Here is a 111086-nt window from a genome sequence, read left to right as displayed (position 1 = left end):
GATCGCTTTCTTGCGCAGGCTGGATGAGATATCGGCCGCCACATCCGCAGGGGTAATGCCCGCGTCATAGTCACGTTTATTGCCGTCAGGAAATGTCAGAGAGATTTGGGCCATATCGGCTCTCCTCGTCAGTTTGGCGCCCACGGAACGCCCGGTTGCGGGTTATGTCGTGCCGCGCTTTTTTCGCAACTGGGCAAGCGTGTCAACAGCAGAGGCTGCTTGGCCCGCGATGCAAATCGACGCCACGTCTTACTGGTGGCAAAGCGACCCCCGCCCTAGGGTGCTCAAAATCCTTGGGGGAGGGGACAATGGCGCTATCACTGGGGCAAAAGGCAGGCTGGGGCCTGGCCGACATGGGCATCAACGTCTTTGTGGTGGTCAAGCAACTGCTGGTCTTTACCTACCTGACCACATTTCTGGGCGTGCCTGCGGATGTGGCGGGGCTTGTGACCTTTGCGGTGCTGGCCTTTGACGTGGTGACGGACCCGTTGGTCGGGTTCTTTTCGGATCGCACCAACAGCCGCTGGGGCCGCCGGGTACCATGGATATTCATCGGCGCACTGGTGCTGGCAGGCGGGATTGTGGGCCTTTTTGCCGTGCCCGAAGGCATGACGTGGCAATCCAACGCCCTTTGGGTCATTGCCTTTTTCGGGGTCGCGACCATTGGTTTTACGTTTGTCGCCATCCCCTATGGCGCAATGGCCGGAGAGATGACGCAGGACCCGCGCGAACGATCCACGATGATGGCCTTTCGCATGACCTTTGCCTCGCTTGGCTTACTGACGGCGGGGGCTTTGGTGCCCGCACTGGCGGGCGATACGCGCGCGGGCTATTTCAGCGCGGTGCTGATGGTCTCGCCGGTTGTGGTGCTCACGATCTGGGGGATGTTGTGGTTTACCCGCCGCGCGCCCAAGATCGAGGCCGCAGCCCAAGGTCAATTTACGACTGTGCTGCGTCTGGTGCTGGGCAACCGCGCCTTTGTTATTCTGGTGCTGCTCTACGGCCTGCTGACGCTGGCCGTGGCGATGATAGCGGCAGGGCTGCAATTGGCCGCCCTTTACCTGATGGCGGATGATGGCAGCAGCCCTTTGTCGGGGTTGGCATCGGCGCTTGGCATCTTTTCCTCCCTCTTTGCGATGTTCATCGTGGGATCTGTGCTGTCGCAATATGTATGGGTCAAAACCTCTGCCGGGTTGGGCAAGACATGGGCGCTGATTGTGGGGGTTGTGCTTTATATCGGGGTGCTGGTCGTGATCTGGCTGTCGCTCCCAGCGACAGGGGTGACCGTCATGGCGCTCTTGTTCCTGTGCGCGGGGTTTACCAACGGGGCCTACCAGCAAATTCCCTGGGCGATGTATCCAGACTTGATGGATGTCACCCGGTCCGAGACGGGCGAGGCGATCGAAGGCGCGTTTTCCGCGGTCTGGCTTTTTGGTCAAAAGGTCGCCAATGCGGTGGCACCTCTGGTGCTGGGCCTGATCCTGTCAGCTTCTGGCTGGGTGTCGTCCACATCGGGCGTTGTGGATCAGACGCCCGAGGCGCTGGGCGCGCTGAAACTGGCACTGACGCTGGTGCCTGCGGGCATCTTTGTGCTGTCCATTCTGGGCCTTCTGGCGATCTACCGTCCTGCGTCGCGACACGTATCCTCGCACGGCTGACCCTTTGGCACTTGCCGCCCGCGCGCCCGCGCGGCACAGTGCGGCAAAAGAACGGGATACAGGGCAGTCATGACACGCGAACCACTGGTGCTGGTGCCACCGATGCTGTGCGATGCGCGGGTGTTTTCGCCGCAGATCGACGGGCTGTCCCGTGACTATCCGATCATGTTCGCGCCAACCCACTTTGGCGAGCGAACAGAAGAAATCGCCAGCCAGATTCTCGATTGGGCCCCGCCAAAATTCGCACTGGCAGGCATGGGCATGGGGGGCGCTGTGGCGCTTGAGGTGCTGCGCCGCGCGCCTGAGCGGGTCAACCGCATTGCGCTGATCAGCACCACCGCCCAGGCCGACACGCCAGAGGCCGCATCGGCGCGCGAACCCTTGATTGTGGCCGCGCGATCCGGGCGGTTCGCAGATGTCATCGCCACTGAAATGAGCCCTGATTACCTGTCTCCGGGACCGTTGCGCATGGCGATCAACCAGATGGTCACTGATATGGCCCATTCCAACGGGGCAGAGGCCTACGTCAAACAGGCCCGCGCCATGCAGCGCAGGCGCGATCAGCAGACCACGCTGCGCAAGATCAAACAGCCCGCCGTTGTGATCTGCGGGCAGGATGACACCTTGCTGCCGGTCAGGCGGCACGAATTCATGTCAGAACTGATCCCCTACGGTAAGCTTGAAGTGATCGCAGGCGCCGGGCACTTGCCCACGCTCGAAGAACCTGTGGCAACGAACATCATCCTGCGCGACTGGATGAGCGCCCCACTGATCCTGCGCTAGCGGCGGCCTTAACCACCCGCGAAATCTCGGTCAGCTGTTCGGTCAGCGGGCTGGTCTTGCGCCAGATCATCCCGATGGTGCGGGTTGGTTGCGGCGCGGGAAACCGCGCGACAGCCACATCTGCGGACCGGGTTTCGACACTGACCGCCATGTCGGGCAATAGCGTTACACCCAGGCCTGCGCCGACCATCTGAACCAATGTCGACAGCGAACTGCCGTCCAACCCTTCGTGCGGGCGCACGGTCGGCAGGCTGCAAAACGACAGGGCCTGATCGCGAAAGCAATGGCCCTCTTCCAGCAGCAACAGGCGCATTTCGCGCAGGGCATCTGCGTTGGGCACCGGGCGGTCGGTCTCGGCGGCCGGGCGGATCAGGACAAAGTTTTCCTCAAACAAGGCCACTTCTTCAAAGGCAGGTTCTGACACGGGCAAGGCCACAATGGCGGTATCAATCCGGCCATCGGTCAACTCTTCAATCAGGCGCGGGGTCAGGGTTTCGCGGATGTGAATGTCCAGCCCACTGTGCTGGTCCTGCAACTGTCCGATCAAGCGCGGCAGCAAATAAGGGGCAATCGTGGGGATCACGCCAATCCGGATGCGGCCGACCATGCCGTCCTGACTGGCGCGCGCCAGATCGCCTAGCTCGTCCACCGCGCGCAGGATGTCACGGGTGCGGCTGCGTAGCGATTCCCCAAACTGCGACAATTGCACCTGCCGGGGGCCACGCTCAAACAGCACCGCCCCCAGCGATGTCTCCAGCTCTTTGATCTGCATCGACAGGGCCGGCTGGCTGATGCCGCAGATATCCGCCGCCCGCCCAAAGTGGCCGGTCTGGGCCAAAGCCTCAAAATAGCGGAACTGCTTGAGGGTGACGTTTTTCATAAGGTGAACTTATCGTTTCAATCAGGAGATTCAACTTAAACCAATCGCGACGCTCTGTTAAAACGATTCTAAATCATCACATCAAGGGAGATTCCGATGGACGGCGCAGAACTCAAGGACGTGAACGAAGGCGGCGCGAAGTGCCCAGTTTTGGGCGGACCGAACCGCCAGACTGCCACGGGTTCGACTGCGAACCAGCACTGGTGGCCCAATGCGCTGAACCTGCGCCCGCTGAACCAAAACTCGCCCAAGGTTGACCCGATGGGCGCGGACTTCAACTATGCCGAGGCGTTCAAGACCCTTGATCTGGATGCCGTCAAAGCTGACCTGACCGCGCTGATGACCGACAGTCAAGATTGGTGGCCTGCGGACTATGGTCACTATGGCCCGTTCTTCATCCGCATGGCCTGGCACAGCGCCGGCACCTACCGGATCGGCGATGGCCGTGGCGGGGCAGGGGCAGGCACGTTGCGTTTTGCGCCGCTCAATAGCTGGCCCGATAACGGCAATCTTGATAAAGCGCGCCGCCTGCTGTGGCCGATCAAACAGAAATACGGTGCGGCCTTGTCCTGGGCTGATCTGATGATCCTGACAGGGAACGTCGCACTGGAATCTATGGGCGCAAAGACCCACGGGTTTGCCGGTGGTCGCGTTGATGTGTGGGAGCCGGAAGAAGACATCTACTGGGGCCCAGAGACCGAGTGGCTGGATGATGAGCGCTACGACGACCCGCGCGAGTTGATTGGTGAGCTGGGTGCCGTGCAGATGGGCCTGATCTACGTGAACCCAGAGGGGCCAAACGGCACGCCTGATCCGCTCGCCTCTGCCCGCGATATCCGCGAAACCTTTGGCCGTATGGCGATGAACGACGAAGAAACCGTGGCACTGGCCGCGGGTGGTCACACCTTTGGTAAGGGCCACGGTGCTGCCAACCCAGAAGGCCACATGGGGCCAGAGCCTGAAGGCGCACCGATTGAGGAAATGGCCACGGGCTGGAAGAACTCTTATGGCACCGGCAAGGGCAAAGACACGATCACATCGGGTCTTGAGGGCGCATGGACCAACAACCCGATCAAGTGGGATATGGGCTATCTCAACAACCTGATGGGCTATGAGTGGGAGCTTGGCACAGGCCCCGGCGGCGCGCACCAGTGGTATCCCAAGGATCCAGAGGCTGATGGCACGGTGCCCGACGCCCATGACCCTGACCTACGTCACAAGCCCATGATGTTCACATCCGACATCGCGCTGAAAGAAGACCCGATCTACCGCAAGATCGTCGAGCGTTTCCACGCCAACCCAGATGAGTTTGCGCAGGCTTTTGCCAAGGCGTGGTTCAAGCTGACCCACCGCGACATGGGGCCATATGTGCGGGGCCTTGGCCCACTGGTCCCGGCAGAGCCAGAGATTTGGCAGGATCCGGTGCCATCGGGCGGCATCACGCTGAGCGATGCACAAGTGGCTGATCTGAAAGAAAAGATCGCGGCCACAGACCTGTCCGTCAGTGACCTTGTGCGCACCGCATGGGCCTCTGCTGCGACCTACCGCGGCACGGATATGCGTGGCGGGGCCAATGGCGCACGCATCGCGCTTGCGCCGCAAAAGGACTGGGAGGTCAACGAACCCCAGGCCTTGCAAGCTGTGCTGTCGCAGTTGCGCGGTGTGGCGCATACCTCTGGTGCTTCGCTGGCAGATGTGATCGTGCTGGGCGGTGTGGTTGCCGTGGAAAAAGCGGCGGCAGCGGCCGGCGTCAACGTGACGGTGCCCTTCACCTCTGGCCGCACCGATGCCACGGACGAGATGACAGATGTCGAAAGTTTCGCAGTGCTGGAACCAAAGGCCGATGGTTTCCGCAACTACCGCGCCAAGGGCCTGACCCGTGCGCCTGCGGAACTGCTGGTCGACAAGGCACAGATGCTGGGCCTGACCGCACCGGAAATGACGGTGCTTGTGGGTGGCCTGCGGGTGTTGGGTGCAAACGCCCATGGCAGCACCGAAGGTGTCTTCACCGACCGCGTCGGCGTGTTGTCCACCGACTTCTTCACCAATGTGCTGGACATGGGCACCGAATGGGAACCCACGTCACAGTGGTCCTATGCGGGCAAGGACCGGGCGACCGGTGACGCCAAATGGACAGCCACCGCGGTTGACCTGATCTTTGGGTCCAACAGCCAGTTGCGCGCCTTGGCAGAGGTTTATGCCTGTGCCGATGCGGGCGAAAAGTTCGTGCACGACTTTGTCGCCGCATGGGCCAAGGTCATGAACAACGACCGTTTCGATCTGGTCTAATGAAATGGGCGCGGGGCCGGAAACGGCCTCGCGTCAGTCTTTCAGCGGCAATTGATGCTTTTCAATATCGCTGAGCACATGCACCTTCTTGATCGGCTTGCCTGACTTGCCGAAAAAGGGGCTCTTCTTCCATTTTCCGGTCAACCGCATTCGCGCCGCGCGCTTGGTTCCGCCTGCAATGACATGGCGCAAACCACTATGCGATTGCTTGCCCTTTTCATCACGCTGATACAGCATCGCGCGGATGCGCCCCAACGGGCTGGTGTCGGCCAACCGGTCCACGATCACCCCGACAAAGCCACTTTTGGGTTCGGCCATCGTGTTGAAAAGCGGGACTTTACAGCAACTTGCATACCAGCGGATCAGCTTGCCCTCTTCAAAGCTGAAGGCATACATCTTGTCGGCACCGGTATGAAAGGTGACGTGATCACAGGTGGTTTGAAAGATCGCAACGCCGTCGTCTTCGGGATCGGGTTGATCCAGATAAACCTCTGCCGCGCGGCATTGGGAACAATGGCAGACGATACCCGTGCCGGTCTTTTCGGACACATCCGTCAGGACACCGTGGATTGTGCCACAAGCGCAGGAAAACGTGGTGCTGTCGGTCATGGTCCCTCTGATCGTCGCACGCCTTTGCAGCATCTTATCACGGGATGCGGCGGCGCGGTCCACTTTTCGAAGGGGCCCGATTTACGCGCGGGTCAACTGTGCCCGCAGAGACTCACTTGAGGTTGACGACCTTGCCGCCCGTCTTGGCGCGTTTGCGCGTGGCGGGTGCCTTGGCATTCGCGTCAATAAAGTCCAGCACAAGGGGGCGAATGTTGCGCCGCCATTTGCCACCGGCAAAAATACCGTAGTGACCCGCGCCCGGTTCCAGATGTGCGGCTTTCTTGCTGTCAGGCAGGCCGGTCAGCAGATCAAGGGCGGCAAGGCACTGACCAGGGGCCGAAATGTCATCATCTTCGCCCTCGACAATCTTGACCGCCACGGTGGTGATCTTGCCAATGTCGACCGTGCGGCCCGCAACCTCAAAATCATTGCGCGCAATATCGCGGTTCTTGAAGATGCGCTGCACCGTGGACAGGTAGAATTCAGCCGTCATATCCATCACGGCCAGATATTCGTCATAAAACGCGTTGTGCTTGTCGTGTTCAGAGGCTTCGCCCGACGCCACCTTCATGATCTGGTCGCGAAAGGCGGTGCTGTGCATCTCACCATTCATCGAGATGAAAGAGGCGAGTTGCAAAAGCCCCGGATAGACCATGCGGCCCACGCCCGCATATTTGAACCCGACGCGTTGGATCATGGTTTCTTCCAGCTGGCCCATCGTGACAGAGCGGCCGAAATCGGTGACTTCGGTATGGTTCGCCTCTGGATCAATCGGCCCGCCGATCAGGGTCAGACTGCGCGGCTGGGCCTTGGGGTCTTCCTCGGCCAGATAGGCGGTGGCGGCAAGCGCCAGCGGGGCAGGCTGACAAACGGCGATGATATGCAGATCGCTGCCGAGTTCCTTCATGAAGTCGACAAGGTAAAGCGTGTAATCCTCGACATCGAACTTTCCTGCGCTGACAGGAATGTCGCGGGCGTTGTGCCAGTCGGTGACATAAACCTCGCAATCGGGCAGCAGGCTGATCACCGTTTTGCGCAGCAGCGTTGCATAGTGGCCCGACATCGGGGCCACAAGCAGGACGCGGCGGGACAGCGGCTTGCGCCCGACAACGTCAAAGTGGATCAGATCACCAAAGGGACGGCTGACAACAGTTTGCACATCAACCACGTGATCCTGCCCGTCTTCCATCGAAATGGTGGGGATATTCCAGTCCGGCTTGACGACCATGCGGGCGAATGTGCGTTCTGTCACCTCGCCCCAAGCGCCCAGCCAATCCATGAACGGATTGGCCGTCATGGCCATGGCCGGATAGCTTGCAAATGCGCGCGCGGTCGCCCCTAACCACTGGTTCGTGTTGCGCGTGGCTTCCATCAGGTCATAGGTCATCATATACTTCATTACGGAACGCTCCTGATGTTGCACTGCACTTGCAATGCTGCACCTGCAAAGTAGTCACGGGAATACAATATGACAACTAAAGATGTCACAGACGACGCAACATCTGGTAAAAATCTTGAAAAACTAGAGGCAAATCTTGCGCGGGTCGAGGCGTTGACGCAGCGTCTTTTGGGCGCGATCGGTCAGTCGCGGGCGGTGCCACCAGCGCTTCAAGGGCCAAGTCAGGACCTCTATTTGAAGGCCGCCGGGGCCTATTGGACCGAAATGATGCAGAACCCGGCCAAGCTGATCGAGCATCAGATGGGCTATTGGTCGCAATCGGTAAAGCACTTTGTCGAGGCGCAGCATGTGCTGGCCCAAGGCAAGATCGCGGCGCCCGAAGATCCCGGCCCCAAAGACCGTCGTTTCAAGAATGAATTGTGGGACACCAACCCCTATTTCAACTTTATCAAGCAGCAATACCTGATCAACGCTGCGGCCGTGCAGCAGGCGGTGCAGGACGTGACCGACCTTGATGCGGGCGAAAAGAAGCGGCTTGAATACTTCAGCCAGCAGATCGTGGATCTGTTCAGCCCCACCAATTTCCTAGCCACCAACCCCGAGGCTTTGTCGCTGGCGGTCGAAACCGAAGGCGAAAGCCTTGTGAAAGGGCTGGAAAATCTTGTCCGCGATCTGGAAGCAAACGACGGTGATCTGGTTGTCACGCTGGCGGACAAGGATGCCTTTAATGTGGGCGAAAACCTCGCCACGACCGAAGGGTCAGTGGTCTATCGCAACCACATGTTCGAGCTGATCCAATATGCGCCGACCACCGAAAAAGTGCATGCCACGCCTTTGCTGATCTTCCCGCCGTGGATCAACAAATTCTACATCCTCGACCTCAAACCGCAGAACTCGCTGATCAAATGGATCGTCGATCAGGGCTACACGCTGTTTGTTGTTTCCTGGGTGAACCCCGATGCCAGCTATCGCGACACCTCGATGAGTGACTACATCGAAGAGGGCTATCTGAAGGCCATGGCAGAGGTCAAAGACATCTGCGGCGTCAAGAAGATCAACACAATCGGCTATTGCATCGCAGGCACCACGCTGTCGCTGACGCTGGCCCTTATGAAGCATCGCGGCGACAAAACAGTGAATTCTGCCACGTTCTTCACCACGCTCACAGATTTTTCTGATCAGGGCGAGGTGGGTGTCTTTCTGGATGAGGATTTCGTGCAGGGGATCGAGGCAGAAGTCGATCAGGCCGGGGTGCTCGACAGCTTCTACATGTCGCGCACCTTCAGCTATCTGCGGTCCAATGATCTGATTTATGGCCCCGCGATCAAAAGCTACATGATGGGGCAGGCGCCACCTGCGTTTGATTTGCTGTATTGGAACGGCGATGGCACCAATCTGCCCGCACGCATGGCCAAGGAATATCTGCGCGGTCTGTGTCAGGGCGATGAATTTGCCACCACCGGGTTCGAGGTGGCAGGCGACCGCGCCCATATCGCGGACGTGGATGTGCCGCTTTGCGCGATTGCCTGCGAAACGGACCATATCGCGGCGTGGAAAAGCAGCTATCGCGGCATTCAGAAGATGGGATCAAAGGACAAGACCTTTATCCTTGCAGGCTCTGGCCATATCGCGGGGATCGTCAATCCGCCCGCCAAGAACAAATATGGCCATTGGACCAACCCCGACCTGAACCTGACCCCGGAAGACTGGCAAGCAGATGCCGATCAGCACGAGGGGTCGTGGTGGCCGCTCTGGGACAAGTGGTTGTCGAAACGGTCCGGCAAAAAGGTCGCGGCACGGGTGCCTGGCGACGCGAAACATCCGGTGCTTGAGGCGGCTCCGGGCACTTACGTCAAGGCGCAAGGCTCCAAATCCTGACAACCTAAGGGTGAAACTTTGGGGCGTTTTTGCCACAATCCCTTGCCTTAGACCCCCTATTTTTATGGGTGTGCGCTGAAAAACGCTGTCTTTTCAGGCGATTGCGCGCGCGCAGAAAAAATTATGCTGCGGTGCAGAAAAATACTTGAAATGCTGCGGTGCAGCACGTATCTCTGTGTCACGAGATTAACGCGGTTTCTCCCACCGCACCGAAAACCCGAAAGGTAAAGACAATGGCTAAGCAACAAGACTTCACCGCTGTGTTCAAAGACATGATGGGCGCATTCCCCGTCGACACCAAAGCAATGGAAGATGCCTTCAAGTCGCAGACAACCCTGGCTGAAAAGCTGTCGGCTGTGAACATCGACGCGGCTTCCAAGTCGACTGAACTGTCCGCAAAGTGGGCTGCCGACACCCTGTCCAAGATGCAGGACCTGACCAAAGCCAAGAAAGAGCCAGCCGACTACGCCAAGTCGATGACTGACTTCGCATCTGCTTCTGCCGAAGCCGCTGCAGAGCACATGGCTGCTTTCGCTGAGATCGCTAAATCGGTTCAGACCAAGACAATGGAACTGATGATGGCCGCTGGCAAAGACGCCTCTGAGGACCTGACTGCTGCTGCAAAGAAGGCCACTGACGAGATGACTGCCGCTGCCAAGAAGGCAACTGCAAAGTAAACTCCCTGTCGGGCCCGACCTCCCTGCGGCCATGACAAAACTTAGGCGCATCCGATCCCGGATGCGCCATTTTTCTTGGCTGACATACTGTTTGGCGGCTTAGTCCTTGCGGCGTTGCCGGATCAGCAGCAGGCCAAGCCCGGCCAGCAACAGCGCACCAGAGGCGGGCAGGGGCACCGCGGCGATGGTGTTGACGTTGATTGCAACGCTGCCTTGGGTCGAGAACAGCTCAAAACTGTATTCGCCCGCGGCATTGGGGTCGAACGGGTTTGACGGTGCGCGCACGCCGATCCCATCAACGCCCAGATATCCAAACAGCAGGTTTTGCGACCCCTCCAGCTTTTTGGGATCACCCTGCAGCAGCGCGTTCAAGCCCGACACATTCAGCGTGCCAAGATCAGCCTTGTCTGTCGCGGCACCGGCATCGGTGTCGTAAAACAGAACAATGCCAAGATCGGCGAGCGTCTGGGTGCCGGTGGTTTCGGCAAAGAAGCTAAAGTTCCAAAGCGCGCCATCAGTGGCATTTGGCCCGCGCAGTTCCGACCCGGTCGGCGCGGTGTAGGTGCCTGCGCCATCATTGCTCAACGCAGGGTCCAGCACATAGCGCGGTGTCGCAGCCAGCCCCAGTGTGAGGACGCCGCCCGCCACATCAAAGGTCGAAATCGCGACTTGGTCGTTGGGGATCCCTGTTCCGCCAAAACTCGCGCCCGGCAACGCGCCAAAGGTTGTGAATGTCGGCGTGACTGGTGCAGCCATCGCAGGTGCGGCCAAAACCGCCAGTGCAGTCGCAGCTGCATATTTACGCAAAAATGTCATGTCCCATCCCAAAGTTAACAGGTTGAAACATAGCCTCTCGGTCGTAAGGGGCAAGGGATCGCACGGGGTTGCATTGGCATTTTCAGGACTTTGGCGCACCCCATTCCCGGATGCGCCTTTCTTGTCATGCGCCGCCGGTCAGATCCTGCGCCAGCATCATCGCGTTGCCGTCGGGGTCATAGAAGGTGGCGGTGCTGACCATGCCTTCGACAACATCATTCGGGCCGTCGAATTTCACGCCTTCCGCCTCAAGCCCCGCGCGCGCTATATCGATGTCGGCCACGCCAAAGACGGGCACCGAATTGCCAGGCGTCGGCTCTGCCTGTTCGCCAAGGCCAAGCGTGACACCAGCGGTCTTGGTGCTGACCTCGCTCCAACCGGCCTCGTCCGCGTGGTAGACAAGTGCAAACCCCAGCATCTTTTCGTACCAGGCCGCGCTTGCGTGGCGGTCCCGAACAGAGAGGGCGATTGTGATTGTTTCATCAAGTTCTGCGACGGCCATGGCACTTTCCTTTGGTCAAAAAATATAGTAACTATACTTTATGAACATTGACCAACTTGTCAAGCTTACTGCGCGCGCTTGGAGCCTGGATATTCTGGCGGCCATGTCGGACGGCACACCGGGGCGGCAGGCGCAGCTGCTCACGACGACCGGTGCCAGCCGGAATGCCTTTGCCCAAAGCATGGCGCATCTGGTCTCGCTGGGTCTGGTCGAACGCAATCCGGGCCACGGTCATCCGCTGCGGCCAGAGTTTCGGCTGACGCCCGCAGGGCAAGCGGCGGGGCAGGCGGCATCACGGGTCAAATCGCTATTGCCTGATCCGACGGACGCACGGTTGATCCGCCGGGTCTGGTCACTGCCTATTCTGGCAGTCAGCAAGACACCCCGGCATTTCGCGAGCTTGCGCCAGCATTTGCATCCGATCACCGATCGTGCCCTGTCACAGTCCCTGCATCATCTGCAGGCCCGCGATTGGATTGTCCGCGATATTGATCCCGATCAGACACCGCTACGCCCGCTTTATTGTGCCTCCAGCACTGGGCGCGCGATGGCAGAGGCCTTGGAAATCGCTGTCTGACGCGCTTGCGGACGCAAGGTTGTGCGCGCAATTGGTCACGCGACACTTTCATTTTGCTGCAACGCCGCTTAGGCTTCTCTGCACTGCAACACGTCTTGGGAGGGACGCCCGTGGCTTCGACCGATAAACCCCTGCTGATTAAGCGCTATGCCAGTCGGCGGCTCTATAACACCGAAACCAGTGACTATGTCACACTGGAAGACATCGCCGCGTTTATCCGCGATGGCCGTGAGGTGCAGATTGTCGATCTCAAATCAGGCGATGACCTGACCCGCCAGTATTTGCTGCAAATCATCGCTGAACACGAAAGCCGCGGCGAAAGCGTGCTGGGCACCGATATCCTGACCGATCTGGTCCGCAGCTACACCACGCAGGCCGCCTCTGTCGTGCCGTCGTTCCTGCAAGCCAGCTTCGAGATGCTGCGTGAGGGGCAGTCAAAGGCGATGGAAAACATGACCAAAGCCAGCCCCATGTCCGCGATGCCGGGTTTCGACGCCATGCGCGCGCAGCAAGAGGCGTTCTTCAAGGCCATGACCGGCGGTATGATCCCCGGCTCCTCTGGCCCCGCCAAGGAAGAGCCCGAGGACGACGGCGATCTGGATGACATCAAGGCGCAGTTGAAGGCGATGCAGGACAAGCTGAACAAGATGGGGTAAGGCGCCATCGCCCTCAATTGCCACAGGCAGGCCAGATACGGCTTTAGCGTGCGCGCAGGCCGCGGCTGAACGCAAATGCCTGCCGCGCAAGAATGACGCAAATCACGACAAAGAGGAATCCGGCGATCGGGCGATTGATAAAGTCCAGCGGAGTCTCGACCCGCCCCATCGCGATGCGCAGCTTGGATTCCATGATGCCGCCCAGAACAATGCCAAGGATGATCGGCACAACGGGAAGGTTGAGACGCTTGAGCACCAACCCAAACACACCAAACCCTGCAGCGATGGCACAATCCGTGATGGAATTGCGCAGTGAATAGACACCGACAAACCCCAGGATCAGAATGACAATACCAAGCGGGCGCGTCGGTATCTGAATGATCTTGGTCAGCAGGTTTGTGGACACCAGCAAAAAGCCGATCACCAGAACATTCAGGATCAGCATGGCCAGATAAATGGCCATCACGAAATCCATGTCGTTCTGGAACAATTGTGGGCCAGGCACGACGTTGTGAACGTAGAACACTGACAGCATCATCGCGGTCAGCGCCTCGCCCGGAATGCCCAAGGCCAAAAGCGGGATCATCGCCGCAGCAGGGACGGCGTTGTTTGCCGCTTCGGACGCGATCAATCCATCGGGTGCCCCTTTGCCGAACAGCTCAGGCGCTGCCGATTTCTTTTGCGCATAAGTGTAGGACATGAACTGCGCCGTAAACTCACCGACGCCCGGAATCATGCCCATCAGGACACCAAATGACGATGACACGGACGCAAGGCGTTTGTGTCCCATCAGCTCTTTCAGCCCCGCGGTCAGCTGGCCTTTCACAGGCTGGGGATGCGGCGTTACGTTGTCTTCGACCAACAACAAGAATGCCTGAGAGAAGGCAAAAAGCCCCAGAACAACCACGATCAGGTCAAGGCCAGAGGCCAGCCATGTTTGGTCAAAGGTATATCGGGTGGAATATTTGACCGGCTCCAGCCCGATTGTCTGCAAGAAGATCCCGAAACACGCCAACATCCCTGCGGCAAAGACCTGACCGCGGTGGGCGATAATCACAAGGATGACACCCAAAAGCGCCGCAAGGAATATCTCCCGCGCGCCGAAATGGGGCGCGATCAATGCCAGCAAGGGCGACAGGATCATCAGACACAACACAGAGAAAATGCCGCCAAAGAAAGAGGCGGAATAGGCCAGTGACAGCGCCCGCGGTGCCTCGCCCCGCTTGGTCATCGGATAGCCGTCATAAGTGGTCAGCGCGTTCACGGCTGTGCCGGGTGTGTTGATCAGGATCGCGGGAATGGCCCCGCCATACATGGATGACCCATAAATCCCGAGCAGCGCCGTCAGGCCCACAATTGGGTCAAAGGCAAACGTCGCGGGCAGCAAAATGGCAATCGCAACAGCGGCACCAACACCGGGGATCGCGCCGATGATGACGCCCCCAATCGACCCGACAAGCAGGGCGGCCACGACATCCCATCGCGCCAGAATTCCAAAACCTGAAAGCAGGATGTCCACGAATGAGGTTCCTTAGAAGTAGGTCAGCATAAAGCTGCGCCATGCGGTGGGAAGATATTCGTAGATGGCGCCACCGGGCAGATTGACCTTCAGGGTTGATTTGAAAGTCAGGACGATGATGAAATTCGTCAGGATCATGCCGCCAATGGCCGCAAAACTACGGTAGCCAACTCTGATCATCAGGGCCGCACCAGCCAACAGCGTGGCGATCAGGTAGCCCAAAAAGGGAACCAAAAGGACATACCCCAGAAACCACGCCGCGTACTCGACCGAACGCGCCCATAGCCAGATTTCCTGCCACCGGCCAGGCAGGCGCGGCGATAATGCGGACCCGATCCAGTGGAGCGTCGCGAAGAAGGTCATGCCAGCCAGTGAAACTGCTGGCCAGAACCTTGGCTGCGCATAAAGGGCCGTTCCTTCAGCCCATATTGTCTGCGATCCCATGGATGCGAACATGAACGCAGAGAAGACAAGGAAGACGACGGCAAAAACCAAATCTCCTCGGCGGCGTTCGCGGTGAAACAGGCGGACAAACTGGGTGGTGCGTGACGATGCCATGACGTTAGGCTGCCTCTGACCGAGACATGGCTTGAAGCACCTTTTGCTGCAGTTGGTCAGGCGCACGCACCTTGGACCGCAGAAACGTATCGATCATCGCGACCAAAGCATCGCGTGCAACGGGTTCATGCGCTGTGGCGCGCGCAGCTTGGGAAAGATCTGCAGGTAAGATGTCGCCATAGGCGTCAAGAGCTATGCGCATGATTGCCGCGTCAAATTCCGGATGCGGTTGGATGCCAAGGACATGGCCACCCACCATCATCATCGCGTTTTCGCAGCTGTCAGAGCTGGCAAGCCGAACAGCACCGGGTGGAAGCGCAAGCACCTGATCCTGATGCCAGGCAATTGCGTGCAGTGTCGTGCCCTGACGCAGGCAGTACCGGGTCCGTCCGACCGTCCAGCCGCCGTCGAATTTTGCGACCCTTCCGCCCAGAACATCTGCAAGGATTTGATGGCCGAAACAGATACCCACAACCGGCCGGTCCGATTTCAGGATATCGGATAGGCAGGTTTTCAGGGTCTTGATCCAAGGCTCATCCTCATAAACCCCGTTTTTGGACCCTGTGATTAGCCAGGCATCGGCTTCATCCGCTGCTGCCGGAAAATCGCCGTTACGGACATCGTAATGGCGAAACGTGTAACCCAACCCACCCAACAACGCGGCATACATCTCGCCATAGCCCGCGAACCGCTGCGACAGTTTTTCAGGCAAGACGCCTGCGACAAGAACGCCGATCTTCATATAAGATCATCAAGTGGTTGGGCGTTGTTATAGCCGCGATTGGCGTAGATCAGGGCCTTTTCGCCAGATGACATCTTCACCTGCTGGACTTCGCCCACAAAAATATGGTGGCTGCCGCACATGATGTCATGCTGCACCACACAATCGAATGCGGTCAGCGCCCCATCCAGCATAGGGCTGCCTGTCTCGCCTTTGGTCCACGTGGCACAGTCGAATTTTGCTTCATCCTTGGCCTCCGTGCGCCCGGCAAACGCGTTTGAGATGGTCGTCATATCATCGCGCAACAGGTTGACGCAAAACGTGCGGTTGGTGCGGATGGCTGCGGCGGCAGGCGACAGGTGGTGGACACAAGTCAACAACGTCGGCTTCGGCGTGTCAGCAGAGACAGAAGATACGGCGCTGACCGTCACACCGCGGCGGCCCGCAATCCCGTCCGTTGTTACGACATAGACAGAACAGGCTGCATTGGCCATTCCGTCGATAAATTGCGCGCGCAGCATGGTCTATCCTAACTCGAAAAAGCGACGCAGCTCTGTGTCCGGGACCATACCCATAAAGGCATTGTCCTGACTTTCACGGGTCGCAGTGAAGGCATCAACAAAGACATCCCCCAGCCATTCGCGTGCAAATGCACTGGCGCGAAGGGCTGCAATGGCGTCGCGCATGTTGCGCGGGTAATCCCGCGGTTCGGTATCGGACGGCACATAGCCATTGCCCACGACGGCGGCGTCCGGCTCGATCTTTTCGGCGATCCCGGCCAACCCGGCGGCCAGCGTTGCCGCAACGGTCAGGTAAGGATTTGCATCCGATCCGGGCAAGCGGTTTTCAACCCGCAAGGACCCCGCGTCATGGCCAACAACCCGCAAGCATGTGGTGCGGTTCTCGATCCCCCAGGTCAGGGCAGGCGGCGCAAAGGTACCCGGCGCAAAACGACGGTACGAATTCACGGTTGGTGCAAACAGCAACATCATCTCGCCAAGGTAGGTCTGCATCCCCCCAAGAAAGTGGCGAAACGTGTCTGACATATTGTCGGGCTTGCTTTCGTCCCAGAACAGCGGTGTGCCATCGGCCCCTATCAGCGACAGATGAACATGGGCCGATTGACTGTCAGCCTCTTCCGACCAGCGCGCCATATAGGTGATGGTCTTGCCCTGCCGGGTGGCCAGCGCCCGCATGAAATTCTTCAGCAAGACGGTCTGGTCGGCTGGCGCAAGCCCGGTGCCGGCACCGGTGCAGGCCTCCATGAAGCCCGCGCCGATTTCCTCATGCATCTTGGCCAGATCAATCTTGAGCGCCTCGCACATGTCGGCCACGTCCGAATACCATTGCGATTGGGTGGTTTGATAGATCAACAGGTCGTGGCTGGCGTGCGTGGTGGCGGGGGTGAGGTTGCGAAACCCCTTTTCCCGCAGGGTTTCGGCCGTTTCATTGAACAGCATGTACTCCAGCTCTAGCCCGTATTTCAGGTTCAGCCCCGCGTTCGCCCCTTTGTCCAGAACCGACGCCAGCAAGGACCGCGGGCACATGCCCGCCGTCTCACCGGTGTAGTTCGACAAGACCAACAGGTCATCGCCGTCCTTTTCCCACGGGATCGCGCGGACCGTGCTTGGATCAACCGTTAGCGGACTGTCATGGAAATCGGCGCTTTCATCGGTCACGCCCGGAATGTCCAGAAATTCGTCCGTCGGGTCGAGCGCGAACGTCACCGGCGCCATCCCCATACCGGCCTTCAAAATACCTTCAAACGACTTGCGGGACACTTTCTGCCCGCGCAAAAGGCCATTGGTGTCCGTCATCGCAACCGTGATAAAGCGCGTTTTGTTGGCGTCCAGTATGTCTTTCATGTCGTTCTCCGTGGGGGGCTGTCTTGGCCAAGATCGGCCAAAGCAGCCAGGTCAGTCTCGGGATCGGTGGAATAGGCGCGCAGGAACACCTGCAATCCGCTGATGATTGTCTCTGAAATCGTCGCGTGATCCGGCAAATCATGCGGAAAATGAAGCGCGTGGTTGCGCGGCCCCGACAGGATCAAGGACCAAAGGTGTTCTGCCGCGATGCCGGGGCGCTCAAACGACAGTTTCTTGTTTGTGCGTTGCGTTTCAAGATAGTCACAGATCCCCGCGTGCGCACGTGCGGGACCGGCGTCATGGAACTGACGTGCAATGTCCGGCACGCGCTCGGCTTCGCCAATGATCAGACGGGCAATCGACAGGTTGTCGGGGTGCAAAACATAGCGGGCATAACCCCATGCAAAGTTCCAAAGGGTTGTGACCATCGGCGTATCACCGGATCCGGCCAAGGGTGCCAGGATCTTGGCGCGCCCCTGATCAAGGACCGCGCGAAAGATGTCTTCCTTACGGCCAATGTACTGATAAAGCGTCGGTTTTGAGACTTCGGCACGCTCCGCAATCGCCTGCATGGATGCACCGGAATAGCCGTTCTTTGAAAACTCGCGCAGGGCGGCGTCCAGAATGCGGGCGTGTTTGGTGCTCTTTCGCGCGGTCTTGGGCGACGCGCTGGCAGGGGGGCTCACAACCTTCAGGAATTTTGCCAATTGGGCGTTCACAGCATCGGGCTGCTCAAGGTTACAGACATGGCCCGCATCAGCAATGACCTCAAACATCACCAGTGGCGCGTTCGCATCCGCAAAGCGGTGGCTGACAGTGCGGATTTCTGCGGGCGGTGCCAATCTGTCGTGCTCCCCCGTCATCAGAAGAACGGGGAAGCTGGCATTGGCAAAGTCGAGCTTTTCTAGCGGGTTGCAAAAACAATTCAACGCATCGCGATACGTTGCGGCAGGAATCCTTGCCATTGATGCGTGCAGCTTCGCGCGTATCTCTGGCGATGCAGACGGACCGGCGATGATGTCGACCACTCCTGACGCAAAATCTGCGGGGGTCTGACCGGCATCCAGCGGCACTTCCCTTGAGACGCGGAACGACTCGCGTTCATCGGGGTCCGCCTCGGACATGCCCGTACAGCCGCCGCACAACACCAAACCGGACATCTTGTCGGGATTCGCTAATGCAAAGCTTGCCGCGATCCATGACCCGTAACTTAACCCGCACAGCACGACCTTTTTTGCACCGAACTTGGCCATAACGGTCTGAATATCATCGAAATAGCTGTCCAATTGGGACGGCGAAAACCCCAGCGTGCTTTCCCCATATCCTCGCAGATCAAGGGCAACGGTGGGCATGATATGCGCCAAAGCGGCGACCTGATCGTCCCAGTTCCTGCGGTTGCCCCCGATTCCGTGCAGGAACAGGCAGATTGTCTCGGCGGCCTCCAGCCCCTCGGGTGCGACGCTCAGGCCAAGACAGGGCGTTTTCCCTAATGTCAGGTGCCGAACCGAGCTTTGAGGCAATGGTTCATGTCCTTGGGCCTCTGATCTTTGGGGCGAGACAAGTGTTTCCAGGCCAGCTTCAAAAATGGCGCGCGTGCCGTCCGCAATATCCTTTGCGCGGGCCGCGCTTGCGTTGATCTCTGCGTTCCACGTCACGGTCGAACCCGTCCCGTTTTCCGAGATTTTCAACCGTGCCTTGTAAGATTTCGCATCCGCGATCCCCTCGACCATATCATAGGACATCGTATGATCGCTCGCGCTGTAATAGGTCAGCCGTTCGCGCATGATCGCATCGTTGTCACCGGTTGCAAAACGGCGGATGATCTGGGCGTTTGCGGGCGGTTCGATCTTCGACCAGGCCACCATCGGGTGCCAGTCGACATTGAAATCAGCGACCGTCGCCCAGACATCGTCTGGGGGGGCTGTCGACTGAGAAATGCAGTGAACCGTCTCGCGCATGCTTGATCCTAGGCCTTTGGTGCTTCGGGTGATGCTGGCCGCCACATGGACACACGCGCGCGCACAGCTTCCGGGTCTGCGCCAACGGTGTCGATTTCGTCCATGTCATAAAGCGTCATCATAGACAGGTAGTCTTCCATGATTTCAGTGGTGTAGGGAAGCATCAGCGCGCCGCAACGGCTATCGCGATACATGCGTTCCAGCGGCAGGGACTTCAGCATGGATTGACCACCACAGGTCCGGATCGCCAGCGCGGTCATCTCTTGAACGCCTTCCATCACCGCATATTGCGCCGCATAAAGTCGCATGACCTGTCCCTTGGTCGGGAAGCCGCGCGCTTCCATAAAGGCCGTGTGCCACAATGTGCGCATCTCGATCAGCTTTTGATACATCTTCGCGACGGTGGCACGTTTGGTCGGATAAACCCGGCGGTCAATCGGCGGCAACCCGTCAACTTTACCGCTCAGATACTTGACGGTGTAATCATATGCGCCCTGTGCCACGCCCATATAGGCTGGCGTCAGCGTGGCCATCATATGCGGCCAATGGGGCAATGTGCGCACGAACAGACCCTGCGGCATCATCATCTCTTCTTCCGTGACGAACACGTCCTTAAGGATCAGGTCTTTGGAATGTGTGCCGCGCATACCGATCGGATCCCACTCGCCAACAACCTGCAAGCCGGGTGAATCCTTGTGAACAGCAAAGTTCATCGCATCTTCGTGACGCGGCTCGACCCCCTCAAAATGTTCGGTGCAGACGATAGAGTAATAGTCACAATACCCCGCAAGCGAGGCGAATTTCTTGAACCCGTTGATCAGGTATCCGCCATCAACCTTCTTGCAGTTGGTCTGGATCGGTTTCGATGTCCAATTGGTGCCACCTTCGGAAATGGGCTGCGAATAGATCGCGTTGTTGTCGACAACATTGCGGAACTGACGTTCGCGCAGCGGGGCAAAGGCCGCGCGGTCTGCATCGGTCAGGTTGGGAAGCTCATACATGAATCGTGACCACATCATGGATGAGGTGTGCATGTTGAACGTCAGGGCCGTCGCGCCGCAGTATTTGCCGATCTCCGCGCCGATCATTGCATATTGACCAAGTGAGAACCCGAAACCGCCAAACTCTTTCGGGATCACAAGGCGCAGAAAGCCGTGCTTGGCAAAGTCTTCGTAGTTTTCGGTGGGGAAAGACGCGTCCTTGTCGACCTGTACGGCGCGTTCCGCGATTGTCGGGCCAAGCTCATTGGCGAGTTCCATCATCCGCAAGAACTCTGGCGCGAACCCGTCGGTGTCGTAATAGTCGTGGAACGTGGTCATGCCAGATCTCCTTGAAGTTTGCCTTTGATGACAACCGGCGTGCCATCAAGTGAAATGGTGCAGCCGCGCATCGGCAGGTCAAAATGCCCCAGCGTGAAACGGCCTGCGTATTGATTTGAACCTGTGGACCACAAGAAATTGCCCGCCCAAGCGCGGAATTCGGTCGCCTGAATGTCGCCCTTGTCATAAAGCGCAAGGCTCTCCCACCGGGCGGCGGGGTTCATGCCCCAGCCAACATGCGAAAAGCCATAGGCCTTGGGGTCGTCCCACGCAGCAAGGTATTCGCGGAACAATTCAGCGTCGAGGTTGTCGCCCCGAATGTCCGTGACGTAGTCATTTTCGACCGTCATCGCGACTTGATTGCGCAAATAGTCTTTGAACGTCAGGTTCATGTCGCCCACGTCCATGACAACCGTGCCATTCACAGCGTTTTCACCGGGAAAACACAGGCACAAGCCACCGGGCCAATGGTCAACCGCGCCGGGGCGTGTGGAAAAACCGGGCGTGCCGCCGCAAGGTGCGTCTTTGATGTTGATCGTCAGATCGGTGCCCGCATCCGAGGTCACGCGCATCTCCGAGGCGTCGTTCAGCATCTGAATACCAAGCGCGACCTTGGGGCCAAGCTCTGCGCGCGGCTCGGTGCGTTCAAGAATTTCGGGGTGTTCATTGCAGATCACAAGCAGCCGCGTGCCCGCCTGTTCGATCTCTGCCATTTCTTCGGCATGGATCAGGCCTTCGACGGTGACATCGACAATGACTTCAACGTGTTTCAGCGCCTCGATCACGTGGCGCTTGTGCTGGATCGCGTCACTGGTTCCGGTCGATTTCACAGGCACAGGTGCGGTTTGCGCCGCGGTTGGCAGAACAATCGTCGAATACTCTGCGCCCAGATCATGCAGGGCAAGGCCAGCCAATTGCCCCAGCACGGGGCGCGACTGTGTCTCCGCGACAATCGCGACCTGAGTGCCGGGCCCTATGCCGTTTAGCGTGAACACGCGCTTGAACGAAGAGACCCACTTTCCCTCTGGGATTTCTTGCATCATCTGCCGAGCTTTCTGATTGGGACAAGGTGCGCGCGCATCGGCGCGCGCACGCCGTTTTTCGATTATTGACCGAGGATTTCAGCCATCGTGCCCATAACGACCATGTCGGCATCGATCTGAGCAGCAGCTTCTTCGGCGTTCTGCCAATAGACGACAGCACCTGTTTGCGCCGCGAACTCCTTGGCGCGATCTGACGCCATTGTCTTGGCTGCGACGGCTGCGATCTTTTCGCGCACGTCTGCTGGTGTGTCCGCATGGACGAACAGACCGTTCCACATTCCCAGATTAAGCTCGGGCCGGATTTCGCCAACCGTCGGGCTGTCTGGCGTCATCGGAAGACGATCAGTTGTCAAAGTTGCAAGGATCGTCATGTCGTCCAGACAGGGCAGCAACAATTGGATGGACGTGTTGCCGACATCCGCATCGCCAGATGCGAAGGTATTGCAATCAATGGCATCAAACGCAGCCTCGGCACCATATTCAAAGCCCATCTGCGACGCCATGGCAAAGGTCACCTGCGTTGGTGTCAGATCTGGTCCAAAATGTGCCAGAACGACAGAATTGTCGGCCGCATAAGCCGCCAGTTCTTCCATGGTCTGATAGGGTGCGTCGTTCGTTGTCGCGATGACCATTGGGTAGGCTACGAAAATGCCAACAGGCTCGAACGGGTTCGGGTTCAAAGGTGGAATACCGATCAGCGGCCCGACAAGCGGCACGTCCATAACAAAAGACCCGATAGTGTAGCCATCTGCAGGTGCACCCGCGACTTCGATTGCGCCGGGGAAGGGGCCGCCGCCGCCACCTGGCTTGTTTACAACAGCTGCGGGGATTCCATAGGCCGCCTCGAAGTCTTCGGCGATCATCCGTGTCAGCACGTCTTCAACATCGCCGGGCGGAAAGGGAACCACAAAGGACACGGGCTTTTCGGGATATTCGGCCAAGGCAGGGCTTGCAGACGCAAGCACCGTTGCCGCGATCAGATAGGCGGTGGATGTCAACGTTTTCATTCTTATCTCCCTGTTTATTTTACTATACGGTTTAGTAAGTTCGATGGTGTGACATCATGTCAATCTTTTTTGCTTTTGACATGGATTTCGTGAACGAGATGCCGAAGAATGCGGCGTAAAGTATTGTTTTTGGGCGGTTTTAGCTGACCACTTCTTGACCCATGAACAGCGGTCCACCCCGCCAGCGGGGGAAGCCGTAGCCGTTAACCATAACAACATCGATGTCGTGTGCGGATTTGGCAATTCCCTCTTGGAGAATCGCTTTGGCTTCGGCGCGCATGGTCGCCAGAATTTGCGCCATAATGTCGTCCTCCGTCATGCGCTTTCGCTGAATGCCTTTGGTCTTCGTTGTCTCTAGAATAAGGGCCGTGACGGTCGGATCAATTGTCGCTTTGCCGTCGACGTATCGGTACCATCCTGCCCCCGTCTTGCGCCCGAAACGGCCCATTTCACACAGCCGATCAGCGATTGCGACATAGCGTTCGTGCGGGTCGCGCGTCGCCGCGCGTCGCTTGCGCATGGCCCATGAAATGTCGAGGCCCGCGAGGTCCTGCATCTGGTAAATCCCCATCGGAAAACCAAACGCCCGCATCGCCGCATCAACCTTCTCGGGCATGGCTCCGTCTTCTATCATGTGGTCACAGGCGCGCCGATAGGCAGACATGATCCGGTTGCCGATGAACCCGTCACACACGCCCGCAGGCACGGTGATCTTGCCAAGGCGCCTGCCAAAAGCAACGCCCGTTGCCACCGCAACAGGTGACGCGACTTTCGGGATCACCAGTTCCAGCAGCTTCATGATATGCGCGGGCGAAAAGAAATGCAGCCCGATGACGCGGCTTGGATCAGCCGTGCCGCGCGCGATGTCATGGATATCCAGATAAGAGGTATTGGATGCAAAAAGCGCATTTGGCTTGCAGGCCTTATCAAGCGCTTCAAACACGGATGTCTTGACGTTCATGTCCTCGAACACGGCTTCAATTACCAGATCGGCGTTGGCGACAGCGGCAAATGCGCTGGCCCCAGAGAACGCCAAAACCATGTCGTCGTGTTTGGCCTGCGTGACTATTCCGCGTGTCAGACTGTCGGCCAACACATCTTTCGTGCGGCGCATGCCAAGCGTCAGGGCTGCGTCGTCGCGTTCAATCATCACCACATCACACCCTGCCAAGAGGCAAGCCGCTGCGATACCCGCGCCCATCGTGCCACCACCAATCACGCCAATCTGGTGAAGCGGGGCAGGGGTGACACCCTCAATCGCGGGAATTTTTGCCGTGGCCCGCTCCGCAAAGAAGATATGCCGCAAGGCGCGCGATTGCGGATCGTCTTTCAAGGTCAGAAACAGGGCGCGTTCCGCCTCCAAAGCGTCTTGCGCCGACATCGCCACCGCATTGCGAATGGACTGACAGACAGCGACAGGGCTGTTCTGCCCGCGGGCCTTTGCAGTGATCGCCGCGATCTTCTTGCCCAGTGCGGCGGGATCGTGATCCGCCATCCGTGTCAGGATGGGGGCCGGGCGCGGCAGGCTTGCGATACGTTTGGCAAATGCAATGGCATCCTCCAGCAGTTCACACGCGCTGATCTCGTCGATTAGGCCCAGACTTCGGGCGCGGGCGGCCAAGATCGGCTTGCCACTGGCCATCATGTCCAACGCGGCTTCTGCCCCGATCAGACGCGTCAGGCGCACGGTGCCGCCAGCGCCGGGGATCAGCCCAAGTGTGACCTCTGGCAAACCCATTTTCGCTGCAGGCACTGCGATGCGATAGTCACACCCCAGCGCAACCTCCAATCCGCCGCCCAGTGCTGTGCCGTGGATTGCTGCAACCCAGGGTTTGGTGCCACCTTCCAACACCAAAACCACGTCCGGCAGGTGCGGCAATTTTGCAGGTGCGCCAAATTCCCTGATGTCCGCGCCCGCGATAAACGTTCGGCCCGCGCAGTAAAGGACCGCCGCCTTGATCGTTGCATCGCCTTCGATCTGGCGTTTTGCATCGACCAATCCCTGACGAACAGCCTGCGAGGTCGCGTTCACGGGTGGATTGTCGATGGTGACCACCGCCACACCGTCTTGGGATGTAACGGTGACAGTCATTCAGGAAAACGCCTGCAGGCCAGTGATGCCGCGCCCCAAGATCAAGGCGTGCACATCATGGGTGCCTTCATAAGTGTTGACCGCTTCAAGGTTCATCACGTGGCGGATCACCCCGTATTCATCACTCACACCGTTGCCGCCGTGCATGTCACGGGCTTCACGCGCAATCGCAATCGCCTTGCCGCAATTGTTGCGTTTCATCAGGCTGATCGCTTCGGCAGAGGCCACGTGATCGTCGAACATGCGGCCCAGTTGCAGCGCCCCTTGCAGGCCAAGCGCGATTTCGGTTTGCATATCGGCCAGCTTTTTCTGGATCAGTTGGGTTTGGGCCAGGGGCTTGCCGAACTGTTTGCGATCCATCGTATAGCTGCGCGCTGCATGAAAACAGGCCTCCGCCGCCCCCATCGCGCCCCACGCGATGCCAAACCGGGCGCGGTTCAGACACCCGAATGGCCCCGCTAACCCACTGACATGCGGCAGCAGGTTTTCGTCGGGCACGAAGACATCCGCCATCTGGATCATGCCGGTAATTGACGCCCGCAATGAAAATTTGCCTTCGATCTTCGGCGCATGCAGGCCCTTCATACCTTTTTCAAGGATGAACCCTTTGATCTTGCTGTCATGGTCATCTGACTTGGCCCAAACGATAAACACATCCGCAATAGGCGCGTTGGTGATCCAGTTTTTCGCACCAGAGATCATGTAGCCGCCGTCGACCTTTTTGGCTCGTGTCAGCATCGCGGCAGGGTCAGACCCTGCGTCCGGTTCGGTCAGGCCAAAACACCCCACAAGTGCGCCACTGGCAAGTTTGGGAAGGTACGTGTTGCGCTGCGCATCCGTGCCATATGCAAAGATCGGATGCATCACGAGGCTGCTTTGCACGGACATCGCCGAACGATATCCGCTGTCCACACGCTCAACTTCGCGCGCAACAAGGCCGTAGGACACATAGTTCGCGCCGACGCCGCCAAAGGCTTCTGGGATGGTCGCGCCAAGCAGCCCAAGTTCACCCATCTCGGACATGATATCGCGATCAAACACCTCGTTGCGGTTGGCCATCATCACCCGACTGGCAAGGCGATCCTGACAATAAGCATGTGCCGCATCCCGAATCATCCGCTCTTCTTCGGACAGCTGATTTTCGATCAGAAAGGGGTCATCCCAAACCAGTTTGGCAGGTTTTCTACGGGCTTGCGCCAGATCTGTTGTCACAATGGGGTTCGTATCTTGGTTCATGTCCGGCGCACCATTCAGCGATGTTTCAGACAACGCTACCGCGTTCGAAATTTACTTCAAGCCTAAAATATTTGAGCTTGAAATTTAACAGCGATGTTCATAGCGTGAAAAAGCAACAACTTGATCCAGGGGTGTCAAATGCGCATTGCATGTCTCGGAGGAGGGCCAGCTGGCCTCTATCTCGCGATTTCGGTCAAGCTGCGCAGACCCGCCGCAGAGGTTGTCGTGTTCGAGCGGAACAGGCCCGATGATACCTTCGGCTGGGGCGTGGTCCTGTCCGACGAAACCCTTTCAAACCTCGAAGCGAACGACCCTGTCAGCGCCAAGGAAATCCGCGCGCATTTTGCCTATTGGGATGATGTCGCTCTTCACCATCAGGGCCAGAAACTCGTGTCCTCCGGTCACGGGTTCTGCGGCATCGGGCGCAAAAAGCTGTTGCAGGTCCTGCATGCCCGCGCCGCCGACCTTGGCGTCGATCTGAGGTTTGAATCCGGTGACATTGCGGCCTCTGACCTAATGGCGGATTACGACGTTGTCGTCGCTGCAGACGGGCTGAATTCCAGAACCCGGACAGAGTTCGAAGACGTGTTCAAACCGGACATCGACACGCGGCTTTGTCAATTCGTGTGGCTGGGCACGCATCAGAAGTTCGACGATGCTTTCACATTCATCTTTGAGGACACAGACAAAGGCTGGGTCTGGGCGCACGCCTACCAGTTTGACGACGACACCGCGACATTCATCGTCGAATGCGCGCAAGAGACATTTGATGCATACGGCTTTGGTGATCTGGATCAGAAAGCCAGCATCGCGATCTGCGAAGAGATTTTCAAAGATCACCTTGGCGGTCATCCTTTGATGACCAACGCCAACCACATTCGCGGCTCCGCCTGGATCAGGTTCCCGCGCGTTCTGTGCGAAAACTGGAGTCACAAGAACGTGGTTCTGCTGGGCGACGCCTCTGCCACGGCGCATTTCTCAATCGGGTCCGGCACAAAGCTTGCCCTTGAAAGCGCGATTGCGCTGGCCGCTGAAATCACCGCGACACCAGATTTGGCCACCGCCTTTGAAACATACGAAGAAAGTCGCCGGCTTGAGGTGTTGCGCCTGCAATCTGCCGCGCGCAATTCGGTTGAATGGTTCGAGGATGTGGAACGCTATCTGCATCTTGATCCGGTGCAACTGAATTACTCCATGTTGACGCGGTCGCAGCGGATCAGCCACGAAAACCTGCGCGAACGCGATCCGGTGTGGCTGGGTGCCGCTGAAGAATGGTTCATGGCGCAGGCGGGTGTTCAGGTGAACGGACCCGCGCGCGCACCCATGTTCGCGCCGTTCAGCCTGCGCGACATGACGCTCAAGAACCGCATCGTGGTGTCACCAATGGCGCAATACAAGGCCGTGGATGGCGCCCCGACGGACTGGCACCTGATCCACTACGGCGAACGTGCCAAGGGCGGCGCGGGATTGGTCTATACCGAAATGACCTGCGTCTCTGCTGATGGCCGGATCACGCCCGGCTGTCCGGGGCTTTACGCGCCTGAACATCAGGCCCAGTGGACACGATTGAACGACTTCATCCATGCCGAAACGCAGGCGAAAACCTGTTGCCAGATCGGCCACGCAGGCCGCAAGGGGTCAACCCGCCTCGGGTGGGAGGGCATGGACCAGCCTATGACGTCCGGCAACTGGCCGCTTCTGTCGGCCTCTGGGATGGCCTGGTCTGACGACAACGCTGTGCCCAAGGCGATGGACAGCGCAGATATGGCGCGGGTGAAGGCAGAATTTGTCGCGGCCACAAAAATGGCTGCAGCCAGCGGCTTTGACATGATCGAACTGCACGCAGCGCACGGCTATCTGATCTCCTCTTTCATCTCGCCTTTGTCCAATGTCCGGACAGACGATTATGGCGGCAGCTTGGAAAACCGGATGCGCTATCCGCTTGAGGTGTTCAGCGCCATGCGCGCAGTGTGGCCCGCGGAAAAACCAATGTCTGTCCGCATCTCCGCCAGCGATTGGGCCGGTGATGATGGCGTCACCGCCGAAGATGCGGTGCAGATCGCGCAGATGTTCGAAGCCGTGGGCGCGGACATCATTGACGTGTCAGCGGGGCAAACCTCGACCCTCAGCCAGCCCGTCTATGGTCGCATGTTCCAGACGCCGTTCTCGGACCGCATCCGCAACGTGGCGGGCATCAAGACGATGGCGGTCGGCAATATCTACGAGGCCGACCACGTCAATTCGATCCTGATGGCGGGCCGCGCTGATCTGGTCTGCCTTGCGCGGCCACATCTGAACGATCCCTATTGGACATTGCACGCAGCCACCGGACTTGGGGATCGTCAGGAAATCTGGCCGCAACCTTACGAGGCTGGCCGCGACCAGGCATGGCGGCTGGCAGATCGCGAGGCAGAAATGGTGGGCAAAGTATGACCGGACACGTTGTTATCACCGGCGGCGGCAGCGGCGTTGGCGCCGAAACCGCGCGTCATTTTGCCCGCGCTGGGTATCGCGTGACGATCATGGGCCGGACCGAAGACTCGCTCAAGGCACAGAATTTGCCCTATCGGGTCTGTGATGTGACGGACGCGGCTCAGGTCGCGGCGGCGTTTGACGCGGCCCGCGACACACAGGGCGCAATTGACGTCGTAGTCGCCAATGCTGGTGCGGCGAACAGCGTTCCGTTTGCCAAAATGACCGCCGCCGATCTGACGGCGATGATGGACGTCAACGTGGCAGGGGTGTTCAACGTCTGGCAGGCGGCCTTGCCAGACATGAAGGCGGCCCAAAACGGGCGCATGATTGCAATCGCGTCGACCGCTGGCCTCAAGGGTTATCCCTATGTGGCAGGCTATTGCGCGGCCAAGCATGGCGTCATCGGATTGACCCGCGCGCTGGCCCTTGAACTTGCATCCACGGGGATCACCGTGAACGCCATCTGCCCCGGCTTCATCGAAACCCCGATGACCGAACGCTCCATCGCCAATATCGTCGACAAGACCGGGATGAGCGCGCAAGACGCGGCAAAATCCCTGACCAAAGGCAATCCGCAACGGCGGTTCATTCAGACCGATGAAGTCGCAGGAACGGCCCTTTGGCTCTGCTCTGACGCGGCGCGGTCGATCAATGGCCACACGCTCAGCCTTTCGGGGGGCGAAATCTGATGTCGGAACAGTCACCAGTGACCCACAATTCTGCGTCCAAGGAACGGCTACGCCTTTGGCTGCGTCTGTTGAAAGCAAGCCGGTCAATCGAATCCAATTTGCGTGAAAACCTGCGGGACGAGTTTGCGACGACCTTGCCCCGCTTTGACGTCATGGCCGCCTTATCGCGGTACGAAGACGGCCTGAAGATGAGCGCCCTGTCCGGTGTGCTGCGTGTGTCCAACGGAAATGTCACCGGCATCGTGGACCGCCTGACCGATGACGGTTTGTTGCTGCGGGTGGCCGTGCCAGGGGATCGGCGGGCGTCATTGGTGCGGCTGACACAACGCGGCCGCGAAGAATTTGCCCGACAAGCGCAGGCCCATGAGGCCTGGATCAATGACATGCTCGCGGATTTTTCCGCCGCCGAAGCCGTTGATATCGGGGTGCGTTTAGAAAGCCTCGAAGCGGCACTTGCAGAAAAGGACACGTGATGCGCACGGACGTCAAACACTTCAAATGTGAGATCACGGATGGGATTGCGACCGTGGCCCTGGATCGGCCAGACCGCAAGAACCCGCTGACATTCGAAAGCTATGCCGAGTTGCGCGATTGGTTTCGTGATCTGGTCTATGCGGACGATGTGAACGCAGTTGTGTTTGCATCCAATGGTGGGAATTTCAGCTCTGGCGGGGATGTGCATGACATCATCGGGCCGCTCACGAAAATGTCCATGAAAGAGCTGTTGGCGTTCACCCGCATGACCGGTGATCTGGTCAAGGCAATTGTGAACTGCGGCAAACCCGTGATCGCCGCGATTGACGGGGTCTGCGTTGGCGCCGGGGCGATCATCGCGATGGCCTCTGATTTGCGGATTGCAACGCCAGAGGCAAAGACGGCCTTTTTGTTCACGCGGGTCGGCCTTGCGGGGTGTGACATGGGGGCCTGCGCAATTCTGCCCCGGATCATCGGCCAGGGCCGCGCTGCCGAATTGCTCTACACGGGCCGCGCCATGTCCGCAGAGGAGGGTGCCGCATGGGGGTTCCTCAACAAGGTGGTCCCGGCGGATGACCTGCCAGGCGAAGCGCACAAGATGGCCACGCGCATCGCGGCGGGTCCGAACTTTGGGCACATGATGACCAAAACAATGCTGGCGCAGGAATGGTCGATGTCGATCGAACAGGCCATCGAAGCAGAAGCGCAGGCGCAGGCGATCTGCATGCAAACGGCGGATTTCGAACGCGCGTTCAACGCCTTCGTCGCCAAAGAAACACCCGTGTTCAAAGGTGACTGATGGCTGATACCACGTTCCTGAACTGGCCCTTCTTTGACGATCTCCACCGTGATCTTGCCGCCGCCGTGGACATCTGGGCCAAGGACAACATGACCCAGATCGACCACAGCGATACAGATGCGGCCTGCCGCGCGATTGTGTCGGCGCTGGGCAAAGCCGGCTGGTTGTCCCACGCGGCTGTCGATCCAGACGGGGATGCCCCGCTTGACGTCCGCAGCTTGTGTTTGATCCGCGAAACCCTTGCGCGGCATGATGGGCTGGCCGATTTTGCCTTTGCAATGCAGGGCCTTGGCACCGGTGCTTTGTCCTTGTTTGGGACAGATGCGCAGAAACGCGCTTGGCTCCCGAAGGTGCGCAGCGGTGCGGCGATCTTCGGCTTTGCATTGACCGAACCGCAATCAGGCTCGGACGTGGCGAACGCGACGATGACAGCGACCCTGGACGGCGATCACTACGTCCTGAATGGCGACAAGACCTGGATCAGCAACGGCGGGATCGCGGATGTCTACACGGTCTTTGCCCGCACCGGCGATGGGGCGGGGGCAAAGGGGCTGTCGGCCTTTGTGGTGCCTGCCGATACGCCCGGCCTGACGGTGGTTGAGCGGCTTGAGACCATCGCGCCGCATCCTTTGGCAACCTTGCGCTTTGCGGATTGCCGTCTGCCCAAGGACGCGCTGATCGGCCAAAGCGGCTGGGGTTTCAAAATCGCCATGTCGGTTCTGGATGTCTTCCGGTCCACCGTCGCCGCCGCCGCCCTTGGTTTTGCACGCCGCGCCCTGGACGAGGCATTGACCCGCGTCACCACCCGCCACGTTCAGGGTGCGCCCTTGTTTGATCTGCAAATGGTGCAGGGCCATATTGCGGATATGGCCGTCGATATCGACGCCAGCGCCTTGCTGATCTACCGCGCCGCCTGGACCAAGGACAACGGCGCGCCGCGCATCACGCGCGAGGCGGCAATGGCAAAACTGTTTTCCACCGATCAGGCGCAAAAAGTCATCGACAAAGCCGTGCAACTGCATGGTGGCGACGGAGTGCGCTCGGGCGAAACGGTCGAGGCTTTATACCGCGAAATCAGGGCATTGCGCATCTATGAAGGCGCATCAGACGTTCAGCGTGTGGTCATCGCCCGTCAAACACTTGGCCAAATGCCAGCTTAGGGGGATCCAATCATGCTTAGCGCCAGCGCCCATACCGATACATTCGCCCGCGACAATCTTCCGCCCCAAGACCAGCAACCCGACTTTCTGTTGGACGGGTTCCAGTATCCAGAGCAGTTGAACGCCGGGGTCGAACTGACAGATGTTCTGGTTGCAAAGGGCCTTGGCGACAATACAGCGCTGATTGGCAATGGCCGCCGCCGGACGTTCAAGGAACTCAGCGATTGGACAAATCGCCTCGCGCATGTGCTGGTGGATGATCTGGGCGTGAAGCCCGGCAATCGCGTGTTGATCCGGTCTGCCAACAACCCTGCGATGGTGGCCTGCTGGCTTGCCTGCACCAAGGTGGGCGCGGTGGTTGTGAACACCATGCCGATGCTGCGGGCGATGGAATTGGGCCAGATCGTTGACAAGGCCGAAATCGCATTTGCCCTCTGCGATACCCGCCTGATGGAAGAAATGGAAAGCTGTGCGGCGACCAGCGACTTCCTGAAAAGGGTCGTTGCGTTTGATGGGACATCCAACCACGACGCCGAACTGGACCAACTGGCCCTTGAAAAACCGGTCAGATTTGATGCGGTCAAGACAGGCCGCGATGATGTCGCGCTGCTGGGGTTTACATCCGGCACAACCGGATCGCCCAAGGCGACGATGCATTTTCACCGGGACCTGATGATTATCGCGGATGGCTACGCCAAAGAGGTTCTGGGCGTGACACCCGATGACGTCTTTGTCGGCTCACCCCCCTTGGCGTTTACGTTTGGCCTTGGCGGTTTGGCGATCTTCCCGCTTCGGTTTGGTGCCACCGCGACCTTGCTCGAGACTGCGTCGCCGCCAAACATGATCGAGATCATTCAAAAGTATAATGCAACGGTCTGTTTCACCGCACCCACCGCATATCGCGCAATGCTGGCCGCGATGGAAGACGGCGCAGATCTTTCCAGTTTGCGGGCGGCTGTGTCTGCGGGCGAAACGCTCGCGGCCCCGATCTACAAGGATTGGATGGAAAAGACAGGCAAACCGATGCTCGATGGCATTGGGGCGACAGAGATGCTCCATATCTTTATCTCCAACCGGTTTGATGATCATAAACCGGCCTGTACCGGGCGGCCTCTCACCGGATACGTAGCCAAGGTGGTTGATGCCGACGGGCAGGAACTGCCGCGCGGCGAGGTCGGGCGTTTGGTCGTGCGCGGGCCAACCGGCTGCCGGTATTTGAACGATGATCGCCAATCCAAGTACGTGCAGGACGGCTGGAACATCACCGGCGATGCCTTCTCAATGGACGAAGACGGCTATTTGTACTTTGCGGCACGCAATGACGACATGATCGTCAGCGCGGGCTACAACATCGCCGGGCCAGAGGTGGAGGCCGCCCTGATGTCCCACCCGCATGTGGCCGAATGTGCGGTCATTGGGGTGCCGAACGACGAACGCGGCATGATCGTCGAAGCGCATGTGGTGCTTGCCAAGGGCACCCCGGACGCACAGACGGCTAGCCTCTTGCAAGACCATGTCAAAGCAACAATTGCCCCCTATAAATACCCGCGCAGCATCAAGTTCTGCGATGCATTGCCCAAAACGCAAACGGGCAAAATTCAGCGATTTTTGTTGAAGGCATAGGGCTGCTTCGCGATGGTCTTTACCTTCCCTCAAAAGGTGCTGTTCCGGCACTGCGACCCTGCGGGCATCGTTTTCTATCCGCGATACTTCGAGATGATCAACGATTGCGTCGAGGCGTTCTTTGCAAAGCTCGGTTTCCCGTTTGAGGACATCCACAAGCAGTCGGGCGTGCCCACAGCGCAGATCGAAACCCGCTTTTCCGCACCCAGCCGACATGGCGATGAATTGCTTTTGACGCTTGCAGTGGCGCGCGTCGGACGCTCCAGCCTTGGGCTCGAAATCGACGCTCATGCAGGCCGTGAGTGTCGCTTTTCCTGCTCCTCGACCCTTGTCTATATCAACGAAACAGGCCGCGCGGCACCGTGGCCCGCCGACCTGAAAACAGCTTTCACACCGTACCATCGGAGCACGACATGACATCGAAAATCATCCAACCGATCGGCTGGGCGCCGGCAAAGGGCTATGCCAATGGTGTGCATGCGCCTGATGGCACCTTGTATATCGGTGGGCAGATCGGCTGGACGGCGCGCCAGGTTTTTGAAAGCCACGATTTCATCGGGCAGATGGAACAGGCGCTGCGCAACATTCTGGATATTGTCGAAGCGGCAGGCGGCACAGCGGAAAGCATCACGCGCCTGACGTGGTTCGTGATCGACAAAAAGGAATATCTGGCGCGCCAACGCGAGGTCGGAGAGGTCTACCGCCGTGTGCTTGGCCGCCATTTCCCAGCGATGTCCATGTTGATCGTGGCAGGGCTGGTCGAAGACGACGCCTTGCTTGAAATCGAGGCGACAGCCTTCATTGGATCCGATCAGTAATGTCAGAGGCCTTCATCTGCGATTTTCAACGGACCCCGATTGGACGCTATGGCGGGGCCTTGTCTGCGGTACGACCCGACGATCTTGCCGCTCATGTGCTGCGGTCCTTGATCGCGCGCAGCCCGCAGCTTGATCCGGCAAACGTTGACGAGGTTTACATGGGTTGCGCCAATCAGGCTGGCGAAGACAATCGCAATGTCGCCCGTATGGCCACGCTTCTGGCCGGGCTGCCGGTCAGCGTTCCGGCCATCACTCTCAACCGTTTGTGCGGGTCGGGCATGGATGCCGTGATCGCTGGTGCGCGGGCTATCAGGGCCGGTGAGGCAGACCTGATCATCGCCGGCGGCGTCGAAAGCATGAGCCGCGCGCCAATGGTCATGCCCAAAGCCGACGCCGCCTTTTCGCGGCGTGCCGAAATTCATGACACAACAATCGGTTGGCGGTTCGTGAACAAGACCATCGAAGCCCAATATGGCATCGACTCCATGCCCGAAACCGCCGAAAACGTTGCTGCTGAATTCTGCATTGACCGCGCCTCACAGGACGCCTTTGCGCTTGCGAGTCAGCAAAAGGCGCTGGCTGCAATTGCCGCAGGTCACTTTGTGGACGAAATCACGCCGGTCGAAATCCCTCAGCGAAAGGGCGATCCCATTGTCGTGCGCGCGGATGAACATCCACGCGACACCACCTTGGAACGTCTGGCAAATCTGCCTGCGCCGTTTCGTGAAAATGGCGTCGTGACTGCCGGAAACGCATCTGGAATCAACGATGGTGCCGCCGCCTTGCTGATCGCCTCGGCGCAGGCTGTGCGGGACTACAACCTAACGCCAATGGCGCGGATCACGGGCGCGGCCTCTGCCGGTGTTGCGCCGCGCGTCATGGGGATTGGCCCTGTTCCTGCGACACAGAAACTCTGCGCGCGGCTCGGCCTGAAGCCGACGGATTTTGACGTCGTCGAGCTCAACGAAGCTTTTGCAGCCCAGGTTCTGGCGGTCCTTGCCGCGTTGGAAATCCCCGATGATGGCCGCGTGAATCCGCATGGCGGCGGCATCGCGCTTGGGCATCCACTTGGCATGAGCGGCGCGCGGATCATCGGATCAGCCGCACGCCACCTGCACGCCAAAGCCCTTAGCACCGGGCTTTGCACGATGTGTGTCGGCGTTGGGCAAGGTGTCTCTGTGGCGTTGGCGCGTATCTAGCCAGCCATTATCCCTCAAAGCCAAGGGGCGGACCACCTCACCCCGTGCTTCGGCCAATCGGGGCCTCAATCGCAGGTCATCCGACCTGAGCAAAAACCCCGTCCAATGCGCGGTTCAACTTGTCGAACATCTCGTCCATCTGCCCCTCGGTCATGATGAACGCGGGGCACAACACGACCGCCTGACCCAGCGGGCGGCAGATCAACCCCTGATCGGTGCAGGCATTGGCGATCCGTTCGCTCACCGACAGCGATCCATCAAAGGGCGTCTTGCTGTCCTTGTCCTTCACAGCCTCCACTGCGCCCATCAAACCCTTGCCGCGCCATTCGCCAATGTTGGCTTTTTCTGCGATCCGGGCTAGTCCGGCCTCAAACATCGGGGTCAGCGCTTGCACATTTTCAATCAACCCCTCGTTCATCACCACATCGATCGCCTTGAGGGCAATCGCGCAGCCGACCGGGTGACCAGAGGCTGTGAACCCATGCGGAAACTCTTCAATCGCTTCGGATGCGGCCTGCAAACGGTCCGCAAGTTCAGGGCCAAGAATTACCGCTCCCATCGGGAAAAACCCGGCGGTGAGGTTCTTGGACGAGATGATCGCATCGGGCATGAAGCCATAGGTTTCGCAGCCCCAGGTTCTGCCGGTGCGGCCAAAGCCGGTGATGACTTCGTCGGCGATCAGGGGAATGCCGTGTTTGCGCAAGATCGGTTGGATCGCCTGAAAATACCCCTCCGAAGGCGGGATCACGCCGCCTGCGCCCATCACCGGCTCTGCAAAGAACCCCGCGATGGTGTCGGCCCCTTCCCGGGCAATCACATCTTCCAGCTCTTGCGCCATCCGCGCGGTAAACGCTGCCTCGCTTTCGCCGTCGCGCCCCTCACGCCAGTAATGCGGACAGGTCAAATGAACGAACCCATCCAGCGGCAGACCAAACACACCGTTGTAAGGCTTCCCCGTCATCGAGGCGCTGACCGCCGTGACGCCATGATAGCCGTTCTTGCGGGTCAGGATCTTGCGCCGCTCAGGCTTGCCCTCGGCCCCGCCCAAAAACCACAGCATCTTAACCATGGTGTCATTCGCCTCAGAGCCAGAGTTGGTGTAGAACACCTTGGCCCGCTCAAACGGCGACACTTCGGCCAGCTTTTCGGACAGCATCACCGTCTGATCCGACATGCGGCCAAAGAAAGCGTGGTAACCCGGAAAGGTGTCGTATTGCGCCTTGGCGGCGGCAATCAGCCCCGGATGGTCAAAGCCCGCCACCATGTTCCAAAGGCCGGAATTTCCGTCCAGATAGGACCGCCCATGCACGTCATAGACATAAGGCCCCTTGCCGTGGGTCAGGACAATTGTGCCCCGGTCGGCCACCGTGGGCAGGTCTGTAAAGCCATAGAATGAATGCGCATCAGCGCGGGCTTCCCAGGAGTTAGCGGCGTGTTTTGTCATGGCTGCACCTTTGATCTTTGCAGCCACGTTAGGCGCGCGCAGATGCGCGGGCAATGGGTCTTTCGTGGCTTAGATCGGGCGGTGACGGAAGGCCGGGCTGCGCCGTGCGGGGTTCACCACCCAGCGGGACACGACCATCGCGGCGGCAAACATTGCCACGCCTCCGGCCATGTCAATCATGTGATGACCGCCGTGGATCAGGATCGCGGGCACCATCGGGATGTTGATCAGCGCCACAGGCCAGAAGAACGGTGTCTTGCGCACAAACCATACCGTCAGGCACATCATCAGCGTGTGATAGGACGGGAATGCAATCGACCCGATGATCGTCTCTGGCGTGATGATGCCCACACCATTGCGCGCCAGGTCCATCAGACGTGCGCCATAGGCCTCGTTGACCACAAGACTGGCAGCCGCCTCGACCTCTGGGCCGACCGTGAAAAACGCCGCAGGACCAAAGCTGGGCGCTGCGACCCAGATGCCCAAGGTGCCCAGCAAGGCCAGCGCGCCGGTCAGGATGAACCGGTGCATATCCGCCTCGCGCCGCAGCAATGCCAGCAGGCCGATCACCGCCAGAAGCTGCCAAAGCGAAGAGTTGTAGACAAAGGCCAGCGCCTTGCCGAGCGATGGATATTGCGCCAGCCAGCGCACCGCATCGGGCCAAGAATAGCCGACCGTGGCGTCAATTTGCATCAACACCGGGTCAATCGGGACGCCGGTGATCGGGAAGAACATAAAGATGAAGATGGCGACAAAGGCGCCAAATGTCAGATAGATCGAGACACCAATCAGCAAAAGCGCCAGCCGCTCCATCCCGCGCGCTTGTCGCACAAAGGCACCGACGACCACCAACAGCATCCCGCCGATCATCGGCGGCGCAAAGCCCAGCCAGTCAACGGGTTGCCCGCCAATCACGCTCGACAATATGGCCGCAGCTGCAATCAGCGCGGTCAGCACCAGCAAAATGATCTCTCCGGGCAGGAATGCCGGGCGATAAAGGGGGTCGAGCCTGCTCATTTTGAAAACCTCTATTGGGTCCGTTTGAGCAACAATTTGACTGTGTTTTGTGGTCGGAATGGGGCGTGGGTGGGAAAATTTGGCGGTCAGATGCCCAGCCGGTCGCGCAGGGCGTACCAGCTCATTGCTAGCGTCAGCAGCGGTGCGCGGGCGATTGCGCCGCCGGGAAAGTTCGGGACGGGCAGCGCTGCCATCGTGTCAAAGCGTTCGGCCTGACCGGCGATGGCCTCTGCCATGATGCGGCCCGCCAAGCCTGATAGCGCCACACCGTGGCCGGAAAAACCGGCCCCGGACAAGATGTTGGGTGCCACACGCTGCAAGGCGGGCAGGCGGGTCATGGTGATCCCCAGCGTGCCGCCCCAGACATAATCAATGCCCACACCTTTGATCTGCGGGAACATGTTTTCCATCCGCGCGATCAGTGCGGTCGCGATATCCTTGGGGAACCCGATCGAATAGCTTTCGCGCCCGCCGAACAAAAGGCGCTTGTCCTCGGACAGGCGGTAATAATTCACCACGAACTTGCTGTCGGCCACGGCAATGTCGCGCGTCAGAACCTCTGTCGCGCGATCCCCCAAGGGGGCCGTCGCACAGATGAAAGAGTTTATCGGCATCACCTTGGCGGCAACCTGCCGCGCGATCCCCGGCAAATAGCCGTTGCCGGCAAGGATCACATGGTCGGCCAGCACATGGCCGCGCCCGGTTTGCACCTTGGCCGGGGTGCCGTGGGCCAAATGATGCACCGCGGATCCCTCAAAGATCACCGCACCTGCTGTCTCAGCGGCCTTGGCAAGCGCCACGGCATAGCGCAACGGGTGGATATGTCCGGCCCCCAGATCCAACTGCCCGCCAACATAATGCGGCGACCTGACCAGATCATGAAACCCTGCCTTGTCCAGCGGCGTGATCTGATCGTAGCCGTAGTTTTTGGCCAGAAAATCAGCCTCTTGCCGCAGCTTCTTGATGTCACCGCTGGCATAAGTGCCATAAGCCACGCCAGGTTTGTATGAGGCCTCTGGCGCATGAGCTGCAACAAAATCCCGCAGGTCTGCCTTTGCCGCCTCTGCGATGTCCCACACAGCGCGCGCAGGGCCGTCACCCATCTTGGCCGCGAGGTCCTTTTGCGACCAGTTGAACCCGCTGCCCACTTGCCCGCCATTGCGCCCCGACGCGCCAAACCCCGCGCGATGCGCCTCCAGCACCACCACTTTCATCCCGCGCTCTGCCAAATGCCGCGCCGCCGTCAGCCCGGTATAGCCCGCCCCAACAATGCAGACATCCGCACGTACCTCGCCCCTCAGCTCTGGCCGCTGGGCGGGCAGATCGGTGGTGGCGGCATACCAGCTTTCGGGGAAAGTGCCGGGGCTGTCATTGCGATAGAGTGGGTTCATGGGGGCAATCTGTCGTCGAACGCGACGGTTGACCAGTGAAAACCCGCTATTTGTAGTTCATATCGACCTCGACCTGGGTGATCGCCGCATCCTGGTAGCGGATATAAACGACAAAACTATGCGCCACCAAAGCTTCGAAAAAGAGCTTCTTGTTCATATGAAAATACCGTGTTTTGCGTGGTGTGACCCCATATACTCGGACACCGTTCCATCGGTGCTCTTCATCATCATAAAGGCCACGCATGAAGGTTCGATCCATCCCGACCGATTTGAGCCAATGGATCATCTCCTGCGGCCCGTCGAGGTAGGTGGCAACCTGGTAGAGGCAGACTTCGATTTCGTTTACGGACGCAAAGCCCGGCCAATCGGACGACGTCAGTGAGACCGACCCATCAGGAAATGGAATCAGGCACGACAGCAGGTCCGGGCGGGTCACTTCGGCCACGCGATACCTGTCGGTTCGCCACTGCCCTTGCGCACCAACCTCCTGTGAAACGACAGCAGAAAAGGCTTGTGGCTGATGCGCGGCCAGATTGGCGCGGTCGACCATCATGGGCTCAGAGAGTGGCACACAAAAAACAGCAGAAACAGTGCCCGTGCTCCGGTGCGGACCGCATCGAGCAGGAACAGAAATTCGGTCAGATGAAACATAGCGACCTTTGCGCGGGCCAGCCAAAACTGGCGTTGCGCCCCCGCGTCACCATCGCGGGTTAGGCCCTCGCCCGAAAGTCAGGAAACCCCGACTTTAGGACCCATTAGTCACGGCATCCGCCATCGACCCAGCAAACTGCGCGGCCAAATACCAGCACAGGATCGCGGCGACCAGCATCACCAGCCAGAATGTCGTTTGGTTTCTCATCAAACGTTCAATAGCAGATGTTCGCGCTCCCAGGGAGAGATCACTTGCAGGAATTCCGCGTATTCGGCGCGCTTGACGATCGAATAAACGCGCGAGAAATCCTTGCCCAGAACCTTATGCAGAGGGGCGCAGGCGTCAAAAAGCTCCAGCGCTTCCCACAGGGATCCTGCGATCTCAGCCTCCGATTCGTAGGCTTCACCACGCCAGCGTTTGTCGGGGCGGACCTCGTTCTTCATCCCCAGATAGCCGCAGGCCAAAGAGGCGGCGATGCACAGGTAGGGGTTGCAATCCATGCCCGGCAGGCGGTTTTCAATACGCCGCGCGGCGGGGTCAGAGATCGGGATGCGAATGCCGGTGGTGCGGTTGTCGCGGCCCCATTCCAGGTTCACCGGGGCCGCGCTGTCGGGCACATAGCGGCGATAGGAATTCACATAGGGCGCAATCAGCGCGATGGCGGCGGGCATGTATTCCTGCAAGCCGCCGATAAAGTGGAAAAAGGCGTCCGTCTCGCCGCCCTGTGGCCCGGTAAAGATATTGCGGCCATCCTTATCCAAGACCGAATGATGCACATGCATCGCCGACCCGGGCTCGCCCTCAATCGGTTTCGCCATGAAGGTGGCAAAGCAATCGTGCTTGAGCGCCGCCTCGCGGATCAAACGTTTGAAGAAAAACACCTCGTCGGCCAGCTTGATCGGATCGCCGTGACGCAGATTGATTTCCAGCTGACCAGCGCCGCCTTCCTGGGTGATGCCGTCAATCTCAAACCCCTGGATTTCGGCGTATTCATAGATGTCGTCGATCACCGGGCCATAATCGTCCACCGCGGTCATCGAATAGGCCTGCCGCCCGGCGGCGGCGCGGCCGGTGCGGCCCATCATCGGCTCAATCGGTTTGGCTGGGTCGACGTTGCGGGCGACCAGATAGAACTCCATCTCGGGCGCCACGACGGGTTTCCAGCCCTCTTTGCGATAAAGCTCGCAGACCCGGTGCAATACGTTGCGGGGCGAGGGGCCGACACGTTTGCCTTTTTGGTCAAAGGCGTCGTGGATCACCTGCAGCGTACCATCCGTGGCCCACGGCGCGGCGGTCGCGGTCGACAAATCCGGCTTAAGGATCATGTCGGGTTCCAGAAATCCATCCGGCCCTGCGGCCTCGCCCCAGTCACCGGTGATCGTCTGGAAGAAGATCGAATTGGGCAGATGGAAATGGCTTTGCTTTTCCCATTTGCCCGCAGGCACCGCCTTGCCGCGCGCAATGCCGGGCAGGTCGGGGATCAGGCATTCCACCTCATCCAGACGAGTGCTGTCCAGATAGGCGCGCGCTGCATCGGGGATTTTGTTGATCCAGCTCATGCGGCAACCCGTTCCTTGAAGAACCGCGCGATCATCGCGGCCATGCGGTTGTTGTCATTGGGCAGTGGCAGCTTGGCGCGCGCCTCGGCCAACTGGTCTGGCGGCAGCTTGCCGTCGCCTACATGGGTGGCCAATCCCGCGATAAAGGCACTTTGAAATTCGGGGTGCGGCTGCACGCTGAACGCCTTTTTGCCGTAGACCAATGCTGCGTTCTTGCAAAAGTCGTTTGAGGCGACAACCTCCGCGTCTGGCGGCAGGGTCACAACCTGATCCTGATGCCAAGCGTTCAGCGCCAGCGTTTCGCCGCCAAAATCATAACTCTGCCGCCCGATGCACCACCCGCCATCAAACTTGACCACGTCACCGCCAAGGGCCTTGGCGATGATCTGATGCCCAAAGCAGACGCCAACCAGCGGCACATCAGCGGCATAGGCGGCGCGGATGAAATCCATCAGCGGCGGAATGAAGGCGTGATCCTCGTAAGCCCCATGTTTGGAGCCTGAGACAAGCCAGCCATCGGCCTGGTGCATGTCATCGGGAAACGCCATATCGACCACGCTGAAGGTCTCGAAGGTAAAGCCGTGCCCGTCCAGCATGGCGGGATAAAGCTGCCCATAGCCACCCAGCACCGGACGGATCGCGTCAGGCGTGTGGCCGCATTGCAGGATGCCGATTTTCATAAGTCACCAGAATGATTTGCCGTAATCTATGGCGCTGCATTGTCCCGCGCAAGCGTCCTCAAACCGTGTCGAGGTATAGTTCTAGCTGCTGCTCAGGGGTCAGTTCGCGCAAGTATTGCAACTCTTGCCGTTTGGTCATCACCAGATTGTCGATCAACATCTGCGGAAAGATGCGCCGCGCGATGGTGCTGGCCTCAAATGCGTCAATCGACCCTTCCCAAGTGCTGGGGATCTGCGGCAGCTTTTGGTCATAGGCGTTGCCGGTGATCGGCGGCGGCGGGGTCAGCGCATCCTCGATCCCCACAAGGGCAGAGCCAAGGACAGCGGCCAGAAACAGATAGGGGTTCACATCACCCCCCGCCACGCGGTGCTCAACCCGGCGCGCGGCCAGATTGCCCCCCGGTACGCGGACGCTGGCAGTGCGGTTTTCATAGGCCCAGCAAATGCCAGTGGGCGCATGGCTGTCTGGCACCAGCCGGTCATAGCTATTGCCGTGGGGGGCAAAGATCAGCGCCAAATCGGGAATGCCCGCAAGGCAACCGCCAATGGCGTTACGCAGCATCGCGCTGCCTTCATGGGTGCCATTGGCCAGCAGATTGTTGCCCTCTGCGTCGACCACCGAAAAATGGGTGTGCAACCCATTGCCCGCATGATCGGCATAGGGTTTGGCCATGAAACTGGCGGCCATGCCGTGTTTACGGGCCAGCCCACGCACCAGCATCTTGAAGAACCAGGCATCATCCGCCGCCTTCAGCGCATCCGGCACATGTTCGATGTTGATCTCGAACTGGCCCAGGCCCACCTCTGAAATGGCGGCCTCTGCAGGGATATCCATCTGCTCGCAGGCGTCATAAAGGTCGTTGAAAAAGTTATCAAAAGCATCCAGCGCCCGTAGGCTCAGGATTTCTGCGCCGGGCCGCCGCTTGCCAGACCTTGGACTGCGCGGCTGGCGGATTTCGCGACCAGAATCGTCAACCAGATAGAACTCCATCTCGGTTGCGACAACGGGGGTCAGTCCACGTTCCTTGTAGCGCGCGACGACGGCGGCCAGCGCATGGCGCGGGTCGCCGGGAAAGACGGTGCCATCTTCGTAATACATCCACAGCGGCAGCAGGACCGACGGGGTATCCAGCCAGGGCATCGGCACATAGCCACGCTCGGTTGGCATCAGCACGCCATCGGGATCGCCTGTTTCATAGACCAATGGGCTGTCGTCGATATCCTCGCCCCAGATGTCCAAATTCAGCACCGACAGTGGAAACCGCGTGCCTTCTTGTTCCAGCTTGCCTGCAAACCGGCGCGGGACGCGCTTGCCACGGGCCTGACCGTTCAGGTCTGCCGCACCACAACGGACGTTGCGCACATTGGGGTAGTCGTCCAGCCAACTCATGATCTTACCTGTCTTGGGTCGGGCAAGCTTTGCCCGTTTCCACAGCGTTTGGCCAGTGGGATCAGCGGATCAGGTTCGGGCGCAGCTTGATCTTGGCGCGGGTCTCTTGCGGCAGATGCCGGTTCAGCCGCGCGTTGATCAGACCGAACATGCCAATCACCACCAGTGTCAGCAGAATGAAATACCCCGCAAGGATCGGGTAGGGGATGAAGGGGTTGAATGTCTTGTCGGCAAAGTAGTTCGCGTAATACAGCGCATCACCCCGTTGCTGCGTGGCCGGGAACCCGCTGAAATAGACCAGCGTGGTGGCGTGAAACAAAAAAATCGCCTCGTTGGTGTAGGCGGGCCAGCCAAGCCGCAGCATCGTGGGCCAGATCACCCTGCGGAACCGGGACCAGCCGGACATGCCATAGGCGTCTGCGGCCTCCGTATCGCCTTTGGGGATCGACAGCAGCGCGCCGTAAAAGATCTCTGCCGAATAAGCGGCGGTGTTCAGGATCAGCACCACCAGCGCGCCATAGGCGGCGGATGTCAGCGGGCTGAAGAATGGCCAGACGCCCTTGAGCGACAGGAATAGGAAATAGGCAAAGAAGAACTGGATAAACAGCGGCGAGCCTCGGAACACAAAGATGAACCATTCAGAGGCCTTGCGGATCGCGCGGTTGCCGCTGGCCTTGCCCACGGCCACGGCGGTCGCCAGCGCAAAGCCAATCAGCAGCGCGCAGATGCCGAAGTAGATATTCCAGATCATGCCCGACCCGATCAGCGTGAACTGCTGGCAAAGGGTGAAATCGCCCCGTGGCAGCAGGCGTTCGCCGATGCCAATGGACCGCAGCGCGTAGTCCGCGAATGTCTGTGCGCAACTCATGCCCGTCGCTCCCGCAGGGTGCGACGTGTGCGCGAAAGCGTTTGCGCAGCAAATGCGTGCGGCACCCGGATGCTGTGCTGGGCGCAACTCATGCCGCGGCCTTTCTCTGCGCTTCGCCGCCTGCGGTGGCCTGGCCGCGTGTCAGGCGGGTCATGATCCGGTCAAGGACGACCTCGCTGACCTTGGTGAAGCACAGATAGAACACCAGCAGAAACAGGAAATACCACATGCGCCAGTCGCCATGCGGGTAGTCGGTGAACTGCGGCGTCTTCTGCCCGCCCAATTCGCGCGCCCAATAGACGATATCCTCGACCCCCAGCAGAAACAGCAGCGGCGTGGCCTTGATCAGCACCATCCACAGGTTGCTTAGACCGGGCAGGGCATAGACCCACATCTGCGGGATCAACACCCGGCGGGTCACCTGTTTGCGGGTCATGCCATAAGCCTCTGCCGTTTCAAGCTGCGCCCGCGGCACAGCGCGCATCGCGCCAAACAACACATTCGCCGCAAAGGCGCCAAAGACGATGGCAAAGGTCAGCACCGCCAGCGCAAAGCCATAAGTCTCATGCACCCATTGCGGCGCATTGCCCAACGGCAGCTTCGCTGCCTGACAGACGACAAAATCGCTGCCCTGTCGCACCGGTTCTTCCCAGTCGGGGCATTTCACGCGGTGGCGTAGATATTCAAACGCCTGATCCAGCGCGATGACGAAGAACAGGAAAAAGGCGATGTCCGGCACGCCGCGCACAATCGCGATATAGCCCTTGCCGAACCAGCGCAGCGGCGCGATCTGGCTGCGCGCGGCCGAGGCCCCGCCAAACCCGAATGCAAGTGCGGTCGGTGCAGTAATCGCCAACAATAACAAAACCGTACCGACCGAATAATACAGGTTCATGTGCTTACCCGTCGTCAGGTAGCAGCTGAGCCATTGCAGCCCCTCAAGGGCGGCGGGTTCGGTACAAAATGTAAAAATCTGAAGTTACCCCAATCAAAAGGGGCCGCGTTGCCGCGACCCCCAATGGTCTTATTCGAAGGTGCCCGATTCAGGCAGCCACTTGGTAATCAAAGCATTCAGCGACCCGTCTTCCTTCATGGACACGATGGCTGCGTTGAACTTTTCGCGCAGCTCGCCGTCGCTTTCGCGCAGGCCAAGGCCGATGCCGCCACCGATCAGCACTTCTTGCTCTACCAGCGACAGTTCTCCGTCGGCCTCTGCGACCGGCAACAAGAAGGCCTTGTCGGCCAGAACCGCGTCTGCTTCGCCGTTCTTAACCGCCGCGATGGTCTCATCAGGTGTTGCGAATTCCAGCAACGTCGCACCGGTCGACGCGATGTAAGACGCCTGAATGGTGCCTGCCTGTGCGGCGATCACACCGGTGGTCAGGTCGGTTGCGTCGTTCATGACCATATAGGCCGAAGGGTCAGGCAGGGTGTACTGCTCGGAAAAGTCGATGACTTCGTCGCGCTCATCGGTCACAGACATGCCCGCGATGATGACGTCATAGTTGCCCGACACCAGGTTGGGGATGATGCTGTCCCACTCGTTGGTGACCCATTCGCAGGTCAGCTCGGCGCGTGCGCACAGCTCATCGCCCAGCTCACGCTCGAACCCGTCAACTTCACCATCGTCGTTGAGGAAGTTATACGGAGGGTAAGCGCCCTCGGTTCCCATGCGCACAACCGAATGTGCATCGGCAAAGGCCGCACCAGCGGTCAGGGCAAGTGCAGCACTTGCCAGAATAAGGTTCTTCATTGTTGTCTCCCGTTTTGATCGCGGTCAGTGGTCCCGCGCTTGATGCTGCGCAGATTGTTGCGAATCTGCCTGTTTTACAAGGGGCTAGATGTTGTGCCGCTTGCCCTAGCGTCAAGGCAGCGGACCGGTCTGATAAAGCCGCACTTTCAGCCCCCCATGCGCGATCACCGGACCAGAATCGCCAAAGGGCAGCCCCATCGCGCGGGCGAGACCCGGCTCGCTGGTCACCACACCAACGCGCCAACCTGCAAAGCGGGTTTTCAGCACCTCTCCAAGCCCGGCATAAAGCCCATACAGCATGTGTTTCTTGCCAATCCGGCCACCATAGGGCGGGTTGATGATGACAAGCCCCCTTGGCCCGTCTGGCGGCTGCAAATCGCTGAACGGTTGACAGACGAACCGGGTCAGGTCGGCCACGCCCGCGCGTTCGGCGTTCTGGCCCGCCATCTGGGTGGCCCCCTGATCCCGGTCTGATCCATAAAATGCGATGCCCGAAACAGGGCGGGGTGACATCCCGGCCTTGAGGTCGGCAAACCCCGCCGCATCAAAAGTGGCCAACTGCATAAAGGCAAACGCGCGGCTGCGTCCGGGCCACAGGCCACGCGCCATTTCGGCCGCTTCGATCACAAAGGTGCCAGAGCCGCACATCGGGTCCACCACCGGCTCTGTCCCGTCATAGCCACAGCGCCGCAGCATCAGCGCGGCCAGTGTTTCGCGCATCGGGGCCTTGTTGACGGCAACCTTGTGGCCGCGCTTGTGCAGGCTCTCGCCGCTGGTATCGACGCTGATCGTCACTCGGTTGTCATCAATGCGGACCTTGATCTGCACCGGCGCGTCAGCTTCGACACGAAAGCCATTGTCTTTTAACGCCTTTTCGATCCGCTGGGTGGCCGCCCCCGCATGGTAAATCTTCGACTTGCGGCTGGTCACCTCGACCCGCACCGGCACATCCACGCGCAGGACCGCCGCCCAGTCGAACTTGGTCGCGCGCTTGTCCAGTTGCGCCAGATGGAACGCCATAAAACTGCCAACCCGCGCCAACACCCGCGTCGCCCCGCGGCACTGCAGATTGGCACGCCAGACATCAGGCCAATTGCCGTCGATTACTACGCCACCCGGCACGCCGGATGCGGCAAACCCCAGCGCCTGCGCCTCGGCCAATAGCGCATCATCCAGCCCCGGTGTGCCGGTCAGGAAAATCTCGAAATCAACCATGTCAGGCTGGCACGGTGGCCGACAAGAAGCCGCGCAGACGCTCGGACTGCGGGTTGCCAAACAGATCGGCAGGCGCGCCTTCTTCCTCGATCTTGCCCTGATGCAGGAACACCATGTGGTCGCTGACATCATGGGCCAGACGCATGTCGTGGGTGACGATCAGCATCGTGCGGCCTTCCTCGGCCAATGCCTTGATGACCTTGACCACCTCTTGTTCCAATTCAGGGTCCAGCGCGCTGGTCGGTTCATCAAAGAGCAGCGCCTTGGGTTCCATACACAGCGCACGGGCAATCGCCGCGCGCTGCTGCTGGCCTCCGGACAATTGCGCGGGGTAGACGTCGCATTTGTCACCGATGCCCACCTTGGCAAGATAGCCGCGCGCCTTGTCCTCAACCTCGGCCCGGTCGCGGCCCAGCACGGTGACGGGTGCCTCCATCACGTTCTGCAAAATCGTCATGTGCGCCCACAGATTGAACTGCTGGAACACCATCGACAGGTTGGTGCGAATGCGGATCATCTGAGCCTTGTCAGCGGGGTGCCGCGACATGCCGGACCCTTTCCACAACACCGGTTCGCCGCAGAAGACGACCTCGCCCTGTTGACTGTCCTCCAGCAGGTTGGCGCAGCGCAGCAGGGTGGATTTGCCCGACCCCGAGGACCCGATCAGCGACACGACATGCCCCTGCGGCGCGCTGATATCAACGCCCTTGAGCACCTCAAGCGCCCCATAGGCCTTGTGCAGACCACGAATTTCAATCACCGGCGATGTCATGACGGTCCCTTCTGTGTTCGGGCGAGTAGGGCGCAGTTAGCCCGGAAATGCAACGCCTTCGGCAATGGTGATGTCATAAGCGGCGTCGGGCAGGCGGATCACATCGCGCAGGCCCAGCACCGCACGGTCCTCCGTGGCAAGTGCGGCAATCGCTTGCTTGATCGCCGCAAGAAACGGCGCGGGATCGGCACCCTTGCGGGTGACAAGGCTTTGCCCCGGCACCGGCCGCGTGCGGTGCACAACGCGGCAGGCGCGGGCGGCGGGCAGATCCTGCTGCTGCATCCAAAAGGTATGCGCGTCGACAAAACAGAAATCAGCCGTGCCATCGGCCACACGCTGCACGCTGACATCATGCGCGCCGGTGATCTCGGGCTCTGGCAATCTCAATCCAATGCGATTGGCAAAGTTTCGGCCCGCGCCATAACCCGACTGCGAATGCCGCGCGTTGGCAACAAACCGACTTTGAAAGAGCGCGGCTGTGTCGCGCGGGTCATCGGCGCGCGCCAACATCACCGCATTGAAAAACCCCGGCGGGCACGTATCCACGCCATAGTCGCTGGCCCCGATCAGGGTCAGCTGCTCCTCGAACCGCAGCTTCCACGGCAACACGCAAATCTGCCCCAGCACCAGATCGTCGCGCGCCCAGCTGTCGCGATACAGCACATCGCGGCTCAGGCCATCTGGCGCATCAATTCCACGGTCACGCAGCCCTTCGCGGATCGCCGCCCACAAACGGTCATGCGCCGCAGCATTGGCCGGGCGGTCGTACATCGGCAGGCAGGCAATCATTGCTCGGATTCGATCCTGCGTCGCGCGGCGTTGCTGTCCTGATCGGTCACACCCAACATCGGGGCCACCATGCGCATCAGGCTGTTTTCCTCGTCATCTCGCTTGCCGTCTGCCAGCACCACCTGCCACATGGCCGCGATCACGCCCAGGCGATCCTCGTAAGCGACCGCATCCTTGATCGCGCGGGTAAAGCGCACGGTGTCAGGGGCTTCGGATTCCAGCACTTCGCAATCGGCCAGCAGCGCGCTGGCATCGGGCAGGGCATACCGCTGCGCAAGGATCGCCTTGATCCGTGCCTTCTCATCGGCATCGAAATACCCGTCTGCGCGGGCCAGCCGCACCAGCAGCGCACCAAGGGCCAGCCTTGCATCATCATCTTGCAACGGGGCAGGGGTCGGGGCGGTTAACCGCTTGAGGAAATCACCAAACATGGTGTCGATATAGGACCATCAACTCAGTTGATCCACCCCATCAAACAACAGCGTATCCAGCGCAATCCCGTCGGGATCGGCATTGGTCAGCACCAACCCGGCAATATCGCGCAGGCCACCTTGGCGGGTGAAGGCATAGACCGCCTCTGACAGTGGTTCCAATTCGGCGGTGTCGATCAGGCTGCCGTCGCGCCGTAGGAACAGCACGGTCGCCGCGCCACCTTCGCCGCCGCGAATATCAAACCGCACCGCAACCTGATCGCGATCAAACAGCACCGCCAGCGCGCCTTCGCCCGTCGCTTCGCGCTTGGGGTATCCCGCAGGTCCATCACCAGACAGCACCGCCGTATCAGCAAGCCGGATCACAGTCATGTTCTGGGTCTCCGCCCCCGGTAACAGCTGCAAAGGCGCCAATGGCGGCCCCTCGACCCGGTCAAAACCACCCTCGTTGCGCAAAAGCTGACCGGCAAACCGCTCGCCGATCTGCACACCATCCAGCATCATCAGCCCATGCACCTGCCGGCCTGCGCCAAATCCGCTGGGCTGGTCGTCAAAGGTGACCTCGCGCGCAAAGAACTGGTCCTCGGCCGGGATCAGGCAAACAGGCCGGTCGCAGGCAAACGCGGGCAAAGGCAGAAAAAGCAGGATCAAACGCCACATAGGGCGCAGCATACCACGCAATCAGCTGCGCAGTGTCGCAAATTTCGCGGACAGCCAGGCCGCCTCTTTTTCAAACCCAAAAGGCGGGTTCAAAACGAACAACCCCGACCCGATCATCCCATGACCTTCGCGGGCCGGGGGAAAGCGGACCTCGTGCGCGACACCAGCAGGAAACCGGGCGCGCAGATCATCAACCATGCCGCGATGCGCACCGCTGGTCAGGATCGGATACCACAACACCAGAATGCCCACGTTCCAGCGCTTGTGCAGCTTGGCGAAAACGTCAGGGATCGTTTGATAATCCGTCTTCACCTCGAACGATGGATCACACAGCAACAGCCCCCGGCGCGGATCGGGCGGCGTGCGGCTCAACGCTTCGGCAAAACCATCGCGGGCCACCACGGTCGTCGGATAAGGGGCCATCGCGGCGCGCAGGGCCTCGGCCTCTGCCGGGTGAAGCTCCGCAAGCGTCAGGTTGTCCTCGAACCGCAGCAACTCCGCCGCGAGCAGTGGCGAGCCGGGATAGGCATCCGCCCCATGCTCCGCCCGGACCTTGGCCAAAATGCGCGCATAAGGGTGATCGGCGGCAAACCAATCGGCCACCTTTTCAATGCCCTGCGCCGCCTCGCCGGTCTTGACCGCCTCGGGTGCTGCCAGATCATACAGCGCCCGCCCCGCATGGGTCTCCAGATAGCTCAGGGGTTTGTCCTTGCGCGTCAGATAGGCCAGCATCCACGCCAGCAAGCTATGCTTGTGCACATCCGCAAGGTTCCCGGCGTGATAGAGATGTTGGTAAGACAGCATGATCTTGCTTTAGGGGGAAACAATCGCCACGCCAACCCTTGTTGCCGGGCCATAACCCTCTAGTTTAGCGGCAGAACAAAGGAACGCCCCATGCGTCATGCGATTCTCGCCCTTGTGCTGACTGGATCAGCCGCAACCGCCCAGGATGGACCTGCCGGCATCGCGTTTGAACTTGGGATCGGCGCACAGTCTGCGCCCGGTTACTTCGGGTCGGACAGCAATCAAACCGGTCCAACCGGCAGCTTCGCGCTTGACCGGTTCACCTTTGGCTCTTTGGGCACCAGCGGCGAAGACAAGACCGGCCTGGGGGTCACCGGGTCGTTCCGCTATATCGGCGCGCGCACGTCCGATGACTACGCCGAACTGACCGGCCTGAACGACATTGATGCCGCCCTCGAAGTGGGCGGCGGTGTCACCTACACCGGCCCCAATTTTGAAGTTTACGCCGTGGCCCGACGCGGGCTTGGCGGGCACGAAGGTTACGTGGGCGAGTTGGGTGGCGATCTGATCTTCTATCCATCTCAGGCTGTGACCCTGCGCGTCGGTCCCCGGCTTTTGGCTGGTGACGACGATTATGCTGGCACCTACTTTGGTGTGACCGCCGCCGAAGCCGCCGCCAGCAGCTTTTCCGCGTTCGAAGCATCGGGCGGTGCCATGTCGCGCGGGGTCGAGATCAGCGCAGATTATGCGCTTACGTCCGATTGGGGCCTGACCGGCACCCTGCGCTATGATGAATTGCTCAATGACGCCGCGCGCAGCCCGATCACCCAAAGCGCCGATCAGGTCACTGTTGGCCTTGTGGTCACGCGTGACTTTTCCTTCGGCTTCTGACGGTCCAGCTTCTTCTGGCTAAAAATATCCACGACGCCATCGCCCGCCAAATGGCGCTGCGTTATGGGCGGCGCGCCCCCCCGCCCCGCAGGGGCGCTGCCAAGCGCAATCTACACCAGACGCGAATTTTCCACCGCCGCTTTGACGAACCCTTCAAACAGCGGATGCGGCGCAAAGGGCTTTGACTTCAACTCGGGATGGAACTGCACCCCGATGAACCAGGGATGGTCCTGCCATTCCACGATCTCGGGCAGCTTCCCGTCCGGCGACATGCCAGAGAATTTCAGCCCGGCTTTCTCCAGCTTTTCGCGATACTTGATGTCCACCTCATAGCGGTGGCGATGCCGTTCCTCGATTGCGGTGCTCCCGTAAACCCCGGCCACCCGCGACCCTTCGGTCAGCGCGGCATCATAGGCCCCCAGCCGCATCGTCCCGCCCTTGTCGTCATCGGCCTTGCGCGCCACCAGATGGTTGCCCTGCACCCATTCTTTCAGGTGATAGACCACCGGTTCAAAGCGTTTGCGCCCGGCCTCATGGTCAAATTCCTCTGACCCGGCGTCCTTGATGCCCGCCACATTGCGTGCCGCTTCAATGACGGCCATCTGCATGCCCAGACAGATGCCCAGATAGGGCACATTCTTTTCGCGGGCGAATTGTGCGGCCTTGATCTTGCCTTCGGTGCCGCGCTCGCCAAAGCCGCCGGGGACCAGAATGGCGTGGAACCCCTCCAGATAGGGGGCGGCGTCTTCCTTGTCGAAAAGCTCCGCATCGACCCACTCGATCTTGACCTTCACGCGGTTGGCCATGCCGCCGTGGGTCAGCGCCTCGGCAATCGACTTATAGGCATCCTCAAGCTGGGTGTATTTGCCGACAATCGCGACCTTCACCTTACCTTCAGGGTTGTGAATGCGGTCATAGACATCGTGCCAGATGTCCAGCTTGGGCTGTGGTGCCGGGTTGATCTGGAAGGCATCCAGCACCGCCTGATCCAACCCCTGTTCGTGATAGGCCAATGGGGCCTCATAGATCGACTTCAGGTCATAAGCGGCGACCACTGCCTCTTTGCGCACGTTACAGAACAGCGCGATCTTCTCGCGCTCTTTTTCGGGGATCGGCTGTTCCGACCGGCAAACCAGAATGTCGGGTGCGATCCCGATGGACTGCAATTCCTTGACCGAGTGTTGCGTTGGCTTGGTCTTCAACTCGCCAGAGGCCGCCAGATAGGGCAACAGCGTCAGATGCATAAAAATGCACTGCCCGCGCGGCTTGTCATGGCTGAATTGACGGATCGCTTCAAAGAAGGGCAGCCCTTCAATGTCACCTACGGTGCCGCCGATTTCACACAGCATGAAATCCACGTCATCTTCGCCGATACTGATGAAATCCTTGATCTGGTTGGTCACATGCGGAACCACCTGAATGGTTTTTCCCAGATAATCGCCGCGCCGTTCCTTTTCCAGCACGTCGGAATAGATCCGTCCCGAACTGACCGAATCTGTCTTGCTGGCAGGCACGCCCGTGAACCGCTCGTAATGGCCCAGATCCAAATCGGTCTCGGCCCCGTCATCGGTGACAAACACCTCACCATGCTCGAACGGGGACATCGTGCCGGGATCGACGTTCAAATAGGGATCAAGCTTGCGCAGCCGCACCGAATAGCCCCGTGCCTGCAACAGCGACCCCAACGCCGCAGAGGCCAGCCCCTTGCCCAAAGAAGACACAACACCGCCGGTGATAAAGATAAAACGCGCCATTGTTTTTGAGGCTCCCGTGCCAAATCTTAACTGGGTGCGACCCTTTGGGTTCGCATCTCCACGGGGTTTAAGAATAGCCGGATTCGGCCATGTTGCGCAACCCGTGAACGCAACATCCTGTGGCCGAAATCACGATACCGGCCACAACTTGTGTCTTTTGAAGGGCTTAGTTGCCCGACGGCACCAAGGGTGCATCGCCGTCAGATGGCGGCAGCAAGTTCTCACCCAGATCAGGCGTTGCAGGCGCAGAGGCTGGTGCATCCGTCAACCGGTCAAGGACCGAAGCACCCGCAGACTTTTCAGCCGCAATGATGGTCAGCGCGATGGATGTCGCGATAAACCCGATCGCCAGGATCCATGTGAATTTGCCCATCGCCGTGGCCGCAGGCCGCGCGCCCGCAGCACCGCCACTGCCGCCAATGCCCAAACCGCCACCTTCAGAGCGCTGCAACAACACGGCGCCAATCAGGCTCAACGCCAGAATCAGGTGGATGACAAGGACAACGTTTTCCATTGCGGGGCCTTTCAGGGCATGCGGGAACGCTGGGTATCTAATGGCCCGCGCGGCATGTCGCAACCCTCAAATGCGGCACTCAGGCGTCAACGTCATCCACATCAGCCTGGCCCGACAGGCGACGGCGCACAATCGACCACGACAGGCCCACGGCCAGAACCAGCGAGAGCACGACAATCGCGATCCAGGTGTTGATGGTGGGGTTTTCCAGATTGATCCAGCCAAAGTCATAGAGCACCCAAATCAGCGTGCCCAACACCGCAAGAATCAGCAGCATGCCAAACAGGCCAATCGACCGCAGCGTCGCGCGCAGATAGATGATGTAACCTACCAGCAGCACCAGACCGAACAGCACCGTCAGCGGCAGCTGACTGTCCCAGTTCTGCATCCCCCAGCGCAGCAGATTCCACTGTGTCGGGTTATAGGTCGCCGCCAGCAAGCCAAACGCAAACACCCACCTGATCGCAAACCCCATGCCGCACCTCACTTGTTTTGCCGCATTTGACCGTCCCCATGTCAGGCTGTCCACCTGATTTTGCGGTTTCGCCCCCGCAGGACTGCGACTATAGAGGCGCTCGGGTTTTCCGCATCAAAGGGCAGTAAAATGGCAAATGTGGTGGTGGTCGGCGCGCAGTGGGGCGACGAGGGCAAAGGCAAGATCGTGGACTGGCTATCCGAGCGGGCCGATGTGATTGCGCGCTTTCAGGGGGGCCATAACGCAGGCCACACGCTGGTGATCGGCGAGGCTGTCTACAAACTGCATGCGCTGCCCTCTGGTGTGGTGCGTGGCGGCAAGCTGTCGGTGATCGGCAACGGCGTGGTGCTGGACCCTTGGCACCTGCTCAAAGAGATTGAGACGATCCGCGCGCAGGGGGTCGAGATTTCGCCCCAGTCCCTGATGATCGCAGAAAATACCCCCCTTATCCTGCCGATCCACGGTGAACTTGACCGCGCCCGGGAAGAGGCGGCGTCCAAGGGCACCAAGATCGGCACCACAGGGCGGGGCATCGGTCCGGCTTACGAAGACAAGGTGGGGCGCCGCTCTGTGCGCGTGGCTGACCTTGCCGATCCGGCAACGCTCGAGGCGCGCGTGGACCGCGCCTTGCAACATCACGATCCACTCCGCAAAGGGTTGGGGATCACGCCTGTTGACCGCGAAGCCCTTCTTTACGCGTTGCGCGAGATTGCGCCGCAGATCCTAGCCTATGCAGCGCCTGTCTGGAAGGTGCTGAATGAAAAGCGCAAGGCAGGCAAACGCATCCTCTTTGAAGGCGCACAGGGCGCGCTCTTGGATATTGATTTTGGCACCTATCCTTTCGTGACCTCTTCCAATGTGATCGCAGGGCAGGCGGCCACTGGGACGGGCATCGGACCTGGGTCGATTGACTTCGTGCTGGGCATCGTCAAAGCCTACACCACCCGCGTGGGTGAAGGGCCGTTCCCGACCGAGTTGGAGGACGCCGATGGTCAACGTCTCGGCGAGCGCGGCCATGAATTTGGCACCACCACGGGCCGCAAGCGGCGCTGTGGCTGGTTTGATGCAGCCCTTGTGCGCCAGACTTGCGCGACCTCTGGCGTCAACGGGATTTCGCTGACCAAGCTCGATGTGCTCGACGGGTTTGAGACGCTCAAGATCTGTACCGGCTACATGCTGGACGGTGAGGCTCTGGATTATCTGCCAACTGCCGCCGACCAGCAGGCGCGCTGCACCCCGATCTATGAAGACATCGCAGGCTGGACGGAATCAACCGAAGGGGCGCGGTCCTGGGCGGATTTGCCAGCACAGGCGATCAAATATGTACGCCGGATCGAAGAGCTGATCCAGTGTCCCGTGGCGCTCGTATCCACATCACCTGAACGCGATGACACGATCCTTGTGACGGACCCCTTTGCCGACTGATGTTTGACTTTTCCCGCCTTTCTTACAAATCCCGCAAGCGCTGGGCGCTGGTGGTGCTTGTGGTGGGTATGCCGACCTATGTCGTGGCGGTTGTGACGGCGATCAACTGGCTTTATCCCGATCCCGCGCAAAAGGTGTCACTTTGGGTCGAGCTTGCAATCTATATCGGTCTGGGGTTGCTGTGGACATTGCCGTTTCGTGGCCTTTTCAAAGGGATCGGCCAGCCTGACCCCGACGCGCCCGACGACGAAGGCTGATCCAAAGGCGCAGCCCCTGTGGGGGCTGCACGACATGTCTGCCGCCTCTTGCGACCGTCGGTCCCTGATCGCTTTGTCGCGCTGATTTGCAAAGGAAAAAGGCGAAGGTTGCCCTTCGCCTTTCGCGCACAGTCAGATCGTTGATCGTCAGATCAGCCTGCCTTTTGTTCCGGCTTGAACCGGGTTTCTTCCGACACCTGAAAGCGTCCGTTTCCGGCCTTATTGATCCGGCCCTGACGCAGCAGCGTGCCAAAGGACCGCAGCCCATCTTCGCGGCTGAACCCGGTCTCGCTGGTGGCTTGCACCTTTTTCATGATCTGCGGGCGGGAAAAGTCATCGGACCCTTCGACATAGGCCGTGTAAGCCGCGGCGGCTTCCAGCAGATCGGGCAGGTCAACCGCGCCCATTTCCTCGGCAAAGGTGGCAAAGCTGTCGGCGTCCGTTTCCGTGACCGGTGTTGCCATCGACACGCGGCGTGGTTGCACCGGGCCGCTGTCGGATGCGGGCGTTGTGTCTACGCGTTGCGAGGCCACCAGTTTCAGCGGGGCAGGGCGCGGGCGTTCGCTGCGCGCCTCTGTGCTGGCCGAACGTGCGGCGCGGCGCGGCAGAACCACTTTGTTCAGGTCCTCGCGGAACGCGTCTTCCTGTGGCTTTGCATCATCGGCGTTGTCGCCCAACTGGCGCGCGGCCTCTGTCGCGGCCACAGCGGCTTTGAGCTGTGCAATGGCGGCACGGCGGCGGCTGCTTTCAGGGTTCGACAGTTCTTCGTCGGCCTGTTCCATAATCCGGGACATTGCAGCGTCGTCGTTTTCGGGCAATGTGTTCCGAGGCGCCCGCTCTTCTGTAACAGCAGCCTCGTCTTCAACAGCAACCTCGTCTTCAACTGTCGCCTCTTCAGTTTCCAGCTCTGCCTCGGCGGTGTCCGCGCCTTCCATGTCGTCGTCAAAATCCGCATTTTCCGCAGCGTCTGCAAAGTCGCTTAGTGCTTCTTGCAGGTCAGCCTCGGCTTCTGCGCTCAACGCGTCATCGTCTTCCTCCGGTGCATCTTCCAGCGCATCTGCAAAAGGCGAGGCCACTGCGGTTGCGTCTTCTTCTTCGGCCTGGGCGATATCCGACATCACATCAGCCATCAGATCGTCGTCAGCTTGCGCCGCCTCTGATGCGGCCGCGATGGCCTCTGCGTCAGATGTGTCGGTGTCCGATGGTGTTTCCGACGGTGTTTCTGTCGTGGTAGAGATTGGCGAGACCCGTTTGGCCACGCGCAGGATGCGCGCCCGCAAGGTGGGTTTTGCCACGGGCTCTTCGGCAACTTCAGCCGCGTCATCCTCTGTGTTGTCGTCTGCAATCTCATCGCCCGCATCTGCGCCAACCGGCGCGATGGTGACATCGTCAGGCACGGATGCGCCCGCCCGTTCAAGGTTGCGTAGCACGGCGGTGATCTGTGCATCGGTTTCGTCCGGTGCGTCATGCGCCGCATCGGACGTCACGGCCTCGGCTTCGGTCTCGGCCATCTCGGGTGCATCAGCCGCGTCCGCCGCTGGTGCGTCGGACAGAAATGCCGCGATGGCAGCACTGGAATCCTGGACCTCATCTTCGGCCTCGTCCTCGAACGTCATATCGTCGAGGTTGATGTCTTCGGATGCGACGGCTTCGTCTGCCAGATCGTCCTCGACGGCTTGCAAGTCTTCAGCCGCAACGTCCAGTTCCTCAGCCTCAGCCTCAGCCTCAGCCTCAGCCTCAGCCTCAGCCTCAGCCTCAACTTCGACCTCAACTTCGGCAGCCTCAACGTCGCGCTCAGTTTCGGCGGCTTCGTCCTCGGCCTCAAATTCAGCGGCCTCCGTGGCGTCGTCTTCTGCAACGGCATCAAGGTCGGGCTGATCATCATCTGTATCAGCCGCAGGCGCGCTTTCCTCCGCATCCAACGCGGCGATGTCTTCTGCGATGTCCATGTCGATGGCCACATCTTCCGTGGTCTCGACCTCAGCGACATCTGCCTCCACATCGACTTCGGCGTCAAATGCCTCTGTCAGATCTTCGGCATAAGCCTCTTCTTCGGTATCGGATTGCCCCACAACGGCGCGGATGCGCTGCAGTTTGGCGGCGACGCTGCCGGGATCGGGGTGTGCCGGGGCCTCGGTCGGGGCCTCAAATACAGCCACCTCCGCGTCCTGCTCTGGCTCATGTTCGTCCGACTGGGCAAAGAAAGCCTCTGCTGCGGTCGGCTCGGCTTCCACCTCTGCGACGGACGCCTCTGCGGTCATCGGCTCTGCTGCGGCGACAACAGGTTCCACGATCTCAGCCGGTGCCGCGTCCGTGGCAACCTCGACCACAGCCTCAGCCTCAGCCTCGTCCTGGCCCATGTCGGCCAGATCAGCCATGTCAGGGGCTGCGGCAGGGCGCTGCGGCTCTGGCGGCATGGCGGGGTCAACAACTGCCAACGCGGGAGCAGACGCGCGCAAATGGATCCCGTCTTCGGTCGTCTTCGCCTCAACCCGGCGCGCAATTTCGCGCTCTGCGATGCGGCCCAGCATTTCGACGTCCGGCGTCGGCGGCTCTGCACCAAAATAGCGGTCATCCGCTGCCAGATCGCGAAAATACTCTGCGATCGCCTTCATTGTGGAAAAGGAATCATCAAATCCTTCCAACGTGCACGAAAAGGTGCCGTATGAAACGGTGAGGATTTTGCTCGACTCAACCATGATTTTGCTCGCTTTCTTTCATGCCCAGTGACACCTTGTTCACCAACAATTGGTTCTCAACCGGGAACGGCTTCATGATATCTTTGGGATCATTTCGTGACGAGAATAAGATTTGTCGCCAAAACGCGAACAATCCCTGATGGCTGATCTGATTGTGCATGAAATGGCGCCTTTCACGCTGCTGGGTGGTGCCGATGTTTCGCCGACTGTTCTTAAGATATGCCTAAGCCGCGCGCCGTGCGTGGTTGCCGCCGACGGCGGCGCGGATACCGCACTTGCGGCAGGTCTATCACCCTTGGCGGTGATCGGCGACCTTGACAGTGTTGGTGCTGCGGCGCGTGCGGCCTTTGCCGACCGGCTGCACTGGATCGATGACACGAACAGCACCGACTTTGAAAAGGTGTTGCAACGGACGCGCGCGCCGCTGGTCCTGGCGGCGGGGTTTCTGGGTGGGCGGGTCGACCATACCTTTAGCGTGCTCAACACCCTGGCGCGCTATCCCGAGGCACCGGTTGTGCTGGTGAATGACGCCGACGCGGTCACGCTGCTGACCCGTCCAGTGACGCTTGATCTGCCCCCCAACACACGGCTTTCGCTGCTGCCGATGGAAGCAGCAGAGGTCACGACCACCGGCCTGCGCTGGAACCTCAGCGCCGCCGCGATGCAACCTGCCGGGCTAATCAGCCCCTCAAATGCGGTGGTCGAAACACCGGTGACGATCACGCCCCGGGGGCGGGTGTTTCTGACGGTGCCTCTGTCGGCGCTGGACGTTGTGACAGCCGCCGTTCACGGGCAATAATATAAAGCCCCGCACCCACTGTGATGCAGATGCCAAGCGCGGCAAGTCCGTTGGGCAGGTCTTTGAAGATCAGCCAGCCGATCAGCGTGCCAAACGGGATTTCAAGGTATTGCATCGGGGCCAGCGTGGCAGCAGGGGCAAAGCGCAAGCTCCATGTCATCATCAGATGCGCAATGGTGCCCAACACCCCAAGCCCCGCCAGCAGCCACAGCGCCGTGCTGCCGGGCAGCGGCAATTGCAGCACGGGAAAGCTGCCCAGCAGCAGGGCCACAGGCACCAGCATCAAGCTGGCTTGCAAGCCGCTGACAGTTTGCAGCGCAATGGGGTCCAGCGTCTTGGCGATCTTGCGGGTCACCAGCATGAACAGGGCAAAGTCGATGGCCACAGCCACCGGCAGCAGTGCGGGCCAGCCGACGGTGGCAAAGTTCGGCTGAATGACCAGTAAGGTGCCGATAAACCCGATCCCACAGGCGATCATCCGTTGGCGGCCCACCTCTTCGCCCAGCACCAGATGGCCCAGTAGCAGCATGATGAAGGGCATCACAAAGGCAATCGCCAGCGCATCCGCCAGCGGCAGATAGCGCAAGGCGCTGAACATAAAGCCGATACCAATGATATGCAGCGCGCTGCGCGTCCAGGTTAGCGCCATGATTCCCTTTGGTAGACGCAGGCTCAACCCCGCCCACCAGACCAGCGGCAAGAGTAGCACGACCTGAATCGCAAAGCGCGCCAGCAACAGCATGGTCAGCGGCAATTGCCCGCCCAGCAGCTTGGCGATGCTGTCACCCAATGGAGCCAACATGCAAAAGCCAAGCATCAGCAGGATGCCAAGAAAGGGGCGGTCGGTATGCATAGGCGCAAGCTAGGGCGTTGGGCGCGGCAGGGCTAGTGTGAGACGTCAATTGATTTGGACATTTCCCTCACGACATTGACCCAAAATGCTTTAGATCGGCATAGCAGACCTTCGCGCGGGTGGTGGCGAAGGTCTCAAAAGAGCCCATACCTCCTGAGTTCTGCGAGGAGTGCGAACGGCAGCTTTGCAACTTGGTGCATCCCGAATAGTGTAGGCGCATGAACGAATTCCGAAACGCGAAACCTTCCGACGCCCAGCGATGCTTTGAGATCGAAACTGATGCCTATGAAGGCGACGAGGCGGCAACCCTCGAAAAGATATCCAAGAGAATTGAGGTCTATCCCGATGGTTTCCTCATTCTTGAGAAAAGAGGCGAGATCGTGGGCTTCATAAATTGCGGATGTGCTTATGAAGTCGAAATGTCCGACGAGGAGTTCAAGGAGCTTGTTGGCCATGACCCGGACGCTCCAAATGTGGTCATAATGTCTGTTGTTGTTGATCCCGCGCATCAGGGCAAGGGCTTGTCACGGGCATTGATGGTCGAATTCGTGGGGCGCATGAAAAGACTAGGTAAGTCGACAATTCATCTCATGTGCAAAGAGCATCACGTCCCGCTTTATCAGAGATTTGGATACAGCTATTTACAGCCATCGATTTCCGACCATGGAGGAATGACTTGGCATGAGATGTCTATGAAACTTTGAACTTTCTGGAGTGAGAGAAGTGATACCACTTGAAAATCCTTTGCGATTGGCCGTTGAAACGGATGCCCATGCACTTGCGGACCTGGTGAACTTCGCAGGCGAAGGCCTGCCGCTCCATGTCTGGACCGGGTTGGCGCAAGATGGCGAGGATGCTTGGGCCATCGGTCGCGCGCGACAGGCCGAAAAGGCAAAAGAGGGGCAAGTGGTCGTCATCGACTTTGGCAACGGGGCGGTTGCTGGCCTCACAGGCTATGGCATCGGATCTGAACCCGAAGAAATTGGAGATGACTTCCCAGCCTTGTTCCGCCCCTTGCAGGAGCTGGAAAACAAAGCCCTAGACAGCTGGTATGTTAATGTTCTGGCTTGCTACCCAGAGAACCGAGGACAGGGACTTGGTTCGAAACTGCTCGATGTCGCCGACGCGATAGCCCGCGACGCGGGGTACAACAAAATGAGTGTAATTGTCGCCGACGAAAACGTGGGAGCGAGACGTCTATACGAGCGAAAGGGATACTCTGAGCTGGACAAAGCCCCATGCGCCAAAGACGGGTGGGAGACTGAGACCGAAAACTGGGTCCTCCTCGTCAAGTCGCTTTCCTGAGTGTGCGAGTAATCAGACTTTCTTGGAAAAGACCGCTCTCGCTTTTGGGCTAAAGTGGCGTCGGCAATCACGAGCAGTCTTTCTTACTGCGCTGCTCGAGACCTGCCATTGCTGGGAGAACGACGAAGGTCGGCAAAGTTCCGCATTTGAGACATACGAGCTGATGCGCGGAAAGGCAGGTCTGGGCCAATGCTTCACGATTGAGCCGTTATTGCGTGAAACGGTCCGCTGCTCTGATTTGGCAATGTCGATGCACCGACTAGAAGATGCACGACGTTCCGCAGCTAGCCCTCTTGCGCGGGGATTGTGGCCGGTGCGCGTTCGCCAAGGGCAAAGCGCGCCACGTCGACATAGTCAAAGGCCAGTGAGATCGTGATCACCGTCAGGACTATCCCCATAGTCACCCGTGCCGCGCGGGGCGCATTGCCCTTGCTGATAAGGCGCCACAGATAGATCGCAAGCGGAGTCCACAGGATGATGTGCGGCAATCCCAACAGCTTCACATATCCCATTTGCTGAAACAGCATGTCGATGGCAAAGGCCGCGCCAAAGCTCGCGACGATGCAAAAGACTGCCGCCATCCGGGTCTCGCGCCAGATGAAGAGGGCCAGCGGCAAGACAAAAGCCCCAACAAAGAGAACCGGCAACCAATATTGCAGCCACGCGGGGCCAAAAGTGTTCATCGCTTCTGTCAGGGTCATCTCGGGTCCTTTCGCGCCAACCGTAGCTCGCAAATGATCTCGTCACTCGCGATGGGGTCAAACGCCCCGCCTGACCAATCGCCCAAGGTCCGCTGCATGTCCAGCCCGGCGCGCGCTGCGTGCTGGCGAATGGCGGGCAGATCAAGAAAGCGCAACGTGCTGATGCTGTCCTTGGGCCCCTCTGGCAGGTGATAGCGAGTGGTAAAGGTGATCTGATCCGCGCGCGCCTCATCCACCCAGCGGGACAGGGTGACCGGACCATCCGGCCCTTCAATCTCTTTGCGGTGATGCCAACGCCCGGCCCAATCCTGACGGGGGTTACGGGTCTCAAACACAAAGCGGCCCATCGGCGCCAGAAGCCTGCGGACGGTGGTAAACAGCCCCGCAATTTCGGTATCCTGCAGCAAGGTCTGAAACGCATGGCCGGTCATGTAGATCAGATCAAACGGCCCTTGGGCTGCATCCGCAAACCCCTCGACCCATCTGACCGTGTCACCGCAGGGGCGTTGCCGCGCGACATCCAGCATCGCACCCGCGGGGTCAACACCGGTGACGTCATGGCCGCCTTGCGCAATCCGCGCTGCAATCAATCCGGTGCCGCAACCAATGTCCAAGACACGGATCGGCGCCGGGCCGGGCAGGGCGGCGTAAAACGCCCGATCCGCGCTCCAGCCGCATTCGGCATCATAAAGCGCGACCAGTACGGGGTCGGTATAGTGCGGATCAAGCGATGGCATTGCGCCAAACTAGCAATTCGGCACGTTTACGGCGAGGCCACCAAGTGCCGTTTCCTTGTACTTCTCGCTCATGTCCATGCCGGTCTGGCGCATGGTTTCAATCGCGGCATCCAACGGTACCAGATGGGTGCCGTCGCCGCGCAGCGACAGGCTGGCGGCACTGACCGCCTTGATGCAGCCCAGCCCATTGCGTTCGATACACGGCACCTGCACCAGCCCCCGGATCGGATCACAAGTCATGCCCAAGTGATGTTCCAGCGCGATCTCGGCGGCATTTTCTATCTGTTCCGGGGTGCCGCCCATCACGGCACACAGGCCAGCGGCGGCCATCGCACTGGCGCTGCCCACCTCAGCCTGACAGCCGCACTCGGCCCCGCTGATGCTGGCGTTGAACTTGATCAACCCGCCGATGGCGGCTGCGGTCAGCAGGAACTCTGGCACCTTTGACACCGTGGCTCCCGGCACGTGGTCCAGCCAATAGCGGATCACCCCCGGCACCACACCCGCTGCCCCGTTGGTGGGGGCGGTGACTACCTGACCCCCGGCTGCGTTTTCCTCGTTCACCGCCATCGCATAGGTCGACATCCAGTCGTTGATCGTATGTGGGGCTGGCTGGTTCAGCCCGCGTTCCGCGATCAGCGCATCATGAATGCCCTTGGCGCGCCTGCGCACCTTCAACCCGCCGGGCAAGATGCCATCGGTGGTCAGCCCGCGATCAATACAGGCGTTCATCACCTCCCAGATCCGGGTCAGCCCCGTATCAAGCCCGCCTGCATTGCGGCGGCTCAACTCATTGGCGCGCTTCATCTCGGCAATGCTCTTGCCACTGGTCTGCGCCATCTCCAGCATCTCGACCGCTGACTTGAACGGATAGGGGACCGGCGGCCCATCGTCGGTGTCCTTGCCCGCGGCCAATTCCGCCTCGGTCAGGACAAAGCCGCCGCCGATGGAATAATAGGTGATCTGCGTGACCACATCGCCCTGCGGATCAAGGCCGCGCAGGATCATCCCGTTGGCATGGCCGGGCAGCGGATCGCCAAAGTCGAAAACCACATCATCCTTGGGATGAAACGCCAGCGTGCCCAGCCCCTCTGGCTGCACGTTGTGATCTGCGCGAATGCGCGCCAGCTCTGCTTCGGCCCGGTCCGCGTCATAGTTCTCGGCCACAAACCCCGCAAGCCCAAGGATCACCGCCCGGTCCGTCGCATGTCCGACACCGGTGAACGCGAGCGAGCCATGCAGACTGGCCCGCAGACCGGCGACCTTGAACGGCTGCGCGCGCAGATGATCCAGAAACCGTGCCGCTGCGACCATCGGACCAATGGTATGGGACGAGGACGGGCCAACGCCCACTTTGAACATGTCAAAAACGCTCAGAAACATCAGATCGCACGTCCTTCGGGCGGGTTCGGGGGTGAGGGGGCAGAAAACGGCATGGGGCCAAGCCCTTCGGCCGCCTGCGCCTTGGCGGTGCAGGCCCATTGGTCGGCGCGTCGGGCAAAGGCCAAAAGCCTTGGGTAGTCGGACAGGGCGAACCAGTCATTTGGCGCACCATAAAGCGCCAGCCAGCGCAGCATCGGTGCGAGATAGCAGCCCTGCGCTGTCGGGCCATCAGCCTCAAGCCACGGCGCGCGCGCGGCATCATTCATCACGCGCAACATCTCTGCGACCCGCGCTTGGGTTCTTTCGTGCAGCGCACGGACATCGCCATCGACGTGCTTGTCGGGATAAAACAGAATGCGCAGTGCGGGGTGCAGCGTATTGGCCAGCCAGACCAACCACTGCACATCATGGGCACGACCCGCGCCACGTGGGCCCGCCATCATCCCGCCGTTTTGGTCCGCCAGCCACAACAGAATCGCGCCGGTTTCAAACATCGGCCCCTCGGGTGTTTCCAGCACCGGGATCAGCCCATTTGGGTTCAGCGCCAGATATGCGGCACTGCGCTGGGCGCGCGCGCCGCGATCCACCAGCACCGTCTCAAACGGCAGGTCCAGATGATCGAGCGCCAGTCGGACGCACAAGGATGCGTTGTCAGGGGCGTAATGCAGGCGCAGCGGCGTGGTCATGTGGTGTTTCTACCGCGCAATCGCCCACGGGGGCGACCGAAACCGACGCTTGGTCACTCAAAAGGGCGCGGCAGATCGCGCGCGGCAGACTGGGCCCGCCAATCGGCAAAGGCTGCGTCAAACCGCGTCAGATCCCAGCGCAGGTCTTGCGGCGCGCCATGACGGTCCGTGAAAGTCATCTGCAATACACCACCGCCGCGCGCCGCGTTCAGGAAATCCTGCGCTGCCTCACCGTCCATCGTGCAGGTCAACCCAGTGCGACAGCCCAATCGGTTATCCACCCAGACCTGCGCGTCGTCGCGGATGATCTGCGGCCCCTCGCCGGGAAAGACGGTGCCTGCCTCCATCCCGAATTCGACACCGGCACCGGTGACAAAGACGAACATCGCCCCGAACTTGGGGCGGGCCGAAAACACCTCCACATAGCGGATATAGCACCGCTCTTCTGTCAGATCGCCGGTTGTGCGTTCATCGCAAAAGACATCCCACAACCCATAGGCCGCCTGATGCGTCACGACCCATTCGCCCGGCGTGTCATTGCCGTCCCGGTCCTGCGCCACCCCCACAGAGGCCATGCACGCCAACAATAGTGCCACGATATACTTCATCAAATTGCCTCCGCCTTTGCGCCACATTAACCAAGCCCGTGCAACACCCCAGACACGACCGCGTGAAGGGGGACTGATTTGCCCCCTCGCGCCGGTTTCTCTTTGGGCCTATAACGCCCTCGTCTGCTACAGGAGCTTGCCATGCCATCGGAACTGTCCCCCATCGACAAAGCAAAGTTTGTGGCCGCCAAACGTGCCACTGAATTTGTGGAAAGCGGGATGAAGGTGGGGCTTGGCACCGGATCGACAGCCGCCTGGCTTGTGCGCTGCCTGGGCGAACTGGTCCGGGACGAAGGGCTGCGCATCAAAGGTGTGCCGACTTCCAGCCGCACCGCGCAGCTTGCCCGCGATGTCGGGATCGAAGTGATTTCTCTGGACGAGGCGAAATGGCTCGACATCACCGTTGACGGCGCTGACGAATACGACGGTGATCTCAACCTGATCAAGGGCGGTGGCGGCGCACTTCTGCAGGAAAAGATCGTGGCAACCGCCTCTGACCAGATGGTCGTGATCGCTGATATCTCGAAAAAGGTGGATACGCTGGGGGCCTTCCCCTTGCCGGTCGAGGTGATCCCATTTGGCTGGCAAACCTCCAAGACCCTGATCGAAGAGATGCTGACCGGCATGGATGTGCTGGGCAATTCCGCCAGCCTGCGTATGAACGGCGACGCCCCCTTTGTGACGGACGAGGGCAACCATATTCTTGATCTGCACCTCAACCGGATCGGCAATGCGCGGCAATTGTCGCTGGTGCTCAATCAGGTGCCGGGTGTGGTGGAAAATGGCCTGTTCATCGACATCTGCGACGCCGTGGTGATCGGCTACGGCGATGGTCGGGTCGAAGTGCAGGATATCAACACCGGCACCAGCGAAGAGACCCGGTTTGATTTTCTTGAAACCGACAATCTGTTCTCTGACATGGCTGACTAGCGCGGTTTTGGTCTGACTAAGCAGAAAAGCGCCCAGCCACCGCCCCTCCGCGGTGGCAGGATGCCGCCTGTTCGCAGCCCTGCGCCATTGCAAGCGTTTTCAAGATATTAACCAAAGCTCCGCAACAATCGGTTCGGCGCTGTTCCGGCGGTTGTGCGATTTTTCGCTTATTTTCGAGCGGCTTAAGCCGGTTGGAACAATGCCGTTCTCTCGCCACAACGCCGTCCGCTTTGGTAGCTAGACCCGCACATAGGTACCGCACCCAGCCACCCGAAAGGACACATCATGCCAACACCCGCTGCCACAATTGCAATGGACCGCATCCTCAGATTCGTTGAACGCGATGGGGGGATCCAGAAGAACGTCTCGAACGCTGATATCCGGGGCGGGATCGCAGGTGGCGTGATGATGAACAACGCCATCGGGCAGGCCATTGAAGACACTGGCGTGAATGATGATGGCCGGATCACCGCCGCCGATCTGATGAAGATCAGCGACCACATCCGCGCGAATCCTGCGCTTTATGGTGAATTTGTGATCGGTCACGGCGATGATGAAGGCAACGAAGAAACCGGTTTTCATCTGGTGCAGGGTGACGGTGGCACGTTGCAATTTCAGGGCCGCGACTACGTGGATACCGTGGCCGACGCGATCTACCATGTCGGGTTCCGTTACCGCGATGGCCGGTTGCTGAACGAAGACGGTAACGCCAATGAAACGCTCGTGGATGTAGCGGGTTGGCTGAATTATTTCGTCAATGGCCAAAACCGTGTCTATGGCTCATCCAAGTCCGAAACCCTGCACAGCGGCGACTACTCCAATGCCTTCGCAGCCGCCCGGAATGAGATTTTCACCGCCGGAGGCGGGGCCGACAAGGTTTGGGCTGGCGATGGTGATGATATCGTCTGGGCCGGGTCGGGCAACGACAAGGTCGGCGGGGGCGAGGGGCACGACACCATTGATGGCGCAGGCGGCGACGATGACCTTTATGGCGAGGGTGGGTGGGACACAATCACCGGCGGCGACGGCGAAGATGACATCGGCGGCGGCAACGGCGCGGACAAGCTTTATGGCGGCAAGCACAACGACAAAATCTATGGCGACACCGGCAATGACCGGCTCGAAGGCGGTGCTGGCTGGGATAAGCTGAGCGGTGGCGATGGCGACGACGTCATAAAGGGCCAGGACGGCAACGATTCCCTTTATGGCGGATCAGGTTTTGACAATATCTCTGGCGGCAAAGGCGACGACAAGATCGGCGGCGGCGACAATGCTGACAAGATTTCGGGTGGCGGCGGCGCAGACACCATTGGCGGCGATCACGGCAACGACAAGATTTATGGCGGTGACGCTGGCGACATGATCTATGGCGGCGATGGCTTTGACTGGATCGACGGCGGCAGCGGCGGTGATGAGATTCACGGCGGCAATCACGGCGACAAGATCTTTGGCGGGGCTGGCCGTGACAAGCTCTACGGCGGCGACGGCAATGACCGGATTTCAGGTGGCGACGCGCTCGATCATCTGCACGGTCATGATGGTGATGACGTTCTTCTGGGGCGCAATGGCAACGATCTGGTCTATGGTGGCGAAGGCCGCGACCGCTTTATCGGCGGCAAGGGGGCGGACATGATGCACGCCTGGGAAAGCAAGAACGTGCAGGATGTCTTTATCTTTGAACCCGGCGACACCGGCGTTAGCAAATCCAGCCGCGACATGATCGAGGGCTTCAAATCAGGCATCGATAAGATCGACCTCAGCGCCTATGACAACCTGCGCTTCGTGAACGACGCTGATTTCAATGGCACCGGCCGGGGCGAGGTTGGCTTTGTCGGGCGCATGGTGATGATTGATGCTGACGGCGACGGGCAGATCGACGCGATGATCGAAATGAAGCATGTAGATGACATGGCCCGCGGTGACTTTATCCTTTAGACCCCGCCCTTGGCCCACAATCGCGTCAGGGGCCGTTGTCCTTAGCAGTCGTGATGTTTAGGTTGCGCCAAAGCAGCAGACCGACGGGACGACGACAATGGCATTTGACTACGACCTCTACGTGATTGGCGGCGGCTCTGGTGGGGTACGTGCTGCGCGCGTTGCTGCCGCCACGGGCGCCAAAGTCGCATTGGCCGAAGAATACCGCATGGGCGGCACCTGCGTGATCCGCGGCTGCGTGCCCAAAAAGCTGATGGTGTTCGCCAGCACCTATCCCGCCCAGGTGGCCGAAGCGCAGGCCTACGGCTGGGACGCCCAGATCGGCGCATTTGACTGGGCGGCCTTCAGTGGCAAGCTCAACGGCGAATTGGATCGGCTTGAAGGCGTCTACCGCAACCTGCTGGGCGGCTCTGATGTCGAAATCCACGACGGGCGCGCTGTGCTCAAAGACCCGCATACGGTCACGATCAATGGCAAGGACGTCACCGCCAAACACATCCTGATCGCCACCGGCGGCCATCCGGTCCGCCCCGATATGCCCAATGCGCACCTGGGGCTGTCCTCCAATGACATCTTCAAGATGAAGAAACTGCCCAAATCTGTACTGATCATCGGCGGCGGATATATCGCTTGCGAATTCGCCTGCATCCTGCACGGGCTGGGCGTGAAGGTGACACAATACTATCGCGGCGCACAAATTCTGCGCGGGTTTGATGACGAGGCGCGCGGCCTTTTGGCCGAAAGCATGATGGGGCGCGGCATTGATCTGCACCTTGGCACCAACATCGTCGAGATGGGGCCTGCCTCGGATGACCACAGTGTGCCACAACCCACCGCCAGCGACGCCGCTGGCGGGGCAGGGGTGCCCGACAACCATGCGCAGGCCTACGACGGACCGATCTGGGTGAAATCCACAAACGGCTCAGAACAGGTCTTTGACCACGTGGTTTTTGCCACGGGCCGCGCACCCAATACCACGGATCTGGGGCTGGAGGCCGCGGGCGTGAACACCAACCGGCGCGGGGCCATCGAGGTTGACGACTACAGTCAGACCAACGTGCCCTCGATCTATGCGATTGGTGATGTGACGGGCCGGGTGGAACTGACACCGGTGGCGATCCGCGAAGGCATGGCCTTTGTGGACACGGTCTTTAACGGCAAGCCCACCAAGGTCGATCATGACCTGATCCCCTCTGCGGTCTTTACCCAGCCGGAACTCGGCACCGTTGGCCTGACCGAAGAACAGGCCCGCGACGCAGGCCCGATTGATGTCTACTGCACCTCGTTCAAACCGATGCAGCAGGCCTTTGCAGGCGGGTCCGAACGGGTTCTGATGAAACTGATCGTCAGCCAGGAAACCCGCGTTGTTCTGGGCTGTCATATCGTCGCAGATCATGCGGGCGAATTGATCCAGATGGTTGGGATTGCTGTCAAAAATGGCCTGACAAAAGAACAGTTTGATGCCACCTGCGCGGTGCATCCAACCATGTCGGAAGAGCTTGTAACGATGAAGATGCCGATGCGTTCGGCTTGAATTTCGCCCTTTCGGGCACATTTGGTAGACCAACGGCCTTACGGGGTCATGAAATAAGGAAGATCAACGCACAATGGCAGGCAACAACGGTGGCCCATGGGGCGGCGGTGGCAACAACAACGGCGGAAACGGTGGCGAGCCACCACGCCCGCCACGCCCCCCACGAAACGACGGACCCAACATCCCAGAGATTGATGATCTGGTGAACAAGGGTCGCGAACAGCTGCGCGTCTTGATGGGCGGCGGCGGTCAGGGTGGCGGCTCTAACGGCACAGGCGGCGGTTCTGCTGGTCCGGGCCTGACGCGCGGCACCGTTGGCCTCGGCCTTTTGGCGGCAGCGGCCCTTTGGGCGTTCCAGTCGTTCTATACCGTGAAACCCGAAGAACAATCCGTTGAACTGCTCTTTGGCTCTTACATGTCGACCAATGGTCCGGGCCTGAATTTTGCCCCCTGGCCGGTTGTCACGCGCGAGGTTCAGGCCGTCACAACCGAACGCAGCATCGACATCGGCACCAGCCGGTCCGGCCTTGACGCTGGTCTGATGCTGACGGGCGACGAAAACATCGTCGACATCGACTTTCAGGTGGTCTGGAACATCGTTGACCTGCAGCAATACTTGTTCAATCTCGCTGACCCGCCGCAAACCATCGAAGCGGTCGCTGAATCGGTGATGCGCGAAATCATCGCCCAGTCAAATCTGGCCCCGATCCTCAACAGGGACCGTGGTGCGATTGCTGACCGTCTGCGCGACGAAATCCAGACAACGCTGGATAGCTACGACAGCGGCGTGAACATCGTCCGTGTGAACTTCAACAAGGCCGACCCGCCAGAGCCGGTGATCGCTGCCTTCCGCGACGTGCAGGATGCGGAACAGGAACGTGACCGGGCCACAAACCTGGCCGACGCGACTGCCAACCGTGTGGTGGCCGAGGCCCGTGGTCAGGCCGCGCAAACGCTGGAACAGGCCGAAGCCTACCGCGCACAGGTCGTCAACGAAGCCGCTGGTGAGGCGTCACGCTTTACCGCTGTTCTGGACGAATACACCAAAGCACCCGAAGTCACGCGCAAGCGGATCTACCTCGAAACGATGGAACAGGTCCTTGGCGGCGTCGACATCATCTTGCTGGATGAAAACAGCGGCGGTGGCGGCGGGCAGGGCGTTGTTCCCTATCTGCCCCTGAATGAGCTGCGTTCGAACCGAACCACCAACACCGGAGGGTCAAACTAATGCGGAAATCAGTTTTCCTTCTGCCCGCCCTTGTTGTGATCGCCGTTCTGGCCATTTCGTCTGTGTTCATCGTGGACGAACGCCGCAAGGCGCTGGTGTTGCAGTTTGGTCAAATCGTCAAAGTGCAGGAAGAACCTGGCCTGGGTTTCAAAATCCCGCTGGTGCAGAATGTCGTTTTTTATGACGACCGCATCCTCAGCCGTGACCTTGAACCGCTCGAGGTGACACCCTCGGATGATCGCCGCCTCGTGGTCGACGCCTTTGCGCGCTACCGGATCTCGGATGTGGAACGGTTCCGTCAGGCCGTTGGTGACGGCGGCGAAGAACGCGCCGCATCGCGTCTCGACGGTATTCTGCGCGACACCACGCGGAACGTGCTGGGTACGGTCTCGTCCAACGACATCTTGTCAACGGACCGGGCCGCGCTGATGCTGCGCATCCGCAATGACGCGATCTTCGAAGCCCGGTCTCTGGGGCTTGAGGTGATCGACGTTCGGTTGAAGCGGACAGACCTGCCGCCGGAAAACCTCAACGCCACTTACGAGCGGATGCAAGCCGAACGGACACGCGAAGCCGAAGACGAACGCGCACGGGGCCGCGAGGCCGCGCAGCGGATCGAGGCGCAGGCAGAAAGGACCGCTGTCGAACTGACCTCCGATGCGCTTCGTCAGGCCGAAATCACCCGTGGTGAAGCCGACGCCGAACGCAACGCGATCTTTGCCGAAGCCTTTGGCGCGGACCCGGAATTCTTTGAATTCTATCGCTCCATGACGGCCTATCAACGGTCGCTGACACCGGGCAATTCCTCGATGGTGCTGTCACCTGATTCAGAATTCTTCAACTATCTGAAATCTGACCAAGGTGCGCGGAGCGCCGAGGGCGAGTAATGGTCTACGTCCTGACAGGCCTTGGCCTTGTCCTGTTGATCGAGGGGCTGGTGTACGCACTGGCCCCTTCGCTTGTCGAAGACCTTCTTGCCGCCCTGCGCAGCCTGACGCTGGAACAACGCAGGGTGTTTGGCCTGCTGTCCATGGCCCTTGGTAGCTGTGTGCTGACGGCTGCTTACCTGTTGGGCGGTTAGCGGGCAGGGGCACGGGCGGTGAATGCCGCTACGAATGGCGAGATTGCAGGGTAAACCGGACCAATGCGGCTGCGGCTATTGCCGGCGCAGCATCTGTGGCACTTGCCCCAAGGACTGAACCGCCTCGTCGCTCGCAGCGATAAACCGGTCACTCGCCAGGGCTCCAAAACGCAAAAATCAAACGTCACTTTTCCCGCACGGGGCCAGAACTACGAGGACCCTTTCAAAGCCGTCTTCCGTGGTCGATAGAGCGATGTTTAGACGGTAGGGGCCAGTGGCTCTTATCGAGTGTGAGCCGTTTATGGCATCTACGAAACAGCGAGAGTGCCTTCTGTCTGACGTTTGAAATTTATTCAGAAACGCGATTTCGTACCGGGGACCATGAGCAAGCTCAAATGCGGCTGGTGTTAAATTCGATGGTACTATGATCTTGTTTGTCAAACAGCTCTGGTGAACAGCGTCCGAAACATTGCGGGGCAACAAAGCCATTGCGCTTGAGAATGTGATTTGAGGAGTACCACGGTGAGCACGGTTCCCACGTCTTGGCTCATTTCAATTCTTGCGGTCTTCATCGCAGCAGCGGTTGTGAGCCGACCGCGACTACCCGTTGCAGCGCGCCTTCTGTTTGGCCTAGCACTTAGCCTCGTTGCAGTGGTCACCGTCTTTGTGGGTTTACGATCCGTATATGGGATCGAAGCGCTGAGCCCAATACAGCCTCATATTGCGATACTGATCGCCCCAACGCTATGGCTTGGCTTTCAATCACTTGCATCTACAACCGGGTCTCCGACTGGACAGAACCTTGTGATAACAGCCTTTGGTCTGATCGCAGGGCAGCTTGCGCTCTTGTTACAAACGGCATGGTCCGCTGATTTGGTCGTGATCGGCACCAACGCCATCTGTGCCATTTTGCTGGCAAGGATGCTGTTCCAATCGCCGGAAGTGTTTGTTCAGGTTGCACCAAACAAATATCGCATGACCAGAGTTGCGCTGCTCTTTGCGCTCCTCTTCATCGCCCTGATCGTTGCGGCCGATTTGATCTTTGTTGCGGTGCTTTCTGCAGGCAATACAGGGATTATCCAGCTCCTGACGGGCGTATCTGGCGTCGTTGTTACGGTCATCCTGCTAAGCGCCCTTATTGGTGTGCCACTGGTCCTCGGGGGCCAGACACGGCAGGCTTCATGCGATCCTGCGGCCGACACACCTCTGGAAGAGGATCAGGACCTGTTGCGCAAGCTTGATCAACTGATGGCAGAACAGCAAATGTTTACGGACCCTGACCTGACGCTCGCGCGGCTGGGGCGGCGGATTCACTGCCCAGCCCGGAGCGTTTCAAAAGCGGTTAATCGCATTCACGGAGAGAATATATCGCGTTATATCAATGGCTTTCGCGTGCGCCATGCCGCGATGCTGTTAACAACCACTGATCTGCCTGTGACCGACATTATGTTAGAAGCCGGCTTCCAGAGCAAATCCAGTTTCAACACAGAGTTTCGACGCCTGACCGGCCAAACTCCGTCTGACTATAAACGCCAGGAAAGTGGCAACTACCACGTTCGCAATCGCGATTTCAAACGTTCGGAAACGTAAATTCGGGCGCAGATATTCTGCTTTTCACCTTTCTAGGTTCCAGAGCCCACATGCGTGGGACAGCAACCGTGAAAGGAAATGTCATGAAACCAAAAATGCTCAAAGATCATCTGACGACCATTGGGTTGGCGGCCAGCGTGGTATTGGCCACCGTCGCAGTAACCGATGTTGCAAAGGCTGAAACGGCCATCGTTGCGGGACGGGACATCGCCGTCATCAGTATCCCGAACCCCAAGAAAGGGAACCTTCTGATGTTGCGCGGGTTTGCCGGTCAAGGCACCGCAGCGTTTCGCATCAACGGCGCCTGTCACACGATGCCTGTCCGCATTGTCGCTGGCGACTTCGCTGGCGAAGATGTCGATGTGGGGCGCGCAGGACCGATCCGAATTGTTGTCACAAACCCGGAAGTGATGGGCGACCTGCTCGCAGGGCAGGATTTGGTCAGCGACATGGTGCGCGTTTCATCCGATGCCACAGATCACGCGGCAGACTTGTACCTGGCGCAGGGCCTATCGCCAGACACAAGCTTTGTCATCAACCCGGGCCGCAGCCTGTTTGCCGATGTCCTTGGTGCGCACAAAACAGACGTGGAATGCGACAGCCTGCCAACAACGCTTCCTTAGGCCGAGAAATTCGTGTGCAGCTGATGCGCAGGGCGGAATACGACCTGTTCGGTTCTGGTGTTTCACCTTGCCCGTATCTCGGCACCAATCAAAAAAATGGACTGATCCAATGGATTCCGAAACGACTAACCCGAAACGACCCACGACTTATCAATTGATTCCCCTGCTGCGATCGGAGGGCCTCGCGATTGGGCTTGCTTCCATCGTTGCCTATGCCAGTTTGGGACAAAGCTGGACGCTATTCGCGATCTTTTTCCTTGCGCCTGACCTGGCGATGGTCGGTTACGCTTTCGGCAATCGCGTCGGCGCGATTACCTATAATGCGATGCACAGTTACATCGGCCCCGCCGCGGTCGGGACGATCAGCGGGCTCGTTGGCTGGTCAGAGGTGATCGCGCTGGTAACGATCTGGATCGCCCATATCGGCCTTGACCGTGCGTTCGGATATGGCCTCAAACACAGATCGGGCTTCAGGACAACGCACCTCGCGTTGCCGGTGCTGCAATGAATACCATCGCTGAAGCACTGGGTCATGTGTTCAAAGGTTCGCCTTCGGGTGTTCCGAACGTGCCCCTCACGTCCATTCCGCCCTGTTCGATGGACCGCCGGTCATTTATTGGGGCGCTCTGCGCGACAGGCTTGGCCATGACCTCCGGCCCCGGTGCGGCAAGCCCGAACGATTACCGCCGATCCGTCACAATAGTTGCCGACATCTTCGAACGGAACTTCTTCGACCCCGCATGGGTGACATCGCGCCAAGCGCAGGCGTTGTTCGCTGAGCTGATGGAAATAGCCGAAGCCATACAAGGCCCCGAAGACCTTTGCCGCGATTTCGCACGCATATTCAGCCGCATTGGCCTGTCTCATGTCGCTTTGTCTGTCCAACGCCGCAAAGCAGCAGAGATGGGCCGACATTTCGATGCCATGCAAGTCGGTCCCGAGGCCGTAGCCTTGGCATGGGACCATGGGATTGCCTGCCTTTCTGTCCGAACCTTCATGGGCCAGGACACCGGCCCGCGCATCACCGCAGCGTTCGAGGACATTGTGGCAGCGGATGCGAGGGGCCTGATCATTGATCTGCGTGATAACCCCGGCGGGGCATTTGCAATGCGCCACCTCGTTGGCCACTGCATCGCAGATGGTGTCGATGCCGGTGTTCTATTGGGGCGGGGGTGGCCTCGGGAAGGTACCTTGATGCCAGAACGCCCAGAGATCGATGCGCTAGAGCCCTGGCACGGAACAACTGTCGTTGGTCTCTGGAACCACCTTGCGTCCCATGCCGTCACACGCGTCCATTTCTTGCCCATGCGGCCGATGTATCAGGGTCCAATCGCGTTCTTAATCAATGGTCAAACACAAAGCGCCTCTGAACTCGTCGCCGAGGTTCTGCGAACCGCGCGCGGTGCCGCGCTGATCGGTGAGACCAGTGCAGGCGCTCTGCTGATTCAACAACCCTTCGATGTCGGAGATCATTTTACCCTGTCCTTGCCCATAGCCGACTATGTAAGCCATGGCAGCGGTCGGATTGAAGGCGCGGGTTTAGTGCCGGACCTAAACGCGACTGACCAAGACGCCCAATCCGTAGCCTTGTCCTTCCTTTCCGAGATGCGGAAATTTGAGGGGAAGTTATGAAACATGTGGCGCATAAGCGATGGGTGAAATGGGTGATTGGTCTGCTCGCCTCTGTCATGCTCGCTGTGTGGATGATGATGGTCCCCCATCCTGCGGCACCCACAGCACCGGTTGATCGCGATGACCTCAAACCGTGGCTCGACAGCATCGTATCAGCGCAAGCCGCCACTGCGATATCGTTCGCAGTTATTCAGAACGGCGAAGTTGTATGGGAAGTGGCGTCAGGAACAGCAGATCCATTCAAGGATCAAAAGGCGAGGCCGCAGACACGATATCACATTTGGTCTGTTACCAAACTCGCGACAGCGCTGACGATCTTGACGCTGGCCGAGGATCAGGAACTTGATCTCGACCAGCCGGTTGCGGAAATTCTGCCCTGGCTGGATTTGGACGAAGCCGCGGAAAACCGCATAACAACCCGTGATCTTTTGCGCCACACTTCGGGTCTTCAAGACACAGTGCCGGCGGTGTTTGGGTGGCTGCAGTATGACGAGTATCTGCCAAGCCAAACGGAGTTTCTGCGCCAAAATTTGCCTGCCTATCGCGATCTTGGATTCCAACCCGGTTCCGACCGCAGCTACAGCAACCTTGGATACATGCTGCTCGGCGCGATTATCGAGGCCCGGACCGGGCAGGCCTATGAAGACCCGGTATTGCAGCGCGTGTTGCAACCCGCAGGAATGGCGTCCAGCAGCTTTGTCTTTAGCGCACCGCAACCCGCAAACGAAGCGCTCGGGTCGCACCCATTGGTGCATGTCTTCACACCGGTGCTTCCCTTTTTCGCCGATCTCAACGATCTGGTCAGGAAAAGGGACGGTCGGATTTGGTGGCTGAACCGCGTCTACATCAAAGCGACCCCGCCAACAGGTCTGATTGCATCCGCACGAGACGCCGCCCGTTTGGGTGCCGTCACAATGGCAAAAGGCCCGGTTCTCCAAAGTGACGACACTGTGCAGCTGATGGTTGCACCGGATCCACAGGATTTTTCCCTAGGTTGGTTCGAACGTGATGCGGCGGCACAATGGTTGCAACATCGCGGCGGCGGTCCGGGTTTTGCGGCCGTAGTGAGGGTCTATCCGACACAAGATCTTTCCATTGCCGTTCTCGCAAGCGGAACTGACGCTCCGGTTGTCGACATCGCAGATGTCGTCGCGCGTTCTTTGGGTCGTGAATAGTGATGCCAGGTTCTGCTGCAAAGCGAATGCTTGCCGCATCGCACATTTGTGGCGGTCTGCCCGCGCCAGCAATGTGCCACCTCCGCGCCTGCGTGCCGTGCCTGCCCATGACAGGTCGTTTCAAAGCCTCATGCGGAAAATCGTTTAGAATTTGAGATATGATCGTGTCGTTTTCTAAAGAAACGCCAAGAAACTCTTGATTGCGATCTTAATCAGTCTTCCCGGTTTGCTCGCACTTGTGACGCGTGTCACGCCTCCGACGTCCCGGCGAGCACCTGCGCCTGTGGACTGCCACCGACGCGCCCGTCAGTAACATCTTTTAGGTGATTTTATCCCTAGAAAATCGAGGCTGAAAAATCTTCCACGGCCATTCGTCATGCGATTCCAATGCTTCGCTGTACTTCTGAAAATATCAGCGTAAATCGCTCATCTGGGCGATGAAGAACCTCGTTGGGTGGTCACTTACGTCTGCGCGGCCTACGATCACATCGGACCCCGACCGGCGTAATGCCGTCCTTTCTGACGATGATTGTCCACTTTTCGGATACCCGAACCCGGCTGCCTTTCTGACGTTGTTCGCGCTTGACGTTTACCGTGAAGCTTACGTGCAACCTGTCACCTTTTGCCTCGGTTGGCGTCTGATTGATGCATGTAGAGATCACCGCCTTGAGCATTGTCCGGGTAGAGACAAGTGCGGGCGTCAGACCTGTGCATCAGATGTGGAATCGAGGCCAGTCAACTTGTCCCAAAGCGTATTGGCAACGATGCCGGAAACAACATCTTTGCGCCGAATGGCATGAAGAACAGTATGACGTGGTGGGAAGCTGTTCACCGATAACGGGACAAGCCTGCCTGTCTTTCTCTCGTCAACCGTCAGATGGTCAGGCAGGCCGCCCCATCCCAAACCAGACAGAATGACCTCCTTCTTGGATGCGAAATCCGAGACGGTCCATTTATTGCCACCTGCCAACAGGTCGCGACTCTGGTCAAATTGTTGTCCACCTGTACCGGCAACCACGACCTGCACCCGGCCTTGCAAGGAAGCAGGCGTCATTGCTTGGGTTCCAAGCTCGGCAGCAAAATCAGGCGTAGCGAGTGGTCGAATTGTGACTTCGGCCACGGGATGCGTATCCACTTTGTCGAGCGCGACATCCGCCAAGCTGGCGATCGCAATGTCTGCTTGTCCTTCCATCAGTCGGGCAACCGGGCCCCCCATGCTCTCGGTGGCAAGCCGTATATGAGTTGCCGGGTAAACTTGACCAATGTCCTTCAGCGCGGCCAGAATTGGATGTAGTGGCAGCGTACTACTGACCGCCAAGCGCAGCTCTGCTTCTTCATGGGCACTCAACCGACCTGCCGTCCTTTTGAGTTCGCGCATCTGCTGTAGAACCCGCAATGCTTGACGATAATAGACATCGCCCTCTGGTGTCAGCGATGGCCGATATGCGGCGCGGCTAAACATCTGAATATCAAGTTCTTCTTCCAAGAGCCGGATAGCATTGCTGATGGCGCTTTGGGACTTGTTTAACTGCTCAGCCGCTCCGCGAAACGTCCCGGTAGAGACGATAGCGTCGAGGGCTACCAGTTGTTCAAGCTTCATTTCTCAATCCGTTTAATAGATCGTTTTATACATTTAATGATATTATCTTTCGATCAAGTTGCAACTTATCTTCGAGGTCTAACCAAACATTGGAGACTGAGATGAAACTCTACTACAAACCCGGTGCCTGCTCGCTTGCCAGCCACATCGCCTTGATCGAAGTCGGTGCAACCTTCGAGATTGAATCCGTCGACACGGACGCAGCGCGCACTGAATCGGGCGATGCCTATCTGGACATCAACCCGAAGGGCTATGTGCCAACGTTGAAATTGGATAATGATGACCTGCTCACCGAGGGGGCAGCCGTCCTTCAGTACATTGCCGACACAAACCCAAGCGCCAATCTCGCCCCTGCTGCAGGAACGATGTCGCGCACCCGTGTACAGGAACATCTCAACTGGACCGCTGCTGAACTGCACAAGGCGTTCTCACCCCTCTTCAATTCCAGCACCACGGAGCAAGGCAAAGAAGACGCCCGTAAGGCTGTCGCCAAACGGTTCGATCTTTTGGAACCACAACTCGCGGACGGGCGCACCTGGCTCGTTGATGACACGTTCTCGGTGGCGGACGCCTATCTTTTCGTTGTCGCCAACTGGGCCAACTTCACGGAAATTGACCTCACACCGTGGCCGAGCATTGCAGCCTACATCAAGCGCGGCGTTGCACGTCCCGCATCTCAGAAGGCTATGCGCGCCGAAGGGTTGATCGAATGACACCTCAAGATCACAAACAGGTTGTGTCGTTGGTCGAACTCTACTTCGATGGCCTGCATCACGCGAACAGCGATATGTTGCGCAAGGTTTTCCACTCGAAGCTCGCCTATTTTTGCGCGACCGACGGGGATGAGCTCTGCCTCGATCTAGAGACTTATATGTCCCGTGTTGATGGGCGTACGCCACCCTCTGAGCGTGGTGATCCCCGTGATGAGGCCATTCTTGAAATTGCATTTGGGTCAGAGCGCATCGCACGCGTCACGGCCCGAATGAGTATGATGGGTCGTGACTACCTCGACTTTCTTACTCTTGTCCGCGAGGGCAGCGAATGGCGAATTGTGACGAAAGTCTTCACCTACATCCCACGAAAGGAATGACCGATGCCTTATGTCAACATCAAGGTGACTCAAGAGGGCGGGCCGAACGGAAATGGTCCAAGCGACGGTGAAAAGGCGCAGCTGATTTCCGGCGTGACCAAGCTTTTGTCTGATGTTCTGGGAAAGAACCCGGCAACCACGGTCGTGGTCATTGACGAGGTCAAGCTGGAAAGCTGGGGGATCGGCGGTCTGCCGGTTACAGAATACAGGAAACAGGCGCTTTGAAGACCGGCTGACTGAAAGGTTGGGTATCGCCCGTCCGGTCACTCAGGCCGTTGCAGCTGGCGGCGCGTTTCGCGCGCCGCCAAATCGCTGGTTGCTATCTGCCTGCGGGTCGTTGCGTTTCACGTATCGCGCGCTCGAATTCGGCGCGGTCAGATTGGACTGCGTCATAGGTGTCCCGCATTGGTTCACCCGCGTCGTTATATGTGCCCCCCCAAAGAACCAACTCCGCGAGTAGCGGTGCAAGTGCCCGGCCTTTTGGCGTAAGCTCATAGATAGAGCTTCGCCAATTGGCGGGGTTCTTGTGCTTTTCAACGATCCCCTTTTCCTCGAGATGCTTCATTCTCTGCGCAAGAATGTTCGTGGAAATGCCCTCCCACCCCTCAAGTAACTCAGCGTAGGTCTTTGCACCTTTGATCGCGATGTCACGGATAATGAGCAATGACCATCGATCCCCGAACACGCTGAGGGCGTAGTCGATCGGACATCCGGACAGGGGGCGCTTTGGTTTGGTACTCATGTCGTTCGTTTAACTTTTCAACTTGCGTTTTGCAATTACATATCGGACAAAGCTATCAACTTGCAAAATGCAAGTTGATAGGAGTCGCAAATGACAACACACAATCCAAACGGCACATCACGGCTCACACGTCGTGAGATGCTGATCGCAACCACCGGTGCGGCGCTCGCACCGAAACTCATTCACGCAAAGGAAAACCCAGTGACACCACAAGCCTTCGTTTACACAGAAGTCGCCATTTCAGTGCCCTTCGACGACGCCCCATGGCCAAGCATCAATGAAGACATCAAGAAACAGCCTGGATTCTTGAACAAAACCTGGCTTCACGGTCACGGAACCGGCTCGCTCGGTGGTTTTTATGGTTTCGATAGCCAAGAGAATGCCACCAAGTTCGTGACCGAATACTTCCCAACAGAGCCGCGCACCTTTGGCGTAGCCCACAACACCCGCGTGTTTGATGCACAAGTTGTGAAAGAGGCCAGCGAGGATCTTGGGGCTGTACACTATGGCGCAACCCCAGAACGCACGCCGGGTGCATTTGTCTACACTGAATTGCAACTCTCGCAGCCCTTTGAAAGCTTTGACTGGCGCACGCGCAATGAAAGGCTGAAACAGGTGCCAGGCCTCCAAAACAAGGTTTGGCTCAGCGGCGCGTCTACCCATACGCTTGGTGGCTTTGATGCATTCGATACAATGGATCAAGCGCTCGACTTCGCGATCAACCAGTTCCCGAGCGTCGCGGCAAGCATGGGAGCCGCCCCTTACACACGGGTGTTTGATGCCGCAACAACGGCAACGGCGAGCCGTCAGATGCAATCACCATACTACCGGTAGGTGAACACGACGTCGCGCCCTTGTGGCAAGGGGCGCGACGAACGCTATGGGCTTTTCCCAATCTGGCGATTTGTTGGGACGCAGTTGACCGATGAGAGAGTCGCAAATTGGTCGGGTCAATCGTTTTGCGTAGATCGCTTGACCGAAAAGGCTACCGCCCACGCACGCGAACCTCGGCTTGAAGGTTGCCGACGAAGCAACAGGACGCATGTCACAAGTACCGTGCCAGTATTGATCGTTACCAACGGCCCGAAGGCAATAAGACAGTGCTGATGGTTCCAAACGACGAAGGCATCGGTGCGGGGCCAACCACGGCACCGGTCCCACCAAAAGTCACATCTGCACCGCCTAAAGCGGTTTCTTTCTCAAAGATCGACCTTGTGCCCCATCACCCTCTTTAGGCTGTCATCTTTCAAAACGAAGTGGTGTGTGAATGCGCCATAGAGGTGGAGAGCAAGCCCGCAAAGAAAGCAGGCAACTCCGAACCAGAACAGCGGCGTAAGCCACCAGCTACTCCCTGGTGTCACAAACGCCTTGGCCAGAAAAAGGGTCGGAAGAATGACGCCTGCCAGCAACATTCCCAGCGCGACACCGCGACCGGCGAGCACCTGAGCCGGGCTTGCGCCACCAAGAGGCGCAGGGTGGAAATTCACAATTCTCCAATACAGGCGGAACGCAAAAACCAGAGCCGTAAGAAGGGATATCCAGAACGTCACATTTTGCGTGAAACTAGGCTCTGCGTCCGAGAGTTCTGAGGCGCTGGCGCTTATGAGAAAAGCCGCGAGCATAGCCGCGCCTCCCCAGTGTCCAACTACGGAAACAAACCCGAAATGCAGCCCACTGTCTCTTAGCTTCATCGTTCATACCTCGCTCATTCAGAAACGTTAGCGAGGTCAGTTCATTTTCTATAGACGGAAGTATCCGCACACATCGTTCTGACAATGAGAAGGTAAAGCCAACTGATCAGGCCATGTTTGCAGCTGGATCATCAGGCAGCAGGATGAATTTGAGGAACTCCCCGACAGCTCCGTTCCGGATCTGGCCAGCGTTCTGCATCGCGTAGGTGTCGATGAAACGTTCCGAGTCCTCCAAGGTGTGGATCGTAAGAAGCTCTCTATACTGGCTTCCTTCAATAACCGAACGCGGTAGGCAACTGATGCCCACACCGGATGCAACACACCCAAGTATCCCATCCAGCGTCCCAAGCTCAAAGATGTCGTTCGGGGCCAGGCCTGACTTGCGCATCCACCTTCTGGTAAAGTCGCGATACGAGCACCCTTGTTTGAACACGATAATGGGGAGCGAACGAAGCCCGTCCGGCTCTTTCAATTCGGCTGAGGAAATCATGACCATTTCCTCAGCGAATAATGCCTGCCCCATCAATCCAGGCCGGGCGAACTTCCCCCCGACAAAGGCCACATCAATCTGATCCTGCACCAGTTTGTGAAGAAGGTCTTCCGTCGGGCCCGAAAAGATCTGAAGGCGCATGTCGGGGTGCTTCCCGCGAAACGCTGCAATGATCTTCGGCAAGCGAACTGCAAGGGTGCTCTCCATGCTGCCTATCCGGAGGAATTTAACTGAATTGCCAAAATCCGCCACCGATGCCCGAGCGCGCAATTCGGCGCGCAAAACATCAAGGGCATAGGGCAAGAAGGCCGTTCCTGCGGCCGTCAGCGCCATGCCTGATCGACTGCGATTGAACAGTTCCACCCCCAACTCTCCTTCGAGGGATTTGATCCTCGTGGTCACGTTCGATTGGACGCAATGAAGTTCCCTTGAGGCGCCAGCAACTGATCCAGTATCTGCGACTGCGGCGAAGGTGCGGAGATTCTTTAGTTCCATGTGTATTCTCATTTACGAAACGATATATTCTTATCAATTCACTTTATTAGATTGTCTGTTGCCCGTCTACTCGGCTCACCCAAGTTACACTCAGGTGAGAGATGCCGAAGCCAAGCAGTAAGAATATCCAGTCGGCGTTCAATCGGGGGACCTTTCCAGAAACTCCCGCCAACTCTCTGGCGGGCATGTGTGGAATTGCCGTGCCGGTCTTTCAGGCGGGTATGGCCGGGCTCAGTGGACCTTCTCTTGTCGCTGCCGTCAGCAAGGCCGGTGGCCTGGGACATCTGGGCGCGCTGCGCGTACTGCCCGAAACATTGAGGAGTTGGATCAGGCAGACGAGGGCGCTGACGGAAAAGCCGTTTGGAGTGAATTTAGTACCGCAGTACGGCGGGCCTGAGTTTTTCGAGGCGGGTCTAAAAGTGGTGCTCGATGAAAAGCCAAAGGTCGTTTCATTGTACTACGGGGATTTCCGTGACGTCATTCCTCGTGCAAGAGATGCGGGTATCGTCACCATCGTTCAAGTCGGGACCGTTGCCGACGCAAAAAAGGCGATTTCAGACGGCGCGGATATCATAATAGCTCAGGGCATTGAGGGCGGAGGACATCTCACACAGGGAAGGGTGGGCTTGATGGCCCTATTGCCTGCTGTTGTGGATATTGCCAAAGGCCGACCGGTGATTGCAGCCGGGGCGATAAGCGATGCCCGGGCTGTTCGCGCAGCAAGGTGTTTGGGTGCCCAAGGGGTTTGGTGTGGAACTGCATTTCTTGCTTCACAGGAATGTGACGCACACGACGCCTACAAGGAAAAAGTCGTCCATGCCGACACCGACACACCTAAGTTTTTGTCCGGTTACTCTTACGGTTGGCGATATGGCACCCCGCATCGGGCAATTGTCGGCCGTGGTGGATGGAACCTGTTCCGTTTCATGGGTGGTGGACTTCGTCAAATCGACAATGCCGCCATGGCGGACAAGCTCAGTCTCTATGCAGGTCAGGGAGTTGGACAAATCAACAGCATAAAGCCCGCCGCAGAGATCGTTTGCGAACTCGCCGCTGGCTTCGTGGATTAATGGACATTGGAGGGCGCGCTTAAGCTTTCCAACGAGAATAAAGATTGATGCTCAAGTTTGAGCAACGTGAATACCTATTGCTCGCCGCGGTATCCGAATGTGCAATCAAGCTAGTCACGAGAGCATATTGCGGAAATTCGGTGTCAGAGCACGAGAACTCGAAACCGCCATCCTTCAAACAAGTGCAATGCGACATCTGGACAGCAGCACGCTGTCGGCTTTGGAAACTGCACTGCTGCTGTCTTTAACCAAGGGGTGACAACGCGACTGACCTATCAGCGCAACCCTGTCACGCGACATGCGTGTGCGCCGACCAACGTCCAATCGGCAACCCCCACATCAGGCCCTTCACGTCCTTAACGATATGGGCTGTCCATCTCAAACGGCGGAGGCTCACCTTTCGTTCTCGTAAAATTCCGCCGGCCTCAAACCACCCACTTACCCTGCCTGTTCGCGCCCGATCTGTTGCGCGGCCGGGGCCACGGCCAGCGCCACCTTGCGGGCCAGATCGCGGCTGATCACGGCATCCATTGCCAGCCGGATGTGCGGCTTGCGGGCTGCCGCGGCGTTCAGGGTTGCGATGTCCCACTCCAGCACTTCTGAACCGGCGGGCAGGGTGGTGGTCGCCGCCGACCCCTTGCCGGTCAAGTACGCCACTTCGCCCACGAAAATGCGTTCGGCCATCGGGAAACTTGTGCCCATCTTTGTCACAATCGGAATGCCATGCACCACAAAGTAGATGCTGTTCAGGGCTGATCCTTCCCGCGACAGCACGGTTTCCTCCTCCAGCACGCGCCGCCGGGCCAGCCGCATCAACTTGCGGAAATCGCCGGGCAGCAGCGGCTGGAAATCGGGATACAAGTCCTCAAACCCGCGCGGCACCGCGAAGGTGGCATTGCGCAACATCAGCCCGATCATGCCCGTCACATTAGCCGCCGTGATAATCAGCGTGGTGTAAATCGCGCCCCACAGCGGCTCCGCTGCGACGGTGGCGTAATAGGCCAGATAGGCCATTGATCCGGCAAAAATCATCAGGCGCAGCATCATCTGATTGATGATCAGATACCCCAGCGCATGAAGCCCCCCGGCAATGATCACCAACACATCCGGTGTCAAAAAGTCCCACATCGCTACACGTCCCTCGCCGTTTGGCGTCAGAGGACCGAAAGTTGCAAGCGCTTGCAAACACTTTTGCGACATTTTCTCAGGTTTCATGCTCACGCGGCTTTGACAGCGCGCGATTGGCAATTGCGTTGCAATGCCTGCGCCCTACATAGTTGATGGAAAGACAGGTGCGGCACCTCGCCGCCCAAGCGCAAGTAAGGGAGACTGCAGTGACATCTCAAACTTTGACACTTCAATCTGAATATCAGTCCGCAGGCCGTCTGCGTCTGCGTCTGTGGTTCACGGGAATTGCGATTGCCACCGGGTTGGCACTCAGCCAGGCGATGCCCGCCTACGCGCAAGAGCGTCCCGCAACATTTGCTGATCTGGCCGAGCAGGTCAGCCCAGCGGTGGTGAACATCACCACTTCAACCACAGTCGCAGGCCGCACCGGGCCGTCCGGCATCGTGCCCGAAGGGTCCCCGTTTGAAGATTTCTTCAACGATCTGGAAAACGGCCCACGTGGCGCGCCGCGCCGGTCATCTGCGCTGGGCTCCGGCTTTGTGATCTCGGCTGACGGCTTTATCGTCACCAACAACCACGTCATCGAAGGCGCCGACGAGATCGAGATCGAGTTCTTCCCCGGCGACGGTCAACCGTCAGAGCTGCTGCCAGCGGAACTGGTCGGGACCGATCCCAATACCGATATCGCGCTTTTGAAGGTCGAATATGACACGCCGCTGCAATTCGTGGAATTTGGCGACAGCGATGCCGAAGGCGCGCGCGTAGGCGACTGGGTCATGGCCATGGGCAACCCGCTGGGGCAGGGGTTCTCTGTCTCCGCAGGCATCGTCTCGGCCCGCAACAGGGCGCTTTCCGGCACCTATGACGATTATATCCAGACGGACGCCGCAATTAACCGAGGCAACTCTGGCGGGCCGCTCTTCAACATGGACGGCGAGGTGATCGGCGTGAACACTGCGATCCTGTCGCCCAATGGCGGGTCGATCGGGATCGGCTTCTCGATGTCCTCGGCTGTGGTGACCAATGTGGTCGATCAGCTCAAGGAATTTGGCGAAACCCGTCGCGGCTGGCTGGGTGTGCGCATCCAGGATGTGACCCCGGACATGGTGGACGCCATTGATGGGCTCGACATGGCCAAAGGCGCGTTGATCACCGATGTGCCACCGGGTCCGGCAGAAGATGCCGGGATGCTCGCAGGCGACGTGATCCTGACCTTTGACGGCAACGATGTGCCTGACACCCGTGATCTGGTCCGCATGGTTGGCAACAGCCCCGTGGGCAAAGAAGTCCCCGTGGTGGTACTGCGTGACGGTGCAAACGAAGATCTGACCGTTGTGCTTGGCCGTCGCGAAACGGACGAAGCCGTGGCCTTCCCTGCCTCCGAAGAGGCACCAGAAGCGCCCGAACAGGCCGACATTCTGGGCCTGACACTGTCCGAGATCACCGAAGAGCTGACCGATCAGTTCAGTTTGTCGGTCTCCGAAGGGCTGGTGATTACATCCATCAACCCCGACAGTGAAGCGGCCTCCAAAGGTCTGCTGGAAGGTGACGTCATCACCGAAGCAGGCCAGCAGGCTGTCGCCACGGTCGAGGATTTCAACGCCCGCATCGAAGAGGCGCGCGACGCGGGCCGCAAATCGCTGCTATTGCTGGTCCGTCGCGGCGGTGACCCACGCTTTGTGGCGTTGTCACTGGAAGCGGAAAGCGAATAAGCGCAGCAAAAGCTGTACTTGGAAAAGGCGGGCCGATTGGCCCGCCTTTTTGCATATTTCCCGATTTGGACCTGCGTAAACCAATCGTTAGGGGCCTTGCCCTAGTTTTGTGCGCGGGGGCGGAAGAGCGGTGAAATATGCCAAAACAAGATCGGTCTGACGTCAGCACATCCGCAGCGCCAGCAGCGCCCATTGGTATCTCTGCCATCTCAATGTCACCAGAGTTTTTGGGGCAGGTCGCTGACGGCATGGAACAGGGTGTCCTTGTCTGGGACGCCGATGGCGCATGCGCGATGTACACCGATCGGGTCTTTGACGTGCTCGAAATGCGCCCCACCGACCTGACAATCGGCATTCACCGTACTGAGTTTCTGGCCGGTGCCGTGATGCGCGGCGAACTGGATCAAAAGGCCGTCGATGACACGCAGGAACGGTTCTCGCGCAAAACCCCGTTTCAATTCGACCGCCATTTGCGCTCTGGGCGTATCGTGTCCACGGCTGCGCGTCCGATGTCCGACGGCGGCTATGTTGTGACGTTTACCGATGTCACGCGCCAACGCCGCGAATCCGCCGATCTGGACGAAGCCAAGCGCGCCGCAGAAGAAGCGCAAGCCAAGGTGCTCGAAGCACTCGACAGCGAAAAGGCCCGCCAACAAGAGGCGGCGATGCTGGCAGAGCTGGGCGACTGGCTGCAAACCTGCAAATCGCTGGACGAACTTTTTGTTGTGCTCAAGGAATACATGCGCCAGATGCTGCCCGACAGCCGGGGCGAACTTTATGTCTATTCCAACTCGCGCGACGTCCTGGATGGGGCGGCGGCCTGGGGTGACACGGACATTCACGACCATATCAAGGCTGACGCCTGCTGGGCCCTGCGCCGGGGCCGCAACTACTCGCTCTCGTCGCAGAAAATCTCGTTCGAATGCCCGCATGTGCAGGAACAGGACACACCTTCAACCGGCGACTATATCTGCGTGCCCATCGTGGCCCATGGCGATACCGTGGGACTGCTCCATATCCAGTTCCAGGCGGTACAGGAACCCGGCAAAGGCGTGCGGCATCCCCATGAATTTGCAGCCAATTGTGGTGAGCTGATCAGCCTCGCCATCGCCAACGTCAAACTGCGGGACGAGCTTCAGGATCAGTCGACCCGCGACCCGCTGACTGGCCTCTACAACCGCCGCCACTTCCTGGAATCCATGCGTAACGCGGTCAAATTACAGGACCGGAAATCCGGCACCTTTGGTGTCATCTCCTTTGACGCAGACAAGTTCAAATCTTTCAACGACAACCACGGCCACGATGCGGGCGACATGGTGCTGCGCGCCATCGCAGACGCCATGGCAGAGGTGTTTGCAAAGGATGAAGTTCTCTGCCGCTTCGGCGGGGAAGAGTTCTTGGTTTTGCTGCCAGCGGCATCGCGCACAGATACGGTGGCGGCTGCCGAACGGCTGCGCGCGGGGGTGCAAGACCTCGCAATTCCTTACGCCGGTCGCACCTTGCCAACCGTCACAATCTCTTGCGGCGTGGCGTCCTTCCCGCATGACGGCACCCAAATTCAGGATATCCTGAAGCTCGCCGATGATGCGCTCTATCTGGCCAAGGATCAGGGCCGCAACTGCGTGGTCGACACATCCAAATTGAAGGTGGACCGGATCAAGGCGGTTTAGGGTCAGGACCCTAGCCGCGCGGCACCGCCACAATCCCCAAATCACGCGCCACAGCCACGGCCAGCAGCGGGCTATCGACGCCCATCGCCTTCTGGAACGCCTGCAAAGCCGCAGATGTGTCGCTGTCCATCAGCCCGGTCACCGCGCCATCATAGGCGCGGCGCACGATCAAGGCGCGCTGCAACGTGGCGACAAAGTCGCGGGTATAGACCTGCGGGCAGACCGTCTCAAACTGCGCGCCTTGCCCCACCTCGACCGTGCGCGGTCCAGTGATATTGCGGAAAATGGCCGGGGTGATCACAACGCCGTTGCGGTCTTTCACCGCCGGCTGCACCTCGACCAGTTCTGTGACGATCTGGGTCTCCGTCTGACCTGCGGCGCGTGCAAAACAGCGCCCATCGGCCCGCGTTTCGATCTCTCCCAGATCAATGACCAGACTGCCCGAGACCGGGGTTTCCGGCCCCGTTGCCGGGGCAGGGGCACAGCCCGCGACGGCCAAACCGGCCAAAATGACAATCCGTTTCACATTCATTGCGGCATGGGTAACGCAAACCTGTCTTGCGACACAACAATTCTCGCTGGCGGGACGGCGCATCCTCGCCTAGAAATGGCAAAACTTGACCCGAAAGGACCTGCAGGCATGGCAAAAATCACCTACGTAGAATTTGGCGGCACCGAACATGTGGTCGATGTGGCCAATGGGCTGACCGTGATGGAGGGCGCCCGCGATAACGGCATTCCGGGGATCGAGGCCGACTGCGGCGGCGCCTGCGCCTGTTCCACCTGCCACGTCTACGTGGATCCAACCTGGGTGGAAAAACTGCCCGCCAAAGACGCGATGGAGGAAGACATGCTCGACTTCGCGTTCGAACCCGATGCAACTCGTTCGCGCCTGACCTGCCAGCTCAAGGTCACCGACGCGCTGGACGGCCTGCGGGTGCAAATGCCGGAAAAGCAAATCTGATGTGGCGCTTGGCGGCGACCTTGCTGGCACTGGCCACGCCTGTCGCCGCTGACACCATCCTGTCGGCCGAATTTACCGCGCCGACAACCCGCTATGCCCACGGCATCCTTGGCGATGCGGTCGAATGGGGCACCCTGCGGATCGAGGTGGGCGCCACCGTCGGGCAAGAGGGCAGCCTCTTTAACGGCAAGCGCAGCCTGACCTATGAAATCAACCTGCCCGAAGACCGCGTGTTCGAAGATCTGGAACCGCGCCTGTGGGACATCACCGGCGATGGCGCCCCCGAAGTTGTGGTGATCCTCAGCCATGTTGACCTTGGTGCCGCACTTGTGGTCATGGGCCTGAACGCGGACAACCGACCTGTCGAAATCGCCGCGACCCCGCATATCGGACGCACCAACCGCTGGCTTGCACCATTTGCTGCCGCTGATCTGGATGGCGACGGCGATATAGAGATCGCCTATATCGACCGCCCGCATCTGGCCAAGACGCTGCGCATCTGGCGCTACGCCGATGGAGATTTCCGCGAAATTGCCAACATCGAGGGTCTGACCAATCACAAGATCGGTCAGGACTTCATCCAGGGCGGTCTCCGGGACTGTGGTGATGGCCCGCGCCTGATCACCGCCAATGCCAATTGGACGCAGATCATGGAAACCACGCTGACCAAAAGCCAGATCACCAGCCAGCCCATTGCCCCCTTCACCGGCCCGCCGTCCCTCGCTGCCGCCCTGACCTGTCCCTAGCTTCTTCTGGCCAAAAATATCCTCGCGCGGCAGCGCGAAACCGCGTCTTTTGCACACCGCCCGCCTCAAAGGGGTAGGGCGGGGTTTACCCCGCCGCCACCAGCGCCATCAGCACCGCAATCTCGACCACTTGCTGCGTGGCGCCCAGCACATCACCTGTTTGCCCGCCGATCTTGGCCCGCGCCAGCGCCATGCTGCCCCAGACCGCCAAGGCCGCGATGGCAGCCAACAGCACAAAACTCCACCCGGTCAGGCCAAAGCCCACCAATGCCGCCACGCCAACCGCCACCCGCGCGGCCTGCGGCGATGGCCGCCCCACCGCATGGCTTAGCCCAGTGCGGCGCGCCAACGGCAGCGCCGTCATCACCCAGACCATCGCCGCCCGGCTGGCGACCGCAGGGACCAGCACCGCCACCCAGACCACACCCGCATTCAACAGCACCGTCAAAGCCACCCATCGCAACCCGATCCCGATCACCAGCGCGATGACGCCATAAGCTCCGATCCGACTGTCCTTCATGATCTCCAACCGGCGCGCGGGGTCCCAGCCGCCCCAGAACCCGTCTGCGCAATCGGCCAGCCCGTCTTCATGCATGGCCCCCGTGACCATCACCGTCGCCAGCAACACCAGCCCCGCGACCAAGCCGCCGGGCAAGCCCAGCCAGCCGCCCACAACCGCCACACCGCCTGCGATCAGCCCCACAACCACACCGGCCAGCGGATAGGCCCAGGCCGATGCCGCACCGCGCGCCGCCGCCCGCGCGCCGTCCACCGGCACCGGCAGCCGGGTCAGCAAGCCCAGTGCGGCTGCGACATCATGGCCTTGCATGCGTGACGTGTCGGAATTCGCCATAACCCTGCCTGATCCGTGCTTTTCATCCTGCCCTGCATCGTTAGACATGTGCCAACAGATGATCAACGAGGACCTGATGACCGCGCCTTTTTCCACACTTGCCGCTTTCCGTGACACGCTTGCCGACGCTCCGGGTCCCGATGCCGCCGCGACAGCAGGGGCTGCGGCCCGCAACGGCCAATTGACCAAACCCCCCGGCGCGCTGGGGCGGCTGGAAGACCTCGCCATCTGGTACGCTGGCTGGCGGGGCACGGACCGGCCCGCCATGACGGCCCCGCAGGTCATCATCTTCGCGGGTAACCACGGTGTCTGCGCGCAAGGCGTCTCGGCCTTCCCGTCAGAGGTGACGGCACAAATGGTCGCCAATTTCGAACACGGCGGGGCGGCCATCAACCAATTGTCCAAGGCCTTCGGCGCACGCATTGATGTCCATGCGCTCGACCTCGACACCCCCACGGCTGATTTCACCCAAAGCCCCGCCATGACAGAGGCAGAGGTTGTGGCGGCCCTCTCTACCGGCTGGTCCGCCGTTGATCCCGCCTCTGATCTTCTGGTGGTGGGCGAGATGGGGATCGGCAACACCACCGCAGCGGCGGCCATTGGTCTGGCGCTCTTTGGGGGTGACGCTGCTGATTGGGCCGGACGCGGCACTGGCGTTGATGACGCGGGCCTTGCACGCAAGACCGAAGTCATCGCCCGGGGTGTGGCGCTGCACGATACCACCGACCCGCTTGAGGTGTTGCGCTGCCTGGGTGGCCGCGAACTGGCCGCGATGGCCGGGGCCATTGCTGCCGCGCGCCAGCACAGCATTCCTGTGATCCTTGACGGCTTCATCTGCACCGCTGCGGCCGCCACGCTGGCACAGGCGCAGTCCGGGGCGCTCGATCACACCGTGGCCGGACATTTGTCTGCCGAAGGCGCGCATCAGCGCCTGCTGGATGCACTGGGCAAGCAACCGCTTTTGAACCTTGGCCTGCGACTGGGGGAAGGGTCCGGTGCGGCACTGGCGATTGGCGTGCTCAAGGGTGCGCTGGCCTGCCATTCCGGCATGGCCACCTTTGCCGAAGCCGGCGTCGCCGACGGCTAACCGTTGCTTTGCCGGGTGCGGCCACCGGGGCCGCGCCCAACCTCTGCACCATTGCCCGCCGCATCGCGGCTTTGCACCTTTTCGGCCAGCGCCGTTTCCAGCTCTGCGTCAAACGCCTTGGCACGGGCGACATAGTCGGGGTTTTCGGACACCGGCACACCTGGCTTCCACAACGCGGCGAGGTCCGCCAGCATCTCGCGGTCCTTGTGATAGAAGGTCATCTCGGCTTCGTGCGCTTCAAACTCGCTGAGGCCAAGGTTTTCCAGCACATATCGGCCCGCGCGCAATGAGCTGTCGAACATCTCGCGCACCACATCGTCAGCCCCCGCTGCATTCAACTCATAGGCATGAACCCGGTCGCGGGCGCGGGCGACAATGTGGATATCGGGCCGCGCTTTGCGGGCATAGGCCACCAGCGCATTGGCCTGTTTCTTGCCATCCAGTGCCACCACCAGCACTTTCGCGTCCGGCAGACCTGCGGCATTCAGCAGGTCGGGGCGCGATGGGTCACCGAAAAAGCCACGCACCCCAAATTTACGCATCATCTGCACGGTGGGCAGATCATTGTCGATGACGATGGTGTCAAACCCGCTCGAGCGGACAAGGCGGTTCACAATCTGACCAAAGCGGCCAATGCCCGCGATAATCACCGTGCCGGTCTCATCCACATCGTCGTCTTGTTCTTCGTGCGCGCTGTGATCCTCCATCCGGTGGCTGAACAGGTCATAGGCGATAAACAACAACGGCGTGACCAGCATCGACATCGCGACCACCAGAAGCAGGGTCTGCCCCTGACCCGGTGTCAGCACACCTTGGGCAAGCGAAAAGGACACCAGCACAAAACCAAATTCCCCCGCCTGCGCCAGCCCCAGCGTGAACAGCCAGCGACTTTTGCCGCGCAGCTTGAAGACGACGGCCAGCGCCAACAGGATCGCCGCTTTGATCGCCATCATGCCCGCGGTGTAGCCCAGGATCAGCGCAGGCTGGTCAAACAGCAGCGCGAAATTGATGCCCGCGCCGACGGTGATGAAAAACAGCCCCAGCAGCAGCCCCTTGAAGGGTTCAAGGTCGCTCTCCAACTCATGCCGGAATTCACTGTTGGCCAGCACAACCCCGGCCAGAAACGTCCCAAGCGCGGGCGACAGGCCGACCAATTCCATCAGCACCGCGATGCTGACCACCATCAGCAGGGCAAGGGCGGTATACATCTCAGGCAGGCGCGCGTGGTGGATATAGCGGAACACCGGACGGGTCAGGTAGATGCCGGTCAAAATGATCGCCGCCACAGCACCTATGGTGACCAGCGTGACCCCCCATGCAGGCAGCCCGTCAACCAGAGAAATCGCGTGGTGGTGGTCGTCTTCGGTCAGGCGTTTCAGCGATCCATCCGGTGCGATGGTCATGCCGATGCCCGCCACCGTCAGCAGCGGCAACAGCGCCAGCATCGGGATCACCGCGATGTCCTGCGCCAACAGGACAGAGAACGTCGCACGCCCGCCGCCGGTGCGCATCAGGTTCTTTTCCGACAGGGTCTGCAACACGATGGCCGTTGACGACAGCGCAAAGATCATCCCGATGGCAATCGCGACCGTGGGCGCAAATCCCAGCAGGACGGCGGCAAAGGCAATCGCTGCGGTGGTCAAAAGCACCTGCATTCCGCCCAAGCCCAACAGCTTGCGGCGCATGTCCCACAGCGCGCGGGGTTCCAGCTCCAGCCCGATCAGGAACAGCATCACCACAACGCCAAACTCGGCAAAGTGCTGGATGTCTTGCGCCTCGCTGCCGACCAACCCAAAAAGCGGGCCAATCACGATGCCCGCCCCCAGATACCCCAACACAGATCCCAGCCCCAGCCGCGCGGCCAGCGGCACTGCGATCACCGCAGCACCCAGATAGATCGTGGCCTGAAACAGAAACGTTTCCATGTCTCAGCTATTGCCCGCCCTTGGTTAAGGCGCAATGACCGAAACGTCATCGCGGCACAAAAACACGCCCCCTGACAGGCAATGCTCGCTTTATTGCCTAAACAGGCAGCGGCGCGTCCGCCTTGACCCGCTCCATCACGATCTGGCTTTGCACCCGGCTGACGGCGGGATGCGGCAGCAACACCTGTTGCACCATCCGGTTCAACGCCGCCAGATCGCTGCAAAACACCCGTAATAGGTAATCCGCCTCTCCGGTCAGGGTCCATGCGCCGACAATCCCGGGCTGGGTCTTGGTGACGCGCAGAAAATCGCGTGCATTCTTTTCGGTATGGGTCGCCATCACGATCTGGATGAACGCCTCGACCCCCAGACCGACACGCTCGGGCACCACATCGGCCCGGTAGCCGCGGATATACCCCTCGGCCTCCAACCGCTGCTTGCGCCGCCCGGCCTGACTGGCCGACAGATGCAACCGGTCCGACAGCTCTTGCGCGGTCATCATCGCGTTGTCCTGCAGTGCGGCCAAAAGGGCCAGATCGGTGGCGTCAAGTGACATGCGTAAAACTCGCTTCAGATACGATCAACATGCGCATATTCCGCGCAAAATCAAACCTACGCAACAAACAACGCGCAAAATGTGCATCCTTTCTGCGCCATAATCATCATAACGCAACACACAGGAGCTTTCCATGGGTCCCTTTCCGCACGACGCCCCCAAGGCCACGATCACCGCCGACAATCCCGCCGGTACCGACGGGTTCGAGTTTGTGGAATTTGCCTCGCCTGATCCCCAGGCCCTGCGCGACCTTTTCGCCAAGATGGGCTATACCCACACGGCCACGCATAAATCCAAAGCGATCGAGCTTTGGCAGCAGGGCGACATCACCTATGTGATCAACGATGAACCCGGCAGCCACGCCCGTACCTTTGTGGATGAACATGGGCCCTGCGCCCCGTCGATGGCCTGGCGGGTGGTTGATGCCCAGCATGCCCATGACCATGCGGTCTCAAAAGGTGCCACCTCTTATGATGGACCGGGCAAGACAATGGATGTGCCTGCTATCGTCGGGATCGGCGGCAGCCTGATTTACTTCATCGACCAATATTATGACACCAACCCCTATAACGCCGAATTTGACTGGGTGCATGACGCGCATCCGGCGGGGGTGGGGTTCTACTACCTCGATCACCTCACCCATAACGTCCACAAAGGCAATATGGACGTCTGGTTCAAGTTCTACGGCGACCTCTTCGGCTTCAAGGAAATCCGCTTCTTTGACATCGAAGGCAAGTTCACCGGCCTTTTGTCGCGCGCGCTGACCTCACCCTGTGGCCGCATCCGCATCCCGATCAACGAAGACCGGGGCGAGACGGGGCAGATCGTCGAATATCTCAAGCGTTACAACGGCGAAGGCATCCAGCACATCGCCGTGGGCGCGCGTGATCTCTATGACGCCACTGACACGATTGCAGGCAGCGGGATCAAGTTCATGCCCAAACCACCGCAAAGCTATTATGACCTCAGCTTTGACCGGGTGCAGGGCCATGATGAACCCATCGACCGCATGGCAAAACACGGCATCCTGATCGACGGCGAAGGCGTGGTGGACGGCGGAGAGACCCGCATCCTGCTGCAAATCTTCTCCAAGACCTGCATCGGTCCGATCTTCTTTGAGTTTATCCAGCGCAAAGGCGACGACGGCTTTGGCGAAGGCAACTTCAAAGCGCTCTTTGAAAGCATCGAAGCCGACCAGATCGCCCGCGGCGTCCTGTGAACATTGGGTAGGCCGGGGTTTACCCCGGCGCAACGTCACCCCTGTGGCAACTGCAGCGCGTAGGTCCGGCCACGTTTGACGTAGTTCAGCGCACTGTCGCCAATCGCCGTCACGCGCCCACCGTCAAGTGAACTCCCGACTTCGACCTTCACAAACCGGCCATTGCCCATGCGCACCAGCGCGCGGCGGTCGCCGGGGCGACCATAGACACCAATCAGGTTGATGTCGCGCAGGCGGATCGCATTGTCGGCGGTGGCCGCCCGCGCCACGGTTGTGGCGGTGGGGCCAGACGGGGTGGCGGGGGCTGTGCGCACCTGCTGGGTCGGGGCCGCTGCCACCGTGGCCGCTGCCGCCGATTGCTGGCGCGCGCTGCGCTGTTCGGCTGCTGCCACGACGCGGGCAAAGTTGCGTGGCCGCGTGTCAGGCCGGGCCGAGACGCGCACCGCGCGCGGCGTGACCGTGACAAAGGCGCTGGGTGGGGCGGCCTCTGCGATAGCGGCGACAACATCGGAAATGTCCGGCGTCTCGGGTTCGGGTTCGGGTTCAGCCGCCGGGGCCAGACCTGCGGGCCGCAGGCTGGGGCGGAACCCCGCCAATGCAGGGTCGGCAAAGACCGGCGCGGGGATCACTGCGGCAACCGCATCTTCGGGGCGCAGGCTGGGGCGCAAACCGGCAAGGCTCACGCCACCGGCGGTGCTGACCACTTCGGTAATTGTGGCTTCAATGGCCGCTTCATCCGCAGGCGCCAGATCAGCGAATGATTCAGGCCGCAGCGGTGGTCGCAAATCCGGCGCGCCCGTGATCACGATCAGGCCTTCCTCGACCGGGGACGCCTCGGACACTGGTGCTGTGGCGTCGTCCGCAGGGGCGGCCGTCGCAGGGGCCAGACCTTCAGGGCGCAACGGCGGCACAATATCCGGGCGGCCAGCGATCAACACCAGACCCTCCTCGGGGGTATCTTCGGGTCCGGTCTCTGTGGTTGGTTCAGGTGCGACTTCTGCCACCTCAGTCTCGGCCTCGGCTTCGGCCTCCGTCACCTCTGCCGGTGCGTCCGCAACCTCAGTTTCCAAGGTGTCAGGCACCCCGGGCACCTCAGGCGCTTCGGCCTCCTGCGGGATCAGCCCCTCTGGCCGCAACGGCGGAACCACAGGCGGGCGACCGGCCACAAGGATCAATCCCTCGCCATTGGCGGCCACGGGGCTGGGGTCGGGGGCGGCGATAATTTCGGTGCCGGGGCGCAGAGGCGGCTGCAACGCCGGTGCGCCTGCAATGACCAGCGCACCATCCGGCGTCATCACCCCATCTGCCGTGGCAAGGATGAACCCGCGCAGATCGCGCTGATACACCGTGCCCGGTGGCGGCGGGTTGCGCGGGGCATCCAGCGGCAGATCGCGGAACAGCGCATCCGTGGCGGGCAAGGTCAGCTGCTCAGGCCGTTCCGCGGCGGTCACAATCGCGCTCTCGCGCAGCCCGTCCAACGTGGCAATTTGCGGCTCGAGCGGGAACCGCGGCGCGCGTTGGTAGACCCCCGTTGCCGCATAAATGCGGTCCGCTTCGGCGGGGCTCAGAACACGCCCCGCAGGCGCGCGCACTACGGGCAGGGGCGGGGCCTCTGCCGCCTCAACCGGCGTGTCATCCACCGGCGCAAGCGCGGACGGCGCCGGTGTCGCCTCTGGCACATCTTGCGCAATGACAGGCAGCGTCTCTGGTGCGGGCACCACCTCTGCCGGGGCCTCGGTGATCGCGGTTTCGGGGTCATCACCGCCCCAGAGCCAGGCCAACCCCTCTTCGGACCATGTGTTGGCCCATAAGGCGATCAGGAACAAAAAGACCAATAGCCCCGCGGTCAGCTTCAGCGCCAGAAAACGTGGCTTGCCACGGTCCTCTGCGGCCTTGTCCAACGCGGTTGTCCGGGTCTTGGCCGGGGTGGGTTTCGGCGGTGCGGTCACGACTTTGTCGGCGGGGGCCTCGGGCACCGCGCGCACTGTCGCAAAAGAAGTATCCGTCTTCGCCGCATCTTCGGGCTTACCGGTCAGCGCCGGTGCGTCAACCGGCTCGGGCGTGTCCACGACCACCGGTTTGGGCGGCTTGCCCGGCAGATCCAACACCGGCGAGGCGACCGCCGGGCCTGCTGTTTCCGCAACCGGCACCACCGGTGGCGGCGCTTCCTTGCGGCGGGTAAACAGCGGCTCGATCTCCGGTGTTGCTGCCACGTCTTCTTCGGACGCGGGCGCAGTCACAGGCGGGACCGTCTCCGCCTTGGGCCGGTCCTGCGGTGGCAGGCTCTTGCCGCCCCGACTGCGCGAGGCAAAGACCACCTCTGGCGCGGGTTCAGGCTCTGGGGCGACATCGGGTGCGACATCCACCTGCGCGGCTTCCGCCGGTCCCGGCGCGGCCACCGCCACAACTGGCGCTGCTTCTTCAACAGGTTCAGGGTCTGGCAAGGTCGCCGCACCAATCACCTTGACCGGCTCTGTGTCGCGCTCCGGCATCTCTGCAGGGTCCAGCCCTTTGACAGGGCCAAAGAACACCTCGCTCTGAAACGTAAACGGCTCTGCAATCGCAACAAAAGCCACCGGGTTAAACCCGTGCTCACGTGCAAACGCTTGCGCCTCGTCCAACGTCTCGCGCGCGACAGCGGCGATATGCGTGCGCCCGCCAGTGCGGTCAAAATCAATGACCAGATCGTCAATCGCATAGGGCGTTGCCCCGTCCAGCGCGCCATGCACATCCTCAAGCGAGGTCTGCGCCGTCTCAATGGTTGCAAACTTGATCTGCTCGGGCGGGATCAGCAGCTTGGTGCGCAACCCGCCGGGTTCCAGCATCAGCGCCGACTTGCGCAGCACCGCCAATGCACCCTTCAGGTCCGCATCATCCAGCGCGACCTCTCCGACCAGATGCCAACCGCCCTGCACGCGGTGCAACAGGCGGATGCCATCAAAGGACAGAGAAAGCGCAAAGTTCGGCGTCATACGGGTGGCCTTAGCATCCCTTGGCGTTGTGCAAAACAGGCTTTGCACCTCTTGTGAATCCTAAAGCAATTTCTCGCCAAATCCAAGGTCTTGCACGGGGCCCCGCCAAGGAAAGGCTTGCAGCGCGCGTCTCATCAGCAGACCATATCCCCAAACCGATGACGGAGGCTTCGATGCGCATCTTTCTCACCCTGACCTTTCTGGCCCTTGCCACACCCGCCCTGGCGCAGGACCCGCAGATTTCTGTCACCGGCCGGGGCGAGGTGGCCGTGGCCCCCGACATCGCCCGGATCACGCTGGGCGTCGCGCAAGAGGCGCAAGCCGCAACAGAGGCGATGGACCTGATGGGCGCAGATCTGGCCCGTGTGCTTGATGGGCTGACCGCCGCAGGCATCGCACCTGCGGATATGCAAACCTCTGGCCTCAATCTCGAGGTGATCCGCGACTACAACAACACCCGCAACACGCCGCGCATCACCGGCTATATCGCGCGCAGCGACATCGCCGTCACGATCCGCGATCTCGATGCGCTGGGGGCGGTGCTGGACAATCTGATCGAAGGCGGTGCCAACCAGATGAACGGTTTGCAATTTGATGTGGCCGACCGCGCCCCGCATCTGGCCGCTGCCCGCGCGGCCGCCGTCACGGATGCCCGCACCAAGGCCGAAACCTTCGCCGCTGCGGCTGATCTGACCCTGGGTGCGGTCCAAAACATTCGCGAAGGCGCCACCTCCGGGCCACCAATGCCGATGATGGAAATGCGCATGGCCGCCGACAGCGGTCCGGTGCCCGTGGCCGAGGGCCAGATCACCATCAGCGCCGATGTCGCTATCACCTACGCCCTTATGCCCTGACTCTGTCCCACGCTTCTTCTGGCCAAAAATATCCTCGCCCGGCAGGGCGAAACCGCATCTTCCGCGCAGGTGTCTACATCATGGGGTAGGGCGGGGTTCACCCCGCCGCTCCACCTCAACTGCAACGTACACCGCTGCAGCCTTTCGGTAGGGCGGGGTTCACCCCGCCACACCGATTCGCGTGCGCCCGTAGGCCCGGCTTCAGACCAGCGGCCTTATGCTGTGGCCTTGCTCAACGCCTGATCCAGATCGGCAATCAGATCATCGGCATCTTCAATCCCGATACTGACCCGCACCACCTCTGGTGCGGCACCCGCCGCGCGCTGCTGGTCTTCGGTCAACTGCCGGTGGGTGGTGCTGGCCGAATGAATGATCAGCGACCGCGTATCGCCCAGATTGGCGACATGGCTGAAGATCTCCAGACTGTCGATCAGCTTGATACAAGCGTCATATCCGCCCTTCACCCCAAAGGTGAACAGCGCACCCGCGCCCTTGGGGCAAACCTTCTTGACCCGTTTGAAATAGGGGCTGGATTTCAACCCCGCATAGGTCACGAACGCCACCCGGTCGTCGGCTTCCAGCCAGGCGGCGACCTTCTCGGCATTCTCCACATGGCGTTCCATCCGCAGCGACAGCGTCTCGATCCCCATCAGCGTGTAATGCGCCGCCTGCGGGTTCATCGTCATACCCAGATCGCGCAGACCAATGGCGATCCCGTGAAAGGTGAAGGCCAGCGGGCCGAATGTCTCTGCGAACTTCAAGCCGTGATAGGCCGGCTCCGGCTGCGACATGCTTGGGAACTTGTCATTGGCCGCCCAGTCAAACTTGCCTGAATCCACCACGCAGCCACCGGTGACAGTGCCGTTACCAGTCAGGTACTTGGTGGTCGAATGCACCACCAGCGTGGCACCCAACTCAATCGGGCGGCACAGGTAGGGCGTGGCCGAGGTGTTGTCGATAATCAGCGGAATGCCCGCCGCATCAGCGATATCGGCAATCGCGCGCACATCCATGATATAGCCGCCGGGGTTGGCAATCGCCTCTCCGAACACCGCGCGGGTGTCATCATCAATTGCCGCCTTCACCGCCTCGATGTCGTCAAAGTCGACGAATTTCGCAGACCAGCCAAAGCGTTTGATCGTCTGGGAAAACTGCGTGACCGTGCCGCCATAAAGCCGGGTCGAGGCGACGACATTCTTGCCCGGTCCCATCAGCGGGAACAGCGCCATGATCTGGGCGGCATGGCCCGACGAACAGCACACCGCGCCAACGCCACCTTCCAATGTCGCAATCCGCTCTTGCAGTGCGGCGATGGTGGGGTTGGTCAACCGGCTGTAGATGTATCCAACCTCTTGCAGATTGAACAAGGCTGCCGCGTGATCGGCATCCCGAAACACATAGGCGGTGCTTTGATAGATCGGCACCTGCCGTGCGCCCGTCGCCGGGTCAGGCCGCGCACCTGCATGAATTTGCAGCGTGTCAAAGCCGTAGGATGGTCCGTCAGTCATTGTTCACTCCCTTTGAAAACTGTCGCGACAAGGTGTAGGCGGAAACCAAAGGGCACTCAACGCCTCGCACTGTCAAAAGGACATGATATGCCGCATCCCTTCCATCTGGCCTTCCACGTTCGCGATCTGGACGAAGCGCGCGAATTCTATTCCGCAGCGCTTGGCGCAACAGAAGGCCGCTCAACGGACAGCTGGGTGGATTTCGATTTCTTCGGTCATCAGCTGTCCCTGCACCGCGGCGAGCCATTTGCAAATGCACCCACCGGCAAGGTCGGCGATCACATGGTGCCAATGCCGCATTTCGGGATCGTGCTGCCGCTGGACGATTGGACCACGCTGGCCGGACGGCTTGAAGCGCGGCAAACCGATTTCATCATCGCCCCCTCGGTCCGGTTCAAGGGTGAACCGGGTGAGCAATGGACCATGTTCTTCCGCGACCCCTCCGGCAACCCGATTGAGGTCAAAGGTTTTGCAGAAACCGCCGGCATCTTTGCCGCTTAGCACCGCGCTCCGGGGGTCTTCTTCTGGCCAAAAATATCCGCGCCCGGCAGGGCGCAACTGCATCTTTCGCGCCATCATCCGCCTCAAAGGGGTAGGGCGGGGTTCACCCCGCCGCTTCGTCTGAACAAAGCGTTAAAATCGCCCATTTCGCGTTAACGCAATCCTACCGTGGTTGGGTCGCCTCTGCATCACTTCCGATTGGCGAATGCAGTGGCATCAAGGCGTTGTCACCGCGCCCTTGATCTTAACCACCGCACGGTGAGGTGTGGCGACGGACTTGCGTCAGCATGGGATGTGTATGGCATGTGCATGGTTTGTGCATGGCACCTCAGCGCATCCAGAACCCGGCCGATTTGATCTTGTTGCGTAGCTTCTTTTCGGGGCGAGGCAGGTCGTTTTGGTCGAACATCGCGCGTACCTTCTGGCCACGTCCCTGAAAGATCATCCGCTTGAACGGCTCGTAATTCTTCAACCATTTCTTGATCTTATTGGGTGCAGCGACGGTTTCCATCACCTGCACCGCATGATCACTTTCGCGCGCATAAAAAAGCGGCAGCATCCTGTAGTGACAAGTTAACGCCCCATCCAGCCCGTTCAGGTTTTCCCCCGGACGACCACCGCCAAAAGAATGGATCACAAGCGGCAGAACCACCTGATCCAACCAAGGATCCAGCGGTTGAATAACCAGCTCTTCGGGCCGGTCATCGCGCACCGCCAGCGCGTATTCCAGGAACCGCGCGCCAAAGGCCTCCGGGTCGTGCCCGATGAACCAACCGGCGTTAAAGTACAGATATCGTTGCCAATATTCATCCGGCTGTGACACATCCAGGGTGCTTTCAAACTCCAGCCCGAACTTGTCGTAAAGCGATTTCCAGATCGCCGTATAGCCCGGCCAGTACAGCTCTTCGACCGGCCATGTCCCCTCGCGCTTCATCGACGCACTGGGATAATCAAAGTTAATATCCAGCCCCATCAGCTCGCCTGTCACCAGCGTATCGGTGTCAAAAAAGATGAACGGCTCACCAGCAGGCAAGGTGGCAAGCCCTTCGATCTTGTTGCCATAAGGGTAGGCCTCGCCAAAGTGCTGGTTTTCAAAGGGGATCACTTCTGCCCCAAGCTCGGTCAACACGGCCTTGATTTCGCTCGACATTGTCGGGTCTTTGGTCCAGCGGGCATTGGCCTGCGGCTCGGCCACAATGACGCGCCCGTCAAACAGTGGCGACATCGCCCGCAGGCTGGCCACAAACAGCACTGCCTCATACTGAAGCCGGCCCGCCTGACCGACGATCATGATGTTAAACCTTTGGCGTGGCTTGTTTTTCGTCGCCATCACACACTGCCTGCCTTGCTTTTTCAGGCACTATAGAGTGCAATCCCCAGAGGCACTAGTTTTGAAAATGAGGCCACAGATGTTTGAGATATTTCTGCCCTACCTGATTGGAACCGCACTGGGCATTTCGCCGCAAAGTGCCCCGAAAAACAACGAGATGGCAAGCGTCGGTGAGGCTTCAGGCGATATTGCGTTGGACCGCACGCCCGAAGATCAGACGCCGACCGGGCAATTCACCACCGCCACGGAAATCAAACCAATTCTTAACGCCACCATGGGAAGTTGGGTCGCAGTGCGGAATTGGGAAGGTCAGGATCTGGTCTATTTCACCCAATTGCTCGCCTGGCGCTGCGGCATCTGGGACATCAGCTATGGCATTAACGGTGCCGACCCGGATCAGGTCTTGCCGATGGAACCCTGCCACGAAGGCACCAACAGCCCGAATGCGCTAACGGATATCGAAAATTTCCTGCCCTATGTCGTCTTGCCAGAAAACACTGTCGAAAATCTTACGGTTCAGTTAACGCTCGACGATGGGTCAGTGTTGATCAACAGCTACGATCGTCCGGCGATCCAGATGCCTTAGTGCGCTCATGCGCGCATAATGCATTGTTTTCGTTGCGGGAAATCGCCGCTCCGTCTGGTGGGCCTTCAAGGGTGAAAATGGTGGGCGACCCTGGAATCAAATTCAGTACCTTAGTTGTGAGGGAAAAACGTTTTTAAATTCATTGATTTATATATCAGTCTTCACTGAGTGGGTGGGAATTTGTATCGAATTCTTACCCTAATGTATCGAAATTATACGATTGTTAATGGTCACCACGACAGTGCTGATGGTCGGCCAACGATGCCAAGACATAGCACTCTTCTGAACTTCCCTCGCCATCGCATCCATCCGTAATGCGAACCAGTTCGGTTTCCAGTGCTTTGAGCCTTTGCAGCTTCTCACGCACGTCGGTCAGTTGATGCTGGGCGATCTCGGTGGCCTCTTGGCAGGAGCGGTCAGGATGCTGCTGTAAATCGATCAAGGCGGTGATGGCTTCGATAGAGAATCCAAGGTCACGGGCATGTCTGATGAATCCCAGCCGTTCCAGACCCTCTTTGTCATATCGACGTTGATTTCCATCGGTGCGACCTGCGGACACCAGCAATCCAACCTGTTCATAGTACCGAATGGTAGGGACTTTCACACCCGTCTGCTTTGACAATTGCCCGATAGAAAACATGCGATTTACCTCTTGAAGCTCTAGTCACTAGAGGTTGTAGATAGGGTGGGACACAAAGAAAAGGCGATTCGTATGTCCTCTGATCCAACGACCCAACAGACCCCACTCCTCAATTTCTCAGCAGGCCCGATCCAGTCACTGATTGCGGATCGTGGGTGGTGCAAATTTGAACCCGCTGAACGGGCAGAGGCCGCATATGAGTTTGTCAGGAATGAAATCGCATTTGGCTACAACAGCGACGACACCTTGCCAGCCTCAGACGTGCTGAGGGATGGCTTCGGTCAGTGCAATACAAAGACCACCCTACTGATGGCATTGCTGCGGGCCATGGATTTGCCGTGCCGCTTCCATGGCTTCACGATCCACAAGTCGCTGCAACGCGGCATCGTTCCCGAAATCGTCTACCCCCTCGCACCGACCAACATCCTGCACTCATGGGTGGAAGTCTTTTTGGACGGGAGGTGGGTCACCCTTGAGGGCTTCATCCTCGATGATGCAGTGCTGGCTGCCCTGCAAAGGGCTTTCCCCGATCAGGATAGAATCTGCGGCTATGGTGCTGGCACGGACAACCTCCATGCCCCTGATGTCGGCTGGTCTGGGCGTGACACATATATCCAGAGAACGGGGATCAACGCCGAGTTGGGGACGTTCGCATCACCAGATGCTTTTTACGCGGAACATCGGCAACTGCGGGGCGTCAAAGGAATGCTGTACAAGCTCGTGATCCGCCACTGGATGAATGCACGAGTGGAACGCCTGCGTCGTGGCCTAGTGCCGAACATCCCTAAAGGTCCTGCAACTGCATTGCCCCCTCAACAGGCTAATGTGAAGGAGGCTGTGTGATGTCGGGTTGCTGTGGACATGAGGTCAAGTTCGAAGGCGTCTCTACTGATTACAAACGCCGCCTATGGATCGTCATCGCCTTGAACGCCGCGATGTTTGTGGTCGAGATGTCGGCGGGTCACTATGCCCAGTCTCAGGCCCTTCAGGCCGATGCATTGGACTTCTTGGGCGATGCCCTGACCTACGGCATTTCATTGGCAGTCATTGGTGCGTCAATACAGGTGCGCACGAATGCTGCATTGGCAAAAGGGTTGAGCCTCCTCTTGATGGGCCTCTGGGTCTTCGGATCAACCCTTTATCGCGTATTCTACGTTGGAGTGCCTGAAGCGGGCATCATGGGGGTCGTAGGTGTTATGGCACTGGCAACAAACCTGGCCAGCGTTCTCCTGCTGGTTCGATACAAGGACGGAGATGCCAACGTCAGATCAGTCTGGCTGTGTTCACGCAACGACGCCATCGGCAATGTAGCAGTTGTCTTGGCCGCCTTCGGCGTCTGGGGGACAGCGACAGGTTGGCCCGACCTGATCGTTGCAGGGGTCATGGCTACGTTGTTCCTGTCGTCGGCGTTCCAGATCGTGCGTCAGGCGTTGCAGGAACGTCGAGATGCGATGCAGCACATCCATGGGGCAACATGATGGTCGTTCTGTTTACTACCATGGGGATCGTTATTGCGTTCGGGACCTTGGCAGCGATTGTCTGGTCCATCGCTTATCCCGAACACCGACTGTGGCCTCCGAAGCAATATACAACACTGACACCGATTTTGGTTTGGGTGCCAACGTTCACCCTGTTCGGCACCATGATTGGCGTTGGTGTGATGGAGTGGGGTTCTTGGACCATTCCCGCTGCGATCAGATACGGTTTAGGAGGGGCGTTGATCGCCCTTGGCAATCTGGGTGTGTGGTCGGAAGTGCTGAAGTTTGGCGTCGATCAAACTGGTGGTGCTTCTGGGGTGCTACGAACAGGAGGGCTGTATCGGTATTCCCGTAACCCGCAATATGTATCCGATATCATGATCGTTTGGGGGTGGGTAATCATGTCAGCATCGCCCTCGGCATTCGTGATCGGGTTGGTGTCAGTATCGGTTCTCATCGTAGCCCCATTTGCGGAAGAGCCTTGGTTGAGACGGACCTACGGTGAGCAATATGCCGATTACGCTGCCAAGGTCAGGAGGTTCATTTGATGCGTAAGGGACTCGTTGACCATTGTGCGCTCATCCAAGACCCAAAGGCTTTGCCTTAGATCAACGGTTAACCGAGATAATCGATGATCGGACAATCGGGGCGATGATCACCACGGCAAGATGTCACCAGGTAAGCTAACTCATCATGAAGCGATTGAAGTTCACGTTGCTTCTCTTCGATCTCTTCCAAACGCTTGGATGCGATGCATTTCACTTCTGCGCTGGTGCGGTCCTGATCCTGGTATAGTCCGAGTAGTTCACGGCACTCTTCGATGGTGAAGCCAAACTCGCGTGATCTTCGGATGAACAAGAGCTTTCGCACAGAAGCATCGTCATAGGTGCGATACCCTGCTTCAGAACGCGACGGAGCCTCAACGAGGCCAATGTCAGCGTAGTAACGCACTGTTTTGACGGGGAGACCCGCAGCCTTTGATGCAGCCGAAATATTCACCGAACTCACCTCTTGACCTTCCAGTTACTGGAGAGATTAGGTTGATGATGAATGAATTTCAAGGGTGCCGTTCGAAAGGATGGCCGCACCTGTGAAAGGAAAGTATGACCATGCCCAAAGATACCGCCACCAAAACTGCGACCCTCTATCGGATGGTGATGACCGATCACATGTGTCCGTACGGATTGAAGTCGAAAGACTTGCTGGAACGTCAGGGCTTTCAAGTTGATGATCGCCACCTCACCAGCCGTGACGAGGTTGATGCGTTCAAAGCCAAGCATGATGTAAAGACGACGCCACAGACATTCATAGGCGAAACCCGCATTGGTGGCTTCGATGATCTGAATGCATACTTTGGGAAAACCACCAAGGCTGAAGATGCCACGACCTATAAGCCCGTGGTTGCCTTGTTCACGGTTGCTGCTTTGATGGCTGTTGCAGTCACCTGGCTCATCCTTGGCACCATGTTCACAGGGCGGACGGTTGAGTTGTTTATTTCGATTTCAATGGTCTTGTTGGGTCTACAGAAACTGCAAGGTGTTGAACGGTTCGCCACCATGTTCCTGAATTATGACCTGTTGGCTCAGCGGTGGGTTCGATATGGATATATCTATCCTTTCGTTGAGACGGGAGCGGGGCTGCTCATGATGGCGGGCGTTCTCACCTGGTTGTCTGCACCAGCCGCTTTGTTTGTGGCAAGCATCGGCGCGATCAGTGTGTTCAAGGCGGTCTACATCGACAAACGCGAACTCAAGTGCGCCTGTGTCGGCGGTGACAGCAAAGTTCCACTTGGGTTCGTGTCGCTTACCGAGAACCTGATGATGATCGGTATGGCAATCTGGATGCTCTCAAAGCTGTGATAAAAAAGCGTTTGACCCTCCACCAACTGGAAGGCTTAGCGATGGCAGAAAGATGTGAGGAGCAGTGCCTTCAATGAAATCGACTATCGCTATTGCTGCTATTTTGGTTGCAGGTGGTGTGGGCTACGCGATGTGGCCCACCACAGTACCGCACACCACAACGACAAACGCTGCCATCGCCATGGAAGACGGAGTTCTTGCAAATGTCCTGCTGCCTGACACGCTGTCGCAGAATGCCCAGATCGGGCAACTCGCCTATCAGGCCAAATGCGCGGCTTGCCACGGGGGGAACGCTGCGGGCCAAGATGGCGTCGCACCGCCGCTCGTCCACGTTATCTATGAACCAAGCCATCACGGCGATGAGGCGTTCCAACGGGCCGCTGCTGTGGGCGTTCGTGGACACCATTGGCCGTTTGGCGACATGCCCCCTGTTGCGGGGGTAACACGGGGCGATGTCACGATGATCATCGCCTACATTCGGGAACTGCAACGTGCCAACGGGATCAATTGATCTCCAAAGACAAAACAAGAGACTGGAAACAACAATGAAAGCTATTCTACTTGCAGGCATGATCGGGATTTGGGCAACGGGCGCGATGGCACACTCGCCCCTCGACGCAACGACACCAGCTAACGAGGCCATCGTCACAGAGATGCCGACCGAAGTCTTGATGAACTTCAAAGGTGACATCCGCCTGACGCGGATCGCGATCACACATGCCGACACACACAGTATGGACATGGACCTTGGCGAACAAACGGCGTTCACACAGGAGTTTGCCTTGCCAATGCACGACATGGGAGCAGGAATCTATGTGATCGAATGGCGTGGGCTGGGTGTAGATGGCCATGCCCTGAACGGCACCTTTAGCTTCACTGTCGAATAACGATGCCTGATGCGTTCGGTCTGGCGGCCATCGTCACAAAATTTGCCCTCTACCTTGGCGTGATGACTGCGACAGGCACTGTCATGGCGACGCTGATGTTTCGGCTAGATCGCACACGTGGTTTGGCCGCAGCATTCGCTGTTCTAGGGTTGGCGGCGACCATCCTTGCCTTCTCATTAAGCGGAGCCAACCTGACGGGTGATCTCAGCGATATGACTGACCCAGAGATGCTGGGCCTGCTATGGACGACCCCTGTCGGTACGGCACTGCTATTGCGTTTGGTGGGTCTCGGCCTGTTGATCGCTGGCTTGTTCATGGGGCGTGTTGGAGCTTGGGTCTCGGCTCTCGGTGGAGTCGTGGCGATCTGGTCATTCGATCACGTAGGACACGTCTCTAGCCGAGACACGACGCTGCTCGACATCGCTTTGACGTTGCATTTGCTGACCGTCGCCCTGTGGATCGGTGTTCTCACTCCATTGAAACGCCTGGCATCGTTACCCGACACCTTTAACATGGCTGCGAACGTGGGGCATCGATTTGGTGTTGTTGCGACCGCCACAGTCCCCGTGCTGATCATCGTTGGTGGTTACATGGGCTACCAGCTTGTTGGGTCGTTCACCGCACTTATCGGGACTGGATACGGGCAAGCATTGATCATCAAGGTTCTTCTCATAGTTGCTCTGCTGGGGTTGGCTGCGGCCAATAAATTTCGGTTCATTCCCGCGCTCCGAGCAGGTGATTCAGCCGCTGCAAGCCATCTCTCCAAATCTATATCGGTTGAATGGCTGATCATCCTTGCTGTGCTTGGCACGACCGCTGTTTTGACAACACACCTGACTCTGCCAGCATGAGGCACCACATGAATAGACGATACTTCTTGGCCTCCGTTTCAGCCACCGCGATCTTACCTATGCCCATATTCGCAGCCGAAGATACGTTACGATTGAAGGCAGAAGCGGTGACGCAACAAATCCTACCAGATGGAAGTGGTGTGACATCCATGCTGGGCTTCAACGGATCAATGCCAGGTCCCGAACTGCGGGTGCGTCGTGGTGAGCGTGTGAACATCGATGTTGAGAACGGTCTTGAAGAAGGCACCGCAGTGCATTGGCACGGCATCAGGCTGGAAAACCAGATGGATGGTGTGCCGATGCTGACGCAAGAGTTGATCGAACCCTCCGACACCAAAACCTATAGCTTTATACCGCCAGACGAAGGCACCTATTGGTATCATTCCCATTACATTTCTCATGAACAGGTCGCACGTGGCATGATGGGACCGTTGATTGTTGAGGACGAAACGCCCCCAGATATCGATCACGACATCACCGTGTTGATGGCAGATTGGCAGATGCAGGAAGATGGTAGCCTGTCCAAAGAGTTTACCGATATGCACAGTGTCGCCCATGGCGGTTACATGGGGAATTTCGCCCGTGCGTTCCTGTCCCAAGATCAGGTGAAGACTGGAGATCGTGTTAGGTTTCGGTTGATTAATGCAGCGACGAATCGCATTTTTCCTGTAGCGGTAAGCGGCGTCAGCGGGTTGGTTGTGGCCTTGGATGGCATGGCTCTATCGGAGCCACGTCCTATGGCCAAGCTTACCCTCGCACCTGCACAACGGGCAGACTTGATCGTTGATGTCACTGGCCCCGTTGGGTTTGATATGCTGACCCGTCAGGGACCATATCAGTTGGCTGATCTGGCTGTGAGTGGCACAAATACGGATAGGGTGGATGGGCCGATCATGGCTCTGTCACCGCCCAATCTGCCAACACCTACTGATCCCACGCAACATCTGACGTTGACGATGATGGGTGGTGCAATGGGCGGTCGCCACGATGGCGACAATATCTGGGCCTTCAACAACGTTTCGGACCTACAAGGCGACCCGTTCGGATCATTCCAAAATGGCGAGACTGTGCGGATCACATTTGTAAACGACACCTCGTTCCCGCACGGCATCCACCTGCATGG

General features: G+C 59.3%; 112 protein-coding genes (2 of these 112 only partly in view). 55 read left to right on the top strand and 57 right to left on the bottom strand.

Annotated features, from left to right (window positions below; all coding sequences use genetic code 11):
- Positions 1–114, bottom strand: partial view of a threonine--tRNA ligase gene (thrS, locus tag AB3Y40_RS11135; protein ID WP_369438858.1) — the 5' portion only. The gene continues 1881 nt to the left of window position 1, outside the view; the window shows 114 of its 1995 coding nt (coding positions 1–114); the start codon lies at positions 112–114; the stop codon falls past the left edge of the window.
- A gap of 194 nt (positions 115–308) precedes the next feature.
- On the opposite strand from thrS, the gene AB3Y40_RS11130 reads away from it, so the two are divergent.
- Together AB3Y40_RS11130 and AB3Y40_RS11125 are read left to right on the top strand one after the other, a co-directional pair.
- The gene (locus AB3Y40_RS11130; RefSeq protein WP_369438857.1) at positions 309–1658 is read left to right on the top strand and encodes an MFS transporter; all 1350 of its coding nucleotides are present in this window, start codon (positions 309–311) and stop codon (positions 1656–1658) included.
- 69 nt (positions 1659–1727) lie between these two features.
- Positions 1728–2441 carry an alpha/beta fold hydrolase gene (locus AB3Y40_RS11125; RefSeq protein ID WP_369438856.1) on the top strand — a complete coding sequence of 238 codons (714 nt, stop codon included), beginning with the start codon at positions 1728–1730 and terminating at the stop codon, positions 2439–2441.
- On the opposite strand, the gene AB3Y40_RS11120 is transcribed toward AB3Y40_RS11125, so the two are convergent.
- Entirely contained in the window at positions 2398–3321 is a 924-nt protein-coding gene (locus tag AB3Y40_RS11120; protein WP_369438855.1) for a hydrogen peroxide-inducible genes activator, read from the bottom strand. The genes AB3Y40_RS11125 and AB3Y40_RS11120 overlap by 44 nt on opposite strands.
- Before the next feature lie 96 nt (positions 3322–3417).
- On the opposite strand from AB3Y40_RS11120, the gene katG reads away from it, so the two are divergent.
- Positions 3418–5610: a catalase/peroxidase HPI gene (gene katG, locus AB3Y40_RS11115; RefSeq protein ID WP_369438854.1), complete on the top strand. Its 2193-nt coding sequence runs from the start codon at positions 3418–3420 to the stop codon at positions 5608–5610.
- Positions 5611–5643: 33 nt separating this feature from the next.
- Here the strand turns inward: katG and AB3Y40_RS11110 are convergent, their stop codons facing one another.
- Together AB3Y40_RS11110 and phaZ are read right to left on the bottom strand one after the other, a co-directional pair.
- The gene (locus AB3Y40_RS11110) at positions 5644–6219 is read right to left on the bottom strand and encodes a DUF6151 family protein (RefSeq protein WP_369438853.1); all 576 of its coding nucleotides are present in this window, start codon (positions 6217–6219) and stop codon (positions 5644–5646) included.
- 112 nt (positions 6220–6331) lie between these two features.
- Positions 6332–7618: a polyhydroxyalkanoate depolymerase gene (gene phaZ / locus AB3Y40_RS11105; RefSeq protein WP_369438852.1), complete on the bottom strand. Its 1287-nt coding sequence runs from the start codon at positions 7616–7618 to the stop codon at positions 6332–6334.
- A 69-nt stretch (positions 7619–7687) separates the two neighbouring features.
- Between phaZ and AB3Y40_RS11100 the strand changes: the two genes are divergently transcribed.
- Both AB3Y40_RS11100 and AB3Y40_RS11095 read left to right on the top strand, forming a co-directional pair.
- Positions 7688–9496, top strand: a complete 1809-nt coding sequence (locus AB3Y40_RS11100; RefSeq protein ID WP_369438851.1) for a PHA/PHB synthase family protein — start codon at positions 7688–7690, stop codon at positions 9494–9496.
- A 233-nt stretch (positions 9497–9729) separates the two neighbouring features.
- Positions 9730–10173 carry a Phasin gene (locus AB3Y40_RS11095; protein ID WP_369438850.1) on the top strand — a complete coding sequence of 148 codons (444 nt, stop codon included), beginning with the start codon at positions 9730–9732 and terminating at the stop codon, positions 10171–10173.
- Between the two features lie 99 nt (positions 10174–10272).
- On the opposite strand, the gene AB3Y40_RS11090 is transcribed toward AB3Y40_RS11095, so the two are convergent.
- Positions 10273–10989 (bottom strand): hypothetical protein, encoded by a 717-nt coding sequence (locus AB3Y40_RS11090; RefSeq protein ID WP_369438849.1) that lies wholly within the window; start codon positions 10987–10989, stop codon positions 10273–10275.
- Positions 10990–11113: 124 nt separating this feature from the next.
- On the bottom strand, positions 11114–11491 hold the full coding sequence (locus tag AB3Y40_RS11085; protein ID WP_369438848.1) for a VOC family protein: 378 nt from the start codon (positions 11489–11491) through the stop codon (positions 11114–11116).
- 40 nt (positions 11492–11531) lie between these two features.
- Between AB3Y40_RS11085 and AB3Y40_RS11080 the strand changes: the two genes are divergently transcribed.
- Together AB3Y40_RS11080 and phaR are read left to right on the top strand one after the other, a co-directional pair.
- Positions 11532–12068 carry a winged helix-turn-helix transcriptional regulator gene (locus AB3Y40_RS11080; protein ID WP_369438847.1) on the top strand — a complete coding sequence of 179 codons (537 nt, stop codon included), beginning with the start codon at positions 11532–11534 and terminating at the stop codon, positions 12066–12068.
- A gap of 110 nt (positions 12069–12178) precedes the next feature.
- The gene (gene phaR / locus AB3Y40_RS11075) at positions 12179–12724 is read left to right on the top strand and encodes a polyhydroxyalkanoate synthesis repressor PhaR (protein WP_369438846.1); all 546 of its coding nucleotides are present in this window, start codon (positions 12179–12181) and stop codon (positions 12722–12724) included.
- A 43-nt stretch (positions 12725–12767) separates the two neighbouring features.
- Here the strand turns inward: phaR and AB3Y40_RS11070 are convergent, their stop codons facing one another.
- The 11 genes from AB3Y40_RS11070 to AB3Y40_RS11020 all read right to left on the bottom strand — a co-directional run bounded on the left by AB3Y40_RS11070 (position 12768) and on the right by AB3Y40_RS11020 (position 26042).
- Positions 12768–14243, bottom strand: a complete 1476-nt coding sequence (locus tag AB3Y40_RS11070; protein ID WP_369438845.1) for a tripartite tricarboxylate transporter permease — start codon at positions 14241–14243, stop codon at positions 12768–12770.
- A 12-nt stretch (positions 14244–14255) separates the two neighbouring features.
- Positions 14256–14801, bottom strand: a complete 546-nt coding sequence (locus AB3Y40_RS11065; protein ID WP_369438844.1) for a tripartite tricarboxylate transporter TctB family protein — start codon at positions 14799–14801, stop codon at positions 14256–14258.
- Positions 14802–14805: 4 nt separating this feature from the next.
- Positions 14806–15543, bottom strand: coding sequence for a type 1 glutamine amidotransferase (locus AB3Y40_RS11060; protein WP_369438843.1), 738 nt, complete (start codon positions 15541–15543; stop codon positions 14806–14808).
- Positions 15540–16043, bottom strand: a complete 504-nt coding sequence (locus AB3Y40_RS11055) for a flavin reductase family protein (protein ID WP_369438842.1) — start codon at positions 16041–16043, stop codon at positions 15540–15542. The genes AB3Y40_RS11060 and AB3Y40_RS11055 overlap by 4 nt, the downstream gene beginning before the upstream one ends.
- A 3-nt stretch (positions 16044–16046) precedes the next feature.
- A complete protein-coding gene (locus tag AB3Y40_RS11050) occupies positions 16047–17387 on the bottom strand; it encodes a glutamine synthetase family protein (RefSeq protein ID WP_369438841.1) in 1341 nt (446 codons plus the stop codon).
- Positions 17384–19345 (bottom strand): alpha/beta fold hydrolase, encoded by a 1962-nt coding sequence (locus AB3Y40_RS11045; protein ID WP_369438840.1) that lies wholly within the window; start codon positions 19343–19345, stop codon positions 17384–17386. Before AB3Y40_RS11045 ends, AB3Y40_RS11050 begins: the two co-directional genes overlap by 4 nt.
- Before the next feature lie 8 nt (positions 19346–19353).
- A complete protein-coding gene (locus AB3Y40_RS11040; RefSeq protein ID WP_369438839.1) occupies positions 19354–20664 on the bottom strand; it encodes an acyl-CoA dehydrogenase family protein in 1311 nt (436 codons plus the stop codon).
- A complete protein-coding gene (locus tag AB3Y40_RS11035) occupies positions 20661–21707 on the bottom strand; it encodes a M29 family metallopeptidase (RefSeq protein WP_369438838.1) in 1047 nt (348 codons plus the stop codon). Before AB3Y40_RS11035 ends, AB3Y40_RS11040 begins: the two co-directional genes overlap by 4 nt.
- Positions 21708–21769: 62 nt before the next feature.
- A complete protein-coding gene (locus tag AB3Y40_RS11030; protein ID WP_369438837.1) occupies positions 21770–22714 on the bottom strand; it encodes a tripartite tricarboxylate transporter substrate-binding protein in 945 nt (314 codons plus the stop codon).
- Between the two features lie 139 nt (positions 22715–22853).
- Positions 22854–24806, bottom strand: a complete 1953-nt coding sequence (locus tag AB3Y40_RS11025; RefSeq protein WP_369438836.1) for a 3-hydroxyacyl-CoA dehydrogenase NAD-binding domain-containing protein — start codon at positions 24804–24806, stop codon at positions 22854–22856.
- A complete protein-coding gene (locus tag AB3Y40_RS11020) occupies positions 24807–26042 on the bottom strand; it encodes an acyl-CoA dehydrogenase (RefSeq protein WP_369438835.1) in 1236 nt (411 codons plus the stop codon). It lies immediately after the preceding gene.
- A gap of 138 nt (positions 26043–26180) precedes the next feature.
- Between AB3Y40_RS11020 and AB3Y40_RS11015 the strand changes: the two genes are divergently transcribed.
- The 9 genes from AB3Y40_RS11015 to pcaF are packed head-to-tail and all read left to right on the top strand — an operon-like array spanning position 26181 to position 35279.
- Positions 26181–28475, top strand: coding sequence for a bifunctional salicylyl-CoA 5-hydroxylase/oxidoreductase (locus AB3Y40_RS11015; protein ID WP_369438834.1), 2295 nt, complete (start codon positions 26181–26183; stop codon positions 28473–28475).
- Complete coding sequence (locus tag AB3Y40_RS11010; RefSeq protein WP_369438833.1) at positions 28472–29206, top strand: SDR family NAD(P)-dependent oxidoreductase; 735 nt, start codon at positions 28472–28474, stop codon at positions 29204–29206. Before AB3Y40_RS11015 ends, AB3Y40_RS11010 begins: the two co-directional genes overlap by 4 nt.
- Positions 29206–29679 (top strand): MarR family winged helix-turn-helix transcriptional regulator, encoded by a 474-nt coding sequence (locus AB3Y40_RS11005; protein WP_369438832.1) that lies wholly within the window; start codon positions 29206–29208, stop codon positions 29677–29679. The genes AB3Y40_RS11010 and AB3Y40_RS11005 overlap by 1 nt, the downstream gene beginning before the upstream one ends.
- Positions 29679–30479, top strand: coding sequence for an enoyl-CoA hydratase family protein (locus tag AB3Y40_RS11000; RefSeq protein WP_369438831.1), 801 nt, complete (start codon positions 29679–29681; stop codon positions 30477–30479). The genes AB3Y40_RS11005 and AB3Y40_RS11000 overlap by 1 nt, the downstream gene beginning before the upstream one ends.
- Entirely contained in the window at positions 30479–31639 is a 1161-nt protein-coding gene (locus AB3Y40_RS10995; RefSeq protein ID WP_369438830.1) for an acyl-CoA dehydrogenase family protein, read from the top strand. The genes AB3Y40_RS11000 and AB3Y40_RS10995 overlap by 1 nt, the downstream gene beginning before the upstream one ends.
- 12 nt (positions 31640–31651) lie before the next feature.
- On the top strand, positions 31652–33262 hold the full coding sequence (locus AB3Y40_RS10990) for an AMP-binding protein (RefSeq protein ID WP_369438829.1): 1611 nt from the start codon (positions 31652–31654) through the stop codon (positions 33260–33262).
- A gap of 12 nt (positions 33263–33274) precedes the next feature.
- Complete coding sequence (locus AB3Y40_RS10985) at positions 33275–33679, top strand: acyl-CoA thioesterase (RefSeq protein ID WP_369438828.1); 405 nt, start codon at positions 33275–33277, stop codon at positions 33677–33679.
- Positions 33676–34080, top strand: a complete 405-nt coding sequence (locus AB3Y40_RS10980) for a RidA family protein (protein WP_369438827.1) — start codon at positions 33676–33678, stop codon at positions 34078–34080. The genes AB3Y40_RS10985 and AB3Y40_RS10980 overlap by 4 nt, the downstream gene beginning before the upstream one ends.
- The gene (pcaF, locus tag AB3Y40_RS10975) at positions 34080–35279 is read left to right on the top strand and encodes a 3-oxoadipyl-CoA thiolase (protein WP_369438826.1); all 1200 of its coding nucleotides are present in this window, start codon (positions 34080–34082) and stop codon (positions 35277–35279) included. The genes AB3Y40_RS10980 and pcaF overlap by 1 nt, the downstream gene beginning before the upstream one ends.
- 76 nt (positions 35280–35355) lie before the next feature.
- On the opposite strand, the gene AB3Y40_RS10970 is transcribed toward pcaF, so the two are convergent.
- The 16 genes from AB3Y40_RS10970 to rlmJ form a co-directional block, all read right to left on the bottom strand.
- Positions 35356–36723 (bottom strand): aminotransferase, encoded by a 1368-nt coding sequence (locus tag AB3Y40_RS10970; RefSeq protein ID WP_369438825.1) that lies wholly within the window; start codon positions 36721–36723, stop codon positions 35356–35358.
- Positions 36724–36792: 69 nt separating this feature from the next.
- Complete coding sequence (locus AB3Y40_RS10965) at positions 36793–37740, bottom strand: phosphatase PAP2 family protein (RefSeq protein ID WP_369438824.1); 948 nt, start codon at positions 37738–37740, stop codon at positions 36793–36795.
- Positions 37741–37826: 86 nt separating this feature from the next.
- On the bottom strand, positions 37827–39131 hold the full coding sequence (locus AB3Y40_RS10960; protein WP_369438823.1) for an NAD(P)/FAD-dependent oxidoreductase: 1305 nt from the start codon (positions 39129–39131) through the stop codon (positions 37827–37829).
- A gap of 46 nt (positions 39132–39177) precedes the next feature.
- Positions 39178–39684, bottom strand: a complete 507-nt coding sequence (locus AB3Y40_RS10955) for a hypothetical protein (protein ID WP_369438822.1) — start codon at positions 39682–39684, stop codon at positions 39178–39180.
- Between the two features lie 305 nt (positions 39685–39989).
- Entirely contained in the window at positions 39990–41342 is a 1353-nt protein-coding gene (locus tag AB3Y40_RS10950; RefSeq protein WP_369438821.1) for a glutamine synthetase family protein, read from the bottom strand.
- Entirely contained in the window at positions 41339–42022 is a 684-nt protein-coding gene (locus AB3Y40_RS10945) for a type 1 glutamine amidotransferase (protein WP_369438820.1), read from the bottom strand. The genes AB3Y40_RS10950 and AB3Y40_RS10945 overlap by 4 nt, the downstream gene beginning before the upstream one ends.
- A gap of 58 nt (positions 42023–42080) precedes the next feature.
- Positions 42081–43412, bottom strand: a complete 1332-nt coding sequence (locus AB3Y40_RS10940) for a glutamine synthetase family protein (RefSeq protein WP_369438819.1) — start codon at positions 43410–43412, stop codon at positions 42081–42083.
- A 61-nt stretch (positions 43413–43473) separates the two neighbouring features.
- Positions 43474–44280, bottom strand: coding sequence for an ABC transporter permease (locus tag AB3Y40_RS10935; RefSeq protein ID WP_369438818.1), 807 nt, complete (start codon positions 44278–44280; stop codon positions 43474–43476).
- Between the two features lie 88 nt (positions 44281–44368).
- Positions 44369–45253 carry an ABC transporter permease gene (locus AB3Y40_RS10930; protein WP_369439641.1) on the bottom strand — a complete coding sequence of 295 codons (885 nt, stop codon included), beginning with the start codon at positions 45251–45253 and terminating at the stop codon, positions 44369–44371.
- A gap of 51 nt (positions 45254–45304) precedes the next feature.
- Positions 45305–46033, bottom strand: coding sequence for a transporter substrate-binding domain-containing protein (locus tag AB3Y40_RS10925; RefSeq protein ID WP_369438817.1), 729 nt, complete (start codon positions 46031–46033; stop codon positions 45305–45307).
- Positions 46034–46144: 111 nt separating this feature from the next.
- Positions 46145–47248: a THUMP domain-containing class I SAM-dependent RNA methyltransferase gene (locus tag AB3Y40_RS10920; protein WP_369438816.1), complete on the bottom strand. Its 1104-nt coding sequence runs from the start codon at positions 47246–47248 to the stop codon at positions 46145–46147.
- 1 nt (position 47249) lies between these two features.
- On the bottom strand, positions 47250–48020 hold the full coding sequence (locus AB3Y40_RS10915; RefSeq protein WP_369438815.1) for an ABC transporter ATP-binding protein: 771 nt from the start codon (positions 48018–48020) through the stop codon (positions 47250–47252).
- Positions 48021–48056: 36 nt separating this feature from the next.
- Positions 48057–48791 (bottom strand): phosphate/phosphite/phosphonate ABC transporter substrate-binding protein, encoded by a 735-nt coding sequence (locus tag AB3Y40_RS10910; RefSeq protein ID WP_369438814.1) that lies wholly within the window; start codon positions 48789–48791, stop codon positions 48057–48059.
- A 14-nt stretch (positions 48792–48805) separates the two neighbouring features.
- Positions 48806–49240, bottom strand: a complete 435-nt coding sequence (locus AB3Y40_RS10905; RefSeq protein WP_369438813.1) for a tellurite resistance TerB family protein — start codon at positions 49238–49240, stop codon at positions 48806–48808.
- Between the two features lie 18 nt (positions 49241–49258).
- Positions 49259–49912: a hypothetical protein gene (locus AB3Y40_RS10900; protein ID WP_369438812.1), complete on the bottom strand. Its 654-nt coding sequence runs from the start codon at positions 49910–49912 to the stop codon at positions 49259–49261.
- 9 nt (positions 49913–49921) lie between these two features.
- The gene (gene rlmJ / locus AB3Y40_RS10895) at positions 49922–50704 is read right to left on the bottom strand and encodes a 23S rRNA (adenine(2030)-N(6))-methyltransferase RlmJ (RefSeq protein ID WP_369438811.1); all 783 of its coding nucleotides are present in this window, start codon (positions 50702–50704) and stop codon (positions 49922–49924) included.
- Positions 50705–50794: 90 nt separating this feature from the next.
- On the opposite strand from rlmJ, the gene AB3Y40_RS10890 reads away from it, so the two are divergent.
- Complete coding sequence (locus AB3Y40_RS10890) at positions 50795–51535, top strand: MipA/OmpV family protein (RefSeq protein ID WP_369438810.1); 741 nt, start codon at positions 50795–50797, stop codon at positions 51533–51535.
- A gap of 110 nt (positions 51536–51645) precedes the next feature.
- On the opposite strand, the gene AB3Y40_RS10885 is transcribed toward AB3Y40_RS10890, so the two are convergent.
- The 3 genes from AB3Y40_RS10885 to AB3Y40_RS10875 form a co-directional block, all read right to left on the bottom strand.
- Positions 51646–53289 carry a CTP synthase gene (locus AB3Y40_RS10885; protein ID WP_369438809.1) on the bottom strand — a complete coding sequence of 548 codons (1644 nt, stop codon included), beginning with the start codon at positions 53287–53289 and terminating at the stop codon, positions 51646–51648.
- Between the two features lie 166 nt (positions 53290–53455).
- Positions 53456–53803, bottom strand: coding sequence for a preprotein translocase subunit SecG (gene secG / locus AB3Y40_RS10880; protein ID WP_369438808.1), 348 nt, complete (start codon positions 53801–53803; stop codon positions 53456–53458).
- Between the two features lie 79 nt (positions 53804–53882).
- Positions 53883–54278 (bottom strand): DUF6524 family protein, encoded by a 396-nt coding sequence (locus tag AB3Y40_RS10875; protein ID WP_369438807.1) that lies wholly within the window; start codon positions 54276–54278, stop codon positions 53883–53885.
- A 129-nt stretch (positions 54279–54407) separates the two neighbouring features.
- Here AB3Y40_RS10875 and AB3Y40_RS10870 point away from each other — a divergent pair, with 129 nt between their 5' ends.
- Both AB3Y40_RS10870 and AB3Y40_RS10865 read left to right on the top strand, forming a co-directional pair.
- The gene (locus tag AB3Y40_RS10870) at positions 54408–55703 is read left to right on the top strand and encodes an adenylosuccinate synthase (protein WP_369438806.1); all 1296 of its coding nucleotides are present in this window, start codon (positions 54408–54410) and stop codon (positions 55701–55703) included.
- Positions 55703–55960: a DUF2842 domain-containing protein gene (locus AB3Y40_RS10865; protein ID WP_369438805.1), complete on the top strand. Its 258-nt coding sequence runs from the start codon at positions 55703–55705 to the stop codon at positions 55958–55960. Before AB3Y40_RS10870 ends, AB3Y40_RS10865 begins: the two co-directional genes overlap by 1 nt.
- Before the next feature lie 152 nt (positions 55961–56112).
- Here AB3Y40_RS10865 and AB3Y40_RS10860 read toward each other — a convergent pair whose 3' ends face one another.
- On the bottom strand, positions 56113–58575 hold the full coding sequence (locus AB3Y40_RS10860; RefSeq protein ID WP_369438804.1) for a hypothetical protein: 2463 nt from the start codon (positions 58573–58575) through the stop codon (positions 56113–56115).
- A gap of 223 nt (positions 58576–58798) precedes the next feature.
- Between AB3Y40_RS10860 and AB3Y40_RS10855 the strand changes: the two genes are divergently transcribed.
- Entirely contained in the window at positions 58799–59458 is a 660-nt protein-coding gene (locus AB3Y40_RS10855; protein ID WP_369438803.1) for a thiamine diphosphokinase, read from the top strand.
- On the opposite strand, the gene AB3Y40_RS10850 is transcribed toward AB3Y40_RS10855, so the two are convergent.
- On the bottom strand, positions 59379–60311 hold the full coding sequence (locus tag AB3Y40_RS10850; RefSeq protein ID WP_369438802.1) for a DMT family transporter: 933 nt from the start codon (positions 60309–60311) through the stop codon (positions 59379–59381). The two genes, AB3Y40_RS10855 and AB3Y40_RS10850, sit on opposite strands and share 80 nt — an antisense overlap.
- 218 nt (positions 60312–60529) lie before the next feature.
- Between AB3Y40_RS10850 and AB3Y40_RS10845 the strand changes: the two genes are divergently transcribed.
- Positions 60530–61015 carry a GNAT family N-acetyltransferase gene (locus AB3Y40_RS10845; RefSeq protein ID WP_369438801.1) on the top strand — a complete coding sequence of 162 codons (486 nt, stop codon included), beginning with the start codon at positions 60530–60532 and terminating at the stop codon, positions 61013–61015.
- Between the two features lie 19 nt (positions 61016–61034).
- Positions 61035–61616: a GNAT family N-acetyltransferase gene (locus AB3Y40_RS10840; RefSeq protein WP_369438800.1), complete on the top strand. Its 582-nt coding sequence runs from the start codon at positions 61035–61037 to the stop codon at positions 61614–61616.
- Positions 61617–61900: 284 nt separating this feature from the next.
- Here AB3Y40_RS10840 and AB3Y40_RS10835 read toward each other — a convergent pair whose 3' ends face one another.
- The 5 genes from AB3Y40_RS10835 to AB3Y40_RS10815 are packed head-to-tail and all read right to left on the bottom strand — an operon-like array spanning position 61901 to position 65731.
- Positions 61901–62317: a hypothetical protein gene (locus AB3Y40_RS10835; protein ID WP_369438799.1), complete on the bottom strand. Its 417-nt coding sequence runs from the start codon at positions 62315–62317 to the stop codon at positions 61901–61903.
- Entirely contained in the window at positions 62314–63054 is a 741-nt protein-coding gene (locus tag AB3Y40_RS10830) for a class I SAM-dependent DNA methyltransferase (RefSeq protein WP_369438798.1), read from the bottom strand. Before AB3Y40_RS10830 ends, AB3Y40_RS10835 begins: the two co-directional genes overlap by 4 nt.
- A gap of 9 nt (positions 63055–63063) precedes the next feature.
- Positions 63064–64437: an L-serine ammonia-lyase gene (locus AB3Y40_RS10825; RefSeq protein ID WP_369438797.1), complete on the bottom strand. Its 1374-nt coding sequence runs from the start codon at positions 64435–64437 to the stop codon at positions 63064–63066.
- On the bottom strand, positions 64437–65123 hold the full coding sequence (locus AB3Y40_RS10820) for a glutathione S-transferase family protein (protein ID WP_369438796.1): 687 nt from the start codon (positions 65121–65123) through the stop codon (positions 64437–64439). Before AB3Y40_RS10820 ends, AB3Y40_RS10825 begins: the two co-directional genes overlap by 1 nt.
- 53 nt (positions 65124–65176) lie before the next feature.
- A complete protein-coding gene (locus AB3Y40_RS10815) occupies positions 65177–65731 on the bottom strand; it encodes an invasion associated locus B family protein (RefSeq protein WP_369438795.1) in 555 nt (184 codons plus the stop codon).
- Positions 65732–65872: 141 nt separating this feature from the next.
- On the opposite strand from AB3Y40_RS10815, the gene rpiA reads away from it, so the two are divergent.
- The 11 genes from rpiA to AB3Y40_RS10760 all read left to right on the top strand — a co-directional run bounded on the left by rpiA (position 65873) and on the right by AB3Y40_RS10760 (position 77459).
- Positions 65873–66661, top strand: a complete 789-nt coding sequence (gene rpiA / locus AB3Y40_RS10810) for a ribose-5-phosphate isomerase RpiA (protein WP_369438794.1) — start codon at positions 65873–65875, stop codon at positions 66659–66661.
- A 285-nt stretch (positions 66662–66946) separates the two neighbouring features.
- A complete protein-coding gene (locus AB3Y40_RS10805; protein ID WP_369438793.1) occupies positions 66947–68596 on the top strand; it encodes a calcium-binding protein in 1650 nt (549 codons plus the stop codon).
- A gap of 97 nt (positions 68597–68693) precedes the next feature.
- Positions 68694–70130, top strand: coding sequence for an FAD-dependent oxidoreductase (locus AB3Y40_RS10800; RefSeq protein ID WP_369438792.1), 1437 nt, complete (start codon positions 68694–68696; stop codon positions 70128–70130).
- 73 nt (positions 70131–70203) lie between these two features.
- Positions 70204–71358: an FtsH protease activity modulator HflK gene (gene hflK, locus AB3Y40_RS10795; protein ID WP_369438791.1), complete on the top strand. Its 1155-nt coding sequence runs from the start codon at positions 70204–70206 to the stop codon at positions 71356–71358.
- Positions 71358–72245: a protease modulator HflC gene (hflC, locus tag AB3Y40_RS10790; RefSeq protein ID WP_369438790.1), complete on the top strand. Its 888-nt coding sequence runs from the start codon at positions 71358–71360 to the stop codon at positions 72243–72245. The genes hflK and hflC overlap by 1 nt, the downstream gene beginning before the upstream one ends.
- Positions 72245–72439: a DUF2065 family protein gene (locus tag AB3Y40_RS10785; RefSeq protein WP_369438789.1), complete on the top strand. Its 195-nt coding sequence runs from the start codon at positions 72245–72247 to the stop codon at positions 72437–72439. The genes hflC and AB3Y40_RS10785 overlap by 1 nt, the downstream gene beginning before the upstream one ends.
- Positions 72440–72961: 522 nt before the next feature.
- The gene (locus tag AB3Y40_RS10780) at positions 72962–74029 is read left to right on the top strand and encodes a helix-turn-helix domain-containing protein (protein ID WP_369438788.1); all 1068 of its coding nucleotides are present in this window, start codon (positions 72962–72964) and stop codon (positions 74027–74029) included.
- Between the two features lie 83 nt (positions 74030–74112).
- A complete protein-coding gene (locus AB3Y40_RS10775) occupies positions 74113–74652 on the top strand; it encodes a hypothetical protein (RefSeq protein ID WP_369438787.1) in 540 nt (179 codons plus the stop codon).
- Positions 74653–74761: 109 nt separating this feature from the next.
- Entirely contained in the window at positions 74762–75160 is a 399-nt protein-coding gene (locus AB3Y40_RS10770; protein ID WP_369438786.1) for a DUF4260 domain-containing protein, read from the top strand.
- On the top strand, positions 75157–76284 hold the full coding sequence (locus AB3Y40_RS10765; RefSeq protein WP_369438785.1) for a S41 family peptidase: 1128 nt from the start codon (positions 75157–75159) through the stop codon (positions 76282–76284). The genes AB3Y40_RS10770 and AB3Y40_RS10765 overlap by 4 nt, the downstream gene beginning before the upstream one ends.
- Positions 76281–77459 (top strand): serine hydrolase domain-containing protein, encoded by a 1179-nt coding sequence (locus AB3Y40_RS10760; protein ID WP_369438784.1) that lies wholly within the window; start codon positions 76281–76283, stop codon positions 77457–77459. The genes AB3Y40_RS10765 and AB3Y40_RS10760 overlap by 4 nt, the downstream gene beginning before the upstream one ends.
- 700 nt (positions 77460–78159) lie before the next feature.
- Here AB3Y40_RS10760 and AB3Y40_RS10755 read toward each other — a convergent pair.
- On the bottom strand, positions 78160–79059 hold the full coding sequence (locus AB3Y40_RS10755) for a LysR family transcriptional regulator (protein ID WP_369438783.1): 900 nt from the start codon (positions 79057–79059) through the stop codon (positions 78160–78162).
- A gap of 101 nt (positions 79060–79160) precedes the next feature.
- Between AB3Y40_RS10755 and gstA the strand changes: the two genes are divergently transcribed.
- From gstA to AB3Y40_RS10740, 3 genes are read left to right on the top strand one after another with little or no spacing between them, the layout of a single operon-like run.
- Complete coding sequence (gene gstA / locus AB3Y40_RS10750; RefSeq protein ID WP_369438782.1) at positions 79161–79772, top strand: glutathione transferase GstA; 612 nt, start codon at positions 79161–79163, stop codon at positions 79770–79772.
- The gene (locus AB3Y40_RS10745; RefSeq protein WP_369438781.1) at positions 79769–80149 is read left to right on the top strand and encodes a nuclear transport factor 2 family protein; all 381 of its coding nucleotides are present in this window, start codon (positions 79769–79771) and stop codon (positions 80147–80149) included. The genes gstA and AB3Y40_RS10745 overlap by 4 nt, the downstream gene beginning before the upstream one ends.
- Positions 80150–80152: 3 nt before the next feature.
- The gene (locus AB3Y40_RS10740) at positions 80153–80374 is read left to right on the top strand and encodes a tautomerase family protein (protein ID WP_369438780.1); all 222 of its coding nucleotides are present in this window, start codon (positions 80153–80155) and stop codon (positions 80372–80374) included.
- A 94-nt stretch (positions 80375–80468) separates the two neighbouring features.
- On the opposite strand, the gene AB3Y40_RS10735 is transcribed toward AB3Y40_RS10740, so the two are convergent.
- Complete coding sequence (locus AB3Y40_RS10735; protein ID WP_369438779.1) at positions 80469–80891, bottom strand: winged helix-turn-helix transcriptional regulator; 423 nt, start codon at positions 80889–80891, stop codon at positions 80469–80471.
- Between the two features lie 90 nt (positions 80892–80981).
- Here AB3Y40_RS10735 and AB3Y40_RS10730 point away from each other — a divergent pair, with 90 nt between their 5' ends.
- On the top strand, positions 80982–81725 hold the full coding sequence (locus AB3Y40_RS10730; RefSeq protein WP_369438778.1) for a YdhR family protein: 744 nt from the start codon (positions 80982–80984) through the stop codon (positions 81723–81725).
- A 365-nt stretch (positions 81726–82090) separates the two neighbouring features.
- On the opposite strand, the gene AB3Y40_RS10725 is transcribed toward AB3Y40_RS10730, so the two are convergent.
- Positions 82091–82582 carry a cytochrome b gene (locus AB3Y40_RS10725; protein ID WP_369438777.1) on the bottom strand — a complete coding sequence of 164 codons (492 nt, stop codon included), beginning with the start codon at positions 82580–82582 and terminating at the stop codon, positions 82091–82093.
- A gap of 106 nt (positions 82583–82688) precedes the next feature.
- Positions 82689–83567, bottom strand: coding sequence for a LysR family transcriptional regulator (locus tag AB3Y40_RS10720; RefSeq protein WP_369438776.1), 879 nt, complete (start codon positions 83565–83567; stop codon positions 82689–82691).
- A gap of 101 nt (positions 83568–83668) precedes the next feature.
- Between AB3Y40_RS10720 and AB3Y40_RS10715 the strand changes: the two genes are divergently transcribed.
- A complete protein-coding gene (locus AB3Y40_RS10715) occupies positions 83669–84637 on the top strand; it encodes an NAD(P)H-dependent flavin oxidoreductase (protein ID WP_369438775.1) in 969 nt (322 codons plus the stop codon).
- A 438-nt stretch (positions 84638–85075) separates the two neighbouring features.
- Here AB3Y40_RS10715 and AB3Y40_RS10710 read toward each other — a convergent pair whose 3' ends face one another.
- A complete protein-coding gene (locus AB3Y40_RS10710) occupies positions 85076–85852 on the bottom strand; it encodes a cyclic nucleotide-binding domain-containing protein (protein ID WP_369438774.1) in 777 nt (258 codons plus the stop codon).
- Between the two features lie 65 nt (positions 85853–85917).
- Between AB3Y40_RS10710 and AB3Y40_RS10705 the strand changes: the two genes are divergently transcribed.
- Both AB3Y40_RS10705 and AB3Y40_RS10700 read left to right on the top strand, forming a co-directional pair.
- Positions 85918–87477, top strand: a complete 1560-nt coding sequence (locus AB3Y40_RS10705) for a Do family serine endopeptidase (RefSeq protein ID WP_369439640.1) — start codon at positions 85918–85920, stop codon at positions 87475–87477.
- 137 nt (positions 87478–87614) lie between these two features.
- Complete coding sequence (locus AB3Y40_RS10700) at positions 87615–89147, top strand: diguanylate cyclase (RefSeq protein ID WP_369438773.1); 1533 nt, start codon at positions 87615–87617, stop codon at positions 89145–89147.
- 10 nt (positions 89148–89157) lie between these two features.
- On the opposite strand, the gene AB3Y40_RS10695 is transcribed toward AB3Y40_RS10700, so the two are convergent.
- Positions 89158–89679 (bottom strand): peptidoglycan-binding domain-containing protein, encoded by a 522-nt coding sequence (locus tag AB3Y40_RS10695; protein ID WP_369438772.1) that lies wholly within the window; start codon positions 89677–89679, stop codon positions 89158–89160.
- A 108-nt stretch (positions 89680–89787) separates the two neighbouring features.
- Here AB3Y40_RS10695 and AB3Y40_RS10690 point away from each other — a divergent pair, with 108 nt between their 5' ends.
- Together AB3Y40_RS10690 and AB3Y40_RS10685 are read left to right on the top strand one after the other, a co-directional pair.
- Positions 89788–90111, top strand: coding sequence for a 2Fe-2S iron-sulfur cluster-binding protein (locus AB3Y40_RS10690; protein WP_369438771.1), 324 nt, complete (start codon positions 89788–89790; stop codon positions 90109–90111).
- Complete coding sequence (locus tag AB3Y40_RS10685; RefSeq protein ID WP_369438770.1) at positions 90111–90857, top strand: FG-GAP repeat domain-containing protein; 747 nt, start codon at positions 90111–90113, stop codon at positions 90855–90857. The genes AB3Y40_RS10690 and AB3Y40_RS10685 overlap by 1 nt, the downstream gene beginning before the upstream one ends.
- Positions 90858–90942: 85 nt before the next feature.
- On the opposite strand, the gene AB3Y40_RS10680 is transcribed toward AB3Y40_RS10685, so the two are convergent.
- Entirely contained in the window at positions 90943–91758 is an 816-nt protein-coding gene (locus tag AB3Y40_RS10680) for an adenosylcobinamide-GDP ribazoletransferase (RefSeq protein ID WP_369438769.1), read from the bottom strand.
- Positions 91759–91786: 28 nt separating this feature from the next.
- On the opposite strand from AB3Y40_RS10680, the gene cobT reads away from it, so the two are divergent.
- Positions 91787–92797, top strand: coding sequence for a nicotinate-nucleotide--dimethylbenzimidazole phosphoribosyltransferase (cobT, locus tag AB3Y40_RS10675; protein WP_369438768.1), 1011 nt, complete (start codon positions 91787–91789; stop codon positions 92795–92797).
- Here the strand turns inward: cobT and AB3Y40_RS10670 are convergent.
- Positions 92794–94722 carry a monovalent cation:proton antiporter-2 (CPA2) family protein gene (locus tag AB3Y40_RS10670; RefSeq protein ID WP_369438767.1) on the bottom strand — a complete coding sequence of 643 codons (1929 nt, stop codon included), beginning with the start codon at positions 94720–94722 and terminating at the stop codon, positions 92794–92796. The genes cobT and AB3Y40_RS10670 overlap by 4 nt on opposite strands.
- 97 nt (positions 94723–94819) lie before the next feature.
- Complete coding sequence (locus AB3Y40_RS10665) at positions 94820–95278, bottom strand: Lrp/AsnC family transcriptional regulator (protein WP_369438766.1); 459 nt, start codon at positions 95276–95278, stop codon at positions 94820–94822.
- 133 nt (positions 95279–95411) lie between these two features.
- Here AB3Y40_RS10665 and hppD point away from each other — a divergent pair, with 133 nt between their 5' ends.
- The gene (gene hppD, locus AB3Y40_RS10660) at positions 95412–96497 is read left to right on the top strand and encodes a 4-hydroxyphenylpyruvate dioxygenase (RefSeq protein WP_369438765.1); all 1086 of its coding nucleotides are present in this window, start codon (positions 95412–95414) and stop codon (positions 96495–96497) included.
- Positions 96498–96532: 35 nt separating this feature from the next.
- Here hppD and AB3Y40_RS10655 read toward each other — a convergent pair whose 3' ends face one another.
- A complete protein-coding gene (locus AB3Y40_RS10655; protein ID WP_369438764.1) occupies positions 96533–99469 on the bottom strand; it encodes a hypothetical protein in 2937 nt (978 codons plus the stop codon).
- Positions 99470–99642: 173 nt separating this feature from the next.
- Between AB3Y40_RS10655 and AB3Y40_RS10650 the strand changes: the two genes are divergently transcribed.
- Positions 99643–100323 carry an SIMPL domain-containing protein gene (locus AB3Y40_RS10650; RefSeq protein WP_369438763.1) on the top strand — a complete coding sequence of 227 codons (681 nt, stop codon included), beginning with the start codon at positions 99643–99645 and terminating at the stop codon, positions 100321–100323.
- A 215-nt stretch (positions 100324–100538) separates the two neighbouring features.
- Here the strand turns inward: AB3Y40_RS10650 and AB3Y40_RS10645 are convergent, their stop codons facing one another.
- Entirely contained in the window at positions 100539–101831 is a 1293-nt protein-coding gene (locus AB3Y40_RS10645; RefSeq protein WP_369438762.1) for an O-acetylhomoserine aminocarboxypropyltransferase/cysteine synthase family protein, read from the bottom strand.
- 87 nt (positions 101832–101918) lie between these two features.
- Here AB3Y40_RS10645 and AB3Y40_RS10640 point away from each other — a divergent pair, with 87 nt between their 5' ends.
- Positions 101919–102332, top strand: a complete 414-nt coding sequence (locus AB3Y40_RS10640) for a VOC family protein (RefSeq protein ID WP_369438761.1) — start codon at positions 101919–101921, stop codon at positions 102330–102332.
- Positions 102333–102660: 328 nt separating this feature from the next.
- Here AB3Y40_RS10640 and AB3Y40_RS10635 read toward each other — a convergent pair whose 3' ends face one another.
- Positions 102661–103662 carry a hypothetical protein gene (locus AB3Y40_RS10635; RefSeq protein ID WP_369438760.1) on the bottom strand — a complete coding sequence of 334 codons (1002 nt, stop codon included), beginning with the start codon at positions 103660–103662 and terminating at the stop codon, positions 102661–102663.
- A gap of 79 nt (positions 103663–103741) precedes the next feature.
- Here AB3Y40_RS10635 and AB3Y40_RS10630 point away from each other — a divergent pair, with 79 nt between their 5' ends.
- Positions 103742–104248 (top strand): hypothetical protein, encoded by a 507-nt coding sequence (locus AB3Y40_RS10630; RefSeq protein WP_369438759.1) that lies wholly within the window; start codon positions 103742–103744, stop codon positions 104246–104248.
- Between the two features lie 223 nt (positions 104249–104471).
- Here the strand turns inward: AB3Y40_RS10630 and AB3Y40_RS10625 are convergent, their stop codons facing one another.
- Complete coding sequence (locus AB3Y40_RS10625; protein ID WP_369438758.1) at positions 104472–104888, bottom strand: MerR family transcriptional regulator; 417 nt, start codon at positions 104886–104888, stop codon at positions 104472–104474.
- Between the two features lie 72 nt (positions 104889–104960).
- Here AB3Y40_RS10625 and AB3Y40_RS10620 point away from each other — a divergent pair, with 72 nt between their 5' ends.
- Genes AB3Y40_RS10620 through AB3Y40_RS10610 form a run of 3 tightly spaced genes read left to right on the top strand, consistent with a single transcriptional unit; the run spans position 104961 to position 106914 of the window.
- On the top strand, positions 104961–105731 hold the full coding sequence (locus AB3Y40_RS10620) for a transglutaminase-like domain-containing protein (RefSeq protein ID WP_369438757.1): 771 nt from the start codon (positions 104961–104963) through the stop codon (positions 105729–105731).
- Complete coding sequence (locus AB3Y40_RS10615; protein ID WP_369438756.1) at positions 105731–106366, top strand: cation transporter; 636 nt, start codon at positions 105731–105733, stop codon at positions 106364–106366. The genes AB3Y40_RS10620 and AB3Y40_RS10615 overlap by 1 nt, the downstream gene beginning before the upstream one ends.
- Complete coding sequence (locus tag AB3Y40_RS10610; RefSeq protein ID WP_369438755.1) at positions 106363–106914, top strand: methyltransferase family protein; 552 nt, start codon at positions 106363–106365, stop codon at positions 106912–106914. The genes AB3Y40_RS10615 and AB3Y40_RS10610 overlap by 4 nt, the downstream gene beginning before the upstream one ends.
- A gap of 67 nt (positions 106915–106981) precedes the next feature.
- On the opposite strand, the gene cueR is transcribed toward AB3Y40_RS10610, so the two are convergent.
- On the bottom strand, positions 106982–107365 hold the full coding sequence (gene cueR, locus AB3Y40_RS10605) for a Cu(I)-responsive transcriptional regulator (RefSeq protein ID WP_369438754.1): 384 nt from the start codon (positions 107363–107365) through the stop codon (positions 106982–106984).
- Between the two features lie 110 nt (positions 107366–107475).
- On the opposite strand from cueR, the gene AB3Y40_RS10600 reads away from it, so the two are divergent.
- From AB3Y40_RS10600 to AB3Y40_RS10580, 5 genes are all read left to right on the top strand, one after another.
- On the top strand, positions 107476–108225 hold the full coding sequence (locus tag AB3Y40_RS10600) for a MauE/DoxX family redox-associated membrane protein (RefSeq protein ID WP_369438753.1): 750 nt from the start codon (positions 107476–107478) through the stop codon (positions 108223–108225).
- A 73-nt stretch (positions 108226–108298) separates the two neighbouring features.
- Entirely contained in the window at positions 108299–108736 is a 438-nt protein-coding gene (locus tag AB3Y40_RS10595) for a c-type cytochrome (protein ID WP_369438752.1), read from the top strand.
- Positions 108737–108770: 34 nt separating this feature from the next.
- Positions 108771–109112 carry a copper resistance CopC family protein gene (locus AB3Y40_RS10590; RefSeq protein WP_369438751.1) on the top strand — a complete coding sequence of 114 codons (342 nt, stop codon included), beginning with the start codon at positions 108771–108773 and terminating at the stop codon, positions 109110–109112.
- A gap of 2 nt (positions 109113–109114) precedes the next feature.
- On the top strand, positions 109115–109963 hold the full coding sequence (locus AB3Y40_RS10585) for a copper resistance D family protein (protein ID WP_369438750.1): 849 nt from the start codon (positions 109115–109117) through the stop codon (positions 109961–109963).
- Between the two features lie 59 nt (positions 109964–110022).
- Positions 110023–111086 carry the 5' portion of a multicopper oxidase family protein gene (locus tag AB3Y40_RS10580; RefSeq protein WP_369438749.1) on the top strand. 184 nt of this gene lie beyond the right edge of the window, so 1064 of the gene's 1248 nt are visible here — the first part of the coding sequence; its start codon is at positions 110023–110025; the stop codon falls past the right edge of the window.

The organism is Yoonia sp. R2331, from assembly GCF_041103235.1.
In the GTDB taxonomy this organism is placed as follows: Bacteria; Pseudomonadota; Alphaproteobacteria; order Rhodobacterales; family Rhodobacteraceae; genus CANMYO01.
Note: the sequence above shows the minus strand (reverse complement) of the source record. Positions and strands in the feature narration are given on the sequence as shown.

Excerpts from the sequence above, each read along its gene's own strand:
- AB3Y40_RS11130 (WP_369438857.1), top strand. The coding sequence starts at position 309 with ATGGCGCTATCACTGGGGCAAAAGGCAGGCTGGGGCCTGGCCGACATG.
- AB3Y40_RS11125 (WP_369438856.1), top strand. The coding sequence starts at position 1,728 with ATGACACGCGAACCACTGGTGCTGGTGCCACCGATGCTGTGCGATGCG.
- AB3Y40_RS11120 (WP_369438855.1), bottom strand. The coding sequence starts at position 3,321 with ATGAAAAACGTCACCCTCAAGCAGTTCCGCTATTTTGAGGCTTTGGCC.
- katG (WP_369438854.1), top strand. The coding sequence starts at position 3,418 with ATGGACGGCGCAGAACTCAAGGACGTGAACGAAGGCGGCGCGAAGTGC.
- AB3Y40_RS11110 (WP_369438853.1), bottom strand. The coding sequence starts at position 6,219 with ATGACCGACAGCACCACGTTTTCCTGCGCTTGTGGCACAATCCACGGT.
- phaZ (WP_369438852.1), bottom strand. The coding sequence starts at position 7,618 with ATGAAGTATATGATGACCTATGACCTGATGGAAGCCACGCGCAACACG.
- AB3Y40_RS11100 (WP_369438851.1), top strand. The coding sequence starts at position 7,688 with ATGACAACTAAAGATGTCACAGACGACGCAACATCTGGTAAAAATCTT.
- AB3Y40_RS11095 (WP_369438850.1), top strand. The coding sequence starts at position 9,730 with ATGGCTAAGCAACAAGACTTCACCGCTGTGTTCAAAGACATGATGGGC.
- AB3Y40_RS11090 (WP_369438849.1), bottom strand. The coding sequence starts at position 10,989 with ATGACATTTTTGCGTAAATATGCAGCTGCGACTGCACTGGCGGTTTTG.
- AB3Y40_RS11085 (WP_369438848.1), bottom strand. The coding sequence starts at position 11,491 with ATGGCCGTCGCAGAACTTGATGAAACAATCACAATCGCCCTCTCTGTT.
- AB3Y40_RS11080 (WP_369438847.1), top strand. The coding sequence starts at position 11,532 with ATGAACATTGACCAACTTGTCAAGCTTACTGCGCGCGCTTGGAGCCTG.
- AB3Y40_RS11065 (WP_369438844.1), bottom strand. The coding sequence starts at position 14,801 with ATGGCATCGTCACGCACCACCCAGTTTGTCCGCCTGTTTCACCGCGAA.
- AB3Y40_RS11060 (WP_369438843.1), bottom strand. The coding sequence starts at position 15,543 with ATGAAGATCGGCGTTCTTGTCGCAGGCGTCTTGCCTGAAAAACTGTCG.
- AB3Y40_RS11055 (WP_369438842.1), bottom strand. The coding sequence starts at position 16,043 with ATGCTGCGCGCGCAATTTATCGACGGAATGGCCAATGCAGCCTGTTCT.
- AB3Y40_RS11050 (WP_369438841.1), bottom strand. The coding sequence starts at position 17,387 with ATGAAAGACATACTGGACGCCAACAAAACGCGCTTTATCACGGTTGCG.
- AB3Y40_RS11045 (WP_369438840.1), bottom strand. The coding sequence starts at position 19,345 with ATGCGCGAGACGGTTCACTGCATTTCTCAGTCGACAGCCCCCCCAGAC.
- AB3Y40_RS11040 (WP_369438839.1), bottom strand. The coding sequence starts at position 20,664 with ATGACCACGTTCCACGACTATTACGACACCGACGGGTTCGCGCCAGAG.
- AB3Y40_RS11035 (WP_369438838.1), bottom strand. The coding sequence starts at position 21,707 with ATGATGCAAGAAATCCCAGAGGGAAAGTGGGTCTCTTCGTTCAAGCGC.
- AB3Y40_RS11030 (WP_369438837.1), bottom strand. The coding sequence starts at position 22,714 with ATGAAAACGTTGACATCCACCGCCTATCTGATCGCGGCAACGGTGCTT.
- AB3Y40_RS11025 (WP_369438836.1), bottom strand. The coding sequence starts at position 24,806 with ATGACTGTCACCGTTACATCCCAAGACGGTGTGGCGGTGGTCACCATC.
- AB3Y40_RS11020 (WP_369438835.1), bottom strand. The coding sequence starts at position 26,042 with ATGAACCAAGATACGAACCCCATTGTGACAACAGATCTGGCGCAAGCC.
- AB3Y40_RS11015 (WP_369438834.1), top strand. The coding sequence starts at position 26,181 with ATGCGCATTGCATGTCTCGGAGGAGGGCCAGCTGGCCTCTATCTCGCG.
- AB3Y40_RS11010 (WP_369438833.1), top strand. The coding sequence starts at position 28,472 with ATGACCGGACACGTTGTTATCACCGGCGGCGGCAGCGGCGTTGGCGCC.
- AB3Y40_RS11005 (WP_369438832.1), top strand. The coding sequence starts at position 29,206 with ATGTCGGAACAGTCACCAGTGACCCACAATTCTGCGTCCAAGGAACGG.
- AB3Y40_RS11000 (WP_369438831.1), top strand. The coding sequence starts at position 29,679 with ATGCGCACGGACGTCAAACACTTCAAATGTGAGATCACGGATGGGATT.
- AB3Y40_RS10995 (WP_369438830.1), top strand. The coding sequence starts at position 30,479 with ATGGCTGATACCACGTTCCTGAACTGGCCCTTCTTTGACGATCTCCAC.
- AB3Y40_RS10990 (WP_369438829.1), top strand. The coding sequence starts at position 31,652 with ATGCTTAGCGCCAGCGCCCATACCGATACATTCGCCCGCGACAATCTT.
- AB3Y40_RS10985 (WP_369438828.1), top strand. The coding sequence starts at position 33,275 with ATGGTCTTTACCTTCCCTCAAAAGGTGCTGTTCCGGCACTGCGACCCT.
- AB3Y40_RS10980 (WP_369438827.1), top strand. The coding sequence starts at position 33,676 with ATGACATCGAAAATCATCCAACCGATCGGCTGGGCGCCGGCAAAGGGC.
- pcaF (WP_369438826.1), top strand. The coding sequence starts at position 34,080 with ATGTCAGAGGCCTTCATCTGCGATTTTCAACGGACCCCGATTGGACGC.
- AB3Y40_RS10970 (WP_369438825.1), bottom strand. The coding sequence starts at position 36,723 with ATGACAAAACACGCCGCTAACTCCTGGGAAGCCCGCGCTGATGCGCAT.
- AB3Y40_RS10965 (WP_369438824.1), bottom strand. The coding sequence starts at position 37,740 with ATGAGCAGGCTCGACCCCCTTTATCGCCCGGCATTCCTGCCCGGAGAG.
- AB3Y40_RS10960 (WP_369438823.1), bottom strand. The coding sequence starts at position 39,131 with ATGAACCCACTCTATCGCAATGACAGCCCCGGCACTTTCCCCGAAAGC.
- AB3Y40_RS10955 (WP_369438822.1), bottom strand. The coding sequence starts at position 39,684 with ATGATGGTCGACCGCGCCAATCTGGCCGCGCATCAGCCACAAGCCTTT.
- AB3Y40_RS10950 (WP_369438821.1), bottom strand. The coding sequence starts at position 41,342 with ATGAGCTGGATCAACAAAATCCCCGATGCAGCGCGCGCCTATCTGGAC.
- AB3Y40_RS10945 (WP_369438820.1), bottom strand. The coding sequence starts at position 42,022 with ATGAAAATCGGCATCCTGCAATGCGGCCACACGCCTGACGCGATCCGT.
- AB3Y40_RS10940 (WP_369438819.1), bottom strand. The coding sequence starts at position 43,412 with ATGAGTTGGCTGGACGACTACCCCAATGTGCGCAACGTCCGTTGTGGT.
- AB3Y40_RS10935 (WP_369438818.1), bottom strand. The coding sequence starts at position 44,280 with ATGAGTTGCGCACAGACATTCGCGGACTACGCGCTGCGGTCCATTGGC.
- AB3Y40_RS10925 (WP_369438817.1), bottom strand. The coding sequence starts at position 46,033 with ATGAAGAACCTTATTCTGGCAAGTGCTGCACTTGCCCTGACCGCTGGT.
- AB3Y40_RS10920 (WP_369438816.1), bottom strand. The coding sequence starts at position 47,248 with ATGGTTGATTTCGAGATTTTCCTGACCGGCACACCGGGGCTGGATGAT.
- AB3Y40_RS10915 (WP_369438815.1), bottom strand. The coding sequence starts at position 48,020 with ATGACATCGCCGGTGATTGAAATTCGTGGTCTGCACAAGGCCTATGGG.
- AB3Y40_RS10910 (WP_369438814.1), bottom strand. The coding sequence starts at position 48,791 with ATGTACGACCGCCCGGCCAATGCTGCGGCGCATGACCGTTTGTGGGCG.
- AB3Y40_RS10905 (WP_369438813.1), bottom strand. The coding sequence starts at position 49,240 with ATGTTTGGTGATTTCCTCAAGCGGTTAACCGCCCCGACCCCTGCCCCG.
- AB3Y40_RS10900 (WP_369438812.1), bottom strand. The coding sequence starts at position 49,912 with ATGCTGCGCCCTATGTGGCGTTTGATCCTGCTTTTTCTGCCTTTGCCC.
- rlmJ (WP_369438811.1), bottom strand. The coding sequence starts at position 50,704 with ATGCTGTCTTACCAACATCTCTATCACGCCGGGAACCTTGCGGATGTG.
- AB3Y40_RS10890 (WP_369438810.1), top strand. The coding sequence starts at position 50,795 with ATGCGTCATGCGATTCTCGCCCTTGTGCTGACTGGATCAGCCGCAACC.
- AB3Y40_RS10885 (WP_369438809.1), bottom strand. The coding sequence starts at position 53,289 with ATGGCGCGTTTTATCTTTATCACCGGCGGTGTTGTGTCTTCTTTGGGC.
- secG (WP_369438808.1), bottom strand. The coding sequence starts at position 53,803 with ATGGAAAACGTTGTCCTTGTCATCCACCTGATTCTGGCGTTGAGCCTG.
- AB3Y40_RS10875 (WP_369438807.1), bottom strand. The coding sequence starts at position 54,278 with ATGGGGTTTGCGATCAGGTGGGTGTTTGCGTTTGGCTTGCTGGCGGCG.
- AB3Y40_RS10870 (WP_369438806.1), top strand. The coding sequence starts at position 54,408 with ATGGCAAATGTGGTGGTGGTCGGCGCGCAGTGGGGCGACGAGGGCAAA.
- AB3Y40_RS10865 (WP_369438805.1), top strand. The coding sequence starts at position 55,703 with ATGTTTGACTTTTCCCGCCTTTCTTACAAATCCCGCAAGCGCTGGGCG.
- AB3Y40_RS10860 (WP_369438804.1), bottom strand. The coding sequence starts at position 58,575 with ATGAAGGCGATCGCAGAGTATTTTCGCGATCTGGCAGCGGATGACCGC.
- AB3Y40_RS10855 (WP_369438803.1), top strand. The coding sequence starts at position 58,799 with ATGGCTGATCTGATTGTGCATGAAATGGCGCCTTTCACGCTGCTGGGT.
- AB3Y40_RS10850 (WP_369438802.1), bottom strand. The coding sequence starts at position 60,311 with ATGCATACCGACCGCCCCTTTCTTGGCATCCTGCTGATGCTTGGCTTT.
- AB3Y40_RS10845 (WP_369438801.1), top strand. The coding sequence starts at position 60,530 with ATGAACGAATTCCGAAACGCGAAACCTTCCGACGCCCAGCGATGCTTT.
- AB3Y40_RS10835 (WP_369438799.1), bottom strand. The coding sequence starts at position 62,317 with ATGACCCTGACAGAAGCGATGAACACTTTTGGCCCCGCGTGGCTGCAA.
- AB3Y40_RS10830 (WP_369438798.1), bottom strand. The coding sequence starts at position 63,054 with ATGCCATCGCTTGATCCGCACTATACCGACCCCGTACTGGTCGCGCTT.
- AB3Y40_RS10825 (WP_369438797.1), bottom strand. The coding sequence starts at position 64,437 with ATGTTTCTGAGCGTTTTTGACATGTTCAAAGTGGGCGTTGGCCCGTCC.
- AB3Y40_RS10820 (WP_369438796.1), bottom strand. The coding sequence starts at position 65,123 with ATGACCACGCCGCTGCGCCTGCATTACGCCCCTGACAACGCATCCTTG.
- AB3Y40_RS10815 (WP_369438795.1), bottom strand. The coding sequence starts at position 65,731 with ATGAAGTATATCGTGGCACTATTGTTGGCGTGCATGGCCTCTGTGGGG.
- rpiA (WP_369438794.1), top strand. The coding sequence starts at position 65,873 with ATGCCATCGGAACTGTCCCCCATCGACAAAGCAAAGTTTGTGGCCGCC.
- AB3Y40_RS10805 (WP_369438793.1), top strand. The coding sequence starts at position 66,947 with ATGCCAACACCCGCTGCCACAATTGCAATGGACCGCATCCTCAGATTC.
- AB3Y40_RS10800 (WP_369438792.1), top strand. The coding sequence starts at position 68,694 with ATGGCATTTGACTACGACCTCTACGTGATTGGCGGCGGCTCTGGTGGG.
- hflK (WP_369438791.1), top strand. The coding sequence starts at position 70,204 with ATGGCAGGCAACAACGGTGGCCCATGGGGCGGCGGTGGCAACAACAAC.
- hflC (WP_369438790.1), top strand. The coding sequence starts at position 71,358 with ATGCGGAAATCAGTTTTCCTTCTGCCCGCCCTTGTTGTGATCGCCGTT.
- AB3Y40_RS10785 (WP_369438789.1), top strand. The coding sequence starts at position 72,245 with ATGGTCTACGTCCTGACAGGCCTTGGCCTTGTCCTGTTGATCGAGGGG.
- AB3Y40_RS10775 (WP_369438787.1), top strand. The coding sequence starts at position 74,113 with ATGAAACCAAAAATGCTCAAAGATCATCTGACGACCATTGGGTTGGCG.
- AB3Y40_RS10770 (WP_369438786.1), top strand. The coding sequence starts at position 74,762 with ATGGATTCCGAAACGACTAACCCGAAACGACCCACGACTTATCAATTG.
- AB3Y40_RS10765 (WP_369438785.1), top strand. The coding sequence starts at position 75,157 with ATGAATACCATCGCTGAAGCACTGGGTCATGTGTTCAAAGGTTCGCCT.
- AB3Y40_RS10760 (WP_369438784.1), top strand. The coding sequence starts at position 76,281 with ATGAAACATGTGGCGCATAAGCGATGGGTGAAATGGGTGATTGGTCTG.
- AB3Y40_RS10755 (WP_369438783.1), bottom strand. The coding sequence starts at position 79,059 with ATGAAGCTTGAACAACTGGTAGCCCTCGACGCTATCGTCTCTACCGGG.
- gstA (WP_369438782.1), top strand. The coding sequence starts at position 79,161 with ATGAAACTCTACTACAAACCCGGTGCCTGCTCGCTTGCCAGCCACATC.
- AB3Y40_RS10745 (WP_369438781.1), top strand. The coding sequence starts at position 79,769 with ATGACACCTCAAGATCACAAACAGGTTGTGTCGTTGGTCGAACTCTAC.
- AB3Y40_RS10740 (WP_369438780.1), top strand. The coding sequence starts at position 80,153 with ATGCCTTATGTCAACATCAAGGTGACTCAAGAGGGCGGGCCGAACGGA.
- AB3Y40_RS10735 (WP_369438779.1), bottom strand. The coding sequence starts at position 80,891 with ATGAGTACCAAACCAAAGCGCCCCCTGTCCGGATGTCCGATCGACTAC.
- AB3Y40_RS10730 (WP_369438778.1), top strand. The coding sequence starts at position 80,982 with ATGACAACACACAATCCAAACGGCACATCACGGCTCACACGTCGTGAG.
- AB3Y40_RS10725 (WP_369438777.1), bottom strand. The coding sequence starts at position 82,582 with ATGAAGCTAAGAGACAGTGGGCTGCATTTCGGGTTTGTTTCCGTAGTT.
- AB3Y40_RS10720 (WP_369438776.1), bottom strand. The coding sequence starts at position 83,567 with ATGGAACTAAAGAATCTCCGCACCTTCGCCGCAGTCGCAGATACTGGA.
- AB3Y40_RS10715 (WP_369438775.1), top strand. The coding sequence starts at position 83,669 with ATGCCGAAGCCAAGCAGTAAGAATATCCAGTCGGCGTTCAATCGGGGG.
- AB3Y40_RS10710 (WP_369438774.1), bottom strand. The coding sequence starts at position 85,852 with ATGAAACCTGAGAAAATGTCGCAAAAGTGTTTGCAAGCGCTTGCAACT.
- AB3Y40_RS10705 (WP_369439640.1), top strand. The coding sequence starts at position 85,918 with ATGGAAAGACAGGTGCGGCACCTCGCCGCCCAAGCGCAAGTAAGGGAG.
- AB3Y40_RS10700 (WP_369438773.1), top strand. The coding sequence starts at position 87,615 with ATGCCAAAACAAGATCGGTCTGACGTCAGCACATCCGCAGCGCCAGCA.
- AB3Y40_RS10695 (WP_369438772.1), bottom strand. The coding sequence starts at position 89,679 with ATGAATGTGAAACGGATTGTCATTTTGGCCGGTTTGGCCGTCGCGGGC.
- AB3Y40_RS10690 (WP_369438771.1), top strand. The coding sequence starts at position 89,788 with ATGGCAAAAATCACCTACGTAGAATTTGGCGGCACCGAACATGTGGTC.
- AB3Y40_RS10685 (WP_369438770.1), top strand. The coding sequence starts at position 90,111 with ATGTGGCGCTTGGCGGCGACCTTGCTGGCACTGGCCACGCCTGTCGCC.
- AB3Y40_RS10680 (WP_369438769.1), bottom strand. The coding sequence starts at position 91,758 with ATGTCTAACGATGCAGGGCAGGATGAAAAGCACGGATCAGGCAGGGTT.
- cobT (WP_369438768.1), top strand. The coding sequence starts at position 91,787 with ATGACCGCGCCTTTTTCCACACTTGCCGCTTTCCGTGACACGCTTGCC.
- AB3Y40_RS10670 (WP_369438767.1), bottom strand. The coding sequence starts at position 94,722 with ATGGAAACGTTTCTGTTTCAGGCCACGATCTATCTGGGTGCTGCGGTG.
- AB3Y40_RS10665 (WP_369438766.1), bottom strand. The coding sequence starts at position 95,278 with ATGTCACTTGACGCCACCGATCTGGCCCTTTTGGCCGCACTGCAGGAC.
- hppD (WP_369438765.1), top strand. The coding sequence starts at position 95,412 with ATGGGTCCCTTTCCGCACGACGCCCCCAAGGCCACGATCACCGCCGAC.
- AB3Y40_RS10655 (WP_369438764.1), bottom strand. The coding sequence starts at position 99,469 with ATGACGCCGAACTTTGCGCTTTCTCTGTCCTTTGATGGCATCCGCCTG.
- AB3Y40_RS10650 (WP_369438763.1), top strand. The coding sequence starts at position 99,643 with ATGCGCATCTTTCTCACCCTGACCTTTCTGGCCCTTGCCACACCCGCC.
- AB3Y40_RS10645 (WP_369438762.1), bottom strand. The coding sequence starts at position 101,831 with ATGACTGACGGACCATCCTACGGCTTTGACACGCTGCAAATTCATGCA.
- AB3Y40_RS10640 (WP_369438761.1), top strand. The coding sequence starts at position 101,919 with ATGCCGCATCCCTTCCATCTGGCCTTCCACGTTCGCGATCTGGACGAA.
- AB3Y40_RS10635 (WP_369438760.1), bottom strand. The coding sequence starts at position 103,662 with ATGGCGACGAAAAACAAGCCACGCCAAAGGTTTAACATCATGATCGTC.
- AB3Y40_RS10630 (WP_369438759.1), top strand. The coding sequence starts at position 103,742 with ATGTTTGAGATATTTCTGCCCTACCTGATTGGAACCGCACTGGGCATT.
- AB3Y40_RS10625 (WP_369438758.1), bottom strand. The coding sequence starts at position 104,888 with ATGTTTTCTATCGGGCAATTGTCAAAGCAGACGGGTGTGAAAGTCCCT.
- AB3Y40_RS10620 (WP_369438757.1), top strand. The coding sequence starts at position 104,961 with ATGTCCTCTGATCCAACGACCCAACAGACCCCACTCCTCAATTTCTCA.
- AB3Y40_RS10615 (WP_369438756.1), top strand. The coding sequence starts at position 105,731 with ATGTCGGGTTGCTGTGGACATGAGGTCAAGTTCGAAGGCGTCTCTACT.
- AB3Y40_RS10610 (WP_369438755.1), top strand. The coding sequence starts at position 106,363 with ATGATGGTCGTTCTGTTTACTACCATGGGGATCGTTATTGCGTTCGGG.
- AB3Y40_RS10600 (WP_369438753.1), top strand. The coding sequence starts at position 107,476 with ATGCCCAAAGATACCGCCACCAAAACTGCGACCCTCTATCGGATGGTG.
- AB3Y40_RS10595 (WP_369438752.1), top strand. The coding sequence starts at position 108,299 with ATGAAATCGACTATCGCTATTGCTGCTATTTTGGTTGCAGGTGGTGTG.
- AB3Y40_RS10590 (WP_369438751.1), top strand. The coding sequence starts at position 108,771 with ATGAAAGCTATTCTACTTGCAGGCATGATCGGGATTTGGGCAACGGGC.
- AB3Y40_RS10585 (WP_369438750.1), top strand. The coding sequence starts at position 109,115 with ATGCCTGATGCGTTCGGTCTGGCGGCCATCGTCACAAAATTTGCCCTC.